Here is a 106,643-nt window from a genome sequence, read left to right as displayed (position 1 = left end):
AGAGTCTCTCAAAACCTAGTCTTGTTTAACAGCGACCTTCATAATATATCACAAACCGTCCGAAGAATGCAAGCATTATTTTTGGGCTGATTTGAGATACTAAGCTTGACACCGTTTGGATGGTCCATTTTGCTTGTCCCTTCCGAAGCAGCGAAGACTAATTTATCATAAAGCCATTCCCTAAGTCAAGCATCAAATTTAATGAAATTGCCGATCTTAAATAGAGCCCCTTCTGCAAGCAGAAGGGGACCCCCATGCATCCTTTACTCAATCATTCCGATCTCAGGCGAGCTTGCGGAAGCATAACGCTTTTTGGGGATCCGACCGGCTAGATAGCCTTGTCGCCCCGCTCTCACAGCCCATTTAAAGGCTTCTGCCATTCGAACCGGGTCATCCGCCAGGGACACGGCGGTGTTAAGAAGGACTCCGTCCGCCCCCAGTTCCATTGCAAGCGCCGCATCGGAAGGAGCGCCGATTCCGGCATCCACAATAACCGGCACCTTGGCCTCCTCTATAATGAACTTCAGGTTGTTGGGATTGACAATCCCTTGACCGGACCCGATCGGTGAAGCTCCCGGCATAACGGCCGCCGCCCCCGCCTCTTGAAGCTTGCGTGCCAGAATCGGATCATCCGACGTATAAGGAAGAACGACAAATCCTTCCTCGACCAAAATTTTGGTGGCTTCCAACGTCCCGATCGGGTCGGGCAGCAGCGTTTTGGGGTCTCCGATGACCTCCACTTTGATCATGTCGCACAAGCCGCTTGCTTTGGCCAGCCTCGCTATGCGGACCGCTTCCTCGACCGTATAAGCCCCGGCCGTATTAGGCAGCAGGGTATATTTCTTCAAATCCAAGCTTTCAAGGAAATTAGGCGCATCCGGCTGGTCGATCGGCAGTCTGCGGATGGCGAAGGTCAGAACCTCCGTCTCTGAAGAAGCTACCGCCCCGCTCTGCACCTCCATAGAAGAAAACTTACCGGTTCCAAGAAGAAGCCGGGAATGAAACGTATAAGGTCCAATTACCAATTGTTCCGTCATAATGATGTATGCCTCCTGTTTGGGTTTATCCGCCGCCGACAAAATGAACAATTTCCACCCGGTCCCCGTTGCTCAGGGGGGTTTCGGAATATTGGCTGCGGTCTACGATGCTTCGATTTACTTCCACCACCAGAATTTTGTTCTCGAGCTTAAACGTACTCAGCATATCCGCCACGCTTGAGACGTTCTCGACCACTCTGGCTTCACCGTTCACAATCAACTCCACCCTCTCCACCTCCTTACCGGTTCCACGGGGGCTGACGCTTCCTGGCACAACCAGCGATCATCGGTCCGCATTAAAAAAAGCCGGCCCAAAGGGGTCGGCTTTCCTGGAATTTTCTATCCATTAAGCTGCATCCCACTTCCCTACGCTGGTATGATCCAGGGGCATGATTTCATGCCGGACAGGTTCCAAGGGTATCGTCTCAGCCCGCAAAAGGGCACCCCTAGTGGTAAACTATAGAATCAGTATAGCATAGTTCTTCCTTACCGGGTATAGCGGAGCTCGAATCGGCTAAAGCTGTCGTCAAGCGGCACGGCCACTTCCCGGATTAGCGATTTCTGCACGAGCTTGTTGAGCAGCAAAGACAGCTGGACCTGAACGTCCACCATTTCCTTCTGGTCCTGAATTTCCGCCACGCTCCAAGGCTCCTCCCGGCTTTCCAGAATGCGTAGGAGAACGCGGCAGCAGCTTTCCATTTTGGAAACGACGGAGAATTCACAGGCCAGCAGAACGAGCTGTACCCGCTGCAGAAGGGATTCCCCGCTTGAGGTAAGCTCTTCATACAGCTTGTACACCCCGGGGTTGATCCGGCGAATCTGCTGCCACACCGTCACCTCGGGATGAATCCCCTGTTCAATGATGGCCATCCGGGCCCAATGATGCAAAGCCTCCAGCAGATTGCCGTAAGCATCCATCAAATGATTCTCCAGGACATATTCCTTGCTCTGCAAATAAGTTCTGACGAAAAGGGAAAATTCCACGAGGAGCTTCTGCTCTTTAAGGCTTTCAGGAAATTCGAGCAGATGATTTCGGAAGCTTTCCAGATGAAGCTCTTTATCCAATACAATCTCTCCTTGCAAAATCCAGCGAATTACGTCCCGTTCCGGGCCGAAGTAGGCCCATCTTCTCAAGGAAGTTTCCGTAAGACGCCGTTCTTGTATCCTGTATCCGTCTTTTATATAATGAAATAGATTGCTAGTCGGACTATCTTCTCTGGTTATGACAAGAACGACCAGATCGAAACGGTCGGTTAAAGCCGCCAGCTTCGTTTGATTATGAAAGACAAGGACACCCGTAACTTCCCCATCGTTCTTATATTGATCGACCCAAGCTTTAATGACTGCTTCCATCCCTGATCCTCTCCTGCTCTACCTATTCTACATTTGAGCACCGTTTTCCTGCACGGCGGACCAAATCACATGAAAAGAAAGAAGATGAACGCATGCTTTTGAAATCAAGCAAGGTTAATGAATTTCGCCTGTGGGGCTTGCTCCTTACTATGATCGGAATGCTGATTATGATTGTGGGGCTGGCCGGGATCGTATTCAACTGGGGAACCTTCGGCCGCATTCTTGCCGCCATATTCCTCGTCCTAGGCATGATCAGCATTATGGGAAGCATGGCCGTTTACTTCTGGGCCGGGATGCTGTCCACAAGCGCCGTTTCGCTGGAATGTCCCGAATGCGGACGCATGACCAAAATTCTCGGCAAAACCGACCGGTGCATGTTCTGCAAAACCATTCTGACGCTCGACCCTTCCGCCGCCACAACCAAACCGGAAGAACTGGAGCAGTCTTAAAAAGCAGCCCGATCCTTCCCAATAGCTTCGGTCACATCAAAAACCGCAAGTCCGTCAGCCGGGCTTGCGGTTTTCTTATGGGTTTAGGGCCTCTTCTCAAGTGTTTCCTGGATAACGGTCCAAATGTCCGGTGTTTCGAAGGCGCGGCTCCAGGAAGCCACTCCCGCAAGATCTAATTTTTTGGCTAGGTCCACCCGGCTTTGGACGGATACGGCATCCTCGATCCAGATCTTCACGGTTTTGTCATCCTCGGTGTATTGAACATAATTCTGACCGGCCTCCTCGTCCCAAGCCGGCGTCAGCTTCTTCTCTTCTATAATTTTCTGCACCGCTTCCATAGAAACGGCTTTGGAGGTAACGGCGGTCTTGCCGTCCTTCGGCTGCTCCGTCCATATCCGGGTGTAGAAAGGAATGCCCAGAAGAAGCTTCGATGGAGGGACCGCGTCCTCTTTAATAATTTGGACAATCCCTTTCTCCACCCACGGCAGGGAGGCGACGGAGCCGGCTTTGGGACTGGTCGCCCAATGCTCGTCATACGTCATCACCATCATATAATCGACCACCTCCCCGACCGCCCGGCGGTCCATAAACCGTGAATACATTTCGGAGCCGTCCTTAACGGCCACATCGATCGAAACCACCAGATTCTGCTCATGAAGCAGGGGAACCATTTCGCGGACAAATTGGACGAGGTTCTCCTTCTCTTTCAGGTAGATGTTCTCAAAGTCGATATTTATCCCCTGCAGGGAATACATCTCGGCGTAGGCAAGAAGCTGCTTGATCATCTTCATTCTCCGGTCGTAGGTCGACAGGGCTTCCGCTGTCCGTTTGGGCTCAAAGCCGTTGCTGAAAAGTGCCCAAACCTGGTAGCCCCGGTCATGCGCCCATTTCAAGTAGGCGGGATCCGCCAAATTCTGAAGGTTGCCTTCCCCGTCCAGCAGATGAAACCATTGGGGGCTGATCACGTTAAGTCCGGGCATAGGACCGATTTTGGTGGTGTCGACCGCCTTGGCCGCCGTCACCTGCTGCCAGGTCAGGTTAATCCGGCTCCCGGTCGGCTTCCAGGGGAGGTGCTCTTTCTCTTTGACGGGGTTAGGGATCGTTTCGATTCGGCTAAGAATGAGCTCCGACTTGCGGACATAGCCGGTGTAGCCATCCTTCTGCTGGACATAGTACCAGCCGTTTTCCTCTCCCCATATCATCACTTCTTCTTCGGGCGGCAAATCCGCATAAATTACCGCCTTGACGGTAGGCTCCGCACGAAGTGCCCGGGTCTTCCCCTTGGAGGAGGCCGGCGTTTTTCCCCATTGAACGGAGTCTCCGCCTTTGTTTACGGTTACAAGATTCGTCTTATCCGATTCGTGAATAACAAAGGAATAATATTCTTTAAGAGGATCCACCGGCAGATAGAGAGATTCTCCCTTCTGTTCCACGGCAAAGCGGATTTGGAAAGGCTTCTCGTTAACCAGGGCCGTCAGCTGGCTGGTCCGGAGTCGGACCACTTTATCCTCGGTGGTGATGATAACGGATTGACTCGGCTCCTCGTAGCGAATCGTAGGATCTATTTTCTCTTTGATGAAGGCATAGGGCAGCTTCAGCCCCTCCTTCTCTCCCAGCGCGGACCGTTCAAGAAGCTCTCCCCGGTAAAAGACAGGCTTGGTTAATCCGTTAAAGGAGGGGGTTTCGTGTTGGCTATTGGGCCAGAGAAGCCAGCATCCCCAAGCCAATAATAAACTGATAACAAGAAGCGATAAGAGCAAAAACCAAATTCTCCGTCCTCCCGGCTTGGTGCGGGGCGGGCGCAGCGAAGATTCCATGATGCACTTCCTTCTGCAAGATCATTCGATGAAAGCGGCTGTCAGCCCATAAAAAAAGACCTGCCCGAAACGCTTCCTTCGAGGTAGGTCCATTATACTATATTTCCATAAAGTTGACTTCCGAAATCTCTCAATGCGTCTGAACCGAACGACAGCTCGCGCATGTCCCGTATACCTCAAGCCGATGTCCCTCTATGGCAAAACCGGTTTCCATGGCCGCGGCATTCTCCGCTTCTGTCATAACCGGAAAGGTGAAATCCGAAATCCGCCCGCATTTGCGGCACAGCGCGTGATAATGGTTGGACATATCCGCATCAAACCGGCTGGACGCATCCCCGTAATTCAGTTCTTTGACCAGGCCGGAATCGATAAATACCTTGAGGTTGTTGTAGACCGTGGCGACACTCATGCTGGGGAAGCGGGAGGACAGGGCCTTGTAGATATCGTCTGCCGTCGGATGAGCCGTGGTCTCCAACAGGTACGACAGGATGGCGTGCCTCTGGGGAGTCATCCGGACACCCGTCACTTTGAGCTTTTCTATGGCTTGTTGGAACCGTGGAACCATTGCTTTCACCGCCCGTGTGGTTTGTCTCTCATTTTACGCGCGCTTTTTGCTTTTTGTCAATGAAGGAAACCGCTGCTTCTCAGCCCGTTTCCAGGGTAATGCTCCTCACCCCCGCCACGGAACGGATTTCCTCTGCTACCATCGCCGCCATATTGGACTTGGGGACTTTAATCAGGAGGGTCATCTCCATATAAGGAACATCACGGTCGGACTCCTCCTCCATCACCATCTTGCGGACGCTGATTCCTCGCTCCTCCAGCTTAGCCGAAATGAGGCCGAGCGTTCCCGGCTTAGGCTCCGTCATGATTTTGAGGGTGTAGATGCGCTTGTCGCTGAAATACTTCTTCTCGATTTTGTTAAACACCCAAAGACTAAGCAGGGACATGGCCGTGGCTGTAAAGGCACCGAGGTAAAACCCCGAACCCACGGCAAGTCCAATGGCCGAGACGATCCAGAGGGAGGCGGCCGTGGTTAAGCCGGTGACGGAAAACCCGTTCCTCATAATGGTTCCCGCGCCGAGAAAGCCGATTCCCGGAATAACCTGCGCCGCCAGCCGGGAAGGATCCAGCCGCACGTTCGTTTCGCCAGCGAAGTCCGCAAACGCATAGATGGAAATCAGCATCAGCAGGCAGGACCCCAAGCATACCAGAATATGAGTACGGAACCCGGCCGGACGATTGGTATGCTCCCTCTCAAATCCGACTAACCCTCCGAGCAGCAAAGCCAGCAAAAGACGGACGGCCAGATCGACCGGTTCGATCACCCAGGGGCTCATGAAACTCCTCCTTTCCCTACGCTTCAACATCCCTTTAACCCGATGAGACAGCCGGTAAACCAAAAGATGCCTAAAAAAACAGAGCCAGCCGCATACGGTCTCCCGCTGCAGCCGGCCCTGCCGGACTAAAACTTCTGCGTGCCATTATTTTCGATCTTTGCGAAAGGTCGTTAACGCCACCCCTTCGGCCACTTCCCATTCTTCCGTCGGCTCAAAGCCATGCTTCTTATACAACCGGACGGCCGGTTCATTGAGGCTGCCCGTGGATACGACAAAACGGGAAATCCCGGGCTCCGCGGCCTCCAGATGGAGCAGCAGCCGGCTTGCGGTGCCTTTGCGGAAATAATCGGGATGAACCCCAAGACGGCAAATGGTCACCTGGCCTTTAGCTTTCGTATAGGCCAGCATTCCAGCAAGCTCCTCATCCTCAAATGAGCCCAGGAAGCTTTCTCCCGACCTTCTCAGCGAATCCATCGAGTCCATTAAGGGAGGAATATCCTCGAAGCCGATGATGTCGGCCTCTACCCGATAGGAAGCCTGTTGAAGCGCCAAAACCTGAAGCGCCTCGCGGTTATCGTTAAGGTTCAATAAGCGGATCATAGAGGAGGATTACCCCCTCAGCTTGTCGACGATCAGCTTGTTCACAAGGCCCGGATTGGCCTTTCCTTTGGATTCCTTCATGACCTGGCCGACGAGGAAGCCTACCGCCTTCTCTTTACCGGCTTGGAAATCGGCGACGGATTGAGGATTGCTCTCGATCACCTTGTCGACGATCGCCTGTATCGCTCCTTCGTCGCTGATCTGGACCAGTCCCTGCTCCTCAACGATCTGCTGAGGAGCTTTCCCGGTAGCGAGCAGCTCTTTGAAGACCGTCTTGGCAATTTTGCTGGAGATGGTGCCTTTCTCAATCAGGCCGATCATTTCCCCCAGGCCTTGTCCGGTGATTTTGACGTCGCCGAGCTCCAGGTTGTTCGCGTTGAGATAGCCGAGCAAATCGCCCATGATCCAGTTCGACACGGCCTTGGCGTCCTTCGTATAGGTGAGGCTTTCTTCAAAGAAATCCGCCAGCTTCTTCGAGGAGGTGATGACCTCGGCATCGTAGGCGGGGAGATCCAGTTCCTTCGCGTACCGTTCTTTACGGGCATCGGGAAGCTCAGGAATGGTGCGGCGGACGGCTTCCAGCCATTCTTCGCTGATGGCTAGCGTTACCAGATCCGGGTCCGGGAAATAACGGTAATCGTGGGCTTCTTCCTTGCCGCGCATGGAAATGGTGCGCCCGGCCGCGTCGTCCCAGCGAAGGGTTTCCTGGGTTACCTGCCCGCCGCTGTCCAGCACTTCGGCCTGCCGGATCTCTTCATACTCCAATCCGCGCTGAACGCCGCGGAAGGAGTTCATGTTCTTCAGCTCCGTGCGGGTGCCGAATTTCTCCTGGCCCCAAGGCCGGATGCTGATGTTGGCGTCGCAGCGAAGCGAGCCCTCTTCCATTTTGACATCGGAAACTTCGCAGTACAGCATAATCGCCTTCAGCTTCTCGAGGTAGGCGCGGGCCTCTTCCGGCGTGCGGATATCCGGCTCCGATACGATCTCGACCAGAGGCGTTCCCACCCGGTTGAAATCCACCAGGGAAGCAAAGCCGCCGTCCACGTGCGTCAGCTTGCCGGCATCCTCCTCGAGATGAAGACGGGTAATGCCGATTCGCTTCGTCTTGCCGTCCACCTCAATGTCAATCCAGCCGTTCTCCCCGATCGGCTTGTCGTACTGGGAGATCTGGTAGGCTTTGGGGGAATCGGGATAAAAGTAATTTTTACGGTCGAACTTCGTGTCCGTATTGATCGTACAGTTAAGCGCCATCGCGGCTTTCATTGCATACTCCACCGCCTGCTTGTTCAGCACGGGCAGAACGCCCGGATAGCCCAGGCAGATAGGGCAGGTATGGGTGTTGGGCGGGGCTCCGAACGAAGTGGAGCAGCCGCAGAAGATTTTGGAACGGGTATGCAGCTCCACATGAACTTCCAGCCCGATGACCGTTTCGTATTTGTTGGTTGTCGTCGTCATGCTTAGAGGTCCTCCTTCCTTCTAAAGTTGGGGTCTCGCTTTATGAAATTCCGTGTGCTGTTCAAAAGCATGGGCGGTCCGAAGCACCGTCGCTTCGTCCAAGGCTTTTCCGATGATTTGGAGTCCCACCGGCAAGCCGTCCACCGCTCCACAAGGAATGCTGATGGCGGGAATGCCCGCGAGGCTGACCGGAATGGTTAAAATATCGTTCAAGTACATGGTCAGCGGGTCGTCGACCTGCTCCCCGATCCGGAAGGCCGGAGTCGGAGCCGTAGGCCCGATGATCACGTCGTATTGCTCAAACACTTTCTCAAAGTCCTGCTTGATGAGCGTGCGTACCTTCTGCGCCTTCAAGTAGTAGGCATCGTAATAACCCGAACTGAGCGCATATGTTCCGAGCATAATCCGGCGCTTCACCTCGGCTCCGAAGCCTTCACTGCGGGATTTGCGGTAAAGCTCGATCAGGTTGTCCGCATTATCCGTCCGTACCCCGTACCGAACCCCGTCAAAGCGGGCCAGGTTGGAGGACGCTTCCGACGAGGCGAGCAGGTAATAGGTGGCCACGGCGTATTCCGTATGAGGAAGAGAGACCTCTTCCCAGGTTGCGCCAAGCCCCTCCAATACCTTCAGGGCGGACAGCACCGATTCCTTGACCTGCGGAGACACGCCTTCGCCCATGTATTCCTTCGGAACGGCGATGCGCAGATTCTTAACGTCTCCCGTTAAGGAACTGATATAGTCGGGAATCGTCGACTTAAGGGACGTCGAATCCAACGGGTCGTGCCCGGCAATGGCCTGCAGCACGTAGGCGGTGTCTTCCACGTTCTTCGTGATCGGTCCGATCTGGTCCAAGGACGAAGCAAACGCCACGAGGCCGAAGCGGGAGACGAGCCCGTAGGTCGGCTTCAGGCCGACCACGCCGCAGTAGGCGGCCGGCTGCCGGATGGATCCCCCGGTATCGGAGCCCAGCGCAAAATACACTTCCCCCGCCGCCACCGCCGCCGCCGAGCCTCCGCTCGAGCCGCCCGGCACGTAATCCAAGTTCCAGGGGTTATAAGAAGGATGGAAGCCGGAATTCTCGTTGGAGCCTCCCATGGCAAATTCGTCCATGTTAAGCTTTCCGATCGTCACGGATTGGGCTTCGCGAAGCTTGCGGACAACCGTCGCGTCATAGATGGACGTGTGGTTGGACAGAAACTTGCTGGCGCAGGTCGTTTTCCATCCTTCCGTATTCATGTTGTCCTTAATCCCCGCGGGAAGGCCGTACAGAAGCCCTCTTTCTCCCCCTTTGGCCAGCTGCTCGTCCAACGAGAGGGCGGCTTGACGGGCCCCTTCTTCGTCAACGGACAGAAAAGCTTTTACCTTGGGGTCCACTTCTTGGATTCTGTACAAGGATTCGTTCACCAGGTCCTGGACGGAAAGCGTCCGGTCGGCGAGATCGTTATGTATCTCTTGAAGCTTACGTTCAAACAATGACAACTTGCCCAACTCCTTCCCCTATCCAGCGTATTATTCCAGTACGGCCGGGACTTTGATCTGGCCATCCTCTTCGTCCGGTGCGTTCCTCATCACAGTCTCGACCGGAAGAGAAGGCCGAACCTCATCCTCGCGCATCACATTCGACAAAGGCATCGGATGGCTGGTCGGCTCGACCCCTTCTGTATTCAGCTCATTCAATTTCTCCGCATACTTCAGAATGGCGTTGAGCTGCCCCGTGAACACCTGCTGCTCCTCAACGGACAATTCGAGCCGGGCCAGCTTGGCTACGTGCTCCACATCTTTAATGGTTACGCTCATTTTATCTCCACCTCGCTTCGTCCTCAAAAAAGCGTCTTCTTTGGCCCCCTGGCCGCTGACTTATCTGCCAAGGCCCGAAAAGATGCCAGAAGCCGCAAATCATGCTTTCCATTATATATTACTTGTTTTTTTTACTCAATCGCCCAACCTTTTCTATTTAATTCCTTGCCCGAATGGTATAATGGTATCAAATTTTGTGTCCATTTTTAGGCCATAAGACCTATATTTCGATGCCATCAAACAGGAGGCTCCTATGTCTTGTCCAACCTGCAGCCGCGTGGAACCTATCCAGGATACCGGCTTCGTCCTGATCCGCAAGGCTGATTCCCGTCTAACCCCTACTCTCTTGGAGCATGGCTTCATTGTTGACGAGCGGGAGTCCCATCTTTCCGTTCCGTATGAGACGAAAGAAAGGCTGCTGGATTTATTGAAGGCCCTGAAGGCCTCTTCCGACGCAGGCGGCTCCCCCTCCATCTATCTGACCTCTGTCCCGGGTCTTGTTCCCCGTCCGGATTCTTTCGGCCCCGTGCGAACGTATTTTGCCCGGATGGAGCAGCATCCGTTGGTATCGATCATTCAAGAGAACCAATTCACCAGTTTTCTTCAACCCATCCTTTCGCTACGGGAAGACCGGATAACGGCCTATGAATGCCTGCTGCGGCCGTCGCCGGAAGGCAGCTCCTTCCGTCCGTTCGAGCTGTTCGAAACCGCCCGGGAAACGGGGCTGCACTCCTTTCTTGACCGGTCGGCCCGAATTTCCGCCATCGAAACCACCGCCCGGCTGCTGGAGCGCGGAATCAAGAGGTTCGTCAACTTTCTTCCCTCCTCCATTTACAACCCCAATTATTGCCTGAGCCACACGTTTGCCGCCATCGACCGGCTGGAGCAGGATCCGCAGGATTTCGTATTCGAAGTGGTGGAAACCGAGAAAATTGAAGACATCCGCCACCTGCAAACCATCTTCGAGGTCTACAAAAAGAACGGCATGAAGGTCGCGCTGGATGATGTCGGATCCGGTTTTTCGACCATCGAGGTCATGCGGAGACTGGAGCCGGACTATGTCAAAATAGACCGTGGCTTAGTCGATCATTGCGACGAGGACGAGAGCAAGCAGGAGGAAATCCGCCGTATCCGGGAGCTTGCCCATTCCTACGGAGGACAGGTGCTCGCCGAAGGAATCGAGCGGAACGAGGAGCTGGCCTTCTGCCGTTCGATCGGCCTTGATCTCGCCCAGGGATACTTGATCGGCAAGCCTTCGGATAAACCGCTGTAAGGGGATACCGGACAACACAAAAAGGTGCACGGTCCGGTCCCCACCGGTCGTGCACCTCTTCTAACTTAAGAAGTCGGCTTTAGATCCAAGCCTTCAAATTAACCTGCTTAATAAATTCGGCCTGGCTGGTGACTTCCTTGCTCACTTCCTGAGCAGCTTCCACCGGCTCGCCGTTCATGATTCTATTAAACAAATCTTCGTTTCGGGTGGCAAGCGCAAAATCAATTAAGGCTTCCCGTTCGACACGGTCGGCTTCCTGCTGAAGAAGAATGTCCTCCCCTTCAATGTCCGAGGCCGGTACGAAAACATGCTTGTTGGACTTCGGCATACGAACGACATAATCAAAGACATTGTCGGCATTACGATCATAAGCAATAATGAAACCATAATCGCCTACCGGAAGATTTTGTTCCAAGCTATCCGACACGATGTAAACCTTTTGACCTAAACGCAGCATGGTTCTTCCCCCTTTTGCCCCGTAAATCCGATGTGCGTTTTATTAAAAACTTACAGTTGCTATATATCCTACTAAAAAAAACTAGAGGTGTCCAATGAAAAAAGCCGGTTGGGGCGTGACGGCCTTTCTGCTGTTCCTGCTCTGGTCCGGGGCGGTCCCTTCTGCGTCGGCTCATGCTGGGAATACCGGGTTTTCCACCCTGAAGGTGGAAGACCACAGCATCCGGTACGACCTGTTTCTGACGGAGATGAGCCTGCTTCCCTATGACAGCAGCCAGGACGGCAAGGTGACCAAGGAGGAGCTGGAATCGGGCCACATCGGCGACTATTTGTCCAGCCGGCTGTCGTTATCCAATGAGGGGGTCCCCATGACCTTCCGCCTGGAAGAAATAGAAGAGGAAAACAAGGATGTAATCCCGGGCTTCACCTTTCATCTTGTTTACCGATCCGGCTCGGCGGTTACCAGTCTGCTCGTTCAGTATGAGCTCCTATTTGATGATTATGATCGGGAGCACGTCAACCAGCTTGTCCTTCTGGACGGTCCCGACTTTGCCGACCAGACAATCTTTAATGCGGGTAACCGCTCCTACCTCTACATATCGGAGGAAGACAGGGGAATGCTTCCCATGCTGGGGCAGTATTTCATCCAGGGAATCCGGCATATCTCCTCCGGCTATGACCATCTGCTGTTCCTGCTCGTCCTGCTCCTGGCCGCTACCCGGCTGAAAGAAGCGGCCGCCATTGTCACGACCTTTACAGCGGCCCATTCCCTTACGCTTATTCTAGTGGCTGCCCGGATCATCGTTCTTCCTTCCCGATGGATCGAAGCGGTTATCGCCTTAAGCATCGCGTACGTAGCCTTGGAGAATGCGTTCGCCCGCAGAACCGTTCCCCGCCTCCCGCTTGTCTTTCTTTTCGGGTTGGTGCATGGGCTGGGGTTCGCCGGCGCCTTGGCCGAGCTCGGGCTGCCCGAGCGGAATCTCGTCGCCACACTGCTGTCCTTCAACCTGGGGGTGGAGGCCGGCCAGCTTGCGTTGGTCCTAGCGGTTTTCCCGATTCTTCTGCGGACCCGATCGAGAGACTGGTACCCGGCCGCCTCCCTAATTCTCTCCTTGTCGGCGGCAGGACTCGCTCTCTATTGGATGATAGAACGAACGGGATGGCTGGGGTGAGCCTGCAAGCGGAACCGGATACCTCCAAGACGTACGAAGCTTATAAGGCGGGCTGGCAAAGTCGAGGCGGCCTTCTGTTAGAAGACAAGCTCGGAGGAGCCTTTGATCTCCCAAACGATCGGCCCGAGCACCGGATACGTCCGTGGATATTCCAAGCGGATAATCATGACGACGGCCGGACGCTTCAGCTCGACAGAATAGCTGTAAGCGGGATTCGAATACCGATAGGGGAAGACATGATCCTCGTTAATGACCTCAAAGGCCAGCAGGTCCACCTTCGCCCTCAGAAAGGTGTCCGGAAGAGGGGTGTTGGATTCATCCAGCCTCATATTCGCCTGAAGGTAGCGGAGCGCCGTCGCCCGGGCCTCCCCCGGATCGATCGAAACGATCCCTCTCGCGAGCTTCGCGGAGTCCGCCTGCTGGGCGGAGGCATGAACTGCCCGGTTAAGCGAGTGCTTGGCGTGAAACAGCGTATGCATGGAGATCTCCTCGTCCGCTTGAAGCGCGTGCAGAACCATGAGGAAACCGGCCAGCAGAGTAAAAAGAATCAGCTTGTACATGACGGTTCACCCGGTTTCCGATCTTTTAGGGCCTTTTCCGCAAATGAATTTCTGCTTTCCTATTAATTCTCGTGAGCATGCGGAGGTTTTCTTGCCAACAAAGTTACCGGATAAGGCACTAGGGCACATATTCACTCATCTTCATGCCGGCTGCCGCCATCCGTTCGTCCGGGCCGGGCGGGACGATTCCGGCCAGCCGGTCGATCTGAAACAGGTGCTCATACGGATAGGAGATTCTCAGCCGGATGCCCGTTCCCCTCTGGACCGGGGCGTCCGGATCTGTCGCGCCGACTCCCGTTGTGGTGCTGATCTCATACCGGATGTCCCCGGGGCGGAAGCCGCGTTCCTCTAAGCGGCTTCGTGACTCCAGTACCGCATCGGGTCCGATGAAGCCGTTGCTTCCGTTAGCTCCCACTTCGAGCATATAATCGACCTCCTTCTGAAGCACCGCCTGCCTTACGATAAGCACATGCTTGTAGATCGGGGCAAACATGAACCAGCACAGCAGAGCGGCAAACATAAGAAAGACTACAATTTGTTTCATGTTCACCTCGGCTAAGGATTAATGCTTTGGATGGTGCGGTTGACCGCGGCTCCTCCCTCCTTCACCTTTCCTTTCGTTCCCTTCTCGCCGGCCGTCGTTTCGTTATAGACGACGACAACCGTCATAATCAGCAGCAGGGTAACCAGAATCTGTCTCATGCCGGCCCCTTAAGGAGTAGTGGGCTTGGAGGGACTGACCAGCGTACCGATCTCGGTGTTGATGCTTTCCCCCTTGCTTTTGATCATGCTCTTCGTCCCGGTGCTGTCCTTGTCAATAATGGTGGTAAACAGAATAACGACTACTATTAAGAGCATCACCGTCATCAAAATGTTTCTCATTATCCTTCATCCCCTTTATCTCGGTTAATTTAATTGTTGAAATAGCTTCTGCCCCTCCTGCACCCATGGGTAGATAAAGATCCGGAACGTGTTCAGGATCGGAAGGCCCGCCAGCACAAACAGCAAATAGGATGTCGTTTCTTTCTTCCCCTCCTTGATCAAATCAAGCTTGTCTTTAAAATCTTGAATCCTCTGCTTCAGAAGCTCATAGAACGCCTCATGCTCATGAAGCCGCATGGACTGCAGCGTCTCCGCAAACCCCGCCCCGTCATCCGTCCCGAGCCGGTCCTTGAACGTGCGGAGGGCCTGATCCGGATCCTGGTACCAATCGTTGAGCAGCTGCCTCAGGTCATTCCTCAAAATGCGGGTATACGGAAGGCAGCGGGTCAGCTTGCCGTGAAGATTCATCCGGGAGCCGTTGTAGTACAAGAGCTGATTGCTCACGGCATAGATTTCCTTCACGATGCGGTAGCTCCGCTGCCTGACCAGAGCCTCGAGCACCGGCTTGTCGGCGAGCAAAGCGGCAGCTCCCAAAAAAGCCGCCAGCATCCAATACAGGGAGGGGAGATAGAGAAGCAGGACCGGATGGCTCCTGCCCGCGTATCCCCATAATCCCGCGGCCAGCATGAGAACAAGCCCGGCCCTCCTCAGCAGCTCGAATCGAAGCACAGGAAGCCGGATTCCCGCTCCAGCCAAGAGCTGCCTCTTTTCCTCCATAGAGTCGGAGTCCCCGCGAATCCCGAATGCCTTCAGCAGAGAGGCGGGAGGGAGCCGGTCCGGCTCCGGGGCACCGGGCTGGCGGAACACGACTCTTCTTTGGCGGGCGGGAATCAGCTGAAGCCCGTGGTAGAACCCCGCGAAGCCGAGACCAAGCAGCAGGGCGTTTTGCAGCCAGAGAACGATTTGCATGATAGGGGTTTCCCCCATGGTTCCGCCTCCTTACATCCTCTTCATCGAAAGATATAGGCCCATCAGGAAGGACGCGAAGATCATCAGCCCCGCATCGAGCAGCATGTTCCTTCCCCCGGGATCCAGCACATAATAGGTATAGGCGTTGTTGTAATTGATCTTAAAATTCACGAACAGAAAGACGCCGAGAAACAAAAGCGGGGAGAAGCTGGCGATCCGGATTTCCATCAGCCGGGTACGCTCGTTCTGGTCAAAAAGCTGGGCGCGCCGCATGTCCATGACGAGGTCCCGCAGATTCGCGCTGACATCATTGCCTTCGAGCATGCCGATCCGGATAATGCTGACAAAATAGTCACCCCAATGGTGCCCGAGCGTCAGGGCAAAAATCCTCAAGCTGTCCTCTGCCTCTCGGCTCGTGGACAAATTAAGATGCAGCTGCTCGAAAACCGGCTTCAGGGGATACCGGATGCGGTCGTCGGCAAGAGCCGTACGAAGCACATTGCGGATGTTGGGATGGGCGGACAGCACGTAACATTGGTAGAACACCTCGACGGCCGGCAGAAAATCAAGCCGGGTCTTCAGCTGCAGGGAAATCAGCCTCATTCTCATAAGGAGATAGGGCAGCGCTCCGAGAATCGCGGTCAGGGAAAGAACGCCTTTGATGTTGTAGAACAGCAGAAAGCCGCAGGAAAAGCCACCGAGAAGAAGGAGGAAGGAGACACCGAGAAACATCCGTACGGACATCCGGGTCCGGTTGGATTCCAGCAGATCCTTGAGATGGGCCGTCCATCCTTGAAGCTTCTCCGCCCACCCCGCTACTTTGTGTTCCCAAGGAGAAGAGCGGGAATGAATCAGGCGCAGCCTGGCTTTCCTCTCGCCGATGAAAAGGTGCAGAAACCCTCTCAGCGAAGCGAACAGCAGCAGGAAGAGCAGGAGCAAAAGGGCATACTTGGCGGCCGTCAGCATGCGGAGATCACTCCCTCTTCCACCAACCCGGCAAGCCCCTCCCGGTCGTATCTCCCCATCCGCTGAACGGCCTTTCGGGTAAACTCCCCGGGGAACTCCCACTCCTTCTTCTCCCGGTCATACCGGACCAAATCGCGGACCGCTACCCCGCCTTCCTTATATTCATATTCCCCAATCCGGACCAGCTTTCTTTTGCCGTCGACTACCGCCATCTCCAGACCGATATTCGTGACATAATCGGCGATCCGTTTGACCAGCCGGTCCGGGTTCATCCCTCTTCCATCCATCATGCACATATCGGTAATCGCCTCCGGCACATCCTCCAACTGGTTGACGTGCACCGAGGTCATGCTTCCCTCATGCCCTCTCGTGCAGGCACGGACATACAGATTGGCATCTTCATCCCGGATCTCCGCATGCACAATCCGTTTCGGAGATTGGCGGAGAGCCAGCTTAAATGCCTGTTCGCCGGAATGCTTCGGGTCGGTCTCGTCCATTTCGTACTCTATGATATTCCGGTCCGGAAAATCCCTCTTCAGCATAAGCTCAAAGCGGCCTTCGATGGTAACAATCCGTTCCTCCTGGGGCAGCTCGGAAACAAGGGCCTTGATGAGATTGGTCTTCCCGGAGTTCGTTGGGCCGATGATGACGAGATTGAAGCAGGAAGCGAGCAGACAGGTGAGCAGCCTCCGAATGGGCTCGTTAATCGTTTCGTAGATGGGCAGGCAGAGGGTTTGGAGAGTAAAGCTGTTCATCGTGTAAAAGCGGATGGTCAGCGTCGGCTCCGCCGTATACCCGTATCCCGTCATGGTGACGCGGGAACCATCCTTCAGCCTTACCTCCGCCCATCTTTTGCGGGGATTCAGCGTGTCGTTGTTATACAGCACCAGATTCTGCTGAATCCGTTCCACGTCCCGTAAGGAATTCATCTTCACCGGGGAAGGGCGCGAAGTGCCGCCCCGCACTTCGAAAATCTTGGTCCCCACCACCTGGATTTCCTCCAAGCCCTCCTTGTTCTTGAGCACGAGCTCCAGCACGTTCAGTCCGATGACCTCGGCAAAAATGGCTTCCGCCAGCGTCCCGTAAGTACGGTTCGGAGGACGAATGTCCCCGATCCGTTTCTTGGCGAGCTTGTCCTGGATGATCATAAGGATGCGGAACCGGTCCTCCTCATACCCCAGTACCGCGCGGTTAAGCATCTCTCCATACTGCTGCCTTTCTTCCTCCGACCGGCCCCGGCCCGAGGCCAGCTCGCTGCGGATCTCTTCCGCCCAGCCGTCAAAAATCCGCTTGGCTTCTTCCTCCGCCTGTCCCCGGCCGGCTGACTCCTCCGCCGGCATCTGACGGCCGTTCTTGGAATTGGCATAGGCCAGCAGGGAGAACTTCCCTGGCATCATGCGCACCCTCCTCTACACGCTTATTCGGGGAAACATCCGTTCCTTCATGGTCTTTCGGGCTTTGGCCGGAGCGGGAGCAAGCCCGCTCATCTTCATTAAATAATCCGCAACGGAGTCCAGCTGCCGGCGTAGGAGCGGCTGACCCGCCGCCCATTCCGTCAACGTCCCCTGATTGATGAAACGGGTTACGTCCGGATACCGGGTCAGCTCGGCCACCAACTCCACTCCCATGTCCTTGGCGATGTCCTTGGAGCGAATTCCTCCGCCCCCTCCCGGATCGCCTCCGTTCACAATCAGCCGGCAGGCCGATAGCGGGATTCCGAGAAGGGAGCACGACGTGCGCATCCACCTCTGAAAGTCCTCCTGAAAATGCGTAATGTCAGGAGTGGTGACCACGAACCGCTCGGAGGCCTGTTCCATGGCGCAAACAGTGGCGGCATTGTCCCAATACGCGTTCACTTCGGCGATAACCAGATCGAATGCCTCCTCGGCTACGCAGAGAAGATGCTCCACGTCCTCCGGCTGAAAAAATTCCGCCTGCTCCCTCAGCAGGCTCCCGAAAAGAAGGGACAGGCCGTCGGCGCCCGGCACCTTCTTGCAATGCTGCATCAGCCTCTCCTTGGTGAGCGAGCGGGATTTCAGATCCGCCCTCAGGCTGTCCAAGGAAGCGGGAGCTTCGTCTATGCCCAAGTACCGATGCAGTTTCGAGCTTTTGAGATTGAGACACAGGTAGCCGATTCTCCCTCCGGTTTCCCTGGCGACGGCAACGGCAGCGGAATACGCAACCAGCGTCGTGCCGATATTCGGGGTCGTGCCGATGAAAACAGCTACCCTTCTCCTTCCGTCTACTGGCAGGATCTGCTTCATGGTTCCACTCCTTTCGGCGGAAGAGGAAGGGATGCCGAGCTGAAGGCGATCACCAGCTTGGACTGCTTGCTCCGGCAGGCTTCGTCTATCCGGATCCACTCCTCCTCCGTCAGGTTGAGATTGATTTGATCGATCGCCCCGTTTGCCTCCCTGCGGGAGGCATACATCTTCTCCGCGTCTCCGCTGAACCGGGAGGTCATGGCAGACTGCTTCGAATCATCCACCTCTACATTAGCGGCGGACTTCACGGAAGCAACGGTAATGTCATGGGGGAACAGCCGGATCGCCCCCTCCTTCCCGGACAAGTACAGCCGGACCTGATCCCCCGCCCGGATTCCTCCGGATAAGGAGAGAATATAGTCCTTCGGGATCTGGAAGGTAGCCTGCCCTTCCCCCGGCATGAGATGAAACCGGTCCAGCTTCCAGAGAAGCACTGGCTCTTTCCCTCCAAGCGGAACGAGATTCTCCTGGCCGACCAAGTCTTCCACCCTTACGGCCATTTGCTCCCGGTATGCTCCCTTTACCATCGGCATAACCTCCAGCATATCCTCCGTAAGAAGCGTCCCTGCCTTGATGAATTCCTTAGGGACGACGACCCCTACCGTCTGCTGCAGCTCCACCTGACGGATTTGGAGCAGATACACCCCATAGACCAGCAGCCCGGCCAGAAGAAGGGCTCCGGTACTGATCACTAAGTTCCTTTTTCGGTTCAATCGGAAACCTCCTTGCCTGTAAAATCGTTTTCCGTCATACGGAAAAATAAAAAGGACGCAGCTAAACGGCTTATGCCGTAAGCTTGCGTCCTTCGCAAACAGTCGATATGCAATTGGATAAATTTCACTTTAGCAGAAAGAGCCGGTCCTGTCCATACCCAAATCTCCAGATTCTGGTAGACAACCCGAAAACCGGCTCCCTGCGGCCCTGAAAAATCTCCTTATCGGGTTACACGTATGGATTGTTGTCCCTCTCATAGCCGATGGTCGTCCGGGGTCCGTGTCCCGGGTAAACCTTGACCTCATCATCGAGGGCGAACAGCTTGTCCTGAATCGAGTCCAGCAGGGCGTTCTCGCTTCCTCCGTATAGGTCGGTTCGTCCCACCCCGAGGCGGAAGAGAACGTCCCCGCTGAACAGATGTTCTCCCATCAGGAAGCTAACGCTTCCCGGCGAGTGTCCCGGCGTATGGAAGACGCGGATGGTTTGGCCGAGCAGGGTCAGCGTCTGCCCTTCGTCCAGGGCATACTCCGCCGGCTCCGTTGCAATCGGGCCGCCTAGCTCCGGCCAGCGGGCCGATCCGTTCTTCTTCGCGTCCGTCAGCCAGTCGGCTTCCGCATCGTGAAGATACACCGGACAGCCCTTCAGCCTGCGAACTTCGTCGACCCCGCCGATATGGTCAAAGTGGGCATGCGTCAGCAGAATCGCCTCCACCTCCAGATCGGCGATCCGCCGAAGCAGCGCCTTCGGATTCATCCCGGGGTCGATGACGACCGCCCGCTTGGCCGCGGGATCGCTCAGCAGGTAAGCATTCGTCTCCAATGGCCCGAGTGTGACCGTTTCGATTTGTATCATAGGCTCCTCCTGCCGGCTGTTTCGTTGATCAATCATTCGTCAACTTAGAACGAGGAAATCAAATCGCGCAATTCCTTCACGATGACCGCTTGGTAGCCGGTCCCTTCCCCGTACTGCTTCATCATCTCGGCACGGGCCACCTGGATGTTGTCGTTATAATCCGGAGCCTCCCGGTCGGGATTGTGCTTTTTGAATTCTCTCATAACGGCTTGCACGTGCTCCGGACGAGGTCCCCATTGACCGAGAACAAACCCGCCGGTATCCGTAAAGATGACAACGGGAATGGACTTCCCGCCCATCGTCAGAAACTGGTCCATGATGTCCTCATTTTCTTCCTTGATCAGAACCTCTACCGGCATTCCGCTGTTCTCCAGCGCCCGAAACACCACCGGTACGTTGCGGACTACATCCCCGCACCAGTCGGCGGCCAGGATCACGCAGCGCAGGTCGTCGCGGTTGCGTAGGGATTCGAAATACTCCTTATCTTCCGCATCGGTCCATTCGAAAGCGTTATAGTACTCCTCAAACTTTTCCTTGTTCTTCTGCATGGAATCGATAAATGCCTGCGGCTTCAGCCCGGTTCCGAGTGAGTTAGCGAGATTTTTTGCCATCGTGTGACCAGCCTCCCGAATCTATAGTATGGGTAAACCAAAAAAGCCTTCTTCCTTTATTGTAGCAAACGTCCGCCCGGTGTCCAATCAACGCTTCCGGCGGTTCAGAAGGATCTTGATAATGAAATACAAGGCCGTAAGCCCGATAGCCGCTGCGAGAATGGGCTTCGTGTAGGGTCCCGCGATTTCGTCGATCTGCTCATAATTCTTCCCTAGGGAGCTAAGCTTCTCCCCGAGCCAAATAAACAGGATGGACCAGGGAATAATGGCAAGCGTCGTATAAAGGGTAAACTTGCTCAAGGGCATGCGCGCCATCCCCGCCGGGATGGAAATGGCATGGCGGACTACCGGAATGAACCGCGCCGTGAAGATGACGCCCGTCCCGTATTTGGTAAACCAGTTCTCGGCCGCGTCGATATGCTTCTTGTGGATCAGCAGGTATTTGCCGAACTTCTCCACAAACGGCCGGCCGCCGTAGCGCCCGATCCAGTAAACAAAAATCTGGGCGATAACGCCGCCGATCGTCCCGAAAATGACCGCTTCGACAAAATTGATTCTTCCCTCGCTGACTAGATAACCGGCATAGGCAAGTACAATTTCACTGGGGATGACTTCGATCATCAGCCCGAGCATGATGCCCCAATACCCCAGCCCGGTTAGAAACTCCAGAATGTTATGTATCCAATCTCCCATCTCCACCCTACTTTCTTCTAGTCTCCATCCTCTCTATTCTAGCATAAACCATCCCTCAAACGGAAAGAAAGAAAGCCCCCCTGCCATACGGCGGGGGAGCTTCCATACAATCAAGAGCAGGTGAGCCCGGCTGTGCGTTGCAGCCTGGGATCCGCTAAGAACGGGGACCGAAGAGAAGCGTCAGGCTCCGGAGCCCGAAGCTTTAGTCCGCCTTGCTTCCCGCCGCGGATACTTCCGGAGAGGTCAGCTTGTCGTAGAAGTCCACGAACTTGTCGCGGTCCTCGCTGTCGCGCAGGGCCATAGCCACACGCGGGTGCTCGTTCAGGTGACCGGCCACCATGTAAGGGATAATGTAACCCCACTCCCAGGTCTTGCGGATCTGGAGCATATGGCGCTCGATAATATCCAGAACGGGACGAAGCTCGTAATTCGTGTTCTTCAGAAGGCCAAGCAGAAGCTCCGTTGGGCAGTTGCCGGCCGCGCGGCCCATACCGTATACCGAGGAGTCCAGGTAGGTAACCCCGTGCTGGAGCCCCGTCAACGTATTGGCAAAGGCCAGCTGCATGTTGTTATGCGTATGAATGCCGAGCTTCTTGTTCGGGAGATGCTTCTTGAACTTCTCCACGAGGAATTCGATGTCCTTCGCATCCATGCTGCCGTACGAATCGACGACATACACGATGTCCACCGGGCTCTTGGCTATTTCTTCGAAGGCTTCTACCAGCTCGTGGTCGAGCACATGGGAGAGTGCCATGATGTTAAGGCTCGTTTCGTAGCCCTTGTCATGAAAGGTCTGCACGAGCTCCAGCCCCTTCTCCACGTCCTTGATGTAGCAGGCTACGCGAATCAGGTCCAGCATGGAATCCTCGCGGGGAAGGATGTCGTTCTCGTCCACCCGGCCGATATCGACCAGCGCCGAAAGCTTGGTGGCCGTCTTGTGCGGAATAACGTCCCTCAGGAAGTTCTCGTCAAGAAAACGCCATGGACCGGAATCCGCGCCTTTCAGCAGCTTGGGGGAGTTCTTATACCCGATTTCCATATATTCCACGCCGGCATCGCTTAAGCCCTGATACAGGTCTCTCACGAAATCTACGCTGAAATCCCAATTGTTAACCAGCCCGCCGTCGCGGATCGTACAGTCCAATATCTTGCAGTTGTCCTTGACCATGTCAAACTTCCTCCTCCGGTTCCTTTCGCACGTTGGTGCTTTTAAGCAGTAAAGAATATTCTTAGTTATATCACGCCGCAACTAAATTTGTCAATCATGAGCGGACAGGTTGCCGCATACCCATAAGTATCTGCAACCCAATTTCTTTCCCTGGGAGGGACAAGCCATGATCGTATCCTTCAAAATCAACCGGGCCAAGGTATTGTTGACCGCCGGCCTATGCGTCGCCGCTGCCGCCGCATTCCTCTACTTCCGGTACGAAACGAAATCCGCCGAAACGATGGCCCAAGCCGAAAACGCAAGGGTCATCCCGATGGTCACCGCCGAGCTGAAGGCCAAGGGCCCGGACGGCAAGGATGTGGAGGTGTACCGCTGGTCCCCCGACACGATCCCGGTTAAGAAGGGAGAAGCCGTCACCCTGTCCATCCGGGGCTTTAATGGGGACGACCACCACTTTGTCATCGAAGGCCTGGGCGTCAAGGGCCAGGTCAAAAAAGGAAAGGAAACGACCGTCTCCTTCACCGCCGAGAAAGAAGGCATCTACAAAATCGTGTGCCTCAACCACTCCGATGCGAGCCATGAAGGCCCGATGGTCGGGTATATCGTGGTTAACTGATCAGGCGATTCGCCGCTTCGGCAAGTGACCTCCGCTCCCTCCGCTGCATAGACATATACTAACAGAGGGGCAGGTGGCTTGTCACATGTATCAACCGGGCAAAGAAAAGCATGCGGACCCGAACAGCATTCCTTCCGCCCGCAAAATCCGCCGAGCTTGCAGCAAAGAGCTGTACCGCACGATCAAAAGGCTGAAGGTATGGATTCCTCCGGAGCAGGTGCTGCAGGCCGAAGAGCTCTATTACAAAAAAGTAATCCTGAATCTGCCTTATATCGTTGAGAACGGCAGCAACCGCAAGCTTCTCGCGGACTGGTTCGAGGAGAATGCGGCTTCCGACATCGCCAAGCTGTGGAACCTGGAGCCGGGAGCGGTAGCATCAGCCTTCCGGAATGCTTTTGGAGGCTGACGGTTGAGGCTCTTAGGGCTGGCTGACCGGCAGGGTAACGTCAATGCAGGTGCCCTTGCCGATCTCGCTGCGGATCAGCATATGGCCTTTATGATTGGAAATGATCTGCTGGCTGACCATAAGCCCGAGCCCGTTGCCGGATTCCTTGTTAGTAAAAAAGGGCTCTCCGAGACGATGGAGCTGATCGGCGGGAATGCCGCAGCCTTCGTCCACGATGCGAACCATTACCCGGTTCGCATCTATTTTTTTGAGGGAGATCTTCAGCTCTCCCCCTTCGTCCATGGCCTCCAACCCGTTCTTCACCAGGTTGACGAACACCTGCTTAAGCTGATTCTCCACACACTCCACCTCGGGAATCCCGCTCTCGAACTCGGTAACCAGCACGACGTTGGCCATGATGGCCTGAGGCTCCAGGAGAGCCACGATATCCCGGATAATCTGACCCAGATCCTTGCGGGAGAAGGACTGGACGTGGGGCTTCGAAAGCACCATAAATTCGCTTACGATGAAGTTAATCCGGTCAAGCTCCGAAAGCATGAGATCCAGATGGGCCGGCTTGCGGACCCCTCCCTCCTTCTGAAGCTGGACGAACCCCCGCAGCGTCGTCAGGGGGTTGCGGATCTCATGCGCGACTCCGGCGGCCAGCTGCCCGACGACGGAGAGCTTCTCCGAACGGCGCAGCATCTCCTCCGTCTGCTTGCGTCCGGTAATATCCCGGGAAATGGAAGCCACCGCCACCACCTCTCCGCGGCTTCCCCGGATGGGAGACACGGTGGTGCTCACATCAAAGCAGCTGCCGTTCTTCCGCCGGTGCACCGTTTCCACATCCGTCACCTGGCCACCTTCTTTGACCAGGTTGTAGATCCTCCCCGTTTCCGCGAGCCTGTCCTCCGGAATGAGCGGGAGCCGTTCTCCCCAGGCTTCGTTCGCGTCCCAGCCATACATCGTCTCGAAGGCTTGGTTCGTCAGGATCGTTCTTCCTTCCAGATCCACTACCTGAATGGAGTCCGACGTATTGGTGATGAACGATTCCAGGTACTGCTTCGTGGAATTGAGCTCCTCCACCGTCTCTTTAAGCCGGGCCGTCGAAGCCTCGAGATTGTCCGACATGACATTCACCCGGTCGGCCAGCAGACTGAACTCATCGGTCCCCCGTATGGTGACGGGGGGACCGAAGTCACCCGCCGCGATACGATTGACCTTCTCCAGAATGCGGTCCAAGGGACGAATGAAATAATCGGCAAACAAATAGCTCGTGGCCACAATAATGGCGAGCAAGAGAAGGGAAATGAAGATGTGCTTGACCAGCTGCTCCTTAAGCACCCCGTAAACGGCCGCCGCATCCGTGACGATTCCGATGACATACGGTTTGCTGCCGGGAATGGGAATGAAGCTCTTGATGACCCTTCGGCCGTCGGACAGATTCCCTTCGGTCATCAAGGACCGCCCATCCTCATGGACCCGGCGGATTTCCGCTTCGTCCCTTGCATCCGGAAGCTGGTAGGTCCCGAACCGGATCGGCTTCCTCGCCTCCGGCGTCAGCTTCGTGCCATCGGACAGGGGGTAAGTCGAATCCCTGCCGAAATAAACCGGATTGAACCCGGTCATTTCAAAAAACATCGGATTCTCCTTCAGAAGCTTATTCACCAGCGTATCCGGTCCGGTAACCCGGATAAATTCTTCCAGAAAATTCCCTTTCAGAAAAGGGCTTACAATATAATCCCTCGATCCGTCGTTATAATACCCCCATTTGTTAATATGAACGGGATCCGTCGTGGAAATCTCCAGGGGGCCGGACCAGAAATTCACCAGCTTCTGTCCTTGGGGAACGGTGACGGTGTGGCTGGCCAAAAGCTGGTCCAACGCCGTGTACCAGTAGCCCAGCTCTTTGACCCCTTTGTTAACGGCTTTGGGATCGGACGATTTTACCACGACAATATCATCGTTTACTCTCTGAAGCAAAGAAATATGGGAAACCTCCAGCTTGGCACTGAGCTTAACCAGCTCTTCGTCGGTCACCTGACGGATATCGGGATCGAGCTCACCCTGCGCCGAAATGGCGGCGAGTCTCAGCTTCCCCCCCAGCTGTTCCTGTAAATAAGCGGATGCCTGGTCCGATTGTTCGACGACGACAGCGATTTCCTGGGCGACCATCCGGACCTGTCCCTCCAGGTCCCTTTTCAGGGTATCCCGCGAGGTATAGTAGTACAGAACGATATTGGCCGACAGGATAATCGAGAGAATGACGGAAATATACAAAGACAATTTCATTTTAATCGACAAAAAAAGCCCTCCCGTCAAACACAATGGTGCCGTCCTGGGATAATATTCTACATTTTTCCACAAAATCCTCTACAAGTCAGGGAATTGCCGAAAACCGGGAAGCCAAAAAAGGCCCCCTTCCGGCCGTAAAGCCAGAAGAGAGCCTATGAGGGAACGATTCACCGCCAAACGGAAAAGATCAGGGAAAATCGGGCGGTCGGCCGAAACCTTCGGATTCGAAAGCCTGTCCGGTTGAAGAACCCGGCTGCCCGGATAGCGCTTTCGTTACTGCGTTAGGCTTGCTTCGGTTGAAAGAATTCCAGGCGTTCCCCGTCGGGACCATAGAAGAAGGCGATCTGAACGCCGCCCAGAATGGTCTTCGGCTTCTCGTCGATCAACTTCACCCCAAGCCCTCTGAGACGCTCCACTTCCGCTTCGATGTTGCTTACCGTAAAGGCCAGATGGTCGACCTTGCCGGCGGCCGGGATGTCATCGCTGCCGCGCCCCACGAGCTCCACCTGAATGTGATCCGTATCCGGATAGGACAGGAAGGAAAGCTCCACCCCGTTGTCCAGCTTCTCCCGGCCGACAAGCTCCAGGTTCAGAATCTCCGTATAGAATCGAATGGAAGCGTCCATGTCCTTCACCATAATGCCGACATGCTCTAGTTTATGTATCATGGCTTCTACCTGCTTTCTTAATGGGAATGGTATGAATAACGCCGGCCGCTAGGCAAGCGCTCCGGTCCTCCCCGTCCGGCTGCAGGACAGCCGGACGGGTCGAGAAACCGGGAGCTCCCGCCTTCGGAACGCCTTGCCGGATAAGAATTTCCGAAGCCGGCGGAGATCCTGGGAGTCTTCCTCCTTACAGCTTCGTTAAGATCAACGGGCCGTCCTTCGTAATGGCCAGTGTATGCTCGTACTGGGCGGACAAGCTGCCGTCCACGGTACGGGCGGTCCAGCCGTCCGCATCGACCTTCGCCTCGTAGCGTCCGATGTTCAGCATCGGCTCAATGGTGAGTACCATGCCTTCCTTCAGCCGGGGGCCCTTTCCGGCGGGTCCGTAGTGGGGCACCTCCGGAGCCTCATGCATCTCCGAGCCGATGCCGTGGCCGATAAACTGCCGTACGACCGAATAGCCGCGTCCTTCGGCGAAGGTCTGGATCGCATTCGAGATGTCTCCGATCCGGTTGCCGATCACGGCCTTCTCAATCCCCCGGTAGAGGGACTCCTCGGTCGTTTCGAGAAGCGCCTGGGCTTCCGGGGAAACCGTTCCGACCGGATAGGACCACGCGGAATCGGCGAGCCAGCCGTCGAGGTTGACCACCATGTCGATGGTCACGATATCGCCTTCCTTCAGCGGCTCCTTCTTAGGAAAGCCATGGCAGATGACGTCGTTGACGGAGGCGCAGGTGGCGTACTCGTAGCCGTGGTAGCCCTTCTGTTCGGGCACCGCGCCGTGTTCCTCCAGGTACTTCTCGACGAACTGGTCGATCTCCCAGGTCGTCACGCCGGGCTTGATTCTCTTCTTGATTTCCTGATGACAGGAGGCCAGCAGACGGCCGGCCGCTCTCATCTTCTCTATTTCTTCGGGGGTCTTGATTATGATCACGCTAACATCCTCCTGCTGGTCGGTTTTCCTTAGTATATGACGGCACCAAGCAAAGGAGCCTTGGCTGCCGCCTTTCCCCCGGTCCGGGCCGTTTCTCGCTTCAAGCGCGTGATACGGGCACCCTTCACGGCCCAACGGATCGCTGCAGCGGCGGGAAAGTAGTGCCGGGGGCTTTTTTTCGCTATACTTGATTCTATCATTCCCCTATGGATCTGTAAAAACCCCCGCACCTTAAGCGGGCTTGAACCTTTGAACCCAATTCCACCAAAAAGGAGATGTCCGCTCATGTATATCGTAACCTCGGAGGAAATGCGCAGGCTGGACCGCCATACGATCGAGACGATCGGGCTTCCCGCGCTTGTGCTCATGGAAAACGCGGGAAGGGAAATCGCGCGGGAAGCGCTTGAGCTTGCCCGGGAACGGGAAGCCGCCGGGCACCGGCTGCGCAAGCGCTGGCTCATCCTGGCCGGCAAGGGCAACAACGGCGGGGACGGCCTCGTTGCGGCGCGTCACCTGCTCGAGGCCGGCGTCCTGGCCGAGGTCGTCTACGCGGAGCCGCCGGAGGCGCTCGCCGGGGAAGCGGCCGTGCAGCGCGACATCGCCGCCCGTCTCGGGATCCCTTCGTTCGTCTACGGGACGATGGAGATCCCTTGGGACGGCTATGACGGCGCCATCGACGCGCTCCTCGGCACCGGCGCCAAAGGCGCGCCGCGCGGCCCCTATGCGGCGCTCATCCGCGAGGCGAACGGCGCCGGCGTGCCGGTCGTCGCCGCGGACGTGCCGAGCGGCCTCGACGCCGATACCGGCGCCGTGCACGAGCCGTGCCTCCGCGCGGAACGCACGGTCGCCCTCGCTTTCCTGAAGCGGGGGCTCGTGCAGTTCCCCGGCGCGGAAGCGGCGGGCTCGGTGGCCGTCCGGCCGATCGGCATCCCGGCCGCGCTCGCAGAGGAGCACGGCGTGCGGGTGCAGCTCGTGACGGAGGCCGTGCTCGCGGGGCTCGGCCTCGACGTGAGCCGCAAGCGGAGCGCCGACTCGCACAAGGGCAGCTACGGCCACGCGCTCATCGCGGCCGGCACGCAGCGCATGAGCGGCGCCGGGCTGCTCTGCGCGAAGGCGGCGCTGCGTACGGGCTGCGGGCTCGCGACTTGGGCCGTGCCCGCGAGCCTCGCGCCGCATCTGCTCGGGCGTCTGCCCGAGGCGATGCTCGCCGGCATCGCGGACGCGGGCCACGGCGACTGGACGCACGTGGCCGCGGGCGCGATTACGGCGCTCGCCGCCGAGCGGGATGCGCTCGCGATCGGGCCCGGCATGGGCCGCTACGCCGAGGACGACCAGTGGCTGCGCGAGATCTGGGAAGGCGCCGATTGCCCGCTGCTGCTCGATGCCGATGCCCTCAACATGCTGGCGGAGGCGTCCGACTTCGCCTCGTGGCCCCGCCGGGAGGCCGGTACCGTGCTCACGCCCCACCCCGGCGAGATGGCCCGGCTCGCCGGGACGACCACCGCCGAGGTGCAGAAGGACCGCATCGGCCACGCCAGCCGGTATGCCGCCGAACACGGCGTTACGCTCGTGCTGAAGGGAGCACGTACCGTCATCGCCGCACCGGACGGCCGCGTTTACCTTAACCCCACCGGCAATGCGGCCATGGCTAAGGGCGGCTCCGGCGACGTATTATCCGGCGTCATCGTAAGCCTGCTTGCCCAAGGGCTGTCCGACGTGCAGGCCGCCTGCTTCGGGGTGTACCTGCACGGACTAGCGGGGGACCGGGCCGCGGCTTCCCGTCTCACGGACTCCTCTCTTCTGCCGGGCGATCTGGTGGAACATTTGTAGAATTGGCATCGTAAGCAAAACGGCTTCCTACCAAAGAACCTTTCTCCAGCTGGATTCCTGCTTGGAGAAAGGTTCTTTTGGGCATGGGCGCTTGTTCCTTTAGGCTGCCTGGTGTCTTATCCGTGAGTGTTGCTCGGCTTCCTATTGGTTTTCGTGCGCATCGGATGTTTTCTCCGCCAACAAAGTTACCGGATAAGGCACTGGTTCCGTCTTCCGAACTCAACAGCTGGACCAGGCCGCCTGCAGGCTTAACTGGAGGGGCTCCCCTCCAGCTTGGGACGAACCACCTTTCCTTCCCGGTCAATATACAGCGTATCCTGACCGCTGTCTGTTCCCGTATAAACCACCGCAAGCCCGTTACGGAAAGGAAAGGCCTCTTCATACTTGGCCTCGATCACCAGCTGCCCTTTCGGGTCGATATATCCCCATTTGCCGCCCTGCTTAACGGCAGCCAGTCCCTCGGAATATTCCCTGCCATCTTCCCAAACGACAGTCCCGGCGTTCTCTCCATTCGGATGGATATAGCGGAAGCCTTCCCCTTCCGAAACCCCCGCGAGGCCGCTTGAGAAGCCGGTCGCCCGGGTAAACCGCCGCTCCGTCAGAACCGTTCCCGACTTGTCGATATAGCTGTAGGTACGGTCCGGGTATTCGATTTTGGCTAAGCCTTCCTTGAAAGGATAGGCCTTGACGTAGTCCTTCTGCACGATGGCCAGGTTCCCCGACTTATCCAGAAAGCCTTCCCCGGGCACGTAAGCAAGCCCTTCCGAGAAATCTCCCGCCTGGGCATAGGAGGTTTGCAGCACCGTCTTTCCGCTCCGGTCGATATAATAATGCTCCGAGCCACTGTCGATTTTGGCCAGCCCGTCATGGAAGCCCCCGACACGGGCATCGGCCGGCAGCCGGCCGAGGTCAAGCACCGTCTGTCCTTCGTAGTCGAGGAAGACCTGCTTCGTTGCCTTCTTGACATAGACGAGCCCTTCCGAGATTTCGCCCGAGAAGTCAAAGCCCGAGGCAATGACCTTCCCTCCCGCGTTGATCAAAGCGGCCGGCTCCAGACCCGACCCCGGCACGGGATTGACCAGGGAAATTCCGTCCGTCGAAGGAAAGGACAGCCGGTACTTCGGCTCGGCCACCGTTTCTCCCTTTTGGTTCATGAGCCCCCACCAGCTGTCCGTTGTGCCGATCTCAAACAGTTCATCTCCCGTATAGGCAGCCGGCCGGCTGCCGCCGTAAGCGGATGGTCCGTTCGCTTCCCCTTCCTTAGCCGGTGCTGCCGGGGGAGCCTTCGGGCCGGCCACCCCTTCCGCCTGCATGGATGGTTCCGCTGCCGCCTGCACGGTGTCCGACATCGCCGCCGGGCGCACAAGCGGGGAAGCTCCGGAGCCGACCGACTGGCGGGTATCCGACGAGCAGCCCCACATGCCCAGCAGGGCAGCCGACAGCAAAGCGGCTCCGCCGCTCTTAGCTAGGTTCATCTCTTTCGCCTTCTTCCCTTTCAACCTGTACAAATTGTTTACCCTGCGTCCGCTCTGGTTAAACGGATAAGGCGGGAACAAATGCGAACGGATGTTCCTATTTCTCTGCTCGTGTGTTATAATTTGGACATGCACACAAGGGAATGGCGGCTCTGTCAGGGCGGTCGGCTCGCTCCCGTTCCCAGCAGAAGGGGGTGATGTGCTTATGGAAATGAAAGATGCTTTGACGCTGATGATTTCATTCGCGACCCTGATTGTGATGATTTTGGCTTTTCCCAAAAAAAAATAGACCGCCTGGAGCGTCCGCTCTGCGGTCTGACGTATGCAAGGGAAGCCCATTCGTTGAGCGCTCGCGCAGGTGTTCCCGGCATCTGCGCTTCGTGTCTGTCCAACGTTTTATGGCAAAATTTCATGTGAAACTAGGTCTATTGTATCAAAATTGGAGCAGACCCCCATGCCTAAAGCCGCAAAAAGCAGGCCGTTCCGCTCCATGAATTTTTTTCCATTCCGGCGTTTATAGTCGGAAAAATAAGGTTAATACACAGCAGAAACGTTCTTCTTTCCTATCCTTATCGGGCCTAAGGTCTTAATTTCGGTTACGGCGGTTAGGAAAGCCCATTCCCGAAATGAAAGGAGGAGTCCCGGTTGCCGCCCAGCCCAAAATGATCGTCCAATGCGCCGTCTGTACATAGGCCTGTCCGACCCGGTTCTAACGTCCGTTCTTTGCCAATAAAATAATAACAAAAACGAGGTGCTGCATGAAGAAAGCATACCAACGCCCTATGGTTGCCGTCCTGCTGGGCACTCTGCTGATGTCGAGCTTCGGCCTTGCGGCCAGCGCGGATGAGCAGCAGAATGGACAAGTTTCGCCCACCGTTACGGCAAGTACCTACGGATCGGATACCGTAACCGGCGACACGTACGGTCCGGGTTCCGGAAACCCCAATCAGGGAGGAACAGACGCGCCAACGCCTGGTCCTCAAGCCTGCACAAGCCCATCGGTCGACAAAACCTACGTAGGCCCTGCTGTCATCAGTTTAGCAGATAGTGCTGCCACCGGTAAAGCCAACGTGACCTTCACCGTGAAGCAAAATGCGTGCGTCAAGGTAACGGTCTCCAGCTACCGCTATCCGCTTAACGTAGTCGATAAAGTAACCGTGGCCGGCGCTCCTTACCAGGTTCAAATTCTTCATGCTTCCGTAACCGGCATCTATACGGGAGGCAGCAGCGCCCGGGGTACCACGTATACCGTACCCGTCGATTTGCCCGATTGGGGTCCCTATCAGGTGGACGGTTACATGGGAGACAAGATTACCCAGTTGTCCCTGGGAGGACATCCTCCGGAGCTCCTCTTCATTGCAAAGGTCAATAACGCCGTCGGGATCCCTACTACCGAGTTGATTAAAGCCTGCGATGGAGCGGCCTCCTACCCTTTGAACTTTACCTTGAAAAACAAGCTGGATGTGGAGTTGGATTACCGGTGGGAGTTCCAAGGAACGGATATCAAAGGCTCGGCAGTCCTGGGTCCTTTTGAATCGATTCCGCTGACAGGAACGTTAACACCGCCCGGCAAGCTGATCGTTTACGCCCACGGCCAGGAAACCGCCTCCTTTGCTTTTGATTCCGGCACCTGCCCGCCGGCGGCATCTCCGACGCCTACGCCGACGCCGACGCCAACCCCTACACCTACGACTACGCCTGCGAATACGCCAACTCCTACACCTACGACCACACCTGCGAATACGCCGACTCCTACACCTACGACTACACCTGCGAATACGCCGACTCCTACACCTACGACTACACCTGCGAATACGCCGACTCCTACACCTACGACTACACCTTCGAATACGCCGACTCCTGCACCTACGACTACACCTGCGAATACGCCTAGCCCGGTGCCCGTTATCACTCCGAGTCCGACAGGCGGAGGGACGGCATCGACCGGGACCACTCCTTCACCAAGTCCCGATACGGCTTTGCCGAGCCCAAGTCCTGGTCCGTCGACCGTTCCGGGTATCGTCATAGGCCCGATCAGCAGCCAGCCTCCCGCTTCCGACAATAATAACGAGTTGACCCCGGATAAACCGGATCAGACGCTTGCGGAAGGCACCCAAGGGAACGTATCCGAGGAAACGCTGCTTGATGAGCCTTCCGCTTCACCCGTCGACAGGCTGCCCCAGACGGGCGAATCCCGGCCCCTTGGCCTCTATGCGGCCGGCCTAAGCCTGATCGCAGCCGGCGTTCTCCTCTTGAGACGCCGAAGCAGCAAGTAAACCGGGAAAGAGGAGCCGCGGCTCCTCTTTCTTTTTTTAACCTCTAGTCATGAGAAAGGAGCCGCCATGCGCAAAGCAGCCGCTTTATTAGCCCTCTTGTTAGGAACGGTTCTGCTTCTCTATCCGACGGCCAACCGGATGTACGGCGAGTACCGCCAGAGTCTTCTGCTCGCCGAGGCGGAGCGGATGGCCGCCGGTGCGGAGGACGCAGCCGAATCCGAGCTCACCGCCCTGGAAGAAGCGGGGCTGGAATTGAACCGGCTGCTGGAAACGGAGGAGCCCGAAGCCGGGGAAGGCCCGATGCCGGAAGCCGCCAAGCCCAAGCCGGCCGTATCCTCTCCCTCTCCGGCCGCGAAATCCGCTCCCGCGGCAACAGCGAAGCCCGTTGCCCGGCCGGATGATCGGAAGGCCGAGACGCCGGTAAACCCGGCAAAACCGGCAAAACCAGCCCCAAGCAAAAGCCCGCCCTCGCCTCTTCTCGGAGTGATCGAGATCGATGGAATCGGACTGAAGCTTCCCGTCCTGGACGGCATCAGCTCTGCGAATCTGAAAATAACCGCCGCCCATATGCCGGGCACCGCCCTCCCCGGGGAGGTGGGCAACTGTGTGATAGCCGGCCACAACAGCTACACCTACGGCCGCTTGTTCAGCCGGCTTCACGAGCTCGAGGCGGGAGATACCGTCACGCTTGTCTACAAGGGAACCCCCTATGCCTACACCATCTATGAGAAAAAAACGGTAGCTCCCGACGATCTTACCGTTCTGAACCGCAGCAACCGGGACAAGGTGCTGACCTTGATTACCTGCACGGAGGACGGATCGGAGCGTACGGTGCTTCACGCCAAGCTGCCCTGATCCGCCGCTGCCGCCAACCAGGTTACCGGATAAGCTGCTAGGAGCGTCCCTCTTGTAGGGGCGCTCCTTTTTTGGCATTAAAAAAGAGAGGGCGCGTCCCCTCTCCTCTTCACGTTATGGTATTATCGGGAACCAATGGGAAGCAGGAAGCCGTAAGAAAAACAGAACTCCGGAAGGGAGGGCAACGGTGCGTCGATGGTCGGGACGGGGTTAAATGGCGGGTTGACGGGACTCTTTGGCTAAGGCCTCCCGTTCCTGGGCCTTCTGGATGCGGATGACGAGAAGCTGCAGCAGGTTGGCGCGCAGTTGTTTGTGTTTGCAGCGGCTCAGTTTCTTCATAATAAATCTTTCAATGGACATAAGAATCAACTCCTTATCAAGGGTTTCCTTTTGTCTATATTTTCCTTTATGAAGTCTGTATCTATTATATAAACAGGCCCCTTTCCCTTGAAACGGATTTTTTCCACAAATCCACATTTTCATGTGGATAGTTTCCCCTCTTCCTCTCACTTGTACACAGAACCCAGGTGCCATGCGGACTTTCCCTCCAAGCTTTCGGCAAATGAAAAAGCCTGCCCCTGTGTATAACCAGGACAGGCTTCTTATAAAGGGTCGGTCATGAGTGGGTTTCGCCTCCGACGCAATTGGTTTTAAGTTTTCGGGGGGATCTACAGACCGGCTACCCAGCAGCCCTCTACCGGAAGACCCTCTTCCTGCCGGAAGAACTTGCTGCGGATTTTTCTGGCCTGGTTCTCCATCCATTCCTCATAGGGATTGGTCACTTGGTGAGGCTCGGCCACTTGACGCTGGTCCTCCCATAGGCATTCCACCCCGGCTCCGCCGGCTTCTCCCTTGAACATTTTGCAGCCAGAACAAAAGTGGGCTTTATGTTCGGGATCCAGGGTCACCACACGGTTGCGGAGACAGCAGTAAACTTGGTTATCCTCATTGGCAATGTTGACATGGTTAATTAACACTAATCATCTCTCCTTTTTCTCTCTTTTATTTAAACAGGTCTTAATCAGTATAATCACTCACCGTTAAAATTATGATCGAATCTTGTAAAGAACAAATAAAAAGAATAGATTTGTCCATTCGACAGGACTCTCTCTTTCCGTAGGGCGGCGACAAAGGCATCGAAAGGCATGCCGTGGAGCCGGGAAGGCGGCCAAACACAGGACGGGGCTATGGTATGATGGTAGAAAAGGAGGCGGGGTTCATGTGCGGAAGATTTACGCTTATCGTAACGGTAGAGGAGCTGGTGGAGCGGTTCGGCCTCGAGGAGGCGCCGCTGTCTTATGTTCCGAGGTTCAATGCCGCACCGGGCCAGATGGTCCTGGCCATCGTGGCCAAAGGCGGAAAGCGCCATGGCGGGATGCTGAAATGGGGGTTGGTGCCTTCTTGGGCGAAGGACGAGAAGATCGGCTACAAGATGATCAACGCCAAGGCCGAAACGCTGACCGAGAAGCCTTCCTTCCGGACCGCCTTTGAGCGGAGGAGATGCATCATACCAGCGGATGGGTTCTACGAATGGAGAAGGCAGGACGCCGGCAAGCAGCCGATGCGGATTGTCCGAAAGGACCGGGAGCTTTTTGCCTTGGCCGGCCTCTACGACACGTGGACGGCTCCGGATGGCCGCCGCGTCGGCAGCTGCACGGTGGTGACGACGGAGCCGAACGAGCTGGTCCGGGACATCCATGACCGGATGCCGGTCATCCTGCGGCCGGAGGGCGAGGAGCTCTGGCTGGACCGGGACGTCACCGACCCGTCCCTCCTGCAGCCGCTCCTCGTTCCTTATCCGGCGGAAGCCATGAGCGCGTACCCGGTCGACCCGAAGGTGGGAAATGTGAAGAACGACACCGCGGACTGCGTGGAGCCTTATGCTTGGAGATAAGCGGGTCAGCGGTTGGAGGTGTCGGGGCCTTGTGAGCACGGCTCCTCCGCAGGCTTTATCCCCTCCGGATAAACGGACAGGACGGTGGCGGTGATCTCCCGGGCCATCGTCAGGACCCGGTAGAGGGAGGCCTGTCCCAGCACCTTATACGGATTCGCCGTATTCTCGGCCACAATGGCGAGCACGGTATAGTCTCCGACAGGAGGCAGAGGCTTTCCCATGGATTGCCCGGGATTCAGGGGACGGTCCGACGCTTGAAAGAATCCGACGGAGGCGCCGACGCCGCAGTCGACGGCGATAACGGGCCGGCCTGCCGGGATTTCCTTCAGCCGCTCCACGAGATTCGAGGAGTCACAGGGCCGGGCAAGCGTACCGATAACGTCCGGCCATCCCGCTTCTTCGAGTAAGGTTCCGGTAAGAGGGCCCAGCGAATCCCCGGTGGAACGGTCGGTTCCGACACAGACCAAGACGGGAAGCCGTTCCCCGGTTCTCTCCCGGATCATTTCCAGAAAACGGGGCAGCCGGGTGCCCGGAATGACGGATCGCATGGAAGCGGGCATGCCTGCATTCTCCTTTTAACCAATAGTCTCTACCTTGTCAATCCCGTTCGAAACGGGTCTTAAACCGTTAAAAAGCCCCTGCCTTGTCCGGCAGGAGCGTCGAAGAGCGGATTATCTTCCAAACAGCACCCAGGCTCCCTTCCATCGCTTAAGAAGGAGGGCGATGCCCCACGGCACGAAAAGGGACAGAAGGAATCCCACCCAGGTCGCGGCGTGATAGGCGAGGCTTCCGACCGGATAGACGAAGGCTGTCCGCCACCAGCTCAGCACCGCCGGGTGCATGAAATAGATCGCAAAGGACGCGGCCCCGATGGACGTCAAGGCGGAAGTCACCTTGGAGAATTTCAGCAGCTTCCGGCCGATCCACAGAAAGCTGAATGCGACACAAACGGCATAACCGTTAAACAGCAGCTCGTATATTGGCTGTCCAAAATTGATATGCTGGTTCGCTAGAACAAAGTACATCAGCAGCGAATACCCGATAAAGACCGTCAGCCCGAATACCCACCAAAGGTTCCTCTCCGCCTGCCTGATTTTCTCGTAATTCAGCCCCATATAGCCGCCTACGCAGAAAACAGCGATATAGTTAAACCAGAGCGACGCCCGGTGCTCGAACGGATGAACATAAAAGTGATAAAGGAAATAGCCGACCTGAACCGCAAGCCCTATGACAATGAGGTACCTCCCGATGACCGGACGCCAGCGCACCAGCGTCATCAAGACCGGGAAGAGCAGGTACAGCTGAACGATGATGATGATAAAATACAAATGGTAAGACGTGTCCGCCCATTGAAGCTTCTTCAGAAAATCCCAGCCGTCAAGCTTTACGTCGGCGAAAGAATAATGCACGATCCACTGGTTGTAGATATAGTAGAAAAACGACCAGATCAAGTAAGGAATGACCACGAACTTAATCCGCTTTCCATAGAAAGCCAGCGCCTCCCGGCCGCTCCATTTGTCGGAATACCGATAGAACAGCACGACACCGCTCAACAGCAGAAACAGAGGTACCGCAAAGTTGCTGAATTTGTTAAGCGCCAGGTAGAAAATCTGGGACCGGCTGCCCACAGGTATGTAATAAGAAGCTTCGGAGGTTCCGTGAATCATGAGCACCGCAAGGATGGCGATAGCCCGGACCAGATCCAGCTCCATGATTTTTGCTTTAGCCAAGATGTGTTCTCTCCCTTTGCCTGTCTTAAACGCTATCATTATACAGCAAAGGGCCCTTCAAACCAAACGGTTGTTGATTTATGTAAATTGCCTAGTTCTCTCCGATTATCCGGCCCGCTGCTGAAGAGGCGCTTCCACGATCTCCAACCCCCGGAAACAAGCGCTTAGTTGAACCAGCATGGCCTCCGCCAGTTCGCGGTCCATCGTTTCTCCCAGCTTTCTGCCTTTGTAGCTCAGTACATATTTCACCCTTCTCCCCTCCTTTCCAGTATTCGGCATTATAGAATTCGCGCAGGTTTCCGCTCTATAAGTCCGTCGCCTTATTATTTTTTTATATTTTTTTACAAGAAAAACAGATTCCATCTCGAATGGAATCTGTTTTTCTCCTGTTGTCCGCCTATTGCCTGGACAAAAGGATTAATGGCTGCGCTCTTCGAACGTGTGGCAGCAGGTGTCGGCTGTACCGGATGCATGATCCGTATGCCGGGTGTCATACTGCTCTCCGCCCTTGCTCTGCGGAAGGGACCGATCGGAGTGGCGATCCACCTCGATCATGATCACCTCGGCGCTGCAGTTGTTACCTTTTTCCCAATATTCACAGTTGTCAATGCTGCATTTCACTTGTGGATTGTTCATGCGGGATCACCTCCTGATCGTTATTACCCCCTCCTTTTCCCCCTTAAACAGCAAAAAGCCCCGATCGGGCTTCGGGGCTTTCCTCTATAACCGGAGACCTTGCGAGTAAACTGATTAAATTCTCCTCAGTAAAAACCGGAATTGCCCCATCGCAGCGGGATTTCAGCCGATGCTAGACTGAATGGTAACCTATCCGATGAAGGAGACAAGAACCTCTATGGACAAAATAGTGGTAACCGTAGGCATAGAAGCCGGCGATTTGACCGGTCGAGGGAATTTGGCCATTCAAGCAGCAATCGATTATGCCGCTCAGCTGGGAGGAGGAACGGTGCGGATCGGACCCGGAGTATTCCGCTTGGACAGCACTCTCCATCTCCGCTCTCGTGTAACGCTGGAAGGAACACCGGGTCAAACGATTCTGCTGCAGGGGGAGGAACGTTCATCGGAGCTTGCGGCCGATGCTGATCTGCACGAATCGCAAGTAACGGTGACCGACCCCGATCGGTTCGCGGTCGGTCAAACGGTAGCCATACGAAAAGCGTCCGTGAGTATGGGGTTTGGCGATACGGTTGCTGTCATCACCGGCAAGGACGGCTGCGTTTTATATCTTGATCGCGAGCTATACTCCACCGTTCTTGTCAGCAGCGGAGGGATCGTCACAACCCAGGCTTCCGTAATCAGCGGCATCGGCTGCGAGGACGTGCAAATCCGTCACTTGATCGTGGAAGGCAATCCCCAAAACCGGACGTTTGCGGAAGGCTGCCGGAACGGGGGCATTTATTTGTACGGGGCCCGCCAGGTGGAGATTGAGGACTGTTCCGTAAGAGACTTTAATGGAGACGGAATAAGCTATCAGCACTGCACCGATATTCACGTCGTCGATTGCGAATCTGTCCGCAACCAGGGCAAAGGGATTCACCCCGGGAGCGGCACCTCCGGCACGCATATCCGAAAAAGCCGTTTCCTGAAGAACGGCATGGACGGGATTTTCCTGTGCTGGAGAGTGCAGCACAGCGTCGTCGAACAATGCAAGGCGGCCGGTAACGGGATGAACGGTCTGTCCATCGGACATAAGGATACGCACAACGTGATTCGGCATAATGATTTTTCCGATAATGGATATTACGGTATCTTCTTCCGGAACGAGCCGGAGCCGTCGTCTGCGAGCTACAATCGAGTCGAAAACAATGTGCTGATGGATAACGGCTCCGAGAACATGGGGTTTGTAGCGATTCGCATTCGCGGCTGTACCCACGATGTGGAGCTGGTGTCGAACCGGATCGGCTTTACGAGAACCCCGCAGGAACGCACGATCGGCATCTGCCTGGAGGAACACACCTATCGTATTCAAATGAACGATAACGAATTTGTCCAATGCGGCATGCAGACGCACAGCCACTGGCTTCCGGAGCTGCCGGAGAAGCAGGCCTAGCCTAGCGTTCACCTGAGTCTCCTTCAGGTGTCAGGCTCAGGCGTATCTTCATTAAGAATCGGATGGGTCAGCTCGATCACGGTCCCGCTTACGACCGGGTCCAGAATGCGAAGACCGAAGCGTTCGCCGAAATAGATCATCAACCGTTCGTGGACGTTGCGCAGGCCGACCCCTTTTCTCTGATTCGGAGCCGCTTCCTGCGGCGAAAGCAGCGAGTCGCGAAGCTCCTCCGGAATGCCCGGTCCGTTGTCGATAATCTCAAACCGCAACAGGGATGGCTCCCGGTAGCCCTTGATGAAGATTTTGACTTCCTCCCGATCGCCGACAACCCGGGTTCCGTGCTTGATCGCATTCTCGACAAGAGGCTGGAGCAGCAGCCGCAAACAAGGAAGCCGCATAATTTCCTCGTCTACCATATGAACGAGGCGGATGGAAGCACTCTGGCGGGCATTCTGAATGTTCACATACGCCTTAACATGCTCGATCTCCCGCTCTACCGTCGACAACTCACGCCCGTCGTTCAGGCTGAGCCGCAGCAAATTTCCGAGCGACCTCACCATCTCGCTAATATCGTCGGCTTTCCGGCTCTCCGCCTTCCAACGAATCGCTTCCAAGGTATTGTACAGAAAATGAGGATTGATTTGATGCGTCAGCACTTGGAACTCCAGCTCTTTCTTATTCTTGGCTTCTTTCTCGGCACTTTGCACGAGCTGTTCGATTCGCTTGGTCAAATGATCGAAGCCGCGGAAGAGCCACCCGATCTCATCCGCCCGTTTCATGTAGGGGACGCCGGTAAGAAATTCCCCGCGCTCCACTTTGCGCATCGCCTGAACGAGCTTCTGGATCGGATTGGTGAAATGGCTCGTCATGTAAGCGATCGTACAGACGGACAGCACCAAATAAAATAGTAGAAACAGCAGGCTGACGTGCTCGATCCCCGAAACCGGCCGAGTCAGAACAGATACCGGAAGCAAGCTGACGACCTTCCAGTCATCCAAGCCTAGCGTCGAATACGTCACCATATATTTGACGCCTTTGATCTCCACGGGATCCATGGACTCCGGCGTCTTGCGCAAATACGCGCTCAAATCCGGGGACTCTATGCGGGTCCCGATTAGCGACTGGTCCTGGTGATAAATGATCATGTCGTTCTCGTCGAGCAGCATGACCTGCTGTTGATCGAGCATTTTGACCGGCGCCAAATAGTCCCTCAGCGTACTGACCTTAATATCGGCCGCCACGTAGCCGAGCGGCTCCGACTTGTCCAGCCCGTACAGCTGCTTGATCTTGGACAGGATCGGCTCCTTATACAAGACGCTGTTGTCCTGCGGCAGGAACAGCTGCCAGAACGGGGACTTCATCTCGGTCGCCCGTCGGAACCATTCCTCCTTCTCCACATCGATGCCCTGATAGATGGCATCGGTAAACGAAGGGTAACGGGAAGGCTGGATCGGGAAAATCCGGATGGAATAGGCGTGAGAATTGGATCGGAGAATACTCGAATACTGGATGAGTTGAGAGGCAATTTGCATCTCGGCGAGCGTATTCTCCGGCTCGATGCTCAGCAAATGCTGCATTTCGGCCGAGTACATAGTCTCGTTCTGCGAAATATCCACAAGGTCCAAGTAGTTATCCAAATTTCTGGCGTTCTTGTCCATCATCTCCTTGGACACAACGGAGCTTACGTTCTGAATGGCTTTGACGGATTTGGAGTAAGCGAAATAACCGATAAAAAGAAAAGGCAGCACCACCACAAGAAAAAACAACAGGATGACCTGGTGACGGATCGAGAATCGATGGATAGGCGCCACGGTTTGCTTACTCATGCTGGTTCCCCTTGCTGTTTCGGTACTCTTGGGGAGTACAGCCGTACTTTTTCTTGAACAATTTGGAAAAATACACGGGATCCTGGTAGCCGATCCTATAACTGATCTGATACACCTTGTAATTCAGATCGGCGAGCAGCTCCGCCGCCTTGGTCATGCGAACATCCGTCAAATATTCAAGGAAGTTCATACCGGTTTCCTTCTTGAACAGCTTGCTCAGCCAAACCGGTGTGACGTGAACATGCTCCGCCACCATCTGAAGCGTTAAATTCTCGTTATAGCGCTGATTAATGACGCGCTTCGCCTCGTGCACGATCTGGCTTCTCGTGTCGAATTGCGCTTTCATGCTCGCGGCCGTCGTGAGCAGACGGATCGTCGCCTGCTTCTGCAGGGACTCCAGCGTATCGAAGCGCTCGAGGTGCTCCCAGAGCAGGATCGGATTCTTCTCCCACGACGTATCGTTCCACCCGGACCGGTGCGCGGTTCGAAACAGCTCCAGCAGCCATTCAAACGTCTTCTGCTGAAGATCGCGCGGATGTTGAACGTTCCACGATTTGACGAGCCGGGGGAAACCCTCCATCGTTTCTTGAATATCGTGCTCCGTGCCGTATTTCAGGATTTCCACCAGTTCCTTCGGGTTGTCGAGCCGAACTTCAAGGTTTATCTGCAGGTCATCTTCGAGCTCATCGGCGTCCGTACGGCCGTATACCTTGAGATAGACGAGCGAATCCAACGCTCTCCGGTACAGGTCGTGCAGGCGTGGAAGCGAACCGGTGGTGCTAGCCGCTCCCCAATTCAGCCGGATGCCGAGCTCTTCCCCGATCCGTAAGCATGCTTCCTTGGCCAACCGGTCGAGGATCCCCTCCATTCCTTCCCCATCTTCTACAAGGGCGACCCAGGCATCCTCTTTGGAGTGGAATAAAGCATACCGGTCCAGCTGCCATTCCTTAAACAGGAGATCGAGCTTCTCCCCCAACATGCCAAGCAGCGCATCCTTGTCCTCCGGGCCTTCTGCACCTGTAAGCGCCCTTAAACTATCGACTCCGAACATTATCAAGCGGAGTTCCCCAGGCAGCAGCCACTCCAGATTCAGCTGCTTTAGCTTATGGTGGACCCGTAAAACCTGATCTTCCCGGTACGGTTTCTCGATGAGGTTCCTCAAGAGCTCTTCCCTCATGCGCGGAATGGCCAGCTCATAGCCTTGCTGGATAAGGCTCCGGTTCTGTTCTTGGGCAACGTGTTCCCGGATCCTCTCCAGCGAGACGGCTACCGCCTTCTCGAGCTCATCTTTGCTGATCGGCTTAAGCAAATAATCCGAGACGCCCAGTTTGAACGCTTCCTTCGCGTAATGAAAATCATCGTATCCGCTGATGACGATGACTCCCCCTTCGAACCGGTCTTTAACGAGCTCCTCAAGCAGCTGCAGTCCGCTCATGCGCGGCATGCGAATATCGGTAATGATCAAATCCGGACGGTACCGGCGCGCAAGCTCCAGCGCCGTATCCCCGTCATCGGAGTCCAGCACCTCGTCGACTCCCCATTCCGCCCAAGGCAGCTGGGTGACCAGACCGCCGCGAATTTCTTTCTCATCATCAACAACCAGTACCCGGACCAAGATACCATCCCCCTGTCAGGACCATGATCTACACGACAGTATCGAATCGGATTTCTATAACTAACTCTCATTGTGCTTGTTGTTCGTCAGCCTTTGCTAGGTGCCAATCTTAAACTATCCCGGATATTTTTATCCTCCTTCTAGTTTCTTCCTACTTTTCTTCGACGCGAGCGATCCCCTACCTCCTGAAATGGAAAAAAAGCACCAGGCCGTTGGAGCGGCCTCGGTGCTTGGATCAAACAAACAATGGCTCAAGATGTTCCGTTACTTCGAGAACCCCGACGATCTCTTCATCGGAATTGCGGACCGGATAATAGACCGTCTCTCCTCCGTCCCGATCCCAGCGTGTCGGCCGCCCTGCGAACGCGCGCAGAATTTCCGGCCATAACGGCTGAATGTAGGTCCCTTCGCCAGGTAAGGCGCGGCCGGCTACCATAACTTCGCCGTGTGAGGGGTTTTCCGGCCTCTTGATCCAGAGGGCCGCATAAGGCTCCCGCTGCGGATCGATCCTTTCCGTCAAGAGCAGAACTCTTTTCAGAGCATTGAAGTTGTCTTCAACAAAATCGATCTCATCCGTGACGGCAAATCGGCCCTTGGCGCCGGCAACAAGGAGCGGATACTCCTTCCGTTCGGGGGGCATGACGTTCTCCAGCATATCCCCCGGGAGAAACAGGACGCCCAGCCTGGCGATTTCCATTAAACTATAGCGCGGTCGGTTCATGCGCATCTCGCCCCCTATCCCAGTAGGCCCCACAGGGCTTGCTTCAAGTCGTTGAACGTTTCCGGCGGCTGATCCCGATGCAGGGTGGCGCTCGGCGCCTCACTCAGCATGCCGTCCAGCCAAAGATACGGAGGCCGATCCAGGAAGTCAGGTTTGTCCGACCACCACGAGCCGGGCTCGATCCCGAGCGCTTGACAAACGATCTCTCTAATGCGGTCCCGGCTGCCCTCCGGCTGACGGCGGATCCACTGTTCCATGCAGTCGACGACCTGCATCGCCCCCCTCATCGTCTTGAGTCGGATGGACGGAAGGGGCCCGAAAATTCCGAACAGCTCATCTCCCGGATAAAAAAGCGCGGCCTGGCCGTCCGATTCCGGCGTGACGTGCCAATTGTCGCCCCAAAGCGTATTTTCCCAGAAGCAGAACCCGTCGACTCCTCGGGCTACGGCGGTGATCGGGGAAATGACGGTGCCGAGCAGCGGCTGTGCGATCGATTGCGTGCCGCCGTACGTCCACACTTCGTCTCCCGCCTTGCGCAGCGATTCCAAGCCTTCCGGGAACCAGGAGAACATTTGCTGATTGACGACCCACAGTTTGATGATGTCGGCGTATTTCTCGAAGTGGAGGCCGTAGCTCCAGCTCGCGTCCGTGCGGAAGATAACCTTCGCTCCGTCTTCCCTCTCCAGCACGTCCTTCGCGAGATCGTAGAAAATGTCGTTGACCTTCTCATCCCAGACGAAACGCGTTTCATCTCCGTCGTACGGGAACAGCTTATACCGTTTCTTATGGTTTAGGAACAGCTCGAACTTCGTGTCAAGCCAGCCCATCTCAGTAAAATGGCGATGGAACTCCTCCAGAATACCCGCAAACTCCGTCCGGTAGCCTTTCGTCCCGAACTTCACATAATCGGCCGGCCAATGAAAATTGAACGGAAGGTACATATAGGGCAGCGGGATGGCCCCTCTCTTCGTGTCCTTGAATGCGGACCCGTCGAGATAGGGACCGTAATGCTCGTCGAAGCTCGACCAGTCCTTCACCCGCATTTCTTTTCCTTTTCCCTCCAGCTCGGGAATGAACGTCGGAGGGATGTCACCGGAATGGGAGTACGGCAAGTAGTGGAAGAGGCAGCGATGCTCGTGGGCCATGCGGTAAAATTGCTTCTCCACCTCAAAATACGTTCCGTCTTCGTAGCGGTGCTCGTTATTTCTCAAGTAGCGCATCCGTCTGGACAGGTTGTCGGCGTAGCTGTTCAAATCCGCGATCAGGAACGACTCGTTCGGAACGACCGTCTCCAGCGCCTTCAAGCGAAAAGAGTGTGTGTCGGTCCCGGCCCCTGTCGTGACATGAAGGCGGCCTTCATAGTCGCCCGGCCTGATGCCTTCGGGGATGAACAGGTCCACCCAAACGGCGGCGTACGTTTGCCCTTCGATCGCATTAAGTCCCGTCACGGCTGCAAGCGTTAGCCTGCTCGACGGCCCCTCCTCGAGCGGTACGAGCGCATCGGGATAGTAGCGTTCTTGAATCTGGTGGAACCACTGCGAGTAGAACGAGAATTCCGCGGCCGGTATTTCCCCGTATTCCCCCTGTACGGCTTCGGCCCGAATGCGTACATCGCCGATGGAACCGCCGTCAAGCCTAAGAATGATTTGAAAGGAAACATAGGCGTTTCTTGGAGAAATCAAGGACAGCGAGTCCTGCTTGAGCCCCTCAAGCGAACGGACACGCGCCTCTTGCTCCAGCACTTCTCCGGTTTGCGGACAAATGCGGATCATATCGTGGATCAAGTAACAGTTGCTCATGGTCCGTCCCCTTCCGCTATTCATGTACAGGTATTCGTGCGTCAGCCCCGAAACTCAGCCCCGTTCAACGCACGGATCGTAATATCGGAGGCGGCGATCGCCGTCTTCTTCCGATTGGTCGCAACGACCGACTTCCGCTCGCCCGGCATCAGATTAAAGTAATTGTCGGAGAACATCGTATGGTCGATCGGGCATTCCAGCTTCACGAAGCGGGCGAATGCATCGGTCGCAATCTCAAACTCGATCCCTTCAGGATGCTCCTTCTGGGTAATTTGCAAGCGGCAGGGGCTGAAGCGCAGCTGCTTCTGCTCGGCGAAGAAGTAATGGTTGTCATATACATCGTCACGTGTGCTTCTCGCAAAAAGGAAATGGCTTCTTCGGTCAATCACGCCGAAGCGCCATTCGATCTCCGCAGCGGAGTACCGGACGAGGCATTGAGAGCCATTCGGTTGGACAAGGACCTGGAAGCTCTGTTCATAGGTCGGGTTGCCGAAGCCATTTTGCACCCCCACGGTTATCGTATCCTCGAAGCTGTCGTACCGGTCATTCGTCACCCAGACGGAAACGCCTCCATCCTCCTCGTTCTTGAAGGAAAGCAGAATCGGGTTATAGAACCGGCGGGCAAAATAATACGAAGCCTTCGGAAACAGACAGAAGTCGATCAAGCTCCAGCTGATGCCGGGCCAGCAGTCGTTCAGCTGCCAGATAAGCGAGCCGCTGTTCTCCGGCTTTCGTCTGCGGAAATGCTCGACGCCGAACTTAAGCCCTTCCGCCTGGCAGAGCATCGAGAAATCGATGTATTGATCCAAGTCGTTCGGAAGCCCGGAATAAGCGGCCATCGTGATGTCCGCCTTCTCCGGCTCGTAATCCTTGTTGCGGTAATCGAGCTCAAAGCTGCCGTAATACAGCTCCGACTCGGGAAGGTAACGGCGCAGCGTTTCCTTCACCGTACTTCCGTGGATGCCGAATTCACTGCTGAACTTTGACGTATCCTCGGCATATCTCCGGTACGAAATGCCGTAAGCCGTCACGTCCATCTTGGAAGCTTCCCCGTACCGCCTGGGATAAACGTCGCCGGCCCACACGGCCCAATTGTGCGTATCCCCTTCTGAGAAGCTGTTCGGGTCGTTGCCGCCCCATGGAGAGCTCGGCCAGTACAAGCGGGTCGGGTCCAGCTCTTCGAGCAAAGCCGGCATCAGCTCGTGAAAAATCTTCTCCCCATAGAAACGGTAATCGCTTCGGTAATACATTTTCTCACTGTGAATCGCCTGGTTCTCGTTGTTGCCCGCCCAAATCGCGATACACGGATGGCTTCGGAGCGCCTTCACATTCGCGATCACTTCCTCGCGCACACTCGCCATGAAGGCCGCATCGAAATCGGGCACCTCACTGCACGAGAACATGAAGTCCTGCCAGACGAGCAGCCCTTGGCGCGAGCATTCCCGATAGAAGATGTCCTTCTCATAGATGCCGCCTCCCCATACGCGAAGCATGTTCATATTCGCTTCCCGCGACAGAGTGATCAGGTCGGTGTACCGTTCGTCCGAAATCGCACCGATGAAATTATGAGCGGGGATCCAGTTGGCACCCTTCGCATAGATGGGTTTGCCGTTCAGAATAAACGTAAACCGCGGACTACCGGTTTCCGAACGCAAATTCACTTCCATGGTTCGAATCCCCACCTGATCAAATGCCGCATCGAGCAGCATTCCCGTTCCCGGCTCCATCAGCCGGACAGACAAGTCGTACAGAGCCGGCGTTCCGTGATCAAACGTCCACCAGAGCCGAGGCTGCTCCACTTGGAAACAGACGATCGCTTTGCCGTCCTTCACCTCGGCCTCATACCGGAAGGCTTGATCGTGCCCTTCCAGAGTGACCTCCGCTAACAGCGGAAGCTCCGAGCCGTGCCCGCTCACCTCCACGTCAACCTGCACCTCGGCTTCGTCCGGCCCGATGGACAGCGTCCGGAAAAACAGGTGGTTGATGGCGGCCTTCTGTACCACCTGCAGCCACACGTCCTTCCAGACGCCGACGGTGACGATCCGCGGACTCCAGTCCCAGGAGAAGTTGCAGGCGCATTTGCGAAGCCAAATCCGCTCGTAATTGACCTTCGACCAGAAGCGGGACACGTCCTTCGTACGGGCGTATTCCACCACCGGGTCAAAACGGATAACCACCACGTTGCCTTGCTCCTTCAGCTTCCCGGTCAGCTTGGCGCTTACCGGCACGAACATATTGTCGGAGACGGCGACGGATTCCCCGTTTACGAACACCTCCGCCAGCGTGTCCAGTCCTTCGAAGGTCAGGAACGTGTCGGAGTCACTCTGTGTATCCGGACGGTCGAACTCCATGCGGTACACCCATATTTGACGCTCGATCCACCGGCATTTCTGATCGTTCGTCGAAACGTACGGATCCTCGATTCGCCCGTGCGCCAGCAGCGTCGAATGGACGTCCCCCGGCACGGCGACTTCCAGCCAATCCCCCTCGTTATAACCCGTACGATGAACGGCTGCCGGAATCTCCTCCAGCCGGTCAAAGCCTTGCAGCTTCCAGTTTTGATTCAGCTTGATCTTGTGCGTCATGCTCACGGTATCGCTTTCCCTTCCGGCCTCGCCGCTTAGGCGAGGGTCTTGTTCTTCTCTCTAACCAAGCGGGCGACAGGCTTTTTTGCTCCGAACTTTATGCGTAAATCTGCGGGTTTTGCCGGCGGCACTCTTCCATTACCGCCATTTGCTGGCGCACCTGCTCCGGTGTGACTTCGAGCGGCTCGCCGTTTACAAGCGTGCGATACAGCATGAGATACAGCTGCTCGGTCATGCTTTCGAAGGAAGTTCGATTATCCGGCAGCTGCACCTCCCAGCTGTCCGAATGCCAGGTAAGCTGTTCGTTGCAGTAGGCCGGCATCCCGTTTGCATTAAGAAGCGGCTCCCGAGTCAGTTTCTGCTCCGGCGCTTCCTCCGGCTTGAAATACTTCCACTCCAGCTTGGACGCATTCCCGCGAAGGCCGCCGTTCGTGCCGTGAAGGATATACGTGTCCCGCGAATAGGCGCTGCACGACGAGATTTCCAAGTCAATCGTCGGCCGTCCCGGACCGCGCATCAAAATTTTGACATAGTCCTCCGCATCGCCGAACGTGTTGGCCCGGTCCATCACGCACGTAATGTCCGGCATCGTGTCCGTTCCGAACAATTGCAGCGCCATGTCGACGGGATGCGGGCCGGTGTTGAGCAGGTTGCCGCCGTTGTTGCTTTGCAGCGTCTGCCAGTCCCAACGGCGGGCGAAGCCGCTGTACGTGAAATCGACCTGAACGATCCGGCCGAGCACACCCGATTCGATCACTTTGCGCATTTGCGTAAACGCGTGCAGGTAGCGCGACTGCTGGAAGACGGCCAGCACTTTGCCGGCTTTCTTGGATGCGGCAATCAGGTCGTCCACCTCTGCTGCCGAGCGGGCAAGCGGCTTCTCGCAAAGCACGTTAAAGCCCCGGTTCAGCAGCTCCAGACTGATCGGATAGTGCTGATGGCTCGGCGAAGCATTGACCACCAGATCGAGCTGTTCCTTCTCTACCATCTCTTCCCACGTCGCATAGGCGTTGCAGCCATATTCCTCAACCGCAAGCTGCTGCCGGTCCGGAAGCGAGTCGGCGATTGCAGCGATTCGATAATAGTCCGGAATCTTCGCCAGCAGATTGCCGTGAATGTCCCGCCCGCTTCGGCCTTGTCCGATAATGCCAACCTTTACCACTCGTTCACTCATGTGTACATACTCCCCGTTTCCAGTAGAATAATCCTGCTAACCTTCCTCTTATAGGCCCGGCTACAACTCGGCAGCTAAAGCCCGCAGCGCATCCAGCGTCATCCTCGTGCCGGTCATGGGCTTGCCCCCCGCGGGCACGAAATGCGTTTCAATCGTAAACAATCCGTCATACCCGTCTTCCAAAAGAGCTTTGAGCTGGGCGATCACCGCTACCTCTCCCGACCCGAGCGGGACGCAGCGGGATGACCCGCTGCCCGTTCGATACGCGTCTTTGAGATGGACGTGAGCAAGCGTATCTTTGACGCTTGCGTAGCCCGCCGGGAACGCCTCGCGGCCTCCGAACGCTTCGTTGCCGGGATCCCACAGGGCTCGAAGCGACCGGGAATCGACGGCGCGCACGAGGTCCGCCACTTCGGATGCGTGGCCGCCGTTGCAGGAGCCTTCGTTCTCAAGCAGCAGAACGACGTCCTCCTGCTCCGCGAGCGCCGCCGCTTTATTCAAATGGCCGACAATTTCGTCAAAATACTTCTCCGGCTCCTGCTCCCGCCAGAACGAAAAGATTCGGATTCGCCGGGTGCCGAGCTTCTTCGCGATCGCGATGACCCGTTCCAGCTTGGCGAAATGCTCCTCTACCCCCGTCTCCTTCTGGCCGAACGTGTCGCCGGAGGCAACGGCTCTGGACGGATCCAGCGCACACTTGAAGATCGGGGAGGCGAGCGCGGTTACGGATAAACCGTGCTTCCGGATCGCCAAGCTGACTTCCTCCACCGCTTCATCGTCCAGCTCGGCTGCGTTCACTCCGTCGACGACGCGAATCTCTACATGCTTTAGCCCCTGTTCGCGAATCCAATCCAGCGCTTCTGCAAAATCAGGGGATACTTCGTCCGTCAGGACGCCTACCCGGTCCATGATCATAGGGGGTATCTCCATTCTTCCTTATAGTTCGAAACGAAATCGCTGCGGAAAGGTCCGATAATCCCTTAATTCGAACGGCTCCGTCGGCTCCGCCCAGGGAACCCCCATCTCCGCGAAAAGCCTGCCGCTGTGAAATGCCTCCCGGATGGCCGTTTCAATCCCCTCGATATAAGCCGCGGGCTCGCCTTCAGCTGTCGGACGACGGATGTGTGCGGCCGGGATTGGCTTAATCCGGCCCGCCGATTCGAACGCCCCGTTCGCAACAAGGGTGAACAGGCGTGCCGATTCGATGGAAACGTCCAGGCGCTCGTCGAGTCCGTCTAGGGATTGAATTAAGTTCCGATAACGCCGCTCGAGGAGTGTGCCTTCGCCGCAGTCGTGAACCCGCTCTTCTCCATCCGCGTATACCGTGACTTGATTGGCGTAATCCCACTCCAGCGCTCCGTGAGTGCCCTCGATTCGAATACGCTGCGGCTCGATTTCTCGTGCGCATAATGTCACATAGAACGTAAGCTCCGTTCCGTCACTCATCTCGACGCGCATCGCCGTCGTGTCGTCACTCTCGATTGCGCTCGCATGGTACATCTCGGCCGTTACGCGCACCGGTTCCGCCGCCCGGCCGGTCCCAACGCCCGACAGAAGCTGGGCCAGATTCACCATGCTGTAGAGCAGATGAGCCGCCGGGTTATGGAAGGAGCCGTCCAGCACCAGGTTCCCGTTCACGCTCAGCTTGCCTGCCCATGGCGTACGGTGGAAGTACGCTTCGGTCCGCAGCAGAATCGAAAGGCCCTTGATGCGCTTCACCTCGCCAATGGCACCGGAGGCCACGGTGTCGGCAATCGTTCTCTGCGCCTTCGAGGACGGAGTCATGAAATTGACGGCACATTTCTTCCCGGTCCGTTGGGCAGCCTCTACAATCCGGTCGACCTCCTGGATGGTGGCGCCCGGCGGCTTCTCCAGCAGCACGTGATAACCGGCTTCCATCGCATCGATGCTCATCTGGGCGTGAAACGAAATCGGAGTCGAGACGATGACGATATCCGCTCCCTTCTCCCCCGCCAGCATGTCCTCGTAATCGCCGTAATGCCGAATGCCCTTTTCCCGGATGACACTCATGGCGGCATCCGGGATGCGCACATCGCTCACCGCAGCGAACTCTAGCAGCCCTTCGGTCTGCAGCCGGTTCAATTCGTTAAAATGATTTCGGCCAAAGCCTCCTGCCCCGATCAGCAGCACCTTCCGCTTGCCCAGCGCGCCCACCCCCCTTTTCCGGCATTGAAAAATCTGCAGGGAGCGAATCCCCTCTACAAAGCAACCGTCTTCCCGCTTTCCCGGCTTTCGTTGGCCGCTTCAATAAAACGGATAATCTCGATCGTTTCTTCGTGAGGCACGGGAACTTGGCCCGATTCGAACATGCCGATCACCCGCTGCATCAATCCGGCATACGCTCCCATGCCGTCTGCAGCCAGGTCGGCGAACCGGCTTCCTTTTTCCCGATGAATGACAGCACCCGCCGTTCCGTTCGGATGGGGGTTTCCGCGCACAATTCCAATGCGCCCGTCCGCCCATACTCCGGTGATCACTTCCTGATCGCCTGCCCGGGTCGCCGTGACAGCCGTACAGCCCGTTCCCATAATCGCATACAGCACTTCCACGGTGTGAATGCCGTACCAGTACCAGCCGGGCTGCGTCGGCATGAAGTCGATCACGCCGTAGCTTTCCGCCCCCTTGATCGGTCCGTTCTCTTCCTCCTGAAGCGCTGCGATCAGCTCCCGGGCATACCGGCGTACGGATGAGCTCATGCACGGAATGCCCTTCTCTTCCGCGATGGCCATAATGGCACGCGCATCGGCGGTGCTGACGGCGAGCGGCTTGTCGATAAACACCGGCTTGCCGAAGGACGCAACGGCCCGGAACTGATCGAGATGCACCCTCCCGTCGACCGACGTAAGCAGGATGGCATCCGCTTGCTCGGCGACCGCTTCGGGCGATCCGACCATCTGCACGCCGTACTCCTCCGACAGCTGCTTCGTAAAGCCGTCCACCCGGTTAATGCTGAGCGGAAAATCAGCCGAGCCCCCGGGATAGCCGACCTTCACTCGGAAACCGGAATCGAGGAACAGCTCATAGTCCGGATTATTCAATATTCTGGTAAAGGCAATGGCATGGGACGTATCCAGTCCGATCAATCCGATTTTTTTGGAAATGGTCACAATGGTTCGCTCCTTTGGTAAGCCGAATTATTCCCAGCCCATCGCTTTGCCCTCGCTGGCGGACGACGCATAGATAAGCTCGATAAGCCGGACGGCGTCTCTTCCGTCCTCCCCGGTGACGGCCGGGGGCCGCCCTTCGCGGATCGCCCCGATCACATCCATAATCTGCTGCTTGTGATACGTGTGGGATACGTTTCTGGGGTTCGACGCGCTGCTGCCGGCTTCGCTTAAATGGTCCAGGTCCGGCAGCGGCACGCCCGGCACCGACCAGTGGACGATCCGCGTGCCTTCGATCTTGATTGATCCTTGTTCCCCATAAAGGTGGAAGGTGGGGTCGTACCCCGGCACCATGCTCGTGGAGCACATGACCGACGCAAAGGCGCCGCTCTGAAAAGTGAGCAGGGCCAGCCCAATGTCCTCCGCTTCCATCCGGTGCGTCTGCGTCGCGACTCGGCCAATGACGCTGCTCACCTTGCCGGCCATCCACAGCAGGAGGTCGATCGAGTGAATGCCCTGGTTCATAAGCGCCCCGCCGTCCTCCGCCAGCGTCCCCCGCCAGTCCGCAGAATCGTAGTAGGACTGATCGCGGTAATACGGACGGGAGATTTCGAGCAGCAGCAGCTTTCCGAGTCTTCCCTCCTCCAGCACTTGCTTCACCAGCCGATGATGCTCGTTAAACCGCGATTGGGAGATGACGGAGAGAACGAGTCCGCTCTGCCTCGCCAGCTCGATCATGGCCGAAGCTTCGGCTGCTGTCATGGCGATCGGCTTCTCGACGATCAGGTGCTTGCCGGCCTTAAGCACGTCCCTGCCGATGGAGCCGTGGCTTCCGCTCGAGGTGCAGACGCAGACTACATCGATGTCGGGCCTCTTCAGCAGCTGCGTATAATCCGTCGTCCAGGAGCAGCCGAAGCGTTCGCCGGTTTGCTGCGCTTTGCTCCTGTCCCGGCTCGCTACCTCGACAATGCGCGCACCGTCCGTGTCCGCCATCGCTTTCAGATGAACATCGGCAATGGCGCCGCATCCGATCAATCCGAACCCGGTCATAAAGGCATTCTCCTCCCGTCTTTATACGTGTCGAGTAGGCGAATCCGGGTACGGTCCCAATCGAAGAGGACGAAATCGGCCGGGGCTCCGACGTCCAAGCCGGTTTTCGTCGGCAAATCCATGAAGAGCGACGGCCGGATGGAGGCCATGTCCCACGCTTCGGGCAAACCCGCCAGCCCGTTGTTGACGAGGTGTTCGATTCCCCACGGCAGCATCTGCCCCGAGCCTGCAAGCAGCTCCGGATTGTCGCGCAGATGAATCCGGCCTTCCTCCGTCTTGACGACGTGAATCCGCCCATGGGAATGGTAAGGACCCGGAGCCAGCCCGCTCAGATGAACGGCGTCGCTGACGAGCATCGCTTGATGCCCCTTGGTCTTCATGACGACCTTGATGAATGAATCCGGAATATGAAAGCCGTCCGCAATCAAGCAGGTCCACAAGGCGTCGTTTGCCAGCTGTTCCCACAAATAATTCGGATGCCGCGGCAGAGTCAGATGGGCGCCGTTGCCAAAATGAGTCGACATCGTCGCTCCGGCCAGCACCGCCTCGCGAATTTGCTCGGGCGCCGCCGCCGTGTGGCCGATGGACACCTTGACCCCGCTTGCGGTGCAGCGCGCGATGAACGACGCGGCGTCCGGCCATTCGGGGGAAAGCGTAAGAAGGCGGATTCGACCGTTCGCCGCCTCCTGCCAGCGCTGGAACTGCTCCCAGTCCGGCGCTTTCGTGAAGGCAAGCGAGTGGGCGCCTCGCGCACCGTCCTCCGGCGAAAGGAACGGTCCTTCCAGATGGATGCCGGCAATGCAGCGGGCGCACTCGCGGTACGCCTCACACGCCTCGGCGATCGTGCTCATGGCCGTTTCGATCCGCTCATCGGCGTTCGTCGTCACCGTCGGATAATACGTGGTGACCCCTTCCTTCCAAAGCGCCTCCGTTGCGGCCATGACGCGCTGCGGATCCATCGGAAACTCATTGAAATCAAGGCCCCTGTAGCCGTTAATTTGCAAATCGACTAAGCCGGGAGCAAGGAAAGGGAGCGGCTCCCGATCGCTTGGCCCGCTTCCTTCCGCTTGCGGATCGCACGCCTGCATGCGCGCAATTTTTCCTTTCTGAACGGTGACCTCCACCGCTTCGTTCGTACGATAATGGCGTGCCCGTATGGTAAATGGCGTTCCCATCGGCTCCCCCCGCTTCATCCTTTTACTGTCCTATAGGAGTCAAGATTAGCTTACAGGCTTATCGGGCGGCAGACGATGTGGCAAATGTGATGTTTACTGGGAGGATTTTGTTCAAGTTAGCGGAGGCTCCATTAACAAAACCTTCCTACGTGCCCGGGCATCGTTGAGAAACACCCTGGCGGGTCCAGCCATGGCGTGCTTCGGGATACGACCGCACGCCAAAAAGCCCCGAACAGAATTCGGGACTTCTCTTCTATAGCGAGGAGGACTTTCTAACTGCCTAGGTCACGCATGGGCGGCGGCATCCTCGTCGGCCTGCTCCGCCAGCCGCTTCTCGAACAGCTCCACCAGCTTCGCATGCTTGCGCAGCGACTTCTCGTGGATCAGGTTCAGCTTTCCGTTGTCCATCACCCCGAAGGCTTCGACCATCTCTTCGTTCTCCTGTGTCCAGTCGAACCCGTCCAGCATGAGCAGGCTGTTGGTCCAGCCTTCCTTGTATTTGTCGCCGTCGAACAGGAAGCCGTGTGCATACAGCGCCAGGCTTTCCTGCATCACCCGGCTCGAGCTCGTGAACTGCGGAAGTCCCGGCTGCTCCGGCATGTACGGAATGACGGTGTTGAAGAATTGGTGCAGCATCTCCACATGCGCCGACAGGTCCCTGCGGATTTTGCGGGCCAATTCGTAGGATGGCTGCATCCGGCCGGAAAAAAGCATGCAGGCCGTCGAATACAGCCAGCTGTAAGACGTGAAGTTCTTGTTGAAGGAGGTCAGGTTGCTGCGCTTCTCGACACCGGCTACCCGCAGGAATACATTGTGGTCCACCACTTGCTGCAGCACCACATTCAGCGGATCCGTCGAATCGAAGGAGTGACCGAGCTCCTTGCTGACGAGCTGCACCTTGGAGTTGATGTCCCCGAACAGCTGCTGCTCCTGCTCTTCGCTGAAGCCGATGTAGACTTGGGCGGACAGCTCCGTTTCGAGCAGGTCGAGGCGTCTTGCCTCCATCTGCTCCACCAGACCCGTCATCTGCTCAAGCTCAGCGGCAATTTCGGTGTCTTCGGGTTTTTTACGCTGTTTAACTTTAAGGGCCGAAACCTTCTTCTCGTACTTGCGCACTTCCTTCTGCATCTGCTCGTTTACGTGCCCGAGCGCCAGAATCCGGTGCTGGCCGTCGAGAATGCTCAGCTTGGAGCCGTGGCGGAGAAACAGCCTCTCGTCCTCCTTGGCGAGCTGGTTCACATCCCGAAGGGACAGGGTGACCGGGCCGAAGAAGACGTGGTCGAGCTCCCGCTCCTGAAGGTAATTCCCGATCTTCCGGCGCTGGCCCGCGCTCAGCTTGCGCTGGACCATCGGGTCGATCATCGTGTAATTCAACAAATCCGAAACCTTCAGCGAAAGCGTGGCCAGGCCGAACTTCTCGCAGAAGGGATAGATGCTCATAGGCAATGCCAAGCCGTCCATCAGCCGATCTCCTCCTGTTCCCCTTCACGAATCAAGAACAAATGATTCTGCTCGTAAAATTCTTTAATGAACTGGTAAGCCTTCATGATCCGCGAGCGGCGCGGAAGCCGGGCTCTTTCGTCTCCCGTGTAAATGTCATCCCACTTGATATACGGAAGAATCTTCATCGCATGCTGCAGGGAATAACGGTTGAACTTGGCCGTCTTCACCGACTGCTCGTGGAAGAACAGAGCGAGGGCGAGCTGCACGTTCTCCGACCAGCTCACTTCCCCGGGACTCGGCTCCGGCAAGTATTCGAGCAGCTTGGAGAAATAGAGGGACGCATTGCGCAGATGCTCCTCCTCGTCCTGCTGCGTGAATTGATAGCCGTTGTTGCGGGCCGCCGATTTCATCCGGCCTTCGAAGAACGCCGCCAGAATCTCGATCAGCAGATGATAGGAGAAGAGATACTCGGGACTCTTCCCTCTCTCCGAGAACGTATCGACGCCAAGCTCCCGGAGCGTAGGGTCATGCTCGGCCAGCCTCGTCGCCAGCACATGATAGAACCGGCGCTGGTCGCGCAGCACGGCAAGGTTGCCTCCGATTTTGCGGGGAAGCTTGTTGATGTCGGAGAAGAGCTGGCGTTCCTGCCGGGCGGAAATGTCCAGATAGAACATAACTGACATCGGGAAATCATACAGCCGGCTGAGCTGCTCCGTGATCTCTTCGATCCGGTCGTACTCCCGGCGGTCCTTCGCCCGGGCCATGGCGCTCTGAAGTGTCTCCATCAGGCGCTGGAAGGCGGCCAGCCGGTGCTGGCCGTCGACCACATAGGCCTTCTCGATCGGCTGCATTAGGTAGACGCCATCCTCGGCGTCATAGCGGCCCGCCCCCCGGGACGACAAAATAATGCCCGGGAAATAGATGGCCTGGCGGCCTTCCAAATAAAGTTTAATATAGTCCATCAGCTTGGAGAGATTAGCCGGAATCAGGCTCCTCTGCACCTCCAGGTCCACCTCATAGATGGACAGGAGCTTGCTGACAGGCAGCGTAGTGGACAGCGTCTGCTGACCGAAGGTACTCGCAAGCCTACCCGGAATTTCCACATAGGACCCGGACTTGCGTTCCCCCATCAATTCCGACAGGGAAGAAATGGTATCCATAACTTTCCTCGCTTTCTTATATTCTAGTGTCTTATCCGCAAATGAAGTTCTGCTTTCCTATTGATTTTTGTGCGCCTACAGAGGCTTTCTCGCCAACAAAGTTACCGGATAAGACACTAGTGCCTTTCTTAAGAGGAACGGCGGCCGGTTAAGTTAAAAGGGTACCTGCCGGCTGCTCCGCTGCGGCTCTTGTGCCGCCGGGACAGCCGGCAGGATCGGAATCGAACCCTACTATATACCATTATATAAAAACTATGGCTCTCCTATACCCTCCAAGACAGCGGGATCCGAAATATCCCTTATTCCTTCGGATGAATCATCTCTTCCGGCCGGACGAAGGAGTCGAACTGCTCCGCCGTCACATATCCGCTGCGGACTGCCGCTTCCTTAAGCGAAAGGCCTTCTTTATGCCCGAGCTTTGCGATGGCTGCGGCCTTCTCATAGCCGATATGCGGGTTAAGGGCGGTCACGAGCATCAAGGAATCCCGCAAATAGCGGTCGATGACCGCCCGGTCCGGTTCGATGCCGACCGCGCAGTTGTCGCGGAAGGAAACCATCGCATCCGCGAGCAGCCGGACGGACTGTAGAAAATTGTAAATGATCACCGGCTTGAAGACATTGAGTTCAAAATTTCCCTGGCTCGCCGCAAAGCCGACCGCCGCGTCGTTGCCCATCACCTGGCACGCCACCATCGTCATCGCCTCGCTCTGGGTCGGGTTGACCTTGCCCGGCATGATGGAGCTTCCCGGCTCGTTCGCCGGAATGGTAATCTCCCCTATGCCGCACCGGGGACCGCTCGCCAGCCAGCGCACATCATTGGCAATCTTCATCAGATCCGCGGCGAGCGCTTTAAGCGCCCCATGTGCGAATACCGCCTCATCATGGCTCGTCAGCGAGTGAAACTTGTTCGGAGAAGACACGAACCGGGTCCCGGTGATCCGGCTGATCTCTTCCGCAGCGGTTTCCCCGAACCGCGGGTGGGCGTTCAATCCCGTGCCGACGGCCGTCCCTCCGATAGCGAGCTCTCTCATCGTATCTGTACTCGTTCGGATCATCTCCGAGGTCTTCACGAGCATATGATGCCATCCGCTGATTTCCTGCCCGAGCGTAAGAGGAGTCGCATCCTGAAGGTGAGTCCGGCCGATTTTGACAATGTCCCGGAAGGCTTCCATTTTATCGGCAAATGTGGCCCTCAGCTCTTCAAGCGCCGGCAGAAGCCGCGTTTCGACAGCCGTCACGGCGGCGATATGAAGAGCCGTCGGGAACGTATCGTTGGAGCTTTGGGAACGGTTCACATCATCATTGGGATGAACCCGCTCCGTACTCCCCTTCTCCTCCAGCAGCTGATTTGCCCGGCGGGCGATCACTTCATTAACGTTCATGTTGGATTGGGTGCCGCTCCCCGTCTGCCAGACGACAAGAGGGAAGTGCTCGTCCCACTGTCCGTCCCGGACCTCATCGGCGGCCGACGAGATGGCCTCGGCCCTCTCCCGGTCCAACTTGCCCAGCTTGAGGTTGGCCTGGGCGGCCGCCTTCTTTAGAACGGCGAACGCCCGGATCACCTCAAGCGGCATTTTCTCCGTTCCGATCTTGAAATTCTCCAGGCTCCGCTGCGTCTGGGCGCCCCATAATTTATCGGCGGGAACCCGAATCTCCCCCAGTGTATCTTTCTCCATACGGTAGTCCATGCTATTCGCCTCCTTCCCCCCATTATACCCGTTTCCCCCATCCCTTTAAAACCGACGGGAATGCGGCTTCTTCGTCCCCTTCTTCGACATTTGAAAGCGTTTTCCCTTTCTGTCGAACTGCGGTCTGTCAAAAAGTTCGGGCACTTTCCAGAAAAAAGGGTAAGAATACAAAGATAACTATCCTGCGAGGTGATGAAGCATGCGAAAGGTTCTGCTAACGGGGGCTGGAGGAACGATTGGAAGCTGCTTGTATGAAGGCTTGAAGAAGACCGGACGCTACGAAATCAAGGCGGCCGACCTTCACGAGGACCGCTCCCGGGGAATTCAAGCGTTTGATGTGACGGATAAGGACAAATGGGTCGAGCTGACCCGGGGCGTCGACACAATCCTTCATTTTGCCTGGGCGAAGGACGAAGAAGATTTCTTGGGCAAGGTTCTGCCCATCAATGTCACCGGAGCGTATTATATGTATGAAGCCGCCCGGGTCAACGGCGTGCGCCGGGTCGTCTTCGCGAGCTCCAACCATGCGACCGGCTTCTACCCCACCGGTACCTCGATTACCCCCGAGTCTCCTTACCGCCCCGACAGCTTCTACGGGGTAAGCAAGGCCTACATCGAGCTGCTCGGCCGTTTCTATACGGACAAGCACGGGCTGGAATCGGTCAACATCCGGATCGGAAACTTCCCGTCCGACAATCGGCCTCATTCCGAGCGATCCGGTCACATCTGGATCTCGAACCGGGACATGGTCCAGCTGACGGAGCGCTGCATGGAAGCCGAGCTTAAGGACAAGTTCCTCGTGCTGTACGGGACGTCGCGAAACTCCGACAACTATTACGACATCGGCTATCTCGAATCGCTGATCGGGTATAAGCCGCAGGACGACGGAGAGAAGCTTATCGAGGAAGCGGAAGCCAGAGGTCAAGAGGTCAAGCAGGATGAAACGGCCTTCCAGGGCGGGGGCTACACGCAAAAGGAATCCAAGTAGCACAGAGCCTGCTTGGTGCGGCACCGTTCCTCTTGTTTCTTCGACCTGATGGAAACGAGGAAGGTTGGCCGGGGGAAGCCGAAGTGCCGGCCCCTGGCTTTTTTATTTCTCCTGAACCTCCTCCGGTTTCCTATCAGCTTTTGCAAGGGGTAGTTGCATTGCCGCTTATAGGCCATGTTCCGTCATAGAAACCTGTCGCCTGCCCCTTCATTCGACGGCGGGTCACATTTCCTGGGAAATAGACTCGAATGATCCCTTGTTGAACTTCGACATTTTGCAGCCGGTAAGCTTTGTCGAAAGCAGAGCACTCTTCGGGCAGGGCCCTGCCCCTGTCCATTCCCTCTCCCGGTTTGTCATGAAAATGTAATCCGCCGGGTTATTTACATAATGTCTCCTTGCTAGTACTATTTGGGTATGGAGTCTATCACATCCATCTATCAAGTTTGCTATATTAACCATTATCTAACAGGGAGTGTAGAAGATAGAATTGAACGGTTATCCTATGCACAGAAGCCGCCTGAAGTCCGGACCGCTGGAGCATTATCTTGAGCGCCACCCCCGGCTGCTTTCCGGCTTCCAGAGGATGCACGGCCTGTGGGCTGTCCTCGGTGCCTTGCTTCTCGCCATCCTGCTTGTCGCGTCCATAAGCGCTCTCATTCTGCGTCTGTCCCCGATCGAGCCCTTACACGCCGAAGGAATGGGTGAAATCATTACGACAGCCAAATACTTGGACTTGAGCCCGATCGCCGATGTCGAAGGAAAGCCGGCCGCCCGCCCTTTCTATTTCACCACTCTTCATACCATGAAGCTGAACAACCGGCTGGATGCCCTGCGCTCCGCCTTCTTGCTCGAGAACACCAACTCGATCAAAATCGCTTCCTACGCTCTTTCCTCCGACCTGGATTTGACGACCGGAGATTACAGCCGCATCAGCAAGTTCTCCCTCTACCGGAGCAGCGAGAACCTTACTTATCTGGCTTATCAATACGCCGGATTGCCGGCGGATTTCCCGACCAAGGTCATCATCGTCTTCCCGCTTGAGAATTACGAAACCGGCAAGGCCTTCAAGCCGAACGACGTCATTCTGGCCATTAACGGCAAGCCGGTCTCCACGTGGAAGGAATACGCCGAGGTGAACAATCAGCTTCCTTCGGAAGAGGGATACACCGCCCTCTATAAGGTGCAGCGGGGAAAGGATGTGCTGGAGCTTCCCGTCACCTTTACCGAGAAGAACAAGAAAGGAGCTTACATCAACGGCCTCTACGCCGCCGAGGTTAAGGATTTCCAGGATGCCGTGGAGCCGACGAATCTTGTCACCTTTACCCGTCAATTCTCGGGAGATTCGGCGGGCTTGATGATGACGCTTCAGCTGATTCAGGAGCTTTCCGGTAAGGATTTGACGAAGGGGTACTACGTGGCGGGGACCGGAACCATCGACAAGGCGGGCCGGGTCGGGGAAATCGGGGGAATGCCTCTGAAAATCATGACCGCCGACAAACAAAGAGTCGACCTTTACTTCGTTCCGAAAGCGGTCGAGGAAACCGACCGGAACGAACAGGAAGCCTTTAAGACCGCACAGACGATTCACAGCACAATGAAAATCGTGCCCGTGGCAAGCGTGGCGGATGCCCTCGACTACCTGGACCGGATTCCGTCCAAGAACCAGGGCTGACCCCAGCTCTGCAGCTTGACTGGCGGAGTAGGAGCCTTACAGGCTCCAGCCGGCAACCTCGGATAACCACTAGAGCCTTATCCTTAGCTTCTTTAGCGCCGGCCCAACACTCACGGATAAGGCACTAGCTGCCGGTCGTCTGGCTGTCATCGGCGGAGCCTGCCGGCTCCGCCTGTTTCGGTTCACACAGATCCGTCAGGAGCCAGTCCTTCGTGCCGTCCCGCGACAGAAACCAGACATGGGTAAAAGCCCCGCCCGGCTTGCACAGCATTTCGCGGTATTTCAAAATATCCGACATGCCGAAGGAAAGGGAAGCATTGCGGATCAACAGAGCGATGGGATAATGATCAACATAATGCGCCTTCTTCTCTTCCTTGCGCCGGATAAGCTTGTTGAGCTCGGCAATCAAAGTATCCAGTGTTTCCCATGCATGCTCTTCCTCTTCCCGGACCTTGTGCTGCCGCCCCAGAACCCGTCTTGCTTCATGAGAATCGTAGAAGCAGTGGGTGATCTCGACGCCCAGCTTATTTCCCCGCGCATCCTGAATGACGGCATCGGGCTTCTCCTGGAAATACAAGAGCCGGTATTTAATCGGATGGTTCCGGTTGTACAAAGAAAGAAAGGTCTTAAGGGCCGCTTTCTCCAAGGCCCGCTTTTCCCCGCCGTCGTTCTTCATAACTCCACCTTTGCTATCCTTACTGGCGTTTCCTTTCGCTATAGGCCCCGAAAACGCATCTGTTCCATTATATGCAGTTGTGCCCCCTCTCACTCCCCGGGTAAGGGGAAAGAATTTCAAGGCATGGCAAAAAGCCGCTTGTCCCGTTGAAGCGTGGACAAGCGGCTTTTTTAGGGGGATGGTCAGCGGATGCTGCTCCGGTGAATCTCCGACAGGTCGTTCGCGTAAAGGAAGAACAAAGACAGCACGACGGCAAGCGCAAGATAAGCGATGAGCACCTTCCACTTCGTCGAGGCCGGAGACTTGTAATAGGTGGAGAGGCGCGCCAGCTCCTCCTCCACTTGAGTGAGCCGCTCGGCTGCAGACCGGCTCGCCTCGGCAAGCATCGTCGAGGGAACGGGCCGGTCCAGATCCCCGTCCTCGTACTGGACCGGCGCCCATTCCCACTTGAGCAGCAGCTCGTAGGCGGCATTGGCGTACCGGCGGTCAATCTCGGCCTTGGCCGCGGCAATCTTCCTCCCGTCGTCGAGAAGCGGGATGGACCAGCGCCGGCCTCCCGCGGCAGGACCAGGGGACGCTTGCGCGGCCGCCTGGAGCTGAACCTTCTTCTCATAGGTGGTAGAGAGCGTCGGCCACGTCTCCAGATCGTCCAGGAATTCCCTCAGCTTCTTTTGCTCATACGCCAGAATCTCCTGCCGGGTGGCTTCCTTGCCCCTTCCCCACCAGGAGAACAAGCCGAGGAGGAAGATCAGGAAGATCATCGGGTCGGGGGAATAGACGAGCAGCGCCCCCAGTCCCAGCAGCCCGAAGAACCAGATGCGGGTCGACAGCACCGAAACGATCCGGCCTCCGTCAAGCGGCGAGATCGGAAGAAGGTTAAAGAGGTTAATGAGCGCCCCGGTAAACACGACCACGATCCAGAACGGCTCCTTCGTCCACTCGTACAGCGCCACAGCGGGCAGGAACGACAGCAGGCCGGCAAGCGGTCCCCCGTAAGCGAGGAAGGCTTCCGTCTTCGCGTCCCGAGGCTGTTCCTTCATAGCGATGAAGGCTCCGACAAAGGGCAGGAATACCGCCGGCGAGGTCTTGATTCCCTTGATCCGGGCGGCTATCACATGGCCCATTTCATGCACAAAAATAAGATAGATGACGGCGGCGGCAAACTTCCAGCCATACAGAAAAGCATAGGCCCACAGGCTGATCCCCATGGAGATCAGGGTACCGCCGAATTTGGAGAACTTCAGAAAGGCGAGGACCCATTTGAATTTCGCCACGATAAAAGCGCCAACGGCCAGCAAAGCTGACCTCACGCGGCTTTTGGACAAAACGAAGCACTTCCTTTCACCAGCCTAAAAGGGTTGTCTGCCTTTAGTACGAAGGAACCACCCCGCCGGTTTCAAAAGGTGGCCGCCGCCCGCCACACTGACTGCGGCTTTACCGGTGCTTGCCGGGCTTAGCCGTTCCCGATGCTGTCGATCATCTCGCGGAGCTTAGCGGCGGATTTGGCGAGCTTCGCCGCCTCCTCTTCCGTCATGGGCACCTTCAACACTTCCCTTACTCCGGTACGGTCTACGACTGAGGGAACCCCCAGGTACACATCCGTTATGCCTTGGTACCCGTTCAACAGCGTCGATACGTTCAGCACTGCTCCCTCATCCCTCAGAATAGCCGTGCAGATCCGGTCCAGCGCAAGGGCGATCGCATAATAGGTCGAGCCTTTCGCCTGGATAATCTGGTAGGCGGCGTCTCGCGTGTTGCGGAAAATCTCTTCCTTCTCCTCCTCCGTGAAGGACACTGGCAGGCCTGCGGCGTTGGCCAGGCTCCACAGCGGCACCTCGGTATCCCCGTGCTCGCCTACAATGGAGGCGTGAATGCTGCGGGGATCCATGTTGAGCGTTTGGCCGATCAGGTAACGGAACCTGGCGCTGTCGAGCAGCGTTCCGGAGCCGATGACCCGGTTGGCCGGCCAGCCGGATTTCCGGAAGGAGTAGTAGCTCAGAATGTCGACCGGGTTGGTCGCAATGAGCAGAATACCGGTCGAGTTGTAGCGGGTTACCTGCTCGATGATGCCGTCGAAAATCGCCGTATTCCGCTTAAGCAGATCGAGCCGGCTCTCTCCCGGCTTCTGTCCCACCCCCGCGCAAATGATAATAATATCCGCACCCGCACAGTCGGGGTAATCGCCGGACCAGACCTTGGTGCGTCCCGTAAAAGGCAGCCCGTGGTTCATGTCCAGGGCGTCGCCCAGAGCCTTTTCCGCGTTGTAGTCGATGAGCACCAGCTCGGTCATGCGCTCCCGGAGCAGCAGGGTATAGGCCGTGGTTGACCCTACCGCCCCTGTTCCGATCACGACGACTCTTGTTTTCTTTCCATCCGTCTTCTCCATGAAATCCCCTCCCCATAATTTTCCTCCCTGTTAGTGTAGCCCAGCCCGAAACCGTTATGCAACGCCGGCCCAAACAGAAGAAGTCCAGCGTGGCGCTGGACCTCCTGTACCGATTGCAAGGCTTCTATAGATTTTGCGGGAGGCAAGTAACCGTTAGTCTGTTAAGCGTGAGCATGCCGTTTGCCGGTGAGCGCCGTTCCGTCCCCTCCACGGTGCGTCAGCCGTTGGAGCATTTTGCGAAGGTAAGGAAGGACATAGAAGTCGGCTCCGAATTTCCCTGCATTGGCACCGGCCATGAAGATGACGCCGCCGAGAAGAATCAGCCACGGGTTGGTGCTGACCGTCCCCGCAAAGACGAACATGAAGTTCATGAAGAGACCGAAGAAAGCAGCGGTGGTCGTCAGACAGCCGAGAATCAAGCCGAGGCCGACGCAGAATTCCCCTAACGGAATCAGGACATTGAACAGCTTCACATTCGGCAGGGCCACGTGTTCAAGGAACGCCGTGAAGGTCGGGTAGACCGCTTCGTTGGTCGCCTTATCGATAATCGGCTTGGCGATGGCCCCTTTGATGAACCCTCCCGCGTCAAAAGCATTCGCTCCCGTCAGCTTGTGCCACCCGGCCTCCAGCCACTGCCAGCCTACATAAACCCGAAGAACGAACAAAGCGGCGGCCGCATAAGCATTTTCCCTCAACCATTTCATCATGATGATCCTCTCCCTTTGGGGTTCTTGTGGAGGTCGACGGAGCGGCTGCCTTTCGGTGCTTCCTCGTTCCGGTCGATCCGTTAACCTCTTCCATGTCTTTACTTTACACCCTGGCTGCCTTTCAGTATGTGATAAAAATCACAAAATACCTCCAATGTAAAAAATAGGTTGAAGTCTCCCCTTTGATGCCAAACACTCATTCAAAAAGATTAAAAAAATCATAATTATGATTGTATCAATCATTTTAGTTGACGATTCCAACCGCTTCTTATAAAGTGGAAGGAAGAACTCATTACCTTATGACAGGAAGAGGAATGCCCCATGAACCTTCATATTTTCCGTACGAACGACGATTTGAACGAGGCCGCCGCTGGCCTGTTTGCCAGCCAGCTTCGGGTCAAGCCCGCTTCGGTGTTCGGCCTCGCGACCGGCTCCACCCCGATCGGCATTTACGACAAGCTGGCCGAGTGGCACAGCGCCGGACGCGTAAGCTTCGCCCGTGCGTATTCGTTCAATCTGGATGAATATGTCGGGCTGCCGCACCATCATCCGGAGAGCTACCTTCGCTTTATGGAAGAAAAGCTGTTCAGCCGCATCGACATGCCGGAGTCCCACCGACACATCCCGGACGGCAATGCGGAATCGCTGGACGAGGAATGCCGCCGCTATGACGAGCTGATGGAAGATTACCAGACGGATATTCAGCTGCTCGGCCTCGGCCATAACGGGCACATCGGCTTCAACGAGCCCGACAAGTCTTTAAGGAGCGGGACCCACGTGGTAGAATTAAAGGAAGACACGCGCCGGGCGAACGCACGCTTCTTCCCTTCTCTAGAAGAAGTGCCTACCAGTGCCGTCACGATGGGAATCGCGACGATCATGAAGGCCAAGACGATCCTGCTGGTCGTAAGAGGAGCGGATAAAGCCGAAATCGTTCACCGCGCGTTAACCGGCCCGATCACGACGGACTGCCCTGCTTCTCTTCTGCAGGTGCATCCGAGCCTGGTCGTCATGCTGGATTCCGAAGCGGGGAGGCTTTTTGCATGACAGAGAAACGAAGTCTCCTAATCCGTAACGCCTCGATAGTTACGGATCAGGGGGTAAGCCAAGAAGGAGAACTGCTGGTCGAGGACGGCAAGATCAGCTGGCTCGCACCAAAGGGCGGAGCAGCGGAACGCGGCGTTCCCGCAGGAGTAGAAGAGCTGGATGCCGAAGGCGGCTGGATTCTTCCCGGCTTTATCGATGTTCACATCCACGGCGGCTTCGGTCACGATTTCATGGACGGGACGGTGGAGGCGATCGAGGGCATCGCCCGTTACCACGCCTCCCACGGCACGACCGGCCTGCTGGCTACGACGGTGACGCAGTCCCGGGAAGCCATCTCCCAGGTGCTGGAGGCAGCCAGCACGTATCGGGCCGGAGCCATGCCTTACGCCCAGCTGCTGGGCGTCCATCTCGAGGGCCCTTTCATCTCCCCTAAATTTCCGGGAGCGCAAAACCCGGACTTTATCGTCGAGCCCCGGCAGGAATGGCTGGAGGCCTGGGTCCGCGACTATCCCGGGCTCATCAAGCTCCTTACGCTCGCTCCCGAGCGTAACGGGGCGCTCGAGCTGATCGAATGGCTGGCCGGCCAGGGCATTATCGCCGCCGCCGGTCACACGGACGCCAGCTTCGACCAGATTACCGAGGCGGCGGGCCGCGGCCTGAGTCATGCCGTGCATACGTTCAACGCCATGCGCGGGCTGCATCACCGGGAGCCCGGAACGCTCGGCGCCGTCCTCACGGACAACCGTATCCACGCCGAGGTCATCGCCGACGGACATCACGTGCATCCGGCAGGCATTCGCCTCTTGGCCGCGGCGAAAGCACCGGACCGGCTGCTGATCATCACGGACGCGATGTCCGCCGCCGGTCTCGGCGACGGAGAGTACGACCTCGGCGGTCTGGGCGTGGTCGTTAAGGACGGCGTCGCCCGGCTGAAGGAAGGCGGAGCGCTGGCGGGCAGCACGCTCACCATGATCGACGCGTTCCGCTACGTGCTGGAGCACACGGACCTGTCGGTGGCGGAGGTCAGCCGGCTCGCCAGCGGCAACCCGGCGAAGCGGCTCGGCATCGACGGCCACACGGGCAGCCTCGCTTCCGGCAAGGATGCCGACTTCGTATGGACCAGCCCGCAGCTCGACATCCGCGGCGTCTGGGTGCAGGGACGCTCCGTTCTTTCTTGATTGACTTAATAAAGCAGCTGTCTTCCCTGTGGAAGGCGGCTGTTTTCTTGTTGTGCGGATCCAACCGGTCCCCGTAGTGATGCGCCATATGTAAGGATAATGGAGCTAATTTCTCGCTTTGCGTCTATTGGTTAGGCCGCTGTTTAAACGGGTAAACTTTACGAAGCTTGGTTTAGAAAGGAAGGGATCGCCATGAAAAACGGAACCCCGGGCAGCCACTATCTGCCCCTCACCTCTGTCTCCAGCGGGAAAGGAGCGGAAGTGCGCCCGGATGTTTACGCGTTCACCACCCAGATCGTCAATGTCGTGATGGTCGGGGCTCCGAATACCCTCAACTGGGTGCTGGTCGATGCGGGCATGCCGAAGTCCGATGATAACATCATGGACGCGATCGAGGAACGCTTCGGCTTCCCGGCACCGCCCCGCGCGATTGTACTGACGCACGGCCATTTTGACCATGTGGGAGCCTTAAGCGTGCTCGCAAGCCGCTGGGATGTCCCGGTCTATGCTCACGAGCTGGAGATGCCCTACCTGACGGGCACAAGAGCTTACCCTGAGCCGGATCCACTGGTGGAAGGCGGCTTGGCGGCCAAGCTGTCCGCCTTCTTCCCGAACGAGCCGGTCGACCTGACCGGACGGGTGAAGCCTCTCCCTGCCGACGGGACGGTTCCCGAAATGCCCGGCTGGCGCTGGATCCACACCCCCGGGCATACCCTTGGACATGTTTCCCTGTTCCGGGAAGAGGACCGTACCCTCATTGCCGGAGACGCGTTCGTCACCGTGCGCCAGGACAAGCTGTACCAGGTGCTGACCCAGCACCTGGAGATTTCGGGACCTCCGCGCTATTATACCCCCGACTGGATAGCAGCGAAGGAATCGGTCCGCCGTCTCGAAGCGCTGAAGCCGGCCGCCGCCGTGACCGGTCATGGCCATCCCGTTGCGGGCCGCGAGCTGACCGAGGGGCTGGCGGAGCTCGCTCGGGACTTTGACCGGCTGGCGGTGCCGGACCACGGCAAGTATGTGGACGGTGAGTAGAAGCCAGCTTTCCCCAGACTAAGGTGGCCGCCTCTCTCCTGCAACCGCCTCACCAAAGCAAGAGCCCGGACCACTAGGTCAGGGCTCTTCTTCTAGGGGCGTTCGTCCGCGAACGCCAATCCCTTTGCGGCGAGAGCCTCGCGGAGCTGCCCGAGCGCCTTCGGGCCCATGCCGTGCAGCTTCTTTAGCTCCGCCTCGCTCATCCCGGCGAGCTCCTCAAGCGTCCGGTACCCGGCTCCGGCCAACGCACGCTGCGCGGGCTTGCTCAGCTTCGGCGGGAATGCTTGCCCGCTTTCTTGGTTTTCCGTCATTCTCTTTTCGCCTCCGGATGGCCGGCTTTTTCTATACCCGGGCTCCTGAATTTGGTATAATGGAAGGACAATAGAATGGCTTAAAAGGGCGGTCGGCTGCCTCCGAAAGGAGGTGATGCCTGTGGAGGTTAAAGACACACTCACGTTGATGATTTCCTTTGCAACGCTGGTCGTGATGATCCTTAGCTTCAACACAAAGAAATAGACCGCCCTCGCCAAAGGATGCGGTCTATTCTGTCGCTTACCTGATGCAAGCCACCGCCCTTAAAGCGGCTATTGTGGGAAGGAGCCGTCGCAACCGGCTCCTTTTGTTAGTTTCATCTTAGCATGATTTTCTTATACGATCAACACGGCCGGCCGCCCAGCGTCTGTTCCCGGATCACCTGCACGGCCTCTTCCACGGAAAAAGTCGTGCGGCCCACCTTCCCGCGCTCTCCGACTTCCACCCTTCCCTCTCCGGCCTCCTTGCCGATCACGATCCGGAAGGGCAGGCCAATGAGATCGGCATCCTTCATCTTCACTCCAAACCGCTCGTCCCGGTCGTCGAGCAGCACCTCCAGCCCCTCCGCATGGAGACGGCGGTACAACTCCTCCGCCACGTGGATCTGCGTCTCATCCTTTCCCGACACGGGGATCAGATGGACGTGGAACGGAGCCGTTTCCATCGGCCAGCGGATGCCTTCCCCGTCATGATGCTGCTCGACGATCGCGGACAGCAGCCGCGAAATGCCGATTCCGTAGCAGCCCATGAGGATGGTCCGCTCCCGTCCGGAAGCGTCGAGATAGCGGGCCCCGAGCTTCTCGCTGTATTTGGTGCCCAGCTTGAAAATATGCCCCATCTCGATCCCCCGGCTGAACGCCAGAGGAGCCCCGCACCGGGGACAGCCTTCCCCTTCCTTCACGTTTCGCAGATCGGCTGTCCTCTCCAGGGAAAAATCCCTTCCCGGCACAAGCCCGCCCAGGTGGTAGTCCTCTTCGTTCGCCCCGGCGATCGCCGCCGGCATAGCAGCCACCTGTTCGTCCGCCACAAGAGGAACGGAAAGGCCGACCGGACCGGCAAACCCGACAGGAGCTCCGGTGACCCGCCGGGTCGTTTCGGCGTCCGCGAGCTCGAGCTCTTCAGCATCCAGGAAGTTCTTCAGCTTTGTTTCGTTGACCTCATCATCGCCGCGAACCAGCACGGCAACCGGCTTTCCGTCGGCGACGTAAATCAGCGTTTTGATAAAGCCGGACGCCTCCACTCCAAGAGCAGCCGTCAGCTCGCCAATGGTTCTCCAGCCGGGCGTATGGATTTTTTGCGGGGATGCTTCCGGCTTGCTCCCTCCGGTGGCGGTTCTCCCGCCCGGCTTCGCGCCGACCGGCCCTGCCGACTCCGCCTTCTCCAGGTTGGCCGCGTATCCGCATGACGTGCAGCTGACAATGGTGTCCTCTCCGACGGCCGCGAGGGCCATGAATTCGTGCGTCCCGCCTTCCCCTCCGATCGTCCCGGCGTCCGCCTCCACCGCGCGGAAGTTCAAGCCCATCCGGGTGAACATCCGGTGATAGGCTTCATGCATCCGCCAATAGGTGCGGTCGAGTCCTTCCGCATCCGCGTCGAACGAGTAGGCGTCCTTCATCAGGAACTCGCGTCCCCGCAGCAGGCCGAAGCGCGGACGGCGCTCGTCGCGGAACTTCGTCTGGATCTGGTACAGGGTAAGCGGCAGGCGGCGGTACGATTTCACCTCTCCCGCGATGAGCGCCGTTATGACCTCCTCGTGGGTCGGCCCGAGCACGAACTCGCGGTCATGCCGGTCCTTCAGCCGCATCAGCTCCGGTCCGTAGGCCGCATACCGGCCGGACTCCTCCCACAGCTCGGCGGGCTGCAGCGCCGGCAGCAGCACCTCCTGCGCACCGGCCCGGTTCATCTCTTCGCGGACAATCCCCTCGAGCTTCCGGAGCGTCCGCCGGCCGAGCGGCAGGTACGTGTAGATCCCCGCCGCCAACTGGCGGATAAAGCCCGCCCGCAGCAGCAGCCGGTGACTGACCGCCTCGGCCTCCGCCGGCGCCTCCCGCATCGTTGATCCCAGCAAAGTGCTTTGCCTCATGAATCATTCCTCCCCTTAACAATGAATGAAGATAACAAAAAGAACACATTCGTCAGGGACGAATGCGTTCGTGGTACCACCCTAATTCAACGAATCACCGCCCAGGCTGCATGCGGGTTCGTTCTTTGGCATCGATAACGGGATGACCGGCAGCGGATACTGGGGATTCCCCACTGCAGCTTTCAAGGCGGGAAGCGGCAGGGTGCGGCCGGAAGCCTCACAGCCGAAGGGCTTCCTCTCTGATGCCGCGCTGCCCGCGCTTATGTCCTTGGTCTTTGCTTTTTCTGTTCTAAGCTATTTCCCGATCACGAAGGAGCTCTTGAGCGAAACGACCCGGTTGAACACCGGCGCGCCCGGCTTCGAGTATTTCGGATCAACATTGAAGTACCCGTGCCGGAAAAACTGGAATTTGTCCTGCGGCTCGGCTGCCTTCATGTCCGGCTCCACGAAGCCTTGGACAATCTCAAGCGATCCGGGATTGAGGCGGTTCAGGAAGCTCGACGCCCCTTCCGTTTCCTCTTCCTCCCCGTTCTCATCGAAGATGAGGGAGTCGTACAGGCGGAATTCCGCCGGGACGGCGTTCAATGCCTCTACCCAGTGGATCGTTCCCTTGACCTTGCGGCCGGTAAAGCCCGTTCCGCTTTTGGTCTCCACATCGTACGTGCAGTGAAGCTCCGTTACGTTCCCGTTCTCGTCCTTCACGAAGTCGTTGCACTTGATGAAATACGCGTTCTTCAGGCGCACCTCGTTGCCCGGGAACAGACGGTGGTAGCCTTTAACGGGCTCCTCCATGAAGTCGTCCTGCTCAATGTAAATCTCCCGGCCGAACGGAATTTGCTTCGTCCCCATCTCGGGATTCTCCGGGTTGATCTCGGCGTCAAGCATTTCCGTCTGTCCTTCGGGATAGTTCGTGATGACCACCTTCAGCGGGTTAAGCACCGCCATCGTACGGGGCGCCTGAAGCTTCAAGTCTTCGCGGATGAAATGCTCGAGCATTTTGAAATCGACGACCCCGAAATTCTTGGACACGCCGGTTTCCCGGACGAAGTCGCGGATGGCCTTCGGCGTGAAGCCCCGGCGGCGGAGGCCCGATATGGTCGGCATGCGGGGATCGTCCCAGCCGTCCACGACCTTCTCGTCCACGAGAAGCTTCAGCTTTCTTTTGCTCATGACGGTATTGGTTAGGTTCAAGCGGTTGAACTCGTATTGGTGCGGCTTCGCTTCCGTCTCGCATTCCTCGATCACCCAGTCGTAGAAAGGACGAAGCTCCTCGAATTCCAGCGTGCAGATCGAATGGGTAACCCCCTCGATGGCGTCCTCGAGCGGATGGGCGTAAGCGTACATCGGGTAGATGCACCACTTATCTCCGGTATTGTGGTGATGAGCATGCGAGATCCGGTAAATGACGGGATCGCGCAGCGTGATGTTGGGCGAGCTCATGTCGATTTTGGCGCGGAGCACCTTCTCCCCGTCCTTGAAATCCCCCCGGCGCATCGCTTCGAACAGCTGGAGGTTCTCCTCCACCGTCCGGTTCCGGTACGGGCTCTCCTTGCCCGGCTCGGTCAGCGTACCGCGCATTTCACGGATCTGGTCCGCCGTCAGGTCGTCCACGTACGCCTTGCCCTTCTTGATCAACAGGACGGCCCGCTCGTACATTTCATCGAAATAGTCCGAGGCGAAGAACAACCCGTCCCACTCGAAGCCGAGCCATTTGACGTCTTCTTTAATGGAGTTAACGTATTCGATGTCTTCCTTGACCGGGTTCGTGTCGTCGAAGCGCAGGTTCGTGCGCCCGTTGAACTCGTCGGCGAGCTCAAAGTTAAGGCAGATCGACTTCGCGTGCCCGATATGCAGGTATCCGTTCGGCTCCGGGGGAAAGCGTGTCACCACGGTTTTCGTCCGGCCCGACTGGAGGTCATCGATAATAATTGTTTTCAGAAAATGGTTATGTGCTGCGGCTTTCGTCTCCATGGGACCAACCCCTCCGGTTTATAATGTTAAGGTTATAGCATACTATTATACCCAATAATCAGGGCAAAACATAGAACAAGATGGCAAAAAAGTGCATCACCGACCCGGCCAGCACGAACAGATGCCAGACGGCATGATGATAAAGGAACCCTCGCCATACGTAGAACACAGTCCCCACGGTATAGAACAAGCCTCCGAGCACGATCAGCGCAATGCCGCCCGCGTCCATATGCGCCGTAAGCGGACCCCAAGCCACCACGATAATCCAGCCCAGCACGAGGTAGATGAGCGTAGAGGTAAAGAGAAATTTCTTGGTGAAAAAGGCCTTGAACAGGACGCCCGCCAGGGCAAAGCCCCAGACGATTCCGAGCAGGGTCCACCCGAGCGTTCCCCGGATGACATTCATCACAATCGGCGTGTAGGTTCCCGCTATGAACAGATAGATCGACGAATGGTCGCAGATCTCGAAAATGTCCTTGATCCTTCCCTCCGGGAAGCTGTGAACGAGGGTCGACGAGGTATACAAGAGCAGCATGGATACGCCGTAAATCGTAAAGCTTACGACATGCCAGGCGGTGCCTTCCAAGGTGGCAAAAACGACAAGCAGCGTCAAGGCCGCAATGCTTAGCAGCGCTCCGATTCCGTGCGTTACGGCGTTCGCGATTTCTTCCCCGCGGGTGTACGTGTGTGTGTTGGCCATGAACCCTCGCTCCTTTCCCTGCAGTCTATTCATTATAGCCCATGGGCGTTCGCCCTTCAAAAAAAGGGACGAGCCGGGGAGCGGCCGGGCACAAGAAAACCCTTCCCGCGAGGGGAAGGGGAGTGGTCTATCGAGTGGGGAAGAGGCTCCCTCTACAAAGCAGGAACACCTTCCCGCAAGGGGAAGGAAAGGCGCTCTATCGCGCGGGAAAGGGGCTCGCTCTACAACCCAGAGGTCTTCAAGCGGTTCCCGGCTAGGCGTTCGGCCAGCTCATCCAGCTTATCCTTTACGAGAATAGCCTGCGTGTAGCGGGCTGGAATTCCCGAATAGCCCCAGTAGATTCCGGCCAAACCTCCGGCGATGGCCCCGACCGTGTCGGAATCATCCCCCCCGTTCGCCGCCTCCTGCACCGCTTCCTCGAAGGAGGAAGCGCGGTTCAGAAGGTGCAGCACCCAGCGGAGCGTATGGACGACGTAGCCGTCAGGCGGGCAATCCGGAGGCTCGGCGCCGAGGGCCGGCTCGTAGCGCGTTCCCTTCGTCTCGGCGGCAAGCGCGGACCGCAGCTCCCCGCCTTCCAGAAGGCGCCATGCGATGCGGTTGTAGAGGAGGCACGCCTCCCGGCAGAGCGGATCGTGATGCGTCATCTCCGACTGCTCCGCCGTGACCCGTTCCATGTCGTCGAGGCGGCCGTAGGCAAGAGCCGCCGGCAGGCAGCGCATGAGCGAGCCGTTCCCCGCACTCCTCCCGAGCTGGAGGTGGGCGGAGCGCGCCGCCTCCGGCCAATTCCCCCGGTAGCGGCTGAACACGAGCCGGATGATGTTCCCAATGTCCTTCGGGTCGGAGCGGTACCAGGCGAGGAACCGTTCGCCGATCGCCTCCACGGGATCCGCCGGATGCTCGAGAATGCCCTCCGCCACGGCGATGGTCATCATCGTATCGTCGGTCACTTCGCCGGGGGCAAGCGACCAGACGCCGCCTCCCACGATCTCTGTCAGGTAGCCATGCTCCCGGCGGATGGCCTCCCGGCTCATAAACTCGGTCGTTCCGCCGAGCGCATCCCCTACGGCCACACCGTAGAGGCCGCCTTTGATCCGGTCCTGCAGGCTGAGCTGCATCATGACAACACCCCCAGCTCCCGGGCCAGCCGGTCGGGCAGGCTCCGGTATTTCTCATGCCGCTCCAGCACCGCCTTGGCCTGGCGCACCCTTTCCTCCACCGTGCCCGTCAGGGTCACGTAGGGAATCCGGCGGACTGCCAGATCGGCAAGGATCTTCCGCTGAAACAAGTCGCGCATCCCGAAGCCCGACCGGTCCCAGGTATCGTCGTAGGGGATTTCGTCTCCGCAGACGAACACGAGATCGTGGCGGACCGCCGCTTTCACCGCGAGCTCTTCCAGCCGGGGAAGCACAAAGCCGTGATAATACTGCGCAAACATGCGTGTCGTGAGAGCGTTCGTGTCCACGAAGAGGTACCGGTTCGCATCGCCCAGCATCCTCTCCTCCCGCTCCAGATGGCCCTCGGCAATCTCGACGAGCTGCTCCGGCGTAAGCCGCCGGTCTACCTGATGGGCGTCCCAATACTCCCGTCCATACTCCGGCATCCAAACGGTGCCGAGCTCCTCCGCCAGCCGGGCGGCCAAGGTCGACTTCCCGGTCGAGGGGGCGCCGAGCAGGAGCACGCTGCTCACGAGGTCCCGGTACGCGACCGGATCCACGAAAGCCCGGCTCTCGAAGGGGGCCTGACGCACCGCCGTACCGGACACCGGGAAGGTCTTCCGGTCGGGATCGACCCGGCGGTCCACGGCCCCGAGCGCGCGGCTCATGTGCTCCCCGTAGGGCTCGCTCGAATAGAAGTGCGTGATCCGGCGGCCGCCGAGAAGGGAAGCGATGTAGTCCTCGTGCGCCTTCTCGATCTCCCGGGTGTAGCCCGTTTCCTCCGGCCCTCCCCACGCTTCTATCACCTCCACCTGGGGGTAGAGGGTGCGAATCCACCCGGCTCTTACCGGCAGCGGCACGTTCGTAACATCCGGGGAGTCGTAGATGACGACGACCACCTCGTCCGTCTCCCGGAGGGCCGTCTCGATCATGAATTGGTGCCCTTTGTGCAGGGGCGAGAATTTGCCCAGTGTCAGGCCTGTCGTAAGGGGCATCTTGGTTCTCTCCTCCCTTAGTCTCTTTCAAAAAAAGGGATGCCTGGCGTTTTGATCGAGTATCCTTTAATGTCATTCCTTTACAGGAGGTGGAAGTTGATGTACCGTGCCGGCATTTCCGTTATCTTTCTTTGTTGGACGGCCGTCCTTGTCCTGGAGTTAATAACCTTCTATAAGCTCCTTCAACGCCCGCATTTGGCGGATGAGGTGATCTTTATACTGACTGTCATTGGCGTTACGGTGGCGATCGGGTACGCGGCTCTCGGGGTCCTTACGAAACGGCAGGACCGGTGAGGAACCGCCCTTTCGCTCGCTCTAAACCACAGCCCCCGGCCGGCTACCGTTCACGGGTCCCGCCGCTTCGGCGGCCAGCCGGTAGTCTTTCCTCCAGCTGATTAGCCCGGCCGTGGCAATGCCAAGGAAAATCAGGTACAGAAAAGCCACCACATACAGCTCTTTGTACAGGAACATCCCGATCGAGAGAACGTCGACGGCAATCCAAACGTACCAGTTTTCGAGGATTTTGCTCGACAGCAGAAGCTGTGCCACGATGCTCAGGGTGGCGATGAACGCATCCGCATACGGGATCGACGCATCCGTGAAGCGCTCCAGCACATGGCCCCACGCAAACGTAACCACAATCAGGATGACGGCCAGCAGAGCCGTCAGCTTGGGCGTAATCCGCGAGGTCGGCCGGACCTTGGCTCCCCCACGACGCGTCGCCCAGACGATCCAGCCCTGGATGCTGAGAAGGAAGAACAGCACCTGAAGCGTCATGTCCGCGTACAGCTTCGCCTCGAAGTAGGTGAAGAAGAACAGCCCCACGTTCACCAGGCTGACGGGCCAGCACCACATATTCTGCCGGGCGGTCAGCCAGACGCTTAAGAGCCCGGTCGTCGTGGCCGCGATTTCCAGCCAGGTCGAAGAAGTCAGATAGGCCACCAGCAGCATGCCCGCCATGAGAATCCACATCGTGTATTTTCCGTTCATATTCCATTCCCCCTTATCACGCTTATAATACTATCACAATGACATTATTGTAGTTCAAAAAAATTCAGCTGTACAAAGACAGCCGGGGCACATCGCCCGAAAACCGGTAAAGCTGCGCCGCCCGCTGGGAATAGCGGTTCGATTTCTTGAGCGCGCCCTGCTCCGTTCTCACTTCCTCCAGCACCCCGCTGCGGCTCTGGGTCTGTTTCATCTTGCGGATGAAATTGGCCTCCTCGAAATCCGGCACGACCGTCCGGATCACCTGGTACAGCTCTCCGAGCGTGAACTCACCGGGAAGGAATTCGCCGGCAATCGGGGTCACAAGCATCTTCTCCTTCACCCTGGCCAATGCGTCCTGCAGAATCTCCCGGTGGTCAAAGGCAAGCTCCATGCCCCCGAGCGCCTCTTCTACGGAAAAAAGCCCCGCCTCCTCGGCATCGTCCGCCGCCTCCAGCTTCCCGAGCGCCTCTTCGTTCACGAGGGCGAAGAAGGCGTGGGAGATCATCCAGCCGCGCGGGTCGCGGCCGGGACGGCTGTACACGTTGAAGTACTCCATGTGTACGTCCTTCACGCCCGTCTCCTCCTGGAGCTCGCGCCGGGCGGTTTCGTAGACCGATTCCGTCTCCCGCGAGAACCCTCCCGGTAGCGCCCACATGCCCGCATGCGGCCAAACCTTGCGCTTGATAAGAAGCACCTTCAACTCCCGCTTCGGAAGGGACTTCGTCATGCTAGGGCGCTGCTCCGAGGTGATGGTGAATATTACAATGTCCGCCGGGGCTCCGTCCGGTGTCCGGTACTTCGCCGCGGAATAAGTCTTCTCATTCTCTTCCGCCATGAGGCACCCTCCTTTATTCTCGATTTGATAATGTCATTATGACATTTAATAACCGGGATGTCAACCCTGCCATTGGCCAAAAATTACCGGGCTGCCTTTCCCGCTTCCCGTTGCGGGCTTATCTCCGAACCGGCTCTCCGTGCAGCTTGTCCTATTAAGAGCAAATCCGAACGCCGCGTTCCCTACTCGCACAGTAAAATCCGGCGCTCCACGCTGCCCTTCTTCATCAGGCACCGGTCGAGGATGGTGAAGCCCGCCTCCTCTACGGCGGCCTCGATGCCCTCGGTCGTGATCAGTACGACCCGGTCCGCCAGCCGGCGGGCGCTCTGCAGCATCTCCTGCCGCTCTTCCGGAGGCAGAACCGAGCAGAGGTTGTACGGCAGGTCCACCACCGCGGCGTCATAGCGGCCGGTTAGACGGCGCATATCCGCCAGACGCACCACGTCCGGAAAGCCGAAGTGCGCCAGATTGGCCCGTGCCCCGCGAACGGCAAGCGGGTTCAGGTCGAAGCCCTCGATCGCGATTCCCATCGACAGGGCTTCGACCAGCACGGTGCCGATTCCGCAGCACGGGTCCACCGCACGGACGCCTTCCGGCTCCGGCACGGCCACGTTAACCACGGCCCGGGCCATTCGGGTGGTGAGCGCCGTGGAATAGTTCTGCGGCTTGTTCTTATGCTTCAGCCAGTGGGCTTCCCCCTGCTGAAGCGGTCCGAAGAACAACCGCCCGTGAACGAGGGCCGCCCCGTACCGCCGCTCGGGCTTCTTCATCTCCGCCCGCCCCCGGATGGCAGCTCCGAGCTCGCGTTCGATCCTGCGCTTCTCGGTGTAATCCCAGCTATTGTCGGTGTCCAGGCACATCACCTTGAACGTGCGTCCTCCGAGCTCCAGCCCTTTCACCTGCTTCTGGAGCTCCTCCAGGCTCTCCGCCTCATACTGAATGTCCATCCGTTCATGGAGAAAAGGGCTCCGCCCCGGGTCCAGCCTCCGCGCGCTGCGGAACCACCCCTTCCCTCTCAAAGACGGAGCCGTCTCCGCCCCGTCTCTCCCTTCTTCCCCTGTCCCGAAGAGGGCCCTCCGCTCCATCCGGCAGAGCTCTTCTTCCTCCTCGTGGCAGGCGTATGTGTACAAGCAGCCCAATCCGTTTCCTTCCAGTGTTCTTCCTCCTTCGATGCTGGTTCGCAGGCGCGTACGGCACCTTCTCGATCCTCTCGTAATCTAGCAAATCACTCCGACAGGTATAAGAGCCGCTAGAGTTGGAGATTCTAGTGACTATCCCAACCAGAACCTGGAGGTTGATAGAATTGACGAACCGAAAAAGCCTGCTGCTCCTGCTGCTGCTTCTCTTATGCGGACGGCCGGGCGAGGCGGCGGCCTTCCCTCAAATAACCGATCCGGACAATTCGGACACGGCGCCGGAAGCAGCCGACTATTTTGCCGTCCTGAACGACCGTTCTCCGGCGGCACGGGCAGACGATGCACCGGCCCTGACCTACCACATCCGGCCCGGCGATACGCTGTACCGGGTATCGGCGGAATTCGGCCTCTCGGTGGACGATCTCCTGGCCGTAAACAGCTCGCTGAATCCGGCCCGGCTGCAGGTCGGCCAAGGCATCCGGATTCCGTCCGGGCCGGCGGAGATTCCCTCGCTGCGTAACCAGACGGTCCGCGAGGTGCTGTCCGCCAAGCTGACCGCCTACACGGCCGGCTACGAATCCACGGGCAAGCGGCCCTCCGACCCGTCGTACGGCATCACGTATTCCGGAAGCCGGGTGAAGGAGGGACGGACCATTGCGGTCGACCCTTCGGTCATTCCGCTCGGCTCCACCGTTTATATCGAGAATATCGGCATCCGCCAAGCGGAGGATACGGGAAGCGCCATCAAGGGCAAGCGCGTCGATATATATATGAATGATCTCCAGGAAGCGCTGCACTTCGGGGTCAAGCCTAACGTGAAGGTCTACGTCCTGTCGGAAGGAAGCCGCCTCTAGCGGCTTCCTTAGGATGACCCGCCGTGCTCCTGCAGCCGTAGAGGCCGGTCAGTCCTGCAGCCGGCTCATCGCCTCGCCGACCAGCCGGTCGAACAGCTCGTCGTCTTCCTCCAGCCTTTCCTCCATCGCTTCCAGCTCTTCCTCGGTGCCCGACTCTTTGGCAAAATGCAGGCTGTAGCCCCAATCGCGGGCTTTTTTGCTTTGGAGGGTAAGCTCGTATACGTTCCTCTCCCCGGGGAGCTGGAACACAACCTGGCCCACGTACCCGCTTTCCTCATCCTTCGTCATCTTTGCGTCCATAATCGTTACTTCCATCTTCGATCCGCCTCGTTCCTTATGGTTTTCTTTCGCGGGTGGCCGAGCAGACGGCACGGTCTCCCTGCCGCCACCCCTGTCCTACCAGGGTGGCCTTCCTCCTCCCATACTAAACCGGACGGGGCCGGCAATTCAACTTGCGGGGGCACCCGCTGGAAGGATGAGGGGCTGCGTGGTAGAATAAAAAGACGTATGCAAACGTTTGCAATCCTATGAAACGAGGGGGCCAGGTTAATGAAAGTGTTGATCCTGGGAGGGACCGGCGTCATCAGCAGCCAAATTTCCCAGCAGCTGTTAGCGGCCGGACATGAGGTAACCGTCTTCAACCGGGGGTCCAAAAGCTTGCCGGACGCCGGCCAATACGAATGGATCGTCGGCAGCAAGGCGGACGGGGAGACGTTTCAGCGGCAGATGGCCGGGCGCCGCTTCGACGCCGTCATCGACATGATCAGCTTTAACGAGCCGGATGCCCGCCTGACGGTGGAAACCTTCCGCGGGCGCGTCCCGCAGCTGATCTTCTGCTCCACCGGGGCGGCGTACAAGCGGCCCTTCCGCACCACGCCCGTGAAGGAGGAAGCGGAGGCGCTATTCGACGACCCCGCCTTTCCTTATGCTTACGATAAGGCCCGGATGGAGCTCTACCTGCAGAGCCGCATCCGCGAGGAGAACCTGGCGGTCACCATCATCCGGCCTTCGCTGACCTACGGGGTAGGAGGAGCCAATCTCGGCGTGCTGAGACAGAATTACAACATCGTCCACCGCATCCGCCAAGGCCTTCCACTGGTCATGTTCGGGGACGGCCGGCTGCCGTGGAGCTTTACCTTTGCGCCCGATCTGGCCAAAGCCTTCGTGGGGGCCGTCGGCAACGAGAGAACGTACGGCCAGGCGTATCATGCCACGAGCGAAGAGAACCGGGTATGGGACGATCTGTATGGGGAGTGGGGGCAGATTCTCGGTGCCGAGCCGGTCATCGTCCATCTCCCGACCGACCTGCTCCTGAAGGCCGATCCCGACCTGTTCGCCCATCTCCATTACGAGAAGAGCTACGCGGGCCTGTTCGACAACGCGAAGATCAAACGGGATATTCCGGATTTCCAGATTTCCCTGACCTTACGGGACGGACTCCGTATGATGCTCGACTGGTACGAGGCGGAAGGGCATACCCTCGACGAGGGGAAAATGAGGCTGGAGGACGAGCTGACCGCCATTCACAGCCGCTGGAGCAGGGAAATGGAAGAGCTGGAGCTCTCCTAGGCCCTTTCAAGGGAACCGAAGCCGTTCCTTTTCCGTATGGAAAGGAAGACCAAGTAACGGAGGGATGCCCGATGAGTGTAGAAGCGGCCATCAAGGAAAGGTTCAAGTGTACCAAGTGCGGGAACGCCGAGTGCCTGATCAAGGAAGTGGCGATGACGGGAACCGGCCTGAGCAAAATGTTCGACATCCAGCACAATCATTTCCTGTTCGTCTCCTGCTCCCACTGCGGCTATGTTGAGGTGTACAACCCGAGGGTGCTTGAAGGCAAAAGCCGCGGCCAGCTCGGAACGGTCCTGGATGTTCTGTTCGGCTAGAGGGCGGTACCCGGTCTCATCCTTGCTTTACGTTCAGGCGAATGAACCAATGATGCCTGGACGCTTCCCCACCCTAAAAAAAGCGGGAGCCCCTGAAATTCAGGAGCTCCCTTTCTTTTATTCGCGCTACACTTCGTCCCAGATCCGGCGGACATTGTCCATTCCGATCTTCGAGCCGGTGCGGCATTCTTCCATGCCTTCGAATTCCACGGACACGTAGCCGTCGTAGCCGGACGCCTTCACGGTGCGAAGCACTTCCCGCATGTCGATGTCGCCGTGTCCGACGATGGCCCCGCGCAAATAATTGCCGCTTGTCGTGCGGAACCAGCCCTGGCCCGGGTTCTCATAAGAAGGACGCAGGTAGAAGTCCTTGACGTGCACCATCGAAGCGAAAGGAATGTTCTTCTTCACGGCGGCGACGGAATTCTCGTCAGCGCACATGAAATTGCCCACATCCAGGGTCGTCCGGAAATTCGGACGGTCCACCGCTTGAATAAGAGCCTGAACCCGGTCGCTGGCCTGAACCAGGTACCCGTGGTTCTCCACACTTGTCGTGATGCCGTATTGGGCGGCATGGTCGGCGACGCGTGCGCATGCTTCCGCGAGACGCGGCAGCTCCTTCAAGAACATGGCCATGGACGTGTCGCTGTGCGAACCCGCATCGTGGCGCATCAGCTTCAAGCCGAGAGCTCCGGCCGTGTCCACTTCCTTCATGACTCGGGCGATCTCCGCCTCGTATTCTTCCTTCGTGTCCTTGATGAAGTTCGCGCCGATCGCATAGTTGGACAGGGCGATTCCGGCGTCGGAGGCTTTTTTCTTGAGAGCCGCGATCAGGTCCGGGTTGTCCGTCAGCGTGTATCCCATAGGGACCAGCTCCAGGTGCTCCCCGCCGTTCTCGGCGATCCAATCGACCGCGTCCAGAACGGTCATTTCATTCGACTGTATGGCTCTAACGAGGCTGTACGAGCTTAACCCAAGCTTCATTGTCCTCTCTCCTTTAGTAACGGATTTCCTGTCCTTTGGCGGCCGACTCGTAAATGCCGCAGAGCATCTTCATCACTTCTACGCCGTCTTGAACCGGGCTGCGCGGAGTATCTCCGCTTTGAACGCTGTGAAGGAACATCCGGATCTCGTTCTGGAACGCACTTGGGAAATTAAACGAAGTGCTGTCGGTCTGCGGCGTCACGTTAAGGATGGTATCGTGCTTCTCGAGGACCAGCTGAATGTTCGGCTCCAGCTCAACCCCTCCCTTATCCCCGTACAGCTTGACGGACAGCTCGTCCTGCTTGGCATGCAGCGTGAAGCTGACGTCCACCATCAGGGAAGCCCCGTTCTCGAAACGGATGAGGGCGTTGGCCAGATCCTCGACTGTGTTCTTCGAAGCGTCGTAGTCGGCCGCTTTGTAGAACGAAAGATTTTTGACATTCGCCCGGTTGCCAAGCTTGTTGTATGTATTGGCGCTGACGCTGACCACCTTCGGACGGCCCATCATATACCAGCAGATGTCGATGACGTGTACGCCCAGATCGATGACAGGGCCGCCGCCGGAACGCTCGATGTCGGAGAACCAGCCGCCCGGATTGCCCAGTCTGCGCAGGCAGGAAGCTTTCGCGTAGTAGATTTCCCCAAGCTCTCCGCTGTCGATGAACTGGCGCACCACTTCCGCGTTGCGGTCGTAACGGCGGACGAAGCCGACCTGAAGGATTTTTCCGCTTTCTTTAACGGCCTGTTCCACCTGAAGAGCTTCCTCTACCGTGCGGCAAAGAGGCTTCTCAACCAGAACATGCTTGCCGGCGCGAAGCGCGGCAATTGCGATTTCGGCGTGGGTATTGTTCCACGTACAGATGCTGACAGCTTCCACCTCGGAATCGGCAAGAAGCTCGTGGTAGTCGGTATACACCCGGGTTGCCCCGTATTTGTCCGCCTTGGCCTGGGCCCGCTCTCCGTTAAGGTCGCAAATGGCGTAAATCTCCGCCGTCTGGTCGTTTTTGCTGTAGGCGTCGAGATGAGATTCCGAAATAGAGCCTGCACCGATAAGTCCGATTTTCACTTTCGTCATGGACGGTCCAACCTTTCTTTTGGGACGGCTTTATCCGCTTATGCGAGAGCCGTTCATTTTTTATCCAATCCAAAGTTTAACATGAATGCTTCGGCATTTCTAAGGAAAAAATTTACAAATTATATTTTGTTGATTAATTTGTAGATTACTAGACAAGTGGGGATGTCCGAGGGGCATTTAAGGACTTTTTCGACGCAGCTTTCGCAGTGGACCGGTTGTCCAGATGGCAGGGCGGATCCCGGCTTCTCGTTTACGCCGGCACCCGGATGGGTAAAAAGAAGAATAGCACTCACAAAGGAGAGGAACCTCATGACGGACCGAAAAGACCAGTCGATGGATGCGTTGGAAAATAGAAAATTGGGCTACGGCATTTACGGAGGCGTTACCCCGAATGACAGCGCCGTGCAAACCGAGCTGGATTCCACCCGCCGGAATACGGATTACAGCAGCGAGGTCGACAATTTTGACCAGCCGGAGTATCGGAAGGAAACGTTGGCGACCGATGTCAACGCGGATATTCTGAACGACGATGCCGTGGAGCAGGACGCTTCCCAGGGAACCGAGGTGGACAAAGACTTAGGCGATTTGGCTTCGTTCGAGGAGATGCCTGCCGATGAGTATTTGAGAAGGCACCGGAACGCAGCGGAGACTTCTGAAGGGGTTAGTCGCGGGCAGGCCTATGAGGAGGACCGGCTCCGGGAAGACAACGCGCCTTACAGCGGGTTGAACGACGAGGACCTCGTACCGGAAACGGATGCCGTCGCGGACGACAACAGTCCGGTGGACCCGGTTGCTCCTCCCCAGGATGTCGTCCACGGGACGGATCTGCTTAACGGGGCGGGGGCCGAAGAGGACCCGGACACCGGCAGCGGCTCCGGCCGTCTGTAAGAACGGCAGCCGGGAAGTTTTCTGTATCGGACAGGCGGGATTTCTCCGTTCTTCGTTTAAACGTAAAAAGGACCCGAGATAAACGGCCGGAAAAGCCGCTCTCGGGTCCTTTTGTGCGCACGTCCGTTTTACTCCGCGTCCACCGCCAGAACCACCATGCCGATGCCTCCGGCCCTCAGCCGGCCGTTATCCAGGTGGCGGATAAACTCGCTGCCGAAGATGGCCTTCCACGGCCCGAGCCGGGGAAGCGGCACCTCGGTCTCGTCCCGGCGGGCCGAGTACAGCACGTAGAGGTGACGGGCCGGATCGCCGTTCGCGCGGTGGCGGAGCGTTAAGCCGATCACGTCCGGCGGCGTCGCTTCGAAGACGAGGTGCCGCTTGATCTCCTCGGCTGTTCTCAGCCGGAAGGCAGGATGGGCCTTTCTCAAGGCGATGAGCTCCTTCATGAACCAAACGTCATGCCGCCGCTCGGCGCAGCGCTCCCAATCGAGCCGGTTGATCTCATCCGGCAGGTTGTAGCTGTTCTCCTGTCCCCTCTTCGTGCGCATGAACTCCTGTCCGGCCTGAAGGAACGGAATGCCCTGGCTCGTCAGGACGATGGCCGAGGCCAGCCGGTGCATCTGCCGGAGCACCTCGCCCGAGGGCTCGCCGCTGCGGAGCAGCTTATCCCACAGGGTCAGGTTGTCGTGGCATTCCACATAGTTGATCGTCTGGTCCGGCTCCTGGGGAAAGGAATGGAAGCTCTCGCTGTACGGAATCGAGCCGGCTATCCCTTTCCGGACTTCGTTATCCAAGCCCTCGCTGCCGCTCACGAATCCGGTTCCCTCTCCGTAGAAATTGCTGCCTTTCACACTGTCCCGCAGCTGGTCGTTGAACTGGGCGATCCGCGGCATCCGGCGGGCGTGAAACTGGTTGGCCCTCCGGTCGTCGGAAAGGCCGCTCTGATCCATGTACCACCCTTCTCCGAGCACAAGCAGCGAGGGGTCTATCTTATCCAGACAGCGGCGCACCTCGTTCATCGTGTCCACGTCGAGCAGCCCCATCAGGTCGAAGCGGAACCCGTCCACCCGGTATTCCTTCGCCCAGTAGAGCACCGAGTCCAGGATGAACTTGCGCATCATCGGGCGCTCGGACGCCGTCTCGTTGCCGCAGTGGGAGCCGTTATAGGGAATCCCGTCCTCCCGGCGGCGGAAATAATACCCTGGAACAAGCGCTTCCAAATGAGCGGTGCGGATATCGAAGACATGATTGTAAACGACATCCTGAATAACCCGGAGTCCTTTCTGATGGAGGGTCATCACGAGCTTCTTGAGTTCGCGTATCCGGACGTAAGGGTCATAAGGATCCGTCGAATAGGACCCCTCCGGCACGTTATAATGAACGGGGTCGTATCCCCAGTTGAACTGGGGCTCCCCGCTTGTTTCATCCACACTCTCTTCGCTGTAATCGTTTACCGGAAGAAGCTGAACATGCGTGACCCCCAGGTCGATGATATGATCAAGCCCGGTGGGAATCCCTTGCGGTCCCCGGGTGCCCGTCTCGCACAGTCCGATAAACTTCCCTTTGTCCCGAATTCCGCTTTCCGGATGAATGGAGGCATCGCGGACGTGCAGTTCATAGATCACCGCATCCACCGGGTGGGCAAAAGGAGGCCGCGGAGTCTCCCCCCAACCTTCCGGGTCGGTTTGGCGCAGGTCGATGACCGCCCCCCGCCCGCCGTTCACGCTGACCGCCCGGGCATAGGGATCGACCGCTTCCCGCCATTCTCCCCCGACGCTTACTTTATACGTATAGAAACGGCCCTCCAGGTTGCCGGGCACCTCAACCGACCACGTACCTGCTTCCCCGCGGGTCATGGGCAGCTCCCGTTCGGCCGGCCCGTCCCAACCGGAATATAGAACAAGCCGGGCTTCCTCCGAGGTAGGAGCCCACACCTTAAACAGGGAGCTTTCCTCCGACCAGGTCAGGCCCAGATCGTCACCATCATAGTAAAACCGGCTGTCAAAAGCGTCCTCCCATACGGAAATCCCGTCGGTTACGCGGGGATCTCCGAAAGTCCGCCTGATGTCCTCTGTCTGCTGAACCGCCATCTGCCTCACTCCGATTCACTGAAATTTCGATTCTCCACAAGGCAGCGTATCCTTAAGATGGAACCTGCACCTGCTTTGGCTGCAAAGGAGCCCTTGGCTTCGGATGGCCCGAAGGGGACTGCATGGGTCTCTTTACCTTTATAATCGGGATTTCCCATGAAAAAAGTGATAGTTAAACGGGAACAGCTCTCTATATTACTCTACTCTCGAGCTCAGGGAAATGACAACAAAAGAGGCAGAATCCCAGAACAATATTACCATTTTACCCAATCGCCCCCTCCTCTAACAGGAAAGAGAGCGGCGGGAGCCATAAAGTGGCTTAGACAAGTCTTTCTCTATAGGTATGCGGCGGCCGGAGCAGACAGAAGACGATTTGGGACGGAAGTCCCGGATCAACGTTAGGAAGGTCTACTGAAGGGAAAGGGCTGCGGGTCAATCCCAGACCCGGGGACGCGGCACGCCGGCCGTCCGCATATAATCCAGCAGCTGTCCCGTATGAACGGATTCATGATAGGCGATGCGGAGCAGCATATCCCCAAGCGTCCGAACGTACCCGGCATCGCTCCGGTCGATACGAATCGCCGACAGGTCTTCCTCGCGGAAGGACTTAACGGTGGTCAGGAACGCCTCCCGCCAAGGCCGGGCAAACGTCAATTCCTCTTCCACCGTCGTGAACTCCCTCCCCTCATACGGAGACTCATAAGAAGTCAGGCTTCCCCGGTTAAGAAGAGCAAGATGATAATAGCGCTCACTGTCGAGCACATGCCGAATCATCTCCTTTATGCTCAAGGCCTCCTCATCGGGCTTCCAATCCAGCCGGTCGGCGGGAAGGCTTCTCCAGACCTTTTCGCTTCGGCGGCGGACTTCTTCCAGGTTGAGGACGACAAGTTCAATGGCTTTCATAAGACAACTCCTTAAAAAAATCTCCGGACGTTCCGTTCCGGTCTATGGGTTCCTATCAGAATACCAAACATTCGTTCCCGTGAAAACCCTTTGTGGGAAATCAGCCATCCTTCCGCCACGACAAAAAGACCGGACTAAAGGCGTCCGGCCCCAATCAGGACTACAAACCCCAACAAGCTTACAGCGATCAAACGATAGTCTCTGCGGGAGAACCGCAGGGGCTCGCGCAGCGACCGGCGCGGACCGAGACGGTCATATCCCCTCATCTCCAGGGCGAGGGCAAAGTCCTCGGCCGATTTAAACAGGGAGACGAGAAGCGGGATGAGCACGGCGGGCAGGTCCCTTGCCCTAAGGGAGCCCGGACGGGCCCCGGAACGCCCCCGCGCTCTGGCAATCCGGGAGAACCGCTCCAGCTCCGCCAGGATCAGCGGAATGAACCGGAAAAGAAGGGACGCCGTCAAAGCAACCGCTTCAACGGGAAGCTTCAGCCGGGAGAGGCCGGCCAGCCCCTGCTCCAGGCCCTGCTTCATCCGGATCGGCCCGGCCAGCAGCGGAAGGAGCATGCCGAGCACCAGGACGCACAGCAGCTTGACGAACTGGCGAAGGGTCAGCAGGGCGTCCGGCACGGAGAAGCCGATCGCCGGCAAGCCGGGAAATCCCGCCGGAAAGGCGATTCTCGCTCCCGAAATGGCCACCGAGAACGCCATGAGAAGCAGGAACGGCCGAACCGCGGGCTTCAGCGACCGAACGGGCACCCCGCTGTAAGCCGTGACGCCGGCCGTCACCGCGATCGACAGCGCCAGCGCCGCCGTGGAGCTCTGGCTGAAGATGCCCGCCGAGAGCAGCAGGCACCCGGCCCACAGGGCCCGCGGGTCGGCGGCCGTAAGGCCGCGGGCGGCGCTGGGGCTGGACGGCTCGGCGGCCGGCTTTTGCCCGGCAGCGGCTGAGCCGGCGGACGGGACGGGGGCGCCATGCGGCGCGCCGGCGATGGCGGAGGCCGAGGCGGTGGCGGCGTAGGCGGCTGCGGGCATGTCGGCCGCTGGCGAGCCGCCGGGCTCCGCGGCCCAGCGCAGGCGTACCTGCCCGGCCAGCTCCGCCGCCAGCTGCTCCGGCGCAAGCGGCTGCCCCGCGGGCACGTCCCAGCCCAGCCCGCGGAGTCTATCCGCAAGCTGGAGGGACTCGGGCACCGCAAGGCCCGCCTCCGCGAGCAGCTGCGGCCGGCGGCCCAGCTCTTCGCCGCTCACCGCGGCGGCCAGCCGGCCGCCGTTTAAGAGCAGGACACGGTCCGCCAACGGCAGGTACGGGTCCAGATCGTGAGCCGCGACGACGATGCCGCCTCCCCCGGCTTTGAACCGGGCGAGATACTCGGTCAGCAGTCCCGACGCTTCCGGATCGAGGCCCGCGCTCGGCTCGTCAAGGAACAGCCAGTCGGGCTCCACGGAGAACGCCGTTCCGAGCGCCACCCGGCGCTTCTCTCCCCCGCTCAATGAGAACGGGCTGCGGTCGAGAAACGCTTGCGGCAGCTCCACCGCCTCCAGCGCCCGCACAATCCGACGCTCCCCCTCCTCCCGGGTAAGCCGGTACGGCTTAAGGGAATAGGTGAACTCCTCCCGGACCGTGCGGGCAAAAAGCTGATGCTCGGCATACTGAAACACGAAGGCCGCCTTCATGGGAGGCCCTGCCGGCCTTCTCCGGCTCCACAGGGCCTCTCCCTCGAATCGGACGCTTCCTTCATGGGGCTTGCGGAGACCGGAAGCGACATCAAGCAATGTCGATTTGCCCGCCCCGGAAGGACCGGCGACCAGCGTCAGCTCTCCGGCAGAGAATTCGGCGGACACTCCGTCCAGCATGTTCCTTCCGAAGCCGCCGGCTGGAAGGATACGGATATCCGTCAACTGGATGGTCATCGGATCGCCTCCACCGCCCGAACGGCTTCTTCCACCGTAAGCGGCCTTGAACTGAGCCGGAATCCCTGGCGCATCAGCTCCTGGACTAGCCGCACCGGATAGGGAGCCGTAAAGCCCAGCTGCTCACACGGGGTTTTCTCCGAAGGTGCATCTTCATCCTCTTTGCCATAGAAGAAGCCGGAAGGAGTACCGGAATAAATAACCCTTCCCTTCTCCAGAGCAAGCATCGCGCCGCTCCCGGCGAGCTCCTCCATCCATTGGGTAATCCATACGACGGCCGTGCCTTCCTGCGTCAGGTCCTTCGCCGCCTTCCACACCCGTTCCCTTGAAACGGGATCGAGCATCGCCGTCGCCTCGTCGAAGACGATCATCGGGCTGCCGGCCGCCAGGCTGCCGGCGATGGCCAGCAGTTGCTTCTGGCCGCCGGACAGCCGCTCGACCTTCTCCTCTTTCTTCGCGGTCAGGCCGACCCGCTCCAAGGCTGCGGCCGCTCTCGCCTTCCGCTCCGCGGTCTCCAGCTCGAGCCACTCCAGCCCGAAGCAGACATCCTCCCAAACCGTTTCCCCAACGATTTGGGATTCGGGGTTCTGCATCACCATCCCGATGCGGCGCCCCTCCGTCCAGCCCGGCTCCCGGATCCCCGAGCTATAGCCCGACAATCCGGCCAAGACGAGCCCGAGCGTACTCTTCCCGCTTCCGTTTGGCCCTGCCACACCAAGCCATTGGCCGGGCCGGATCTGAAGGTCGATCGATTGAAGGACCGTCTCCGTCCCGGCCCCTTCCGCCTGGTCCGCTTTCTCGTATTCCACCGATAGTCCCCTCAGTTCAAATTCCGGTTCCAACCCCCATTCAACCCCCTTCAAGGTGTCCCCGCCTCTCTTTCCCCCGCGTGATAAAAATCTCTACTCAGATTGTTCCGTTAAGGCAAATCCGCTTGCCCGGACCTCTCCTTCTCAGCGCTGGGATCCCTTCCTGTCCTTCTCCCCCGCGGAGATCCCCGCCTCTCCTACTTCCCGGCAAAAAATTTCCGATCCCCTCTGGCCGACCCGCAGCCGATATGCTACAATCCGAATTGTCAACCAGATTATTCAGAAACAGGTTAACAAATGAGAGGAGCTTTTGCAATGAAAACATCGGGCTTTACGGTCAGGGGAATTACGCTCAGCGCCATGTTTGCCGCCCTGCTCGTCGTCCTCAGCTTCGTCAACATTCACCTGGGCTTCTCCCCGGTGCCGATCACACTGGAGAACTTCGCCATTATGCTCACCGGCGCCCTTCTCGGTGCCCGTTACGGGCTGTTCAGCATAGGGACGGTCGTCGTCCTTACGGCCATCGGGCTGCCCTTGCTTCACGGCTCGGGAGGTTTGGCGCTTGTTCTCGGTCCGACGGGAGGATACATATGGGCCTATCCCTTTGCCGCCCTGTTCATAGGGATGATCGCCCCCCGAATCCGAGGGGGCCGTACCAAGCAGATTGTTCTGACCTTCCTGACGCTCGAGGTGTTCGGCTCCCTGATGCTTTATGTCACCGGGGTTCCGTGGCTCGCCCACACGTACCACATGACCTTCCAGAAGGCCATGGTCGCCGGCTGCTATCCTTACCTGATCGGCGACGCGGTCAAAGCCTTTGCCGGAGCGCTGATCGTCGTCTCTGTCCGCCAATGGATCTCGGTCAGCGGCCGCCGGGCGGTGGCGGGTCATTCGGCAGCAGCCCGCAATACCACGCTGAGCTAGTGTCTTATTCGTAACCGAACAAATAGAGGAACTTTGATCCGCTACCCCCTCTCCTGGAGCTGCTTCCCGGTAAGGAGAGGAACTTTGTTCCTCTATTGGAGGGCAAACAGGCCAGGAAGCCCGTTAACCCGCGGAATAGCGAACGGTAGTTCCTCTATATCCGGAGAATTGTTCCTTTTCCGGGCAATAAGAAACTGAAGTTCCTCTATTTTCGGGGGATATCCTGGAGTAACACTATGGAAGGTGTTTCGCTACCAAACAATGCCGGGCAGCTCACCCCCTGCCTCCCCAGCACAAAGAAACCGCAGCGGTCTTCCAAAGACCCTGCGGTTTTGTATTCCTTATCTATCCAGTGCCTTAACTGCAACGGAAGACGGCTTCCTTATCGATTGTCGTGCGCATACGCAAGCATTCTCACCAACCAAATTACCGGGCCAGGCACTAGGTCCGGAAGGCGGGAGGAACCCCCCACACGGGCACTGCCCTGCGGCAAGAAGCCGAACATCGCCCGAAGCCTTATGGGGAAGCCGCCCGAGTATCGCCCGACACGGCCCCCTACCGGCAGCCTCCCCCTTCCTATCTAGCCGGCTTCCCCCTCCAGCAGCTCGCGCAGCTGAGCCGTCCGGCGGAATACCGCATCCGGCTTCTCCCGGAACTCGGATGCCTGCGTGGTGGGGAGCCACAGCACGCCGTAGGTTCTCAGTCCAGCGGCCTTCCCCGCCGCGATATCGGCATCGCTGTCTCCGAGGAAGACAGCCTCTTCCTTCGCCGCCCCGAGCTCATCGAGCGCCCGAAGGATGCCCTCCGGGTCCGGCTTCGCCTTCTCCACGTCATTGCCGGTGATCGTCACGTCGAAGGCATCCGACAGTCCGAGCTCCCGCGCGGAAATTTCGAACGTCCGGCGGCCTTTCCCGGTGATGACCGCCGTCCGGTAAGAACGGTCCCGGAGAAACGCCAGCAGGTCCCGAATGTCCCCGCTCGGCCGGACCAGCCGGGTATGATTCTCCTCATAGAGGTGATAAAATTCCTTCACGGCCTCCTCCAGGCTGCCGCAATGCGAAAGCTCCTTCCGGAGAATCCCTTCCTCCGGGGGTCCGAACATGCCGATGATTTCATCCGGCGACACCTCGCGGCGGTCATGCCGGCGAAAAACCGTCTGAAATGCATGGAAGATAACCGGAAGCGTATCCGCCAGCGTTCCGTCAAAATCAAAGAGCACCGCTTTCGTTCTCATCGCGTTTCCCCTTTCGGGCTCTACCCTGGCTTGATTTCGAGAAGCTCGTACTTTAGAACCCCCATCGGGGCGTTGACGCTTATGTTGTCTCCCACTTTTTTGCCCATGAGCTCTTTGCCAAGCGGGCTTTCATAAGAAATCAGATTCTCGGCCACGTTCGCTTCCGCCGGCCCCACGAGCCGGTATTCGATCTTCTCCGCAAATTCGATGTCGTTCAGGAGCACGACGGAGCCCACTCCCACCTGGTCGGTATTCCGGCTGCCGGCGTCCACCACACGGGCGTTTCGGATCATCCGCTCCAATATCAGAACGCGCGTTTCCATATGGGCCTGGTCTTCCTTGGCCGAATGGTATTCGCTGTTCTCCTTCAAGTCTCCGTAGCTGATCGCCACCTTGAGGCGCTCGGCCAGCTCCCGGCGCTTCGGTCCCTTCAACTCCTCCAGCTCTTCCTCGAGCTTCGCCAGCCCTTCCGGGGTCAAAACCACTTCTTCGCTGCTCAATAGTCCCACTCCAATCTTTATCGTTGCCTCCATTCTACCCTAAAGGAACGAAAAAAGAAAAAAAGGACGGCGGCACCGCGCGTCCTGAAAGGAAGATTCCGGCCCCGCCGCCAAACAGCCCGAAAGCCGAGAGCAACCAGCCGCCGGACAAGGCTAAGGCGTCATGGAAAGCCTGCGGAAATAATCGTACACGAGCACCGCAAGCTGGGCCTGAAGCCTCTGCTCCGGATCGTTCAGATTCGCATCCAGCACCTGCTGGATCCGCTCCATCCGGTAAACCACCGAATTGTAATGGCAGAACAGCACCTGGGACGTTTCCTTGATGCTGCCGTTGCAGCGGAAGTAGTGGATCAGCGTATCCAGGAGCTGGGACTGGTTCTTCTGATCGTAGGCAAGGAGCGGCTCCAGAAAATGAAGCAGCGCCGTTTTCAGCTTGTCGTGCTCCGCGATGAGCTTAACCAGCCGGTGGTACCTCATGTCCTCGAAGAAGAAAAGAGTCTTATCCGGGAATACGCGGGGGCCGATCTCCACGGCTTCCCGGGCCTCGAGCAGCCCGGCGGCGGCTGTTTCCGGAGGATGCACCGGGCTGAAGCCGAAGATCAGACGGTGATGGGAGAGCAGGGCCTGTACTTCCTCCTGAAAGCGGGCGACCCGCTTCTCCTTGGCATATAGCTGCGGCGGCAGCAGGAAGACCAGCTCTTTTCCCATCCCGAGGAAAAGAATGTCTTTCTGGGTAAGGGCCGCCCTCAGCCTCGCCTGCTCCGGATCGGACATCATGCGGCTCGCATGCCCAGTGCCCACCCGGTACGAGCCCTTGAGCTGCAGGCCGACCTCCGCCGCCCCGAGCAGAATCGATTCTTTGCCCGTCAGCTCCCCGAGAATCCATTTCTTCATAAATTTGTCCTTGTGGTTCTCTTTTAAATGAAGAAGAGACTCGAGCTTGGTCAACTGAAGCATGAGCAGCTTGGCGGCGTGCGGAAGCAGGGAAACCAGCTTCAGGTAAGCCCCTTCGGGTGCCTCCCACCCGATCAGATAGCCGGCATTCCTTCCCCCTCGCTCGACCGGTACGATCACGGTTAACGTTCCGTCCTCTTCCCTTCCGATAAGCATGGGATTCCCGTCCACTCGATGCTCCTCCGGCCACTCCCCATTCTTCGGAAGAGCGTCCGGCCAAGGAACCGGCCGGGAGGAATCGGAAGCCACCGTCTCGCCGGTCAAGGCCGCAAAAGCAACCGGATGGCCCAAGCAGCCGGCCACGGTCTCCACGAACACCTGCAGATTCTCTCCCATCACCATCGCGTTGGTGATCTGCTGAATGCCCTCCTGGATATCCGCGAGCAGCCTCGCCTTGTACCTCATGATTTCGTCCATCATTTCCTGCAGCATTTGCGAATAGCTGACATTGTCGGCGAGCTCCACGATGGGAAGCTCACAGGCATCGGCCATTTCGATCATCCGGGCGGGAACCTGCTCCATGTACCGCTTCGTTTTGATGGCGATGGCCGCGATCTTCGCTTCCTTTAGAAGAGGGATCAGCTGCAGCTGGGCCTGCTCGTTGTCTTTAATGGAGAAGGCGGTCGTCAACAGCAGATCTCCCGGTCGGACCCAGTTATGAACATCCGGCACCTCCATGACATTGACGTTGGTAATCAAACGCCCCAACCCGCCGGTGCCCCCCAGCACCGAGGAGGAAGCAAACAAATGAGGACGCGCCCGAATCATCTCGCCTACCGATACTCCATCCATCTCCCTCTCCCCCTTATCTACCCTAATCATTATATGTAATATAATCTAACACAAAACTATGGATTTTAGGTATCCCTAACAACTTCACCTGCCCTTTTGTGATTCATTCACAAGAAAACAGGGAAAAGATTGTCGTCCACCCCCTATATACGTCACTTATCTTGTGATATATTATAACACAATAGATAAAGAAAACTATACATCAGGAGTGAGAGACAATGAAAAAATGGATGCTGCTTCTCTTTGTCGCCCTATCGGTACTGGTATCGGCCTGTGGAAATTCCAAAACCGCTCCGGCGGCTGCGGACGGCGCTGCCTCCTCCCCGCCCGATGCTTCGGCGCAAACCACTCTGGATCAAATCAAGAAGCGCGGCAAGCTGATCATCGGAACGAGCGGCAATTACCGGCCCCTTACTTATATGGATGAGCAGGGCAAGCTGACCGGATTCGATATCGATTGGGGCAATGCCTTAGCCAAGGAATTGGGCGTGACCGCGGAGTTCGTCCCGGGCAATGTTTCCGGTCTGCTGGCCGGTCTCAATGCCGGCAAGTTCGATATCGTCATGTCGGGGCTGCTGATGACGGAAGAACGCAAGAAGGCCATCGATTTCTCCTCCGTTTATTACAAGGACGGCGTGGTGGCCCTCGCCAAGAAGGACAACAAGGCCGTAACGGGCATCACTCATCTGCAGGGCTTGACCGTTGGCGTCATCGGCGGGGCGGCCCAGCATTCCGATCTTCTGGAGATCGGCGGCTACAAAGAGCTGAAGGAATACCCCGGCAATGCGGAGGGCTTCGCCGATCTGAAGAACGGACGGATTCAGCTCTATGCCCTCGGCAAAATCGCGGCGAATGATTTTATCAAGAACGACAAAGACGGCAGCCAGTACGCAGCGGTCGGGGACATGTACAAGCTGCGCGACGCCGGGATCGGCATCCGCAAGAACGATTCTGCGCTGAAGAAAGCGATCGACGACATCATTGAGAAGAAACAGAAGGACGGCTCCTATAACGAGCTGGCCGTCAAATGGTTTGGCTTTGCGGTTCCTAACTAACTAGAGATGAGGAGGCATGTCGAATGGACTGGAGTCTTATCACCAACTATATGCCCCTTTATCTTAAAGGCGCTCTCGTCACGTTCCAGATCGCCCTATTGAGTATTGTGTGCGCGACGGTATTGGGGTATTTGATCGCCCTTATGAGGCTGTCCCCCAGCAAAATCCTTCAAAGCCTCGCTTTCGTGTATGTTTGGGTTTTTCGCGGGACGCCGTTGTTACTGGTTCTGTTCTTCTTCTACTACGCAGCCCCCTTTGGGCTGAAGCTAAGCGCCTTTAGCGCAGGCCTCCTGGCCATGTCGCTCAACTCCGCCGCCTTTAAGTCGGAAATCCTCCGGGCGGGCCTGCTCTCCGTTCCCAAAGGGCAGCTCGAAGCGGCGGAAGCGATCGGCATGTCCCCCATCAAGAAAATGATTCGGGTTACGATTCCTCAGGCGGTTCGCTTAACCATTCCGCCCTATATCAACAACTGCGTTATTCTGCTTAAGGAGTCCGCCCAGGTCTCGATTGTGACCGTTCCGGACCTGATGCTGGCCGCCCAGAGGGCGTACAACAGCACCTACAGCCCCATGGAGACCTTGGGGGTGGCGGGCGTTCTGTACTTGACCATGAGCAGCGCCCTTATGCTCCTCCAGTACTTCAGTGAGAAGAAGCTTCGCATTTCCACCAGATAGGAGGACACGCCATGATCCATATTAATAATCTTCAGAAAACCTACGGGGAAACCGCCGTCTTGAAGGACGTCAATGTCACGATCGCGGAAGGCGAGGTCGTCTCGATCATCGGCCCAAGCGGAGCCGGCAAAAGCACCCTGCTGCGCTGCATCAATCTGCTGGAGGTTCCGACGGCGGGCGAGCTGACCGTCGACCAGAAGCCCGTCCATTACCGGGCGAACCGCAAAGGCAAGCTGACGATGATGTCACAGTACCGGCTGCAGTGGCTGCGCACCCGGGTCGGGATGGTGTTTCAGCAGTTCAACCTCTGGCCCCACAAGACCGTCCTGCAAAATGTGATCGAAGGCCCGACCGTGATCCACCGGCTGCCAAAGGCGGAGGCCGTCCGGAAAGCGGAGGAGCTTCTGGACAAAGTCGGCCTGCTGCACAAGGCTGGGGAATACCCCGGGAACCTGTCGGGCGGCCAGCAGCAGCGTGTCGCGATCGCCCGGGCACTGGCCATGGAACCCAAGGTCATGCTGTTCGACGAGCCGACGTCGGCCCTCGATCCGGAGCTCGTCAACGAAGTTCTCGAGCTTATGGTACGGCTCGCCAAGGAAGGAATGACGATGATTGTCGTGACTCACGAGATGAATTTTGCCAGAAACATCTCGGACCGGGTGCTGTTTATGGAGCAGGGCCAAATCACGAGACAGGGTCCTCCCGATGAGCTCTTTGGAAATCCGGATGCCCGGATGGCTCAATTTATGAGAAGCTTGTCCCACAACGTAGATACGAAGGGAGCTTGAGAGGGATGAAGGTGGCAACGAGTCAATACCGCGTTAAATCGATTACTTGCTTTGAGGATTTCGCCGGCCATGTGAGGTGGCATGTCGAGCAGGCGGCTGCCCAAGGCGCGGAGCTTCTGCTTCTGCCCGAATTCTTCACCGCCGAGCTGTTGACGTTGAATAAAAATCTGGGGAAACATCCTGATTTCCCCGCCCTGTTTGAACAATACGGAAAAGCCCATACCGAGGACATCCAGGCATGCTGCCGGGAATTGGGGATGGAATTCGGGATGATCCTGGCCGGCGGGACTCATTTTACCTTCGATCCGGAGGACGGCCGTTATTACAACACCTGCTTCGTCTTCGCGCCGGACGGCCGCATGTACCAGCAGAGCAAAGTGCATCCATCTTACGAACTGGTGTACAATAAGGAGATGACTTCCCCGGCTAAAGACCTGGGAACCTTCGATATTAACGGAATTCGTCTCGGCGCCTCGATCTGCTATGACTGTTCCTTTCCGGAAGTCTCACGCATTCTCGGCATGCTGGGAGCGGATATCATCCTGGCGCCAACCTGTACGCTGGATGCGTGGGGCTCCGAACGCAGCGTGCTGTTCTCCAAGGCCCGTGCTACGGAAAACCAGGTGTATGTGATCAACAGCCAGCTGATCGGGTTCCTGCCTTTTCCGCCCCACCTTCCCTACGGGTTTGCCTTTACGGGAATCAGCGGGATCTACGCCCCCATCCATCCGATGGTCGGGCATTCGGACGGAATCGTCCGGCAGGGAGAACCCAATGTGGAAATGGTCGTGACCGCGGATATCGACCTCGATTATTTGCGTGAGGTGCGCCTGAAGGGGCATAACCAGAACCGTAAGGACATGCGTCCCGATTTCTATAAGCGGTTCGAGGTGACCGCCTGATTTTCGGATCCCTTAAGACAGTAAGACAGCTAAGAGAAAGAAGCGATGGCGATGACTGTATTGTTGACGATGCTGGTGATGGGCCTCATCCTGGGCTTTGCCGGAACCGGCGGCTCCGGTTTTATTATTGCGCTGCTAATTACGGTCTTTCATGTGCCGGTGCACGCGGCGCTCGGAACTTCGGTGGCCGCCATGGTGTTCACGATGCTTTCGGGCACCGTCAGCCACCTTCGCGAGAAGAACGTCAGCCTTCGCGCCGGAGCAGCCGTCGGCCTGTTCGGTGCCGCCGGGGCCTACGCCGGTACCTTCGCCGCGCGGCTCATACCCGCCGACGCCCTGGTGGTCTGGACGGCCTCCATGCTGTTCCTTTCCGGGGTGCTCATCTGGGTGCGGACGAAAATGCCGGCATCAGCCGAAACGAACCACGAGCTGCCGGCCGGCTCCCGCTTCTGGGTCCTGGCGGCCATTGCCGGCCTGATCACCGGGGGATTATCCGGCATGTTCGGCATCGGCTCGACACCGTTTATCCAGCTGGCGCTCATGATCCTCTTCCGGATGCCGCTCCGGCTCGCCGTCGGCACGACGATGATGGTAATCCTGCCCATCGCCTTTTTCGGGGGGATCGGCTATTTCCAGGCCGGCTACATAGATGCGGCTCTGCTCGTGCAGGTGGTGGCCGGGACGATGATCGGCTCCTACATCGGAGCCAAGTTTACCGGACGAGCCCCCCGCGCCCTGCTGCGGGCCGCGATGATCGGAACCCCGATTGCCGGCGGGCTGATTATGCTTCTGAGATAACAAAAGAGACCGCCCGGGCGGTCTCTTTTGTATTTGCTGGGGATGGAGGCAGGGAAGGCGAGACCAAACTAAGAAGCCCGGTTCGCGTGCCGCTCCAGCAGCTCGGCCACTTGATCGTTTCCCCTGCTCTTCGCTAGGGCAAGAGCCGTTGCTCCACCGGCCTCCGCCTGAATGTCGGCCCCGTGCTCGAGCAGCAGCCGGATGATGTCCACGCTGTCGGCATGATAGGCGGCCGTATGCAGGGCCGTATGCCCGTCGCTGTCCGGGATGGAAGCGGAAGCCCCTCCCGCCAGCAGCAGCCGGATTACCCCGAGGTCGCGTTCTCCGGCAATCGCGGCATGCAGCGCCGTGTTCGACGGAATGTAGGCTATCTTCGAGTGAGAGACCGCGTTCACCTCCGCGCCCGCCTCCAGTAGAAGCTTCACGGCGGCGGCCTGTCCGAAATGCGCTGCATAGCCGAGCGGCGTCAGCCCGTCCGCATTCTCCGTGTTGGCGAGCTCCGGCTTTTCGGCCAGCAGCTCCTTCAGCCTCGTGATATCCCCCGATTGGGCCGCCTTGAACAGTTCTTCGATCATCTCTTCCTCTTCCTTTCCTTATATGGACTCGTTAAATTTCAGTCTGCTTAATTTTTCACAGGGTTAAAAGCCCCCGCTACCCAGCTCCTTCCCTGCATTCAGCTTCTGGAACTGCTTCGGGGTCAGCCCGTACCTCTCCTTGAAAATGCGAATGAAATAATGGGTCGACTGGTAGCCGAGCTTGGCCGATACGTCCTGAACGGTCATTTTCTCGTGGAGGAGAAGCTCCGCGGCGCGTCGAAGCTTTTTGTCGGTGACATACTCAAGAAAGGTCATGCCGAGCATTCCCTTGAACAGCCGGCTTAAATAATTGGGGCTGATGCGGACATGCTCCGCCACCGTTTCGAGCGAAAGCTCGTTGTACAGGTTGTCCTCGATGAACCGGGTGATTTTGAGCTCGAGGGCTTTGTCGGCCTTCGGCCTTCTCTCCCCCAGCTGGCGGACGGCCTCGCCCGCAAGCCCGGCGATCCACTGCTCGAACTCGGTGATCGTCCCGATCCGGGAGAAGTGACGCCGGATGTCATAGCCGAACAGCTCCGGCGGCTGGAAGCCGGCGGTCTTCAGGCAGCGGCGGAAATGGAGCAGAAGGTCGAGCAGGATGCTTTTGGAATAATCGACGGTATACCCGCCTGTGCGTACTTCCTCTATAACGCCGGTAAGCTGCGTCTGCAGGCGCTCCTCGTCCCCCGTCCGCAGGCTTGCCTCAAGATCAGGAAAAGCGGAGGAGGAGCTGCCCGAGTCCTTGAGCCGGGAAAGACCCAGCTCCTCGAACCGGAGCAGCCGGCCCCTCTCCAGGAAGCGGTATTTCACGGCTTCCCCCGCTTCTGAATACGACCGGGCCATGCCTTCCGGGCCGGTTTCGTATGGATTCCCGGCGGCCAGCGCATAGTCGCCCGAATGGCACATTTGGATCGTTTCTTCGATGGAGACCAGGATTCGTTCTACGTCCTCCGGGCTGCCGCCCAGCGCGATTCCGGCCAGCCGGTTCCCTTCCAGCTTGATGGCATAAATCCGGCCAGGCCCTCCGTCTTCTCTTTCCAATGCTTCAATCAGGTCGTAGAACAGCAGCATTTCCTGCTGATGACCGTTCGTGCCTTCCGGGATTTCCAGGAGAAAGCTGAAGCAAACCGCTCCGTCGAGAGGTACGTCCAAAAGGCTCTGGTTCTCCCACAGCTCCATCTCCGAAATCTCCTGTCCCGTCAGCAGGCGAAGGATAAAATTGTGGCGGATCATCGGCTTGTTTTTGTCGATCTTGCGGCGCAGATCATCGATCTGATCCGTAAAGTGATGAAACAGCGTGCCGATCGGCTTGTGCGCCCTTTGGGTAATGAGGATCCCCATGCCCAGGTTGACCAGCAGCAGGCCCCCGGCTATGACGATGAGAAGATTGCGGAAATCGTGAGACTGCTTGTAATAATCCTGGACCGACGCGATGGACACATAGCGCCAGTCGTTGTATTGGGAGGGAGAGTAGGAAACGACGCTCGCCCGGCCGCCCACTTCCGCGGAGAACATCCCTTCTTCCTTCGGCCCAAGGCTGGCCAGTGTTTCCAGCACACCGCCCCGGCCACCGAGGGTGGGAGCCTCCCGGTCCGTCGAGGTCACCAGCCGGCCGGATCCGTCCACAATCAGGCAGACCGTGTCCGGGGAAAATTTATAATCCTCCAGCAGGCTTAGGAAAGCATTCTCCTTAAGGCTTACGGCTATGATGCCGAGCTTGCTGTTCTCCGTCGAAAAGTAAGGAATGCTGCGGGCATACAGGAGGATTCGGCCGCCGCCGGCATCCTCGGGCCGGCCGTTCGGAAGGACCGCCCATTCGACGTTCCGGTCCGAGCGGTCGAAGCTCTGGAACCAGTCTTTCATAGGGCCGGTCAAACAATCGGTGGTCTCCATATGACAGGCACGGAAATTCTGAAACATCATCTGATTGAGGCGATAGTAGATCGTTATCGTATCCACAAAGGGCAGGCTGCTCCGGATTTCCTCCACCCGGTTAGACACCTGGAGAGTCCGTACAACGTCACGATCGATAGGGTTGGTAAGCGGATAGGTCAGCACATCGTTGCTCTCCATCCCCGACAAATTCTGATTGGGAATCCGGATGATCTCCTTCAGAAAGCGTTCATCGAAGGATTCTCTTAACTGGGCCACCGCCTGGCGGTTCAGCTTGCGGGTCTGCTCCTCGTAGCTCGTGCTGAAATACCGGTAATACACCAGGGCGGGAATGACCGTAATAAGAATCACCAGGCTGCAGTTAAACAGAATGAGCCTCGTGAAGGTCCGGTTCCGGTTCAAGAGCCGCTGCATCACGTTTTCTTCCCATCCCCCTCCCCGTACATTCATCCATATTGTACCATACGGCAAACGGACGAAGCGTACGCTTCGTCCGGTCGTCGTCTATTTGCCCTGCGTCTTCTGGTAGGCTTCGTTGAGTGCCTTTTCGACCTTGTCTCCGCCGCTTTCCTTGAACTTCTTGACGTACTCGTCGAAGGCCTCTACGCCTTGCTCGCCCGTAATGATTTTGAAGTACGTCTCGACCGTCATTTTGCCGAGCGTGGCCGCATACTTGTCGTATTCGTCGGTGTACGGCAGGAACATATTCATATACCCTTTAAAACCGGCCACTTTGTCCCCGAAGGAGAAGGTAAACGGGTCCTTCTTCTTCATGAACGGATCGTAATTGACCTGGACGTGGAGAACATTGCGGCCCTTCTGCTGGGAATCGCCCGCCGACAGGCCGCCGGACAGATCTATGAATTTACCGTTCTCCTCCTTCCAGCCTTCCCCTTTCATGCCGTACCGGACGTTCATGTAGTACTCATAGTCCGTGGCGGCGGCTTCCATCATCTTCAGGACCGTCTCCACCTTGCGCGGATCCTTGGCCGCCTTGGTGGTGATGCCGATGGCACCGTTATAGGAAGACCACTGCGGGGTGCCCGACAGGCCCTTCGGTCCGACCGGTGGCTTGCCGAAGACGATGTTCCCGTTCGGCTGGGCCTTCTTGAAGTCCTGCCAGACGACACCGCCCTTATCCCCGGGATTGTCGGGATTCAGCTCGTTCCGCCAGTGAGCCGGCTGGGTCTTCCCGGTTAATCCGATCCGGTTGTTGAAGAAGGCCTGGGAGTTGGCCCAATAGCCGGTCGTATTCTCCGAGGTGATGAACTCGGGATCGATGATGCCGTCTTTGTACCATTTCTGCAGGAGCGCCAGCGCTTCCTTCATCTCCGGCTGAATGGAAGCGAACACGATCTTCCCGTCCTTCAGCGTAAGGCCGACGGCCCGGGTCGGGTTCGCTTTCGCGGCCTGGCTGAAGTCGTCGATCGGCGGGAAGCCGAACGCGCCCATAATGGCGGGGATGCCAAAGTCCGAAAGCCCGTACGTGTCCTTCTTCCCGTTCTTATCCGGATCGTTGTTCCGGAACTTGTACAGGGCGTCCTCGAATTCGGCGAGCGTCTCCGGCACCTTGGTGATGCCGACGTTCTTCAGCCACTCCTCCCGCCATACCACCAAGGTCGAGTAAGGAGTCGTGGTGGCCGGAATGCCGTACAGCTTTCCTCCGCTCTTCACGTAATCCCACGTTTCCGGGTAAGTGGTGTCCAAATATTTAGCATAGGTAGGAGCAAACTTATCGATCAGGTCCCTCGATATGGGAGCCAGCACGCCCTGGTCGATATAGTTGACGAGGTTCTTCTGGGTTCTTACCTTGATGACGTCGGGCATTTCCCCGGCCCCGAGCCGGACGTTGACGTTATCGTCCCATTTGTTCGGATCGACATACCAGAACTTGAATTTGGCATTGAATTTGTCCTCCACCATCTTGATGACCGGCGAAGCGGGATCGGGCTGCCCGTAGGAGTCGTAGCCAAGCCATTCCAGGGCGACGGGCTCCTGCTTGCCTCCTCCGGTCGGCGCAACCGACGCTCCCTCCGATCCGGGCTCCTTGCCCGATTGGCAGCCGGCCAGCAGCGACACCGCCAGTACCCCGCTTATGGTCACGCTCCTGCTGGTTATGCTCTTCATCATTTGATACCCTCCCATGCTTAATCTATATGTTAACCCGGCGGGAAGCCGGAGCTTAACCGGCGGCCTCAGCCTTTGACCGACCCGACAAGCGAGCCCTTGATGAAATACTTCTGCAGAAACGGATAAACGCAGACGATCGGCACAATGGAGACGACCAGCGTCGCCATCTTCATCGACTCGGCGTTCACCACCACTTGATCAACCGCGGGCTCGAGCAGATTGGACTGCCCTTCGAGAATGATTTTTCTCAGGATCATCTGGAGCACTTGCTTCTTCATGTCCTGAATGTAGATCATGCTGTCGAACCAGGCGTTCCAATGGTAGACCGCCGTATAGAGGCCGACCGTAGCGACAATGGGCAGCGAAAGGGGGATGACGATGCGGAACAGGATGTAGACGTCGTTTGCTCCGTCGATCTTAGCCGACTCCTCCAGACTTTCCGGCAGGCCGATAATGAAATTCCGCACGATCAGAAGCATGAAGGCACTTACCGCGCCGGGCAGCACGAGCGCCCAGATGGAATTCATGAGGCCCAGGTTCTTGATCACGATGTAAGAAGGAATCATCCCCCCGGAAAAGAACATGGTGATCACAATCACGCCGGTCCAAAACTTCCGGTGGGGAAGCTTCTTTTTGGACAAGGGATAGGCCCCGAGAAAGGTCATGACGACGGTAATGGCCGTACCGAGCACCGTGCGGAAGATCGTGTTGCCGTAAGCGTTCCAGATGAGCGAATTGCGGAAAACCTCCCGGTAGCCTCCCCAGTCCAGCTTAAGCGGGATGAGATGAAAGCCGTACCGGTTAACGATTTCGGACGGGCTTACCGAGATGGTGACGATCTGCAGAAGCGGCAGCAGGGTAAGAAGGCTGAGAGCCGCCAAGGTGAAGTAGATGACCGAGAGCAGCAGCCGGTCGGAAACAGAATGCCTGTGGTTCATGGGGAACCCTCCCTCCGGTAAGTATTCAGAAAATCGTCTCTTCGCTGACCTTGCTGGCCAAATAGTTCGCGGTCAGCACCAGGAGGAGCGCCACTACATTCTTGAACAAGCCGACCGCCGCCGCGTAGCTGTAGTTCATCCGGGACAAGCCTTCCGTGTAGGTGTACGTGGACAACACGTCCCCCACCTCCATCACCTTCACGTTCAGCAGGTTGTAGATCTGCTCGAAGTCGTCGTTGATGATCGAGCCCGAATTAAGGATCAGCATGATGACGATAACGGGTGCCATGGCCGGCAGCGTAATGTACCCGATCTTCTGGAGACGGCTGATGCCGTCCATGTCCGCCGCCTCGTACATTTCCGGGTTGATACCGGCAATCGCCGCCAAATAAATGATGGTCGTGAAGCCCGCCTGCTTCCAGATTTCCGTCAGCACCAGGATAGGCCGGAACCAATCCGGTTCGGTAATGAAATACACCGGCTTCAAGCCGATCAGGTCGAGAAACAGGTTGACGGCACCCCGGCTCGGGGAGAGAAACTCAATGATGAGGCCCGACAGGACGATCCACGACAGAAAGTGCGGCAGGTAGCTGATCGTCTGCACCGCTTTTTTGAAGAAGGAGCGGGTCACCTCATTGATCATCAAGGCGAGGAGAATGGGAACGGGAAAGCCGAACAGCAGCTTGTAGAAGTTAATGATGAGCGTATTCCGCAGAACGGTCAGGAAATAGTCCCCGGCGAACAGCTCCCGGAAATTCTCCAGGCCGACCCAGGGGCTTCCCCAGATCCCCCTCATAAATTTGTAATTCTTGAACGCGATCAAGACCCCGTACATCGGACCGTAATGAAAGACGGCGTAATAGATCAGAACGGGAAGGAGCATAAGAAAGAAATACTTGTATTCCAGATACTGCTTCCACACGGACCTTCGGGCCGGCATCCCCGCTCACTCCCTTCTCGATAATTGATAGCGTTTACAACTTATGAGATTGATCATAAAGGATGGGAAAAAGAGGAAGCAATGACCCGTTTCAACGAAACTATCTCTTTTTAGGCTTGTTTGCGCTGGTTTATAAAAACATCACATTTTGGCAAAGTATCATTTTTTAGCACACGGACGAAAGCGGCGGGTTTGCCGAGGTGGAGAGCCTTTTCGATAGGGTTCATCCTGACACGCCAAAAAGCCCGCAGCCACGGCGGGCTTCTAATAGGCTGTCTGCTAAATCATAAAGAAAACGCCGGCGGTTACAATGCGGTAATAATCATTGCTTCTTCCAATCGAGGTATCGGCTGTCAGGGAATTCTGCCAGTCGAACAAAAGCCTGCTCTCCTCCAGCTCTTCGATGCGTGGGATGGACCCGTTTACGTATTCCGAAATCCGGTATTGGGCGGATTCGACGCGGGCTCGCAGCGCACCATAACGCATATCCAGCACTTCCCATCCGAACGGCTTGTTCGTTTGAAACCACAGCCGGCGGTGTGCCTCACGCAGCCGCTCGATCCGGGCCAGCAGGTCGGGAAGCTCTTCTTGTACGATTCGTTCCATGTCCTCCCTGTGCCGTTCGTCGTAATGCTGCTTCAAACGAATGCCTACCCCCGCCTTGATCTCGAGCACGGCGCTTACTTTCATATAGAATTCAAACAGAGTCTGATACTTCTCTGATCTTATTTCTGATAAGCGCTGGGTTAGATTCTGGTAATGGGAGGTAATCTCCTCTTGAACAAATTCAATGTTAGCGTCCAGCAGGCCGATCAGAATGTCCTGCCACAACAGGAATTTCGAAGGATTGCTCTCCCCTAAATTTCCTCCCGGCACTCCAGGAACTTCATCCAGTAGGGTTAAGGCAAGAAAATGCTCCCCGGTGAGGCTTTCATCCCCGGAACAAACGGCTACTCGCCGGTTTACCGTCTCCGCATCCGGGACTCCCTTCGCATACCCGTGCTCCGCGAACCACTGCAGACCAAGGATTCCGGATGCATAGCTCGCCTCATTGCCGTCATTGCCCCAGAAGGTGGCAAAGACTTCGCGAACGCCTTTTTGCTTGCAAGCCGCAAGGGCAGCGTTTGTAGTGGCTATGGTTTTGCCGTAATTGGGAGCTATGGTATTCCATGTCCAGATCCCCCCCGCAAAAAGAGGCTCCGACCCGAAAGAGCGGTGAATATCGAGATAAGCTTCGTAGAAGGAGGGATCCGTGTGGTAGTAGTCCCAGTAGACGAAACGTACGTCTTTCGGCATGGCCTCAATGACCGGCTCCGGGATCTCGACATCCAGGTCGTAATACCAGCCGTGCTTGGAGCCGAGGCGAAAGTACATGTCACTCCAGATCATCGGCTCAAGACCGTGGCTCCGGGTAATGGCCAGAACCTTTTCTAAATGCTCTTTCATCAAATCGAACCGGCTATGTAATCCATTTTTCTCCAGATATTGCCCAAGTCCCAGTCTGTGAGCCTCGTCCATTCCGATATGAATTCTTTT

General features: G+C 57.5%; 104 protein-coding genes (1 of these 104 only partly in view). 27 read left to right on the top strand and 77 right to left on the bottom strand.

Annotated elements, in window-relative coordinates; genetic code table 11:
• Positions 1-263: 263 nt before the first annotated feature.
• From MJA45_RS05240 to MJA45_RS05230, 3 genes are all read right to left on the bottom strand, one after another.
• A complete protein-coding gene (locus MJA45_RS05240) occupies positions 264-1,037 on the bottom strand; it encodes a thiazole synthase (protein WP_315606236.1) in 774 nt (257 codons plus the stop codon).
• A 25-nt stretch (positions 1,038-1,062) separates the two neighbouring features.
• The gene (thiS, locus tag MJA45_RS05235; RefSeq protein ID WP_315606235.1) at positions 1,063-1,263 is read right to left on the bottom strand and encodes a sulfur carrier protein ThiS; all 201 of its coding nucleotides are present in this window, start codon (positions 1,261-1,263) and stop codon (positions 1,063-1,065) included.
• 260 nt (positions 1,264-1,523) lie between these two features.
• Positions 1,524-2,390, bottom strand: coding sequence for a nucleotidyltransferase-like protein (locus MJA45_RS05230; RefSeq protein ID WP_315606234.1), 867 nt, complete (start codon positions 2,388-2,390; stop codon positions 1,524-1,526).
• Between the two features lie 92 nt (positions 2,391-2,482).
• Here MJA45_RS05230 and MJA45_RS05225 point away from each other — a divergent pair, with 92 nt between their 5' ends.
• Positions 2,483-2,839, top strand: a complete 357-nt coding sequence (locus MJA45_RS05225) for a DUF2614 family zinc ribbon-containing protein (protein ID WP_315606233.1) — start codon at positions 2,483-2,485, stop codon at positions 2,837-2,839.
• An 83-nt stretch (positions 2,840-2,922) separates the two neighbouring features.
• On the opposite strand, the gene MJA45_RS05220 is transcribed toward MJA45_RS05225, so the two are convergent.
• The 7 genes from MJA45_RS05220 to gatC form a co-directional block, all read right to left on the bottom strand.
• Positions 2,923-4,656, bottom strand: coding sequence for a glycosyl hydrolase family 18 protein (locus MJA45_RS05220; protein ID WP_315606232.1), 1,734 nt, complete (start codon positions 4,654-4,656; stop codon positions 2,923-2,925).
• A gap of 130 nt (positions 4,657-4,786) precedes the next feature.
• The gene (locus tag MJA45_RS05215; protein WP_315606231.1) at positions 4,787-5,221 is read right to left on the bottom strand and encodes a Fur family transcriptional regulator; all 435 of its coding nucleotides are present in this window, start codon (positions 5,219-5,221) and stop codon (positions 4,787-4,789) included.
• 79 nt (positions 5,222-5,300) lie between these two features.
• Positions 5,301-5,996: an MgtC/SapB family protein gene (locus tag MJA45_RS05210; protein WP_315606230.1), complete on the bottom strand. Its 696-nt coding sequence runs from the start codon at positions 5,994-5,996 to the stop codon at positions 5,301-5,303.
• Between the two features lie 144 nt (positions 5,997-6,140).
• Entirely contained in the window at positions 6,141-6,596 is a 456-nt protein-coding gene (locus MJA45_RS05205; RefSeq protein ID WP_315606229.1) for a GNAT family N-acetyltransferase, read from the bottom strand.
• 9 nt (positions 6,597-6,605) lie between these two features.
• The gene (gene gatB, locus MJA45_RS05200) at positions 6,606-8,051 is read right to left on the bottom strand and encodes an Asp-tRNA(Asn)/Glu-tRNA(Gln) amidotransferase subunit GatB (protein WP_315606228.1); all 1,446 of its coding nucleotides are present in this window, start codon (positions 8,049-8,051) and stop codon (positions 6,606-6,608) included.
• 21 nt (positions 8,052-8,072) lie between these two features.
• Positions 8,073-9,530, bottom strand: coding sequence for an Asp-tRNA(Asn)/Glu-tRNA(Gln) amidotransferase subunit GatA (gatA, locus tag MJA45_RS05195; RefSeq protein WP_315606227.1), 1,458 nt, complete (start codon positions 9,528-9,530; stop codon positions 8,073-8,075).
• A 30-nt stretch (positions 9,531-9,560) separates the two neighbouring features.
• The gene (gatC, locus tag MJA45_RS05190) at positions 9,561-9,848 is read right to left on the bottom strand and encodes an Asp-tRNA(Asn)/Glu-tRNA(Gln) amidotransferase subunit GatC (protein WP_315606226.1); all 288 of its coding nucleotides are present in this window, start codon (positions 9,846-9,848) and stop codon (positions 9,561-9,563) included.
• A gap of 277 nt (positions 9,849-10,125) precedes the next feature.
• Here gatC and MJA45_RS05185 point away from each other — a divergent pair, with 277 nt between their 5' ends.
• Positions 10,126-11,121, top strand: coding sequence for an EAL domain-containing protein (locus MJA45_RS05185; RefSeq protein WP_315606225.1), 996 nt, complete (start codon positions 10,126-10,128; stop codon positions 11,119-11,121).
• 79 nt (positions 11,122-11,200) lie between these two features.
• Here the strand turns inward: MJA45_RS05185 and MJA45_RS05180 are convergent, their stop codons facing one another.
• Positions 11,201-11,578 (bottom strand): ATPase, encoded by a 378-nt coding sequence (locus MJA45_RS05180; RefSeq protein WP_315606224.1) that lies wholly within the window; start codon positions 11,576-11,578, stop codon positions 11,201-11,203.
• Positions 11,579-11,672: 94 nt separating this feature from the next.
• Between MJA45_RS05180 and MJA45_RS05175 the strand changes: the two genes are divergently transcribed.
• On the top strand, positions 11,673-12,749 hold the full coding sequence (locus MJA45_RS05175; protein ID WP_315606223.1) for a HupE/UreJ family protein: 1,077 nt from the start codon (positions 11,673-11,675) through the stop codon (positions 12,747-12,749).
• A gap of 77 nt (positions 12,750-12,826) precedes the next feature.
• Here the strand turns inward: MJA45_RS05175 and MJA45_RS05170 are convergent, their stop codons facing one another.
• The 13 genes from MJA45_RS05170 to MJA45_RS05110 form a co-directional block, all read right to left on the bottom strand.
• Positions 12,827-13,309, bottom strand: coding sequence for a hypothetical protein (locus MJA45_RS05170; RefSeq protein ID WP_315606222.1), 483 nt, complete (start codon positions 13,307-13,309; stop codon positions 12,827-12,829).
• Between the two features lie 118 nt (positions 13,310-13,427).
• Entirely contained in the window at positions 13,428-13,853 is a 426-nt protein-coding gene (locus MJA45_RS05165; RefSeq protein WP_315606221.1) for a PASTA domain-containing protein, read from the bottom strand.
• Positions 13,854-13,864: 11 nt separating this feature from the next.
• Complete coding sequence (locus tag MJA45_RS05160) at positions 13,865-14,011, bottom strand: hypothetical protein (protein ID WP_315606220.1); 147 nt, start codon at positions 14,009-14,011, stop codon at positions 13,865-13,867.
• 9 nt (positions 14,012-14,020) lie between these two features.
• Positions 14,021-14,191 carry a hypothetical protein gene (locus MJA45_RS05155; protein ID WP_315606219.1) on the bottom strand — a complete coding sequence of 57 codons (171 nt, stop codon included), beginning with the start codon at positions 14,189-14,191 and terminating at the stop codon, positions 14,021-14,023.
• Positions 14,192-14,215: 24 nt separating this feature from the next.
• Positions 14,216-15,118: a hypothetical protein gene (locus MJA45_RS05150; protein ID WP_315606218.1), complete on the bottom strand. Its 903-nt coding sequence runs from the start codon at positions 15,116-15,118 to the stop codon at positions 14,216-14,218.
• 12 nt (positions 15,119-15,130) lie between these two features.
• Complete coding sequence (locus MJA45_RS05145) at positions 15,131-16,066, bottom strand: type II secretion system F family protein (protein WP_315606217.1); 936 nt, start codon at positions 16,064-16,066, stop codon at positions 15,131-15,133.
• Positions 16,060-17,463, bottom strand: a complete 1,404-nt coding sequence (locus MJA45_RS05140) for an ATPase, T2SS/T4P/T4SS family (RefSeq protein WP_315606216.1) — start codon at positions 17,461-17,463, stop codon at positions 16,060-16,062. Before MJA45_RS05140 ends, MJA45_RS05145 begins: the two co-directional genes overlap by 7 nt.
• A gap of 12 nt (positions 17,464-17,475) precedes the next feature.
• Positions 17,476-18,330, bottom strand: a complete 855-nt coding sequence (locus tag MJA45_RS05135) for a P-loop NTPase family protein (RefSeq protein ID WP_315606215.1) — start codon at positions 18,328-18,330, stop codon at positions 17,476-17,478.
• Positions 18,327-19,043: a CpaB family protein gene (locus tag MJA45_RS05130; protein ID WP_315606214.1), complete on the bottom strand. Its 717-nt coding sequence runs from the start codon at positions 19,041-19,043 to the stop codon at positions 18,327-18,329. The genes MJA45_RS05135 and MJA45_RS05130 overlap by 4 nt, the downstream gene beginning before the upstream one ends.
• 229 nt (positions 19,044-19,272) lie before the next feature.
• Entirely contained in the window at positions 19,273-19,896 is a 624-nt protein-coding gene (locus MJA45_RS05125; RefSeq protein WP_315606213.1) for an MBL fold metallo-hydrolase, read from the bottom strand.
• Between the two features lie 44 nt (positions 19,897-19,940).
• Positions 19,941-20,507, bottom strand: a complete 567-nt coding sequence (locus MJA45_RS05120; protein WP_315606212.1) for a thioredoxin family protein — start codon at positions 20,505-20,507, stop codon at positions 19,941-19,943.
• 87 nt (positions 20,508-20,594) lie between these two features.
• Positions 20,595-21,200, bottom strand: coding sequence for an undecaprenyl phosphate transporter UptA (locus MJA45_RS05115; RefSeq protein ID WP_315606211.1), 606 nt, complete (start codon positions 21,198-21,200; stop codon positions 20,595-20,597).
• A 202-nt stretch (positions 21,201-21,402) separates the two neighbouring features.
• Complete coding sequence (locus MJA45_RS05110; RefSeq protein ID WP_315606210.1) at positions 21,403-22,368, bottom strand: aldolase catalytic domain-containing protein; 966 nt, start codon at positions 22,366-22,368, stop codon at positions 21,403-21,405.
• A 166-nt stretch (positions 22,369-22,534) separates the two neighbouring features.
• Here MJA45_RS05110 and MJA45_RS05105 point away from each other — a divergent pair, with 166 nt between their 5' ends.
• Both MJA45_RS05105 and MJA45_RS05100 read left to right on the top strand, forming a co-directional pair.
• Positions 22,535-22,984: a cupredoxin domain-containing protein gene (locus tag MJA45_RS05105; RefSeq protein ID WP_315606209.1), complete on the top strand. Its 450-nt coding sequence runs from the start codon at positions 22,535-22,537 to the stop codon at positions 22,982-22,984.
• Positions 22,985-23,069: 85 nt separating this feature from the next.
• Positions 23,070-23,390, top strand: coding sequence for a dehydrogenase (locus MJA45_RS05100; RefSeq protein ID WP_315606208.1), 321 nt, complete (start codon positions 23,070-23,072; stop codon positions 23,388-23,390).
• A gap of 12 nt (positions 23,391-23,402) precedes the next feature.
• Here the strand turns inward: MJA45_RS05100 and MJA45_RS05095 are convergent, their stop codons facing one another.
• The 3 genes from MJA45_RS05095 to map form a co-directional block, all read right to left on the bottom strand.
• Positions 23,403-25,661, bottom strand: a complete 2,259-nt coding sequence (locus MJA45_RS05095; protein WP_315606207.1) for an ATP-binding protein — start codon at positions 25,659-25,661, stop codon at positions 23,403-23,405.
• Between the two features lie 284 nt (positions 25,662-25,945).
• Entirely contained in the window at positions 25,946-26,332 is a 387-nt protein-coding gene (locus tag MJA45_RS05090) for a VOC family protein (RefSeq protein ID WP_315606206.1), read from the bottom strand.
• A 184-nt stretch (positions 26,333-26,516) separates the two neighbouring features.
• Positions 26,517-27,263 (bottom strand): type I methionyl aminopeptidase, encoded by a 747-nt coding sequence (gene map, locus MJA45_RS05085; protein ID WP_315606205.1) that lies wholly within the window; start codon positions 27,261-27,263, stop codon positions 26,517-26,519.
• A gap of 285 nt (positions 27,264-27,548) precedes the next feature.
• Here map and MJA45_RS05080 point away from each other — a divergent pair, with 285 nt between their 5' ends.
• Positions 27,549-29,093, top strand: coding sequence for an NAD(P)H-hydrate dehydratase (locus MJA45_RS05080; RefSeq protein ID WP_315606204.1), 1,545 nt, complete (start codon positions 27,549-27,551; stop codon positions 29,091-29,093).
• Between the two features lie 248 nt (positions 29,094-29,341).
• Here the strand turns inward: MJA45_RS05080 and MJA45_RS05075 are convergent, their stop codons facing one another.
• Entirely contained in the window at positions 29,342-30,568 is a 1,227-nt protein-coding gene (locus MJA45_RS05075) for a WG repeat-containing protein (RefSeq protein WP_315606203.1), read from the bottom strand.
• A 91-nt stretch (positions 30,569-30,659) separates the two neighbouring features.
• Here MJA45_RS05075 and MJA45_RS28610 point away from each other — a divergent pair, with 91 nt between their 5' ends.
• The 3 genes from MJA45_RS28610 to MJA45_RS05065 all read left to right on the top strand — a co-directional run bounded on the left by MJA45_RS28610 (position 30,660) and on the right by MJA45_RS05065 (position 33,699).
• A complete protein-coding gene (locus MJA45_RS28610) occupies positions 30,660-30,857 on the top strand; it encodes a putative holin-like toxin (RefSeq protein WP_407083106.1) in 198 nt (65 codons plus the stop codon).
• A gap of 469 nt (positions 30,858-31,326) precedes the next feature.
• Entirely contained in the window at positions 31,327-32,844 is a 1,518-nt protein-coding gene (locus MJA45_RS05070) for an LPXTG cell wall anchor domain-containing protein (protein ID WP_315606202.1), read from the top strand.
• A gap of 66 nt (positions 32,845-32,910) precedes the next feature.
• Positions 32,911-33,699, top strand: coding sequence for a class D sortase (locus tag MJA45_RS05065; RefSeq protein ID WP_315606201.1), 789 nt, complete (start codon positions 32,911-32,913; stop codon positions 33,697-33,699).
• 210 nt (positions 33,700-33,909) lie between these two features.
• Here the strand turns inward: MJA45_RS05065 and MJA45_RS05060 are convergent, their stop codons facing one another.
• A complete protein-coding gene (locus MJA45_RS05060; protein ID WP_315606200.1) occupies positions 33,910-34,059 on the bottom strand; it encodes a hypothetical protein in 150 nt (49 codons plus the stop codon).
• A 308-nt stretch (positions 34,060-34,367) separates the two neighbouring features.
• Positions 34,368-34,676, bottom strand: coding sequence for a hypothetical protein (locus MJA45_RS05055; RefSeq protein ID WP_315606199.1), 309 nt, complete (start codon positions 34,674-34,676; stop codon positions 34,368-34,370).
• Between the two features lie 242 nt (positions 34,677-34,918).
• Between MJA45_RS05055 and MJA45_RS05050 the strand changes: the two genes are divergently transcribed.
• The gene (locus MJA45_RS05050) at positions 34,919-35,593 is read left to right on the top strand and encodes an SOS response-associated peptidase (RefSeq protein WP_315606198.1); all 675 of its coding nucleotides are present in this window, start codon (positions 34,919-34,921) and stop codon (positions 35,591-35,593) included.
• A 5-nt stretch (positions 35,594-35,598) separates the two neighbouring features.
• Here the strand turns inward: MJA45_RS05050 and yyaC are convergent, their stop codons facing one another.
• The 4 genes from yyaC to MJA45_RS05030 all read right to left on the bottom strand — a co-directional run bounded on the left by yyaC (position 35,599) and on the right by MJA45_RS05030 (position 37,959).
• The gene (gene yyaC, locus MJA45_RS05045; protein WP_315606197.1) at positions 35,599-36,153 is read right to left on the bottom strand and encodes a spore protease YyaC; all 555 of its coding nucleotides are present in this window, start codon (positions 36,151-36,153) and stop codon (positions 35,599-35,601) included.
• A gap of 111 nt (positions 36,154-36,264) precedes the next feature.
• Positions 36,265-37,323, bottom strand: coding sequence for an acyltransferase (locus MJA45_RS05040; protein ID WP_315606196.1), 1,059 nt, complete (start codon positions 37,321-37,323; stop codon positions 36,265-36,267).
• 105 nt (positions 37,324-37,428) lie between these two features.
• Positions 37,429-37,572, bottom strand: coding sequence for a hypothetical protein (locus MJA45_RS05035; protein ID WP_315606195.1), 144 nt, complete (start codon positions 37,570-37,572; stop codon positions 37,429-37,431).
• 168 nt (positions 37,573-37,740) lie between these two features.
• On the bottom strand, positions 37,741-37,959 hold the full coding sequence (locus MJA45_RS05030) for a DUF1540 domain-containing protein (RefSeq protein WP_315606194.1): 219 nt from the start codon (positions 37,957-37,959) through the stop codon (positions 37,741-37,743).
• A gap of 217 nt (positions 37,960-38,176) precedes the next feature.
• Here MJA45_RS05030 and MJA45_RS05025 point away from each other — a divergent pair, with 217 nt between their 5' ends.
• Positions 38,177-39,391, top strand: a complete 1,215-nt coding sequence (locus tag MJA45_RS05025) for a right-handed parallel beta-helix repeat-containing protein (RefSeq protein WP_315606193.1) — start codon at positions 38,177-38,179, stop codon at positions 39,389-39,391.
• A gap of 23 nt (positions 39,392-39,414) precedes the next feature.
• Here MJA45_RS05025 and MJA45_RS05020 read toward each other — a convergent pair whose 3' ends face one another.
• From MJA45_RS05020 to fumC, 14 genes are all read right to left on the bottom strand, one after another.
• A complete protein-coding gene (locus tag MJA45_RS05020) occupies positions 39,415-41,217 on the bottom strand; it encodes a sensor histidine kinase (protein ID WP_315606192.1) in 1,803 nt (600 codons plus the stop codon).
• Positions 41,210-42,832, bottom strand: coding sequence for a response regulator (locus tag MJA45_RS05015; protein WP_315606191.1), 1,623 nt, complete (start codon positions 42,830-42,832; stop codon positions 41,210-41,212). The genes MJA45_RS05020 and MJA45_RS05015 overlap by 8 nt, the downstream gene beginning before the upstream one ends.
• A 235-nt stretch (positions 42,833-43,067) precedes the next feature.
• Positions 43,068-43,529 (bottom strand): hypothetical protein, encoded by a 462-nt coding sequence (locus MJA45_RS05010; protein WP_315606190.1) that lies wholly within the window; start codon positions 43,527-43,529, stop codon positions 43,068-43,070.
• Between the two features lie 38 nt (positions 43,530-43,567).
• On the bottom strand, positions 43,568-45,352 hold the full coding sequence (locus MJA45_RS05005; protein WP_315606189.1) for a glycoside hydrolase domain-containing protein: 1,785 nt from the start codon (positions 45,350-45,352) through the stop codon (positions 43,568-43,570).
• Positions 45,353-45,393: 41 nt separating this feature from the next.
• Positions 45,394-47,937, bottom strand: a complete 2,544-nt coding sequence (locus tag MJA45_RS05000; protein WP_315606188.1) for a beta-mannosidase — start codon at positions 47,935-47,937, stop codon at positions 45,394-45,396.
• 97 nt (positions 47,938-48,034) lie between these two features.
• Positions 48,035-49,111 (bottom strand): Gfo/Idh/MocA family protein, encoded by a 1,077-nt coding sequence (locus tag MJA45_RS04995; protein ID WP_315606187.1) that lies wholly within the window; start codon positions 49,109-49,111, stop codon positions 48,035-48,037.
• 60 nt (positions 49,112-49,171) lie between these two features.
• The gene (locus MJA45_RS04990) at positions 49,172-50,026 is read right to left on the bottom strand and encodes a sugar phosphate isomerase/epimerase family protein (protein WP_315606186.1); all 855 of its coding nucleotides are present in this window, start codon (positions 50,024-50,026) and stop codon (positions 49,172-49,174) included.
• A 21-nt stretch (positions 50,027-50,047) separates the two neighbouring features.
• Positions 50,048-51,286 (bottom strand): Gfo/Idh/MocA family protein, encoded by a 1,239-nt coding sequence (locus MJA45_RS04985; protein WP_315606185.1) that lies wholly within the window; start codon positions 51,284-51,286, stop codon positions 50,048-50,050.
• Positions 51,287-51,330: 44 nt separating this feature from the next.
• Entirely contained in the window at positions 51,331-52,239 is a 909-nt protein-coding gene (locus MJA45_RS04980) for a Gfo/Idh/MocA family protein (RefSeq protein ID WP_315606184.1), read from the bottom strand.
• A 27-nt stretch (positions 52,240-52,266) separates the two neighbouring features.
• Positions 52,267-53,286, bottom strand: coding sequence for a Gfo/Idh/MocA family protein (locus MJA45_RS04975; protein ID WP_315606183.1), 1,020 nt, complete (start codon positions 53,284-53,286; stop codon positions 52,267-52,269).
• Entirely contained in the window at positions 53,283-54,461 is a 1,179-nt protein-coding gene (locus MJA45_RS04970; RefSeq protein ID WP_315606182.1) for an N-acetylglucosamine-6-phosphate deacetylase, read from the bottom strand. The genes MJA45_RS04975 and MJA45_RS04970 overlap by 4 nt, the downstream gene beginning before the upstream one ends.
• 285 nt (positions 54,462-54,746) lie before the next feature.
• Positions 54,747-55,922 (bottom strand): DNA sulfur modification protein DndB, encoded by a 1,176-nt coding sequence (locus MJA45_RS04965; protein WP_315606181.1) that lies wholly within the window; start codon positions 55,920-55,922, stop codon positions 54,747-54,749.
• Positions 55,922-57,064, bottom strand: a complete 1,143-nt coding sequence (locus MJA45_RS04960) for a DNA sulfur modification protein DndB (RefSeq protein ID WP_315606180.1) — start codon at positions 57,062-57,064, stop codon at positions 55,922-55,924. Before MJA45_RS04960 ends, MJA45_RS04965 begins: the two co-directional genes overlap by 1 nt.
• A gap of 299 nt (positions 57,065-57,363) precedes the next feature.
• Complete coding sequence (gene fumC, locus MJA45_RS04955) at positions 57,364-58,752, bottom strand: class II fumarate hydratase (protein ID WP_315606179.1); 1,389 nt, start codon at positions 58,750-58,752, stop codon at positions 57,364-57,366.
• 199 nt (positions 58,753-58,951) lie between these two features.
• Between fumC and MJA45_RS04950 the strand changes: the two genes are divergently transcribed.
• Positions 58,952-59,740 carry an NAD-dependent epimerase/dehydratase family protein gene (locus tag MJA45_RS04950; protein WP_315606178.1) on the top strand — a complete coding sequence of 263 codons (789 nt, stop codon included), beginning with the start codon at positions 58,952-58,954 and terminating at the stop codon, positions 59,738-59,740.
• 502 nt (positions 59,741-60,242) lie between these two features.
• A complete protein-coding gene (locus MJA45_RS04945; protein WP_315606177.1) occupies positions 60,243-61,412 on the top strand; it encodes a S16 family serine protease in 1,170 nt (389 codons plus the stop codon).
• Positions 61,413-61,536: 124 nt separating this feature from the next.
• On the opposite strand, the gene MJA45_RS04940 is transcribed toward MJA45_RS04945, so the two are convergent.
• The 4 genes from MJA45_RS04940 to MJA45_RS04925 form a co-directional block, all read right to left on the bottom strand.
• Positions 61,537-62,088: a hypothetical protein gene (locus MJA45_RS04940; RefSeq protein ID WP_315606176.1), complete on the bottom strand. Its 552-nt coding sequence runs from the start codon at positions 62,086-62,088 to the stop codon at positions 61,537-61,539.
• A gap of 182 nt (positions 62,089-62,270) precedes the next feature.
• Positions 62,271-63,413 carry a site-2 protease family protein gene (locus MJA45_RS04935; protein ID WP_315606175.1) on the bottom strand — a complete coding sequence of 381 codons (1,143 nt, stop codon included), beginning with the start codon at positions 63,411-63,413 and terminating at the stop codon, positions 62,271-62,273.
• Positions 63,414-63,541: 128 nt separating this feature from the next.
• Entirely contained in the window at positions 63,542-64,474 is a 933-nt protein-coding gene (locus tag MJA45_RS04930) for an L-lactate dehydrogenase (RefSeq protein ID WP_315606174.1), read from the bottom strand.
• Between the two features lie 161 nt (positions 64,475-64,635).
• Complete coding sequence (locus MJA45_RS04925) at positions 64,636-65,181, bottom strand: DoxX family membrane protein (protein WP_315606173.1); 546 nt, start codon at positions 65,179-65,181, stop codon at positions 64,636-64,638.
• Positions 65,182-65,502: 321 nt separating this feature from the next.
• Here MJA45_RS04925 and nagB point away from each other — a divergent pair, with 321 nt between their 5' ends.
• From nagB to MJA45_RS04910, 3 genes are all read left to right on the top strand, one after another.
• Entirely contained in the window at positions 65,503-66,228 is a 726-nt protein-coding gene (gene nagB, locus MJA45_RS04920) for a glucosamine-6-phosphate deaminase (RefSeq protein WP_315606172.1), read from the top strand.
• Positions 66,225-67,406: an N-acetylglucosamine-6-phosphate deacetylase gene (nagA, locus tag MJA45_RS04915; protein ID WP_315606171.1), complete on the top strand. Its 1,182-nt coding sequence runs from the start codon at positions 66,225-66,227 to the stop codon at positions 67,404-67,406. The genes nagB and nagA overlap by 4 nt, the downstream gene beginning before the upstream one ends.
• 192 nt (positions 67,407-67,598) lie before the next feature.
• Entirely contained in the window at positions 67,599-68,441 is an 843-nt protein-coding gene (locus tag MJA45_RS04910; RefSeq protein WP_315606170.1) for an MBL fold metallo-hydrolase, read from the top strand.
• Positions 68,442-68,533: 92 nt separating this feature from the next.
• Here the strand turns inward: MJA45_RS04910 and MJA45_RS04905 are convergent, their stop codons facing one another.
• The 6 genes from MJA45_RS04905 to MJA45_RS04880 form a co-directional block, all read right to left on the bottom strand.
• Positions 68,534-68,752, bottom strand: a complete 219-nt coding sequence (locus MJA45_RS04905; protein ID WP_315606169.1) for a helix-hairpin-helix domain-containing protein — start codon at positions 68,750-68,752, stop codon at positions 68,534-68,536.
• Positions 68,753-69,096: 344 nt separating this feature from the next.
• A complete protein-coding gene (locus MJA45_RS04900) occupies positions 69,097-70,836 on the bottom strand; it encodes a proline--tRNA ligase (protein ID WP_315606168.1) in 1,740 nt (579 codons plus the stop codon).
• Between the two features lie 294 nt (positions 70,837-71,130).
• Entirely contained in the window at positions 71,131-72,807 is a 1,677-nt protein-coding gene (locus tag MJA45_RS04895; RefSeq protein WP_315606167.1) for a glutamine--tRNA ligase/YqeY domain fusion protein, read from the bottom strand.
• 58 nt (positions 72,808-72,865) lie between these two features.
• Positions 72,866-73,507 (bottom strand): PAQR family membrane homeostasis protein TrhA, encoded by a 642-nt coding sequence (gene trhA, locus MJA45_RS04890; RefSeq protein WP_315606166.1) that lies wholly within the window; start codon positions 73,505-73,507, stop codon positions 72,866-72,868.
• A 221-nt stretch (positions 73,508-73,728) separates the two neighbouring features.
• Positions 73,729-74,622, bottom strand: a complete 894-nt coding sequence (locus MJA45_RS04885; protein WP_315607939.1) for an ADP-ribosylglycohydrolase family protein — start codon at positions 74,620-74,622, stop codon at positions 73,729-73,731.
• Complete coding sequence (locus MJA45_RS04880; RefSeq protein ID WP_315606165.1) at positions 74,622-75,656, bottom strand: AAA family ATPase; 1,035 nt, start codon at positions 75,654-75,656, stop codon at positions 74,622-74,624. Before MJA45_RS04880 ends, MJA45_RS04885 begins: the two co-directional genes overlap by 1 nt.
• A gap of 96 nt (positions 75,657-75,752) precedes the next feature.
• On the opposite strand from MJA45_RS04880, the gene MJA45_RS04875 reads away from it, so the two are divergent.
• The gene (locus MJA45_RS04875) at positions 75,753-75,950 is read left to right on the top strand and encodes a hypothetical protein (RefSeq protein ID WP_315606164.1); all 198 of its coding nucleotides are present in this window, start codon (positions 75,753-75,755) and stop codon (positions 75,948-75,950) included.
• A 21-nt stretch (positions 75,951-75,971) separates the two neighbouring features.
• Here MJA45_RS04875 and pnuC read toward each other — a convergent pair whose 3' ends face one another.
• The 3 genes from pnuC to MJA45_RS04860 all read right to left on the bottom strand — a co-directional run bounded on the left by pnuC (position 75,972) and on the right by MJA45_RS04860 (position 78,620).
• Positions 75,972-76,646: a nicotinamide riboside transporter PnuC gene (gene pnuC, locus MJA45_RS04870; RefSeq protein WP_315606163.1), complete on the bottom strand. Its 675-nt coding sequence runs from the start codon at positions 76,644-76,646 to the stop codon at positions 75,972-75,974.
• Positions 76,647-76,710: 64 nt separating this feature from the next.
• Complete coding sequence (locus MJA45_RS04865; RefSeq protein WP_315606162.1) at positions 76,711-77,481, bottom strand: NUDIX domain-containing protein; 771 nt, start codon at positions 77,479-77,481, stop codon at positions 76,711-76,713.
• A gap of 182 nt (positions 77,482-77,663) precedes the next feature.
• Entirely contained in the window at positions 77,664-78,620 is a 957-nt protein-coding gene (locus MJA45_RS04860) for a THUMP domain-containing class I SAM-dependent methyltransferase (protein WP_315606161.1), read from the bottom strand.
• 164 nt (positions 78,621-78,784) lie between these two features.
• Here MJA45_RS04860 and MJA45_RS04855 point away from each other — a divergent pair, with 164 nt between their 5' ends.
• Entirely contained in the window at positions 78,785-79,471 is a 687-nt protein-coding gene (locus MJA45_RS04855; RefSeq protein ID WP_315606160.1) for a 3D domain-containing protein, read from the top strand.
• A 48-nt stretch (positions 79,472-79,519) separates the two neighbouring features.
• Here MJA45_RS04855 and MJA45_RS04850 read toward each other — a convergent pair whose 3' ends face one another.
• Positions 79,520-79,786, bottom strand: coding sequence for a hypothetical protein (locus tag MJA45_RS04850; RefSeq protein WP_315606159.1), 267 nt, complete (start codon positions 79,784-79,786; stop codon positions 79,520-79,522).
• 234 nt (positions 79,787-80,020) lie between these two features.
• Between MJA45_RS04850 and MJA45_RS04845 the strand changes: the two genes are divergently transcribed.
• Positions 80,021-81,040, top strand: coding sequence for an NAD-dependent epimerase/dehydratase family protein (locus MJA45_RS04845; protein ID WP_315606158.1), 1,020 nt, complete (start codon positions 80,021-80,023; stop codon positions 81,038-81,040).
• 71 nt (positions 81,041-81,111) lie between these two features.
• Entirely contained in the window at positions 81,112-81,354 is a 243-nt protein-coding gene (locus tag MJA45_RS04840; RefSeq protein WP_315606157.1) for a zinc ribbon domain-containing protein, read from the top strand.
• Positions 81,355-81,480: 126 nt separating this feature from the next.
• Here MJA45_RS04840 and MJA45_RS04835 read toward each other — a convergent pair whose 3' ends face one another.
• Positions 81,481-82,338, bottom strand: coding sequence for a sugar phosphate isomerase/epimerase family protein (locus MJA45_RS04835; protein WP_315606156.1), 858 nt, complete (start codon positions 82,336-82,338; stop codon positions 81,481-81,483).
• Positions 82,339-82,351: 13 nt separating this feature from the next.
• A complete protein-coding gene (locus MJA45_RS04830) occupies positions 82,352-83,413 on the bottom strand; it encodes a Gfo/Idh/MocA family protein (RefSeq protein WP_315606155.1) in 1,062 nt (353 codons plus the stop codon).
• Positions 83,414-83,722: 309 nt separating this feature from the next.
• Here MJA45_RS04830 and MJA45_RS04825 point away from each other — a divergent pair, with 309 nt between their 5' ends.
• Positions 83,723-84,301 carry a hypothetical protein gene (locus MJA45_RS04825; RefSeq protein ID WP_315606154.1) on the top strand — a complete coding sequence of 193 codons (579 nt, stop codon included), beginning with the start codon at positions 83,723-83,725 and terminating at the stop codon, positions 84,299-84,301.
• Positions 84,302-84,429: 128 nt separating this feature from the next.
• Here the strand turns inward: MJA45_RS04825 and pulA are convergent, their stop codons facing one another.
• The 4 genes from pulA to MJA45_RS04805 all read right to left on the bottom strand — a co-directional run bounded on the left by pulA (position 84,430) and on the right by MJA45_RS04805 (position 90,043).
• Positions 84,430-86,391 (bottom strand): type I pullulanase, encoded by a 1,962-nt coding sequence (pulA, locus tag MJA45_RS04820; protein WP_315606153.1) that lies wholly within the window; start codon positions 86,389-86,391, stop codon positions 84,430-84,432.
• Positions 86,392-86,823: 432 nt separating this feature from the next.
• Positions 86,824-87,294, bottom strand: a complete 471-nt coding sequence (locus MJA45_RS04815; protein ID WP_315606152.1) for a DinB family protein — start codon at positions 87,292-87,294, stop codon at positions 86,824-86,826.
• 134 nt (positions 87,295-87,428) lie between these two features.
• Positions 87,429-89,201 carry an ATP-binding cassette domain-containing protein gene (locus MJA45_RS04810; RefSeq protein ID WP_315606151.1) on the bottom strand — a complete coding sequence of 591 codons (1,773 nt, stop codon included), beginning with the start codon at positions 89,199-89,201 and terminating at the stop codon, positions 87,429-87,431.
• Positions 89,198-90,043, bottom strand: coding sequence for an ATP-binding cassette domain-containing protein (locus MJA45_RS04805; protein ID WP_315606150.1), 846 nt, complete (start codon positions 90,041-90,043; stop codon positions 89,198-89,200). The genes MJA45_RS04810 and MJA45_RS04805 overlap by 4 nt, the downstream gene beginning before the upstream one ends.
• 282 nt (positions 90,044-90,325) lie before the next feature.
• Here MJA45_RS04805 and MJA45_RS04800 point away from each other — a divergent pair, with 282 nt between their 5' ends.
• On the top strand, positions 90,326-90,934 hold the full coding sequence (locus MJA45_RS04800; protein ID WP_315606149.1) for a biotin transporter BioY: 609 nt from the start codon (positions 90,326-90,328) through the stop codon (positions 90,932-90,934).
• 580 nt (positions 90,935-91,514) lie between these two features.
• Here MJA45_RS04800 and MJA45_RS04795 read toward each other — a convergent pair.
• The 3 genes from MJA45_RS04795 to MJA45_RS04785 all read right to left on the bottom strand — a co-directional run bounded on the left by MJA45_RS04795 (position 91,515) and on the right by MJA45_RS04785 (position 94,414).
• Positions 91,515-92,168, bottom strand: coding sequence for an HAD family hydrolase (locus tag MJA45_RS04795; RefSeq protein ID WP_315606148.1), 654 nt, complete (start codon positions 92,166-92,168; stop codon positions 91,515-91,517).
• 20 nt (positions 92,169-92,188) lie between these two features.
• Positions 92,189-92,668: a transcription elongation factor GreA gene (greA, locus tag MJA45_RS04790; protein ID WP_315606147.1), complete on the bottom strand. Its 480-nt coding sequence runs from the start codon at positions 92,666-92,668 to the stop codon at positions 92,189-92,191.
• A gap of 153 nt (positions 92,669-92,821) precedes the next feature.
• Positions 92,822-94,414: a PucR family transcriptional regulator gene (locus MJA45_RS04785; protein WP_315606146.1), complete on the bottom strand. Its 1,593-nt coding sequence runs from the start codon at positions 94,412-94,414 to the stop codon at positions 92,822-92,824.
• 218 nt (positions 94,415-94,632) lie between these two features.
• On the opposite strand from MJA45_RS04785, the gene MJA45_RS04780 reads away from it, so the two are divergent.
• The 5 genes from MJA45_RS04780 to MJA45_RS04760 are packed head-to-tail and all read left to right on the top strand — an operon-like array spanning position 94,633 to position 98,631.
• Complete coding sequence (locus MJA45_RS04780; RefSeq protein ID WP_315606145.1) at positions 94,633-95,469, top strand: substrate-binding periplasmic protein; 837 nt, start codon at positions 94,633-94,635, stop codon at positions 95,467-95,469.
• A 23-nt stretch (positions 95,470-95,492) separates the two neighbouring features.
• Positions 95,493-96,143: an amino acid ABC transporter permease gene (locus MJA45_RS04775; RefSeq protein ID WP_315606144.1), complete on the top strand. Its 651-nt coding sequence runs from the start codon at positions 95,493-95,495 to the stop codon at positions 96,141-96,143.
• 11 nt (positions 96,144-96,154) lie between these two features.
• The gene (locus MJA45_RS04770) at positions 96,155-96,931 is read left to right on the top strand and encodes an amino acid ABC transporter ATP-binding protein (protein ID WP_315606143.1); all 777 of its coding nucleotides are present in this window, start codon (positions 96,155-96,157) and stop codon (positions 96,929-96,931) included.
• Positions 96,932-96,936: 5 nt separating this feature from the next.
• A complete protein-coding gene (locus tag MJA45_RS04765) occupies positions 96,937-97,833 on the top strand; it encodes a nitrilase-related carbon-nitrogen hydrolase (RefSeq protein ID WP_315606142.1) in 897 nt (298 codons plus the stop codon).
• 45 nt (positions 97,834-97,878) lie between these two features.
• Complete coding sequence (locus MJA45_RS04760; protein WP_315606141.1) at positions 97,879-98,631, top strand: sulfite exporter TauE/SafE family protein; 753 nt, start codon at positions 97,879-97,881, stop codon at positions 98,629-98,631.
• A gap of 68 nt (positions 98,632-98,699) precedes the next feature.
• On the opposite strand, the gene MJA45_RS04755 is transcribed toward MJA45_RS04760, so the two are convergent.
• From MJA45_RS04755 to MJA45_RS04730, 6 genes are all read right to left on the bottom strand, one after another.
• The gene (locus MJA45_RS04755) at positions 98,700-99,206 is read right to left on the bottom strand and encodes an ankyrin repeat domain-containing protein (protein WP_315606140.1); all 507 of its coding nucleotides are present in this window, start codon (positions 99,204-99,206) and stop codon (positions 98,700-98,702) included.
• Between the two features lie 63 nt (positions 99,207-99,269).
• Positions 99,270-101,549: a helix-turn-helix domain-containing protein gene (locus MJA45_RS04750; protein WP_315606139.1), complete on the bottom strand. Its 2,280-nt coding sequence runs from the start codon at positions 101,547-101,549 to the stop codon at positions 99,270-99,272.
• A 54-nt stretch (positions 101,550-101,603) separates the two neighbouring features.
• Complete coding sequence (locus MJA45_RS04745) at positions 101,604-103,229, bottom strand: type 2 periplasmic-binding domain-containing protein (protein ID WP_315606138.1); 1,626 nt, start codon at positions 103,227-103,229, stop codon at positions 101,604-101,606.
• Positions 103,230-103,294: 65 nt separating this feature from the next.
• Complete coding sequence (locus tag MJA45_RS04740; RefSeq protein ID WP_315606137.1) at positions 103,295-104,167, bottom strand: carbohydrate ABC transporter permease; 873 nt, start codon at positions 104,165-104,167, stop codon at positions 103,295-103,297.
• Positions 104,168-104,192: 25 nt separating this feature from the next.
• On the bottom strand, positions 104,193-105,107 hold the full coding sequence (locus MJA45_RS04735) for an ABC transporter permease (RefSeq protein ID WP_315606136.1): 915 nt from the start codon (positions 105,105-105,107) through the stop codon (positions 104,193-104,195).
• Between the two features lie 279 nt (positions 105,108-105,386).
• Positions 105,387-106,643 carry the 3' portion of a beta-N-acetylhexosaminidase gene (locus MJA45_RS04730; RefSeq protein WP_315606135.1) on the bottom strand. The gene runs 678 nt beyond the window's last position, so the window shows 1,257 of its 1,935 coding nt (coding positions 679-1,935); its start codon lies beyond the right edge, outside the window; its stop codon occupies positions 105,387-105,389.

This window comes from Paenibacillus aurantius, assembly GCF_032268605.1.
Classification (GTDB): Bacteria; Bacillota; Bacilli; order Paenibacillales; family NBRC-103111; genus Paenibacillus_AO; species Paenibacillus_AO aurantius.
Note: the sequence above shows the minus strand (reverse complement) of the source record. Positions and strands in the feature narration are given on the sequence as shown.

Bases quoted from the DNA above. Each gene is read 5' to 3' on its own strand.
- MJA45_RS05240 (WP_315606236.1), bottom strand. From the start codon at position 1,037: ATGACGGAACAATTGGTAATTGGACCTTATACGTTTCATTCCCGGCTT.
- MJA45_RS05230 (WP_315606234.1), bottom strand. From the start codon at position 2,390: ATGGAAGCAGTCATTAAAGCTTGGGTCGATCAATATAAGAACGATGGG.
- MJA45_RS05225 (WP_315606233.1), top strand. From the start codon at position 2,483: ATGCTTTTGAAATCAAGCAAGGTTAATGAATTTCGCCTGTGGGGCTTG.
- MJA45_RS05220 (WP_315606232.1), bottom strand. From the start codon at position 4,656: ATGGAATCTTCGCTGCGCCCGCCCCGCACCAAGCCGGGAGGACGGAGA.
- MJA45_RS05215 (WP_315606231.1), bottom strand. From the start codon at position 5,221: ATGGTTCCACGGTTCCAACAAGCCATAGAAAAGCTCAAAGTGACGGGT.
- MJA45_RS05210 (WP_315606230.1), bottom strand. From the start codon at position 5,996: ATGAGCCCCTGGGTGATCGAACCGGTCGATCTGGCCGTCCGTCTTTTG.
- MJA45_RS05205 (WP_315606229.1), bottom strand. From the start codon at position 6,596: ATGATCCGCTTATTGAACCTTAACGATAACCGCGAGGCGCTTCAGGTT.
- gatB (WP_315606228.1), bottom strand. From the start codon at position 8,051: ATGACGACGACAACCAACAAATACGAAACGGTCATCGGGCTGGAAGTT.
- gatC (WP_315606226.1), bottom strand. From the start codon at position 9,848: ATGAGCGTAACCATTAAAGATGTGGAGCACGTAGCCAAGCTGGCCCGG.
- MJA45_RS05180 (WP_315606224.1), bottom strand. From the start codon at position 11,578: ATGCTGCGTTTAGGTCAAAAGGTTTACATCGTGTCGGATAGCTTGGAA.
- MJA45_RS05175 (WP_315606223.1), top strand. From the start codon at position 11,673: ATGAAAAAAGCCGGTTGGGGCGTGACGGCCTTTCTGCTGTTCCTGCTC.
- MJA45_RS05170 (WP_315606222.1), bottom strand. From the start codon at position 13,309: ATGTACAAGCTGATTCTTTTTACTCTGCTGGCCGGTTTCCTCATGGTT.
- MJA45_RS05165 (WP_315606221.1), bottom strand. From the start codon at position 13,853: ATGAAACAAATTGTAGTCTTTCTTATGTTTGCCGCTCTGCTGTGCTGG.
- MJA45_RS05160 (WP_315606220.1), bottom strand. From the start codon at position 14,011: ATGAGACAGATTCTGGTTACCCTGCTGCTGATTATGACGGTTGTCGTC.
- MJA45_RS05155 (WP_315606219.1), bottom strand. From the start codon at position 14,191: ATGAGAAACATTTTGATGACGGTGATGCTCTTAATAGTAGTCGTTATT.
- MJA45_RS05150 (WP_315606218.1), bottom strand. From the start codon at position 15,118: ATGGGGGAAACCCCTATCATGCAAATCGTTCTCTGGCTGCAAAACGCC.
- MJA45_RS05145 (WP_315606217.1), bottom strand. From the start codon at position 16,066: ATGCTGACGGCCGCCAAGTATGCCCTTTTGCTCCTGCTCTTCCTGCTG.
- MJA45_RS05140 (WP_315606216.1), bottom strand. From the start codon at position 17,463: ATGATGCCAGGGAAGTTCTCCCTGCTGGCCTATGCCAATTCCAAGAAC.
- MJA45_RS05135 (WP_315606215.1), bottom strand. From the start codon at position 18,330: ATGAAGCAGATCCTGCCAGTAGACGGAAGGAGAAGGGTAGCTGTTTTC.
- MJA45_RS05125 (WP_315606213.1), bottom strand. From the start codon at position 19,896: ATGATACAAATCGAAACGGTCACACTCGGGCCATTGGAGACGAATGCT.
- MJA45_RS05120 (WP_315606212.1), bottom strand. From the start codon at position 20,507: ATGGCAAAAAATCTCGCTAACTCACTCGGAACCGGGCTGAAGCCGCAG.
- MJA45_RS05115 (WP_315606211.1), bottom strand. From the start codon at position 21,200: ATGGGAGATTGGATACATAACATTCTGGAGTTTCTAACCGGGCTGGGG.
- MJA45_RS05110 (WP_315606210.1), bottom strand. From the start codon at position 22,368: ATGGTCAAGGACAACTGCAAGATATTGGACTGTACGATCCGCGACGGC.
- MJA45_RS05105 (WP_315606209.1), top strand. From the start codon at position 22,535: ATGATCGTATCCTTCAAAATCAACCGGGCCAAGGTATTGTTGACCGCC.
- MJA45_RS05100 (WP_315606208.1), top strand. From the start codon at position 23,070: ATGTATCAACCGGGCAAAGAAAAGCATGCGGACCCGAACAGCATTCCT.
- MJA45_RS05095 (WP_315606207.1), bottom strand. From the start codon at position 25,661: ATGAAATTGTCTTTGTATATTTCCGTCATTCTCTCGATTATCCTGTCG.
- MJA45_RS05090 (WP_315606206.1), bottom strand. From the start codon at position 26,332: ATGATACATAAACTAGAGCATGTCGGCATTATGGTGAAGGACATGGAC.
- MJA45_RS05080 (WP_315606204.1), top strand. From the start codon at position 27,549: ATGTATATCGTAACCTCGGAGGAAATGCGCAGGCTGGACCGCCATACG.
- MJA45_RS05075 (WP_315606203.1), bottom strand. From the start codon at position 30,568: ATGAACCTAGCTAAGAGCGGCGGAGCCGCTTTGCTGTCGGCTGCCCTG.
- MJA45_RS28610 (WP_407083106.1), top strand. From the start codon at position 30,660: ATGTTCCTATTTCTCTGCTCGTGTGTTATAATTTGGACATGCACACAA.
- MJA45_RS05070 (WP_315606202.1), top strand. From the start codon at position 31,327: ATGAAGAAAGCATACCAACGCCCTATGGTTGCCGTCCTGCTGGGCACT.
- MJA45_RS05065 (WP_315606201.1), top strand. From the start codon at position 32,911: ATGCGCAAAGCAGCCGCTTTATTAGCCCTCTTGTTAGGAACGGTTCTG.
- MJA45_RS05060 (WP_315606200.1), bottom strand. From the start codon at position 34,059: ATGTCCATTGAAAGATTTATTATGAAGAAACTGAGCCGCTGCAAACAC.
- MJA45_RS05050 (WP_315606198.1), top strand. From the start codon at position 34,919: ATGTGCGGAAGATTTACGCTTATCGTAACGGTAGAGGAGCTGGTGGAG.
- yyaC (WP_315606197.1), bottom strand. From the start codon at position 36,153: ATGCCCGCTTCCATGCGATCCGTCATTCCGGGCACCCGGCTGCCCCGT.
- MJA45_RS05030 (WP_315606194.1), bottom strand. From the start codon at position 37,959: ATGAACAATCCACAAGTGAAATGCAGCATTGACAACTGTGAATATTGG.
- MJA45_RS05025 (WP_315606193.1), top strand. From the start codon at position 38,177: ATGGACAAAATAGTGGTAACCGTAGGCATAGAAGCCGGCGATTTGACC.
- MJA45_RS05020 (WP_315606192.1), bottom strand. From the start codon at position 41,217: ATGAGTAAGCAAACCGTGGCGCCTATCCATCGATTCTCGATCCGTCAC.
- MJA45_RS05010 (WP_315606190.1), bottom strand. From the start codon at position 43,529: ATGGAAATCGCCAGGCTGGGCGTCCTGTTTCTCCCGGGGGATATGCTG.
- MJA45_RS05005 (WP_315606189.1), bottom strand. From the start codon at position 45,352: ATGAGCAACTGTTACTTGATCCACGATATGATCCGCATTTGTCCGCAA.
- MJA45_RS05000 (WP_315606188.1), bottom strand. From the start codon at position 47,937: ATGACGCACAAGATCAAGCTGAATCAAAACTGGAAGCTGCAAGGCTTT.
- MJA45_RS04995 (WP_315606187.1), bottom strand. From the start codon at position 49,111: ATGAGTGAACGAGTGGTAAAGGTTGGCATTATCGGACAAGGCCGAAGC.
- MJA45_RS04990 (WP_315606186.1), bottom strand. From the start codon at position 50,026: ATGATCATGGACCGGGTAGGCGTCCTGACGGACGAAGTATCCCCTGAT.
- MJA45_RS04975 (WP_315606183.1), bottom strand. From the start codon at position 53,286: ATGACCGGGTTCGGATTGATCGGATGCGGCGCCATTGCCGATGTTCAT.
- MJA45_RS04970 (WP_315606182.1), bottom strand. From the start codon at position 54,461: ATGGGAACGCCATTTACCATACGGGCACGCCATTATCGTACGAACGAA.
- MJA45_RS04965 (WP_315606181.1), bottom strand. From the start codon at position 55,922: ATGGACGGCTTGGCATTGCCTATGAGCATCTATCCCTTCTGCGAGAAG.
- MJA45_RS04960 (WP_315606180.1), bottom strand. From the start codon at position 57,064: ATGGATACCATTTCTTCCCTGTCGGAATTGATGGGGGAACGCAAGTCC.
- fumC (WP_315606179.1), bottom strand. From the start codon at position 58,752: ATGGACTACCGTATGGAGAAAGATACACTGGGGGAGATTCGGGTTCCC.
- MJA45_RS04950 (WP_315606178.1), top strand. From the start codon at position 58,952: ATGCGAAAGGTTCTGCTAACGGGGGCTGGAGGAACGATTGGAAGCTGC.
- MJA45_RS04945 (WP_315606177.1), top strand. From the start codon at position 60,243: ATGCACAGAAGCCGCCTGAAGTCCGGACCGCTGGAGCATTATCTTGAG.
- MJA45_RS04940 (WP_315606176.1), bottom strand. From the start codon at position 62,088: ATGAAGAACGACGGCGGGGAAAAGCGGGCCTTGGAGAAAGCGGCCCTT.
- MJA45_RS04930 (WP_315606174.1), bottom strand. From the start codon at position 64,474: ATGGAGAAGACGGATGGAAAGAAAACAAGAGTCGTCGTGATCGGAACA.
- MJA45_RS04925 (WP_315606173.1), bottom strand. From the start codon at position 65,181: ATGATGAAATGGTTGAGGGAAAATGCTTATGCGGCCGCCGCTTTGTTC.
- nagB (WP_315606172.1), top strand. From the start codon at position 65,503: ATGAACCTTCATATTTTCCGTACGAACGACGATTTGAACGAGGCCGCC.
- nagA (WP_315606171.1), top strand. From the start codon at position 66,225: ATGACAGAGAAACGAAGTCTCCTAATCCGTAACGCCTCGATAGTTACG.
- MJA45_RS04910 (WP_315606170.1), top strand. From the start codon at position 67,599: ATGAAAAACGGAACCCCGGGCAGCCACTATCTGCCCCTCACCTCTGTC.
- MJA45_RS04905 (WP_315606169.1), bottom strand. From the start codon at position 68,752: ATGACGGAAAACCAAGAAAGCGGGCAAGCATTCCCGCCGAAGCTGAGC.
- MJA45_RS04900 (WP_315606168.1), bottom strand. From the start codon at position 70,836: ATGAGGCAAAGCACTTTGCTGGGATCAACGATGCGGGAGGCGCCGGCG.
- MJA45_RS04895 (WP_315606167.1), bottom strand. From the start codon at position 72,807: ATGGAGACGAAAGCCGCAGCACATAACCATTTTCTGAAAACAATTATT.
- trhA (WP_315606166.1), bottom strand. From the start codon at position 73,507: ATGGCCAACACACACACGTACACCCGCGGGGAAGAAATCGCGAACGCC.
- MJA45_RS04885 (WP_315607939.1), bottom strand. From the start codon at position 74,622: ATGCAGCTCAGCCTGCAGGACCGGATCAAAGGCGGCCTCTACGGTGTG.
- MJA45_RS04880 (WP_315606165.1), bottom strand. From the start codon at position 75,656: ATGCCCCTTACGACAGGCCTGACACTGGGCAAATTCTCGCCCCTGCAC.
- pnuC (WP_315606163.1), bottom strand. From the start codon at position 76,646: ATGAACGGAAAATACACGATGTGGATTCTCATGGCGGGCATGCTGCTG.
- MJA45_RS04865 (WP_315606162.1), bottom strand. From the start codon at position 77,481: ATGGCGGAAGAGAATGAGAAGACTTATTCCGCGGCGAAGTACCGGACA.
- MJA45_RS04850 (WP_315606159.1), bottom strand. From the start codon at position 79,786: ATGGAAGTAACGATTATGGACGCAAAGATGACGAAGGATGAGGAAAGC.
- MJA45_RS04845 (WP_315606158.1), top strand. From the start codon at position 80,021: ATGAAAGTGTTGATCCTGGGAGGGACCGGCGTCATCAGCAGCCAAATT.
- MJA45_RS04840 (WP_315606157.1), top strand. From the start codon at position 81,112: ATGAGTGTAGAAGCGGCCATCAAGGAAAGGTTCAAGTGTACCAAGTGC.
- MJA45_RS04835 (WP_315606156.1), bottom strand. From the start codon at position 82,338: ATGAAGCTTGGGTTAAGCTCGTACAGCCTCGTTAGAGCCATACAGTCG.
- MJA45_RS04830 (WP_315606155.1), bottom strand. From the start codon at position 83,413: ATGACGAAAGTGAAAATCGGACTTATCGGTGCAGGCTCTATTTCGGAA.
- MJA45_RS04825 (WP_315606154.1), top strand. From the start codon at position 83,723: ATGACGGACCGAAAAGACCAGTCGATGGATGCGTTGGAAAATAGAAAA.
- pulA (WP_315606153.1), bottom strand. From the start codon at position 86,391: ATGGCGGTTCAGCAGACAGAGGACATCAGGCGGACTTTCGGAGATCCC.
- MJA45_RS04815 (WP_315606152.1), bottom strand. From the start codon at position 87,294: ATGAAAGCCATTGAACTTGTCGTCCTCAACCTGGAAGAAGTCCGCCGC.
- MJA45_RS04810 (WP_315606151.1), bottom strand. From the start codon at position 89,201: ATGACCATCCAGTTGACGGATATCCGTATCCTTCCAGCCGGCGGCTTC.
- MJA45_RS04800 (WP_315606149.1), top strand. From the start codon at position 90,326: ATGAAAACATCGGGCTTTACGGTCAGGGGAATTACGCTCAGCGCCATG.
- MJA45_RS04795 (WP_315606148.1), bottom strand. From the start codon at position 92,168: ATGAGAACGAAAGCGGTGCTCTTTGATTTTGACGGAACGCTGGCGGAT.
- MJA45_RS04785 (WP_315606146.1), bottom strand. From the start codon at position 94,414: ATGGATGGAGTATCGGTAGGCGAGATGATTCGGGCGCGTCCTCATTTG.
- MJA45_RS04780 (WP_315606145.1), top strand. From the start codon at position 94,633: ATGAAAAAATGGATGCTGCTTCTCTTTGTCGCCCTATCGGTACTGGTA.
- MJA45_RS04775 (WP_315606144.1), top strand. From the start codon at position 95,493: ATGGACTGGAGTCTTATCACCAACTATATGCCCCTTTATCTTAAAGGC.
- MJA45_RS04770 (WP_315606143.1), top strand. From the start codon at position 96,155: ATGATCCATATTAATAATCTTCAGAAAACCTACGGGGAAACCGCCGTC.
- MJA45_RS04765 (WP_315606142.1), top strand. From the start codon at position 96,937: ATGAAGGTGGCAACGAGTCAATACCGCGTTAAATCGATTACTTGCTTT.
- MJA45_RS04760 (WP_315606141.1), top strand. From the start codon at position 97,879: ATGGCGATGACTGTATTGTTGACGATGCTGGTGATGGGCCTCATCCTG.
- MJA45_RS04755 (WP_315606140.1), bottom strand. From the start codon at position 99,206: ATGATCGAAGAACTGTTCAAGGCGGCCCAATCGGGGGATATCACGAGG.
- MJA45_RS04750 (WP_315606139.1), bottom strand. From the start codon at position 101,549: ATGAATGTACGGGGAGGGGGATGGGAAGAAAACGTGATGCAGCGGCTC.
- MJA45_RS04745 (WP_315606138.1), bottom strand. From the start codon at position 103,229: ATGATGAAGAGCATAACCAGCAGGAGCGTGACCATAAGCGGGGTACTG.
- MJA45_RS04740 (WP_315606137.1), bottom strand. From the start codon at position 104,167: ATGAACCACAGGCATTCTGTTTCCGACCGGCTGCTGCTCTCGGTCATC.
- MJA45_RS04735 (WP_315606136.1), bottom strand. From the start codon at position 105,107: ATGCCGGCCCGAAGGTCCGTGTGGAAGCAGTATCTGGAATACAAGTAT.